This is a genomic window from Citrobacter telavivensis, from assembly GCA_009363175.1.
GTDB lineage: Bacteria > Pseudomonadota > Gammaproteobacteria > Enterobacterales > Enterobacteriaceae > Citrobacter_A > Citrobacter_A telavivensis.
Genome location: CP045205.1, coordinates 3,795,966 through 3,911,308 on the forward strand (window position 1 = coordinate 3,795,966; position 115,343 = coordinate 3,911,308).

Below are 115,343 nucleotides of genomic sequence, written 5' to 3' on the forward strand. Positions count from 1 at the left end.
AGCTTGCTGAACGCATCGGTGTTACTGCCGCAGCCCGTGAACTCAGCCTGTATGAATCACAGCTCTACAACTGGCGCAGTAAACAGCAAAATCAGCAGACGTCTTCTGAACGTGAACTGGAGATGTCTACCGAGATTGCACGTCTCAAACGCCAGCTGGCAGAACGGGATGAAGAGCTGGCTATCCTCCAAAAGGCCGCGACATACTTCGCGAAGCGCCTGAAATGAAGTATGTCTTTATTGAAAAACATCAGGCTGAGTTCAGCATCAAAGCAATGTGCCGCGTGCTCCGGGTGGCCCGCAGCGGCTGGTATACGTGGTGTCAGCGGCGGACAAGGATAAGCACGCGTCAGCAGTTCCGCCAACACTGCGACAGCGTTGTCCTCGCGGCTTTTACCCGGTCAAAACAGCGTTACGGTGCCCCACGCCTGACGGATGAACTGCGTGCTCAGGGTTACCCCTTTAACGTAAAAACCGTGGCGGCAAGCCTGCGCCGTCAGGGACTGAGGGCAAAGGCCTCCCGGAAGTTCAGCCCGGTCAGCTACCGCGCACACGGCCTGCCTGTGTCAGAAAATCTGTTGGAGCAGGATTTTTACGCCAGTGGCCCGAACCAGAAGTGGGCAGGAGACATCACGTACTTACGTACAGATGAAGGCTGGCTGTATCTGGCAGTGGTCATTGACCTGTGGTCACGTGCCGTTATTGGCTGGTCAATGTCGCCACGCATGACGGCGCAACTGGCCTGCGATGCCCTGCAGATGGCGCTGTGGCGGCGTAAGAGGCCCCGGAACGTTATCGTTCACACTGACCGTGGAGGCCAGTACTGTTCAGCAGATTATCAGGCGCAACTGAAGCGGCATAATCTGCGTGGAAGTATGAGCGCAAAAGGTTGCTGCTACGATAATGCCTGCGTGGAAAGCTTCTTTCATTCGCTGAAAGTGGAATGTATCCATGGAGAACACTTTATCAGCCGGGAAATAATGCGGGCAACGGTATTTAATTATATCGAATGTGATTACAATCGGTGGCGGCGGCACAGTTGGTGTGGCGGCCTCAGTCCGGAACAATTTGAAAACCAGAACCTCGCTTAGGCCTGTGTCCATATTACGTGGGTAGGATCATTCCACCATTAGCGAGTGAGTAGCTGAAGGACTGCCAAACATTAAAATTTCGCTGCCCTCGTTACGCTTGAGCTTGCTGATTTCGTCGCTTAAATTGCGACTGATAATTTGCGTATTAGGGTGATTTTTTTCCAACAGGGTTTTCGACAACACCACTTTGTGGGCAGATTTATACCAACGCGAATGCGCATGGTCATGCGGACTGGCGTCAGGCTTATCGGCAGCAGTTGGCCAGTACGACTCCATCATCTGGTAGGTGGTGCGCCCATATAAGGCGGTGTCGGTCTGTTGAATCCGCTGCTCCACGAATTCAAACAAATCGGGGCTTATGCTTATCCAGGCCAGACTCGCTGGGCCCTCAGCGGTAGAAGCTACAAAACCATCCAGCGACACATGGACAAAAGAAACTATTTTTCTCATGATTTTCTCTTTGATTAAGTTTTGATTACATAGCCTGTGAGGCCGCCAGGGTTTGGTTCCTACCTTCAATCGCACCAATTTTCTCCAATACCATCTTGCGTGCTTCCGCATCCGGAAAAAACAGACGTATCATCACTTTGGTTTGTCCATCCACCACTGATCACGCCGGAGATGGTGACGAAGGTATTCCTGTTATGGGGAGCAGTTCATGGGAGCACTGACTATATCGTCGAGTATTACCGCTCGCTAAGGCCGCACGAATATAACGGTGGGGTACCCTCAAACGAATCGGAAAACCGATACTGGAAAAACGCTAAATCGGTGGTTAGTTTAGTTGACCACGACAGATTTGCGGGTGCTTAGACATGCTTACGTCGTTTTGCTGAGTACATCACCTCGTCGCTTTCTTTCAGCATCTCCACCAGAGAGGGGTAACGAACCGGATCATTATGCAACATTCCATAAGAATAATTAATCGTATAGGGTTTCCCCGAGTGGTCGTTGTACTCATCCACACTTTTACGCACCCCTTTTAAAAAGGCACCAGTCCGGGATTTGTGAGTGACGAGAACGACGAATTCATCCCCTCCAATTCGTCCTGCGATATCTCCGGCGCTAAGATGCTGGCACAACAGAGCGGAGAATACTTTTAGCACCTCATCTCCTTCGGCATGCCCCCAGAGATCGTTAACAGGTTTGAATTTATCGAGATCCAAAAAGATAAGACTGAAAGGGACATTCGTCTGAGTAAGGGCCAGAAATCGCTTCTCCCCTGCATTGTAAAAACCACGATGATTGGGTATGCCTGTAAGACTGTCAGTCATGGCTATGCCCGTAACCTTAAATTCATCCTCAACTATAAATGCCAGGTCTCTGAGTGATGCAATATCATCGTCGTTGAAGGGCCGGGGAGAGGAATGTATCAAACAAAGTGTACCTGCAACCGCGCCATCAGGAAGATGCACGGGATAACCCGCATAGAATCTGATATAAGGTTCACCAATCACCAGAGGGTTATCATGAAAACGATCATCGCTAACCGCATCGTTAACAATAAATGGACCTTCCTGCAAAATGGCGTGGCCACAAAAGGAGACATTACGAGGCGTTTCACGAGTCCCCAACCCTTCGCATGCAAGCAACCACTGGCGCTCGCGATCAATCAGGCTAATCAGTGCAACTGGCACCTGAAAAAGTTTCTTTGCCAGACGAGTTAAACGGTCGAAACGCTCTTCAGAGCCTGTATCAAGAAGGTCTGCCAGATAAAGAGATTTTAATCGTTCTTCCTCATTTTCCGGGATGCCTGGAAATTTCATATAACCTCGAAGACATTAACATGTTTACGCCAGTCGTATTCAGGCGTACAGACGGAGTGAGTCTTTCCTATCATATGAATATAGCTCAAACAAAATCACCAGCCTGGTAGGGCATCCATACTTGAAGAAATATTATTGTATATCAATAAATAAGTGTCACTCTATCTGGTAAATACAGTCGGTAATGGGAAGAGCAATCCGCACGCGCTACCCCTGTTAAGCAACAAACGTTAAGCCATTCTGTTCTGGATAGTCCACTTTGTGCCAGAAGCAGACATCGTGACTGGAACAGGATCCCTGCTAAGATAACGCACTGATGAAAAAAGCATTCAATTGCCAGAAGTTGGCGAAGACAATGAAAGGGAGGCGTAATGTTTACCCCGGAGTTTATAAATGAAGAACGCGGCGAGTTTTTCCTTGTGGCCAACCACAGTCTTGAATCTCCGGAATCGATAGAACTCAGTATTGCGTACAATATTGCCAGAATATGCTGGGGACTATCGCAGTTGCCACCGCACATTCAAACTTGCCGGGTAGTCTATGACATCAGAGGGCAATCCATCCCTGACCAGGTTCAGGCCCAGGTCAGGCAAGCGCTTGAGCAGGTAGCAATTGTGGAGTTTAAAAGCTGATGGGACTTCAGTTAATTATCAAAGCAGAACGTAACAAGATAGAAAAAGCATTGGGATCGCTGACATCAGAATGTGAAATATTTCCGGTCGCTGAAGGCTTTTTCGGTATTTCCATTCCGGAGCGCAGTCTCTTATCCGCAGGTGAAGCTGCCGTTCTAAAAAAACTTGAACCACTCGCACGTTTTGACCTGTGGCAGGGAGCCTGGCAAGAACCCAAGCGACGTTGGCTTTGGTGAGATTCTTGTCCGCCCACATTCAGTTTACTTTTTCTTCTGATCCCACCTGAAAGACAACATCTTGAATTCCCACACCATGTTGTATCTCCATCGGATATCCTCCGGCCTTGGTTCTGTAGTGGTCAGCCATGAGCGAGATATAGTCATTCGTACCCTGAGAATTACACTTTGAAGTGATTCAGGGTATGCGCTTACTGGTTACGAATATTGAGCGAGAATCATGTGATGATCGCCGCTTTTCTTTCGAGCCAGTAGGTGCTCCACGTTCGCTAACGAATACTCAGGGCATGCAGATAAACTGCTGGCTATATTTCTTTCGAAGAGCGTGGAATGCATACCAATCCCCGATAAAAAGGAGTTGGTGATGACTGTGACTAATCAATTTGCTGCGCACGTTGGTCTGGACTGGGCTGATAAAAAACACGATGTCTGTGTTCAGTTTAAAAACGGTGAACGCGTATTCGATGTGATTGAACATACAGCAGAAGCGCTTGATGCCTGGCTTACTGAGTTACACCAGAAAGTAAAAGGTAGAATCGCAATAGCTCTCGAACTGAAGAAGGGCCCCGTGGTATATGCTCTTCAAAAATACCCCTTTATCACCGTTTTCCCCGTCCACGCATTGTCCCTGGCTCGTTATCGGCAAGCCTTCTCGCCCAGCGGCGCTAAAGATGATCCGCAGGATGCCGAGCTGGCATTAGAGTTAATGCTGCGTTACCCCCAGAAGATAAAAGCTATTGAACCCGACAATGCGGATATTCGCTTACTTCAGCAACTGGTTGAGCAACGTCGTCAGTTGGTTGAAGATAAACGACGCTTTGTGAACCGGATAATCAACACGCTTAAACAGTATTATCCTCAGCCACTGGAGTGGTTCTCACATCGGGGTAGCTTACTGTTGTGTGAGCTGATTATCCGGTGGCCCAGTCTGCAACAACTGAAACGAGCCAGACGCGACACGATCCGCAACTTTCTGAATGCCAAAGGTGGTCGCGCTATGGCCCTTACCGAGCAACGTGTTGCGAGTATTGATAATGCGATCCCATTGACTACAGACCCGAGTGTTATAGAGGCTAATGCTTTGATGGCAGCAGCACTGGCGACACAAATTAAAGTCGTGAGTGAAATCATCAAAACCTATGACGAACGAATCGAAACGCTGTTTGACACATTGCCAGATGCGGGGCTGTTCAAATCACTTCCGGGCATGGGACCGTGCATGGGCCCACGGATGCTTGCTGCACTTGGTGATAACCGTGACCGGTTTAACAGCGCTGAAGAAATTCAAAACTACGCAGGTATAGCACCGGTGACCGAACGAAGCGGCCAAAAATCCTGGGTTCACTGGCGATGGCAATGTGCCAAGTTCGTCAGGCAGACCTTTGTTGAATGGGCTGCCAAGACGGTTAATTCATCATACTGGGCCAAACTGTATTATCAGGGCCTCAGAGAAAAGGGCAAATCTCATCAGTCTGCGATCCGGGCACTGGCGTTCAAATGGATAAGGATCATTTACCGCTGCTGGAAGGCCAGAACCTGTTATGACGAAGCGAAATATTTGCTGGCTCTCGAAGCGAGACACTCGCCCTTACTGAAGCCATAAAAAGCTTGTCGAATGTCTCAGGGCGTGAAGCTGACCTTCTATCTGCAGCCGATGCCTGTGGCTTACCGTGTCAAAGCCCCCAGGAGAAAGACAACTATCATTCGAGGGCAAAGCCCTAATGCATAAGCTCAGCACTCTCCTTTTTAAGGTTGCAGTACGAATCGTTATGTATTCAAATGCATAACGATATCCATATTGGAAGAGGATGATTGATGAACCTGTATATGTTTTATATCGGTGGTAATGCTGGCAAATCAAATATTGAAGTACACGACATTCAGTTTGTCGCGGCCAAAAAGCCAGAAGACGCCTGGCCCGCCCTTCGCGATGCATGGTTTGGCGATAAAGATAAAATTCATATTGACGGTTACAGCCGTATCACCTGGGTTGACGGTTATTCCGTCACATTGTCTGCTGAGCCTTCTCGAGCTGCAAACAAGTTATTTTTCGTCAATGTGGGAGGTTACAGGCCTGATACGCTTGCTGAGTTACATGAGTTCGATTTGTTTGTGGCCGAAAATGCCCTGCAGGCCAAGAGTAAAGCATTAAAGACACTGCTCTGTGGCGCCGACCATCAGCATAAGGATAATCTGAAGGACGTGGATGATTGCCTGTTACTTGAAAAAATAGGTGAGTTTTTTATTAATTTGACCCCCTGCGAGTCAGGAAGTCGTGATCAACCAGAGTGGCAGGGCTATCAGCCGATAGGTGTCTAATATTGTAAACATAAACCAAGCGAACGTCCGCTCCTGACACGGCGCGGACAGAAAGCAAGGTTATAAGGTCCGCTGTGATCGAGGAGCAGACGTTCGTCTAGTGTATAAATAGCAATGTCGCTTACGCCATCGGAGCTGCCTCCCCGCTTTCTTATTCAGCGCGAATTTATGTGGAGTGCCACGAAGCAACGGCTTATCGGCGATGGTATAGCGGAAAACACACATTGTGTTGACGATATAGCAATGCAAACGAGTGAATATATTGATTGATGTTATACTGACGGTCATTTCCGAGTGGGACAACAAGGGGTTATCTATCTTGCTCAGACAAAAGTATATCAGTGCTATTTTTTTAATCGTTGTTTGTACCACTGTACTTTTTATTGCACTGGCCGTCCGTGAGGTACACGAGTTAAAGAGCTACCTGGGATATGTCGCTGAAAACGGTAAATCGGCACTTTTCCATGAAGAATCTATTAACCAGAGTATTGCCACACGACTTTCCCGGGCGTTTTATACCAGAACCGTGTCTGCGCCCGCAGCCCGCAGCGAACGGGTCGCCATTTGCCAGTCCCTTGAAAAGGAAGGTGATATTTACGGATTCAATCTGCTGGCAAAAAAAATGACCAGCCTGAACGGCACTCTGCAAACCCGTAATAAATCGTGCGAAAACTGGGCTGGTGATATTAGCGCGTTATCGGTTATTCACACGGCTGAGAGCAAGATTTTATCGAAGTACAGCTTTTCAAATTATACCGGGTATAGGTTCAGGAACATCCGGTACTACATCGATCTTTCTTATAATTATATTTATATTAATCAGCCAGTTAATACAAAAGACTACACTTTTAACAACTGGCTGGTTGGCAATAACAACACTATCAACATCGCGCGTAGTGCTCACACCATTTCCATTGATGACAATGCCCTGAATGATCTGCTTAAGGGTGAAAGTACGCTGTCTCATATTTATCAGGATGGATATACACATAATAATATCATCAGTATGCTTACCCCGGTATTTCTGGGTGATAAGGTAAAGGGCGTTCTGATCACCGACGTCAATATTAACGATCTCGTGGTTTCGTTTAAAACGGTCGATCGCCCCTTATTATGGAAATTCCTTTCTTTATATGTTACTGATAATGAAACCGGCACGCATATTTTTTTCCATAAGCCACAAATCAAGTCATATGATTTAATCGGCGACGAAGATAAACTCACACGGTACAACACAGTCCATGTAGAACTGGATGCTATCTATGTCATCATTACCAATTTATGGCTATTAGTGCTTTACATCCCGGGTACCTGGATATTATGTCGCTATGCCCGTAAGCAGTTAATCAGACAGGAGTCGCTTTCCAGAGATAATGTGACGGACGCGATGACCGGTTTGTATAACCGAAAAGTCATTACACCGGAGCTGGAACAAAAAATCCGTTCACTTGTTGACAAAAACATCCCCATCACGGTTATCGCCATTGACAGTGATGGACTCAAAAAAATCAATGATTCTCTTGGCCACCATATGGGTGATAAGGCAATACAGACACTGGGACTGGCACTGGGGAATGCCATTCGTAAAAGTGACTATGGCATACGGCTTGGAGGTGATGAGTTCTGTCTGGTCCTTATCGATTATTCTCTGAATAAATCCCGAGATGTTATTACCCGTACGCAGGAACAATTACTCGCGATTGATCCGAATAAGCTGGTCGCATTTTCCTGGGGAGCATATCAGCTCCTGTCAGGAGATACGCTGGAAGTGGCGATGCTGAAAGCTGATGAATTACTTTATCAGCACAAACGTAGCAAATACGAGGTACGCCGATAAGCCAGTGTGCGTATTCATTATTCGCTACTGGCACAAAACGGACCTGGATATTAGCCAGCATCTGCCAGCAGCGATCATAAACAGATAAGGAATGTTTATGTAAAGATAACACCCGCCGAATACGAAACTCAATATTATCAACGATTTGTAAGTGTCTGGATTATCCGTGGCGATTCAATTTCGAATAGCCGGGCTGCCAGCTAACTTTTACCTGAACCGCTTATCCAGAGCCGCTTCAGGTCGCTGGTTATCAGTACAGCGACCTCAGATACCGACAAGATTGATGAGCATAGCTAATAAACCCTAGCTAATTACCCCATCTAATCGAATAAATCAGTTTGCGTTATGCTTTTTCTGAACAAAAGCGGAAGGACTATGTCATGCAAACTGTAAAACTGAACAACGGTATTGAAATGCCCCTGCTGGGTTTTGGTGTGTTCCAGATGACGGATGCCGCTGAATGCGAGAGAGCCGTTATTGATGCCATTGAAACGGGATATCGCCTGATTGATACCGCGGCGTCCTACCAGAATGAAACCCAGGTCGGGAACGCCCTGAAGCAAAGTGGTATTGCGCGCAACGAACTCTTTATCACCACCAAACTTTGGCTACAGGATACGAATTACGAAGGTGCCAAAGCGCAGTTTGAACGTTCACTGAACCGACTTCAGTTGGACTATGTTGACCTGTACCTGATTCACCAACCTTACGGTGATGTCCACGGTGCCTGGCGTGCAATGGAAGAACTGCAGCAGGCAGGCAAAATTCGCGCCATTGGCGTAAGCAACTTCCATCCGGACAGACTGGCCGATCTTATCGCCTTCAACCGCGTTGCCCCTGCGGTAAACCAGATTGAAGTTAACCCCTTCAACCAGCAACTGCACGCTGTTGCGTGGATGCAAAGCCGTGGCATCCAACCGGAAGCATGGGCACCGTTTGCTGAAGGAAAAAATGGGTTGTTCCAGCATCCCGAATTAGCGGCGATAGGCCAGAAGTACGGAAAAAGTGTAGGTCAGGTTGTCCTGCGGTGGATTTTCCAGCGAGGCATTATTTCGCTTGCAAAATCAGTGCGAAAAGAACGCATGGAAGAGAACATCAACATTCTCGATTTTGAACTCAGTGCTGAAGACATGCTGCAGATTACCGCACTTGATACTGCCACCAGCGCATTCTTCTCTCATCGCGATCCGGCGAGAGTGGAGTGGCTCACTGGCCGTAAACTCGACGTTTAAGCCGCAATAATAGAGGTATTCACACAATGCAAAAACGTTATCTGGGTAAATCCGGGCTTGAAGTATCAGCCCTTGGACTCGGTTGTATGGGCTTAAGCCACGGCTACGGCCCGGCGACAGATACCCGCCAGGCGATTGAACTCATACGGACAGCGGTTGCACGTGGCGTCACGTTCTTCGACACCGCCGAAGTGTATGGTCCGTTTTTGAATGAAGAGGTTGTCGGTGAAGCGCTAAAACCCTTTCGCGACCGCGTGGTCATCGCCACAAAATTTGGCTTTACCTTTGGCGATGACAACAAACAGCAGATTTTAAACAGCCGCCCCGAGCATATCCGCGTGGCCGTTGAAGGATCGTTACGCCGCCTTAAAACCGACGTCATTGACCTGCTTTATCAACACCGTGTCGATCCGGACGTGCCAATTGAAGATGTCGCAGGAACGGTGAAAGACCTCATTGCTGAAGGAAAAGTCAAACATTTCGGTCTTTCCGAAGCGGGCGCGCAGACGATTCGTCGTGCACATGCGGTTCAACCTGTCAGCGCCCTGCAAAGCGAATACTCCATGTGGTGGCGTGAACCTGAACAGGAGATCCTGCCGCTTCTGGAGGAGTTGGGTATTGGTTTTGTGCCATTCAGCCCGTTAGGTAAAGGCTTTCTGACCGGAGCAATTACGTCAGGAACAACGTTTGGTAAGGATGATTACCGAAGCCAAGTGCCGCGTTTCACCGCTCAGGCAATTGCCGCCAACGAAAAGCTGGTTTCGTTGTTGGGTGAACTGGCAGCCGATAAAGGGGTGACGTCTGCACAAATCGCGCTGGCATGGCTATTGGCACAAAAATCGTGGATTGTTCCTATTCCGGGCACCACCAAACTGCATCGCCTCGAGGAAAACCTGGGCGCCGTTGACGTTATTCTTTCTCAGGATGAGCTGTCCCAGGTCACGCACGCGCTGGAAACGATAAAAATCGTTGGCGAGCGTTATTCGCCTGAGCATCAGGCTCGCGTAGGCCGCTGAAACTTAAGCTTGCGATATCCATAAATCAAAATCGCAAAAATTGCTGCGATGCGGGAAGATTCCGTCACAGGTCAATGTTCCGACGACGCCTGTGCAACACCAGAGAAAAGAACCCGGAACCGTTGATGTGGGCCAAAGGGAAATTCGGTGTTTTCCTCGATATTAACCCACGCGGCACGGTACTGGCAGCCACGTTGCACTCCCCCACCGCAAGCAACGACGATCAAGGAAGGGTTTATTGCCGAAAGGTAAAAATCACGCCGTTGGCCGACGTGTCAGCACAGGAAAAACAGGCATTAAAAAACCCGCTTCGGCGGGTTCTTTTTTTGGAGTTGGTTTGGCTATTGAAAGAAAAATAGTCCAATACTATACCAACAGCCCGAAAAACAAAGGGGTTACCTTTCGGTAACCCCTTGTTTAATCTGGCGGAAGCGCAGAGATTCGAACTCTGGAACCCTTTCGGGTCGCCGGTTTTCAAGACCGGTGCCTTCAACCGCTCGGCCACACTTCCGGAATGAGGCGCACTATAAACATCCCAATGCGCCGTGTAAAGCCCGAATGTGTTCGTTTGCCTGAAAAACAGTCAAAATGCTGTTAATAGCCTGAAATAACAACAGATTGACCATTTATTCAGCACAATACTCACGCTTTATCAGCCATTCACCATAATCCACGATGAAACCTGATTTAGATCAAATGAGTAAAGATGGGTAAAAGCGCTGTGTGCGCGGCTGTGTTTTCATTATCCTCCATCATTAATTACATCTGTCATAAGAGAGTGACTCATGGATCGTATTGTTAGTTCATCACATGACCGTACATCGCTACTCAGCACGCACAAGGTGCTGCGCAATACCTATTTTCTGCTGAGCCTGACGCTGGCGTTTTCGGCGATCACCGCCACCGCCAGCACCGTGCTGATGCTGCCTTCTCCGGGTCTGATTCTGACGCTGGTGGGGATGTACGGGCTGATGTTCCTGACCTATAAAACGGCAAACAAGCCGAGCGGCATTATTTCCGCGTTTGCCTTCACCGGCTTCCTCGGTTACATCCTCGGGCCGATTCTGAACGCTTACCTGTCCGCAGGGATGGGCGACGTGATCGGTATGGCGCTGGGCGGTACCGCGCTGGTGTTCTTCTGCTGCTCCGCCTACGTGCTGACTACCCGTAAAGACATGTCCTTCCTCGGCGGTATGCTGATGGCCGGTATCGTGGTGGTACTGATTGGCATGGTGGCGAACATCTTCCTGCAACTACCGGCACTGCATCTGGCAATCAGCGCGGTGTTTATCCTGATTTCTTCAGGCGCAATCCTGTTCGAAACCAGCAACATCATCCGTGGCGGTGAGACCAACTACATCCGCGCAACGGTTAGCCTCTACGTTTCGCTGTACAACATCTTTATCAGCCTGCTCAGCATTCTGGGCTTCGCCAGCCGCGATTAACGGCAACAAAGCATGACACCCGGCCCCGCTTATGCGGGGCTTTGTTTTTTGGTAAACTGCCGCCAGGTTGTCTAACGCAGTGAAGAATTATGTTGATCTTTGAAGGTAAAGAAATCGCTACCGACTCCGACGGTTATCTGAAAGAGAGTGCGCAGTGGAGCGAACCGATGGCTGTAGTCATTGCTGAAAACGAAGGAATCACCCTCTCTCCGGAACATTGGGAAGTGGTGCGTTTTGTTCGCGACTTCTATCTGGAGTTTAATACCTCGCCTGCGATTCGCATGCTGGTCAAGGCGATGGCGAATAAGTTTGGCGAGGAGAAAGGCAACAGCCGTTATCTGTATCGTCTGTTTCCGAAAGGCCCGGCGAAACAGGCCACTAAAATTGCTGGCCTGCCAAAGCCGGTGAAGTGTATTTAATAGCGAATACTAAAACCGGTAAATTCCTCACGAGGACGGTGCGGCTCGCTCAGGACTCTGTCTACCCGGGCAGAACTCGGGCCGCCGTCTTTGAGCCACTTCAGTAATTTGTCGACCTGCTCCGCTTCGCCGCTGGCGACAACCTCCACGCTGCCATCATCCCTGTTCCTCGCATAGCCGGTTAAACTCAGTCGCCGCGCCTCATGCTGCGTGGTATAGCGAAATCCCACGCCCTGAACCCGGCCGTAAACCCACGCGATAATGCAGACTCTCGCCATGGCTATTCTCCTTCTTATCGAAAACGATGAGCGTAACCTCACACGGTTATGTGAATAACATTAACGTACCTGTTTCGGCAAGCATCCGTAATATTGGCTAAACCTCGCCGTAAATCGCGAGCCTGAAAGATAGCCGCTGCGCAATGCTATCTCTCCTATTGGCAACGTCGTCGACTGCAATTGAGATAACGCATAAGACATACGGACCTCTTCAACAATCTGTCGGTAGCTCTGCGATTCTTGCTGGAGTCGTCTGCGCAACGTGGAGGTTCCCATGGCTAACCGATGTGCAATATCCTGTGCTCTCCAAAGCTTAGCAGGTGCCAACATAATGAGCTGGCGTACCTGTTCCGTTAGCGTGTAACCCCGTTCGATAAGCAGTGGACCGATTGCCCCTTCATGCAACAGTGCGAGTAATAATCCCATTGCCTGATGTGCCTGCAACTCAACCGGCAATCCCTGGCGCACAGCGGAAAGTAAATTCGTCCACATAAACGCCAGACTGGAGTTCATCGGCGTACATAAAGAGGTCAGCGTGGCGGGCGGAAAATCCTTAACATAGGTTTTTTTAAATGCGGAAATCATGTCTGGCGAGAGTAGCAGGAGATCTGAACGAAAACCGCCCTGCCCGGGTTGATTAATAATGTCCAGCGACGTGTTCGCCGGAATGATGATTAACTCGCCAGGTTTTGCAACCAGGCGATTATCCTCTTGCATAATGACTTTGCTGCCCTGCGTGATATGGCAGAGTGCAGCAGAGAAAAGCTTAACACGATGCAAGCGATGACGTTGGCTGGAACGCACCTCCGCTGTCGTGAGAACATTATGTTGAAAATAAACGTCCTGCACCGTGTTCTCCTCTGTTTATCTTCCGTATGTGGCTGTCAATTCCGCTTTGGCAATGACATGACTGTTAAGCATAAATCCCACCAGCGCACCGCTCGCATTGTGATCGATGGGTAAGGCATCGGTGCTGAGTGCCCATAAAGTGAACTGATAGCGGTGCGGCTTATCTCCAACCGGCGGACAAGCCCCGCCAAACCCAGCATAACCAAAATCGTTACGCCCCTGAACAATCCCCGCCGCCACGGTTTCCATCTTCACACCAGATGGGAGAGCATGAATACTTGCCGGAATATTCACGACCGTCCAGTGCCACCAACCACTTCCCGTAGGCGCATCGGGATCAAACACAGTGATCGCGTAGCTTTTTGTTCCCTCGGGCGCATTTTGCCAGTGCAACTGCGGAGAGATATTTCCGCCTTCACAGCCAAATCCATTAAAGACCTGCTTTTGCGTTAAAACGAGATTATCGGGAATGTCTGTACTGCCGAGGCTGAACGCCGGAGAGGCCGCCGCACCATAGCTGAGCGTCGTCAGCACAATAGCCGTCAGATAAGATGACATATTCATTGTATTTCCTTATTCAGATTAAGAAATGACAATCTATCAGGCGCATACCCAGGAAATTGTGCCTCTGTGCTTTCAGTTTGTGCCGAAATGCTCACTGTCGGTGCTGATGATTGCATCCCGCATCTGTGCTACCCTACGCGCCATTTTGTTTTAACGGTATCAGGCTGGAATAGACACCCGGCTCGCATCACTGTTTGTGTGAGGTTGCTCGTATGACTGAATCTTCATTTCCTCAATATCCCCGCCTGGTGTTAGCCAAAGGGCGCGACAAATCATTACTTCGTCGCCATCCGTGGGTCTTTTCCGGTGCCGTTGCCCGCATGGAAGGTAAAGCCAACCTCGGTGAAACCATCGACATTGTTGACCATCAGGGTAAATGGTTAGCCCGTGGCGCCTTTTCCCCGGCGTCGCAAATCCGCGCGCGCGTCTGGACCTTCGACAAGTCCGAATCTGTCGATATCGCCTTCTTCACCCGCCGTCTGCGACAGGCGCAGCAATGGCGCGACTGGCTGGCGAAAAAAGATGGACTGGACAGCTATCGTCTGATCGCCGGTGAGTCCGACGGCTTGCCGGGCGTCACCATCGATCGCTTTGGTCATTTCCTCGTGCTGCAATTGCTCAGCGCCGGGGCGGAATATCAACGCGCCGCGTTGATTAGCGCGCTGCAAGCGCTCTACCCGGAATGTGCGATTTACGATCGTAGCGATGTCGCAGTGCGTAAAAAAGAGGGTATGGCGCTGACGCAGGGCCCGGTCACCGGTGAGATCCCTCCAGCACTCCTGCCAATTGAAGAACACGGTATGAAGCTACTGGTCGATATCCAGGGCGGCCACAAAACCGGCTATTACCTCGATCAGCGTGACAGCCGTCTGGCAACGCGCCGCTATGTCGACAATCAACGGGTACTCAATTGTTTCTCCTACACCGGGGGGTTTGCCGTTTCTGCGCTGATGGGCGGCTGCCGTCAGGTTATCAGCGTCGATACTTCCCAGGAAGCGCTGGATATTGCGAAACAGAACGTCGAACTGAACAAACTCGATCTCAGCAAGGCTGAATTTGTTCGTGACGATGTTTTTAAACTGTTACGGACCTATCGCGATCGCGGCGAGAAATTTGATGTCATCGTGATGGATCCCCCGAAGTTTGTCGAAAATAAAAGCCAGTTGATGGGGGCGTGCCGGGGTTACAAGGATATCAACATGCTGGCTATCCAGTTGCTGAATCCGGGTGGCGTGCTGCTGACATTCTCCTGCTCCGGTCTGATGACAACAGATTTATTTCAGAAAATCATCGCTGATGCCGCAATTGATGCGGGTCGTGATGTACAATTTATAGAGCAGTTCCGTCAGGCCGCCGATCATCCCGTGATCGCTACCTACCCGGAAGGGCTGTATCTCAAAGGGTTTGCCTGTCGCGTCATGTAACTTGAAAAGTGGAATTTTACCCTTATATCAAGGGTAATGATTTCCCGGGAGGTGACTATGATTGCCAGCAAATTCGGTATCGGCCAGCAGGTCCGCCATTCCCTGTTAGGATATCTCGGAGTGGTCGTGGATATCGACCCGGTCTATTCGCTTGCGGAACCGTCACCTGATGAGTTGGCGGTCAACGACGAGCTTCGTGCTGCTCCGTGGTATCACGTGGTGATGGAAGATGATGACGGTCGTCCGGTACATACCTATCTTGCCGAAGCGCAGCTAAGCAGCGAAACGCAGGACGAACATCCTGAACAGCCTTCGATGGATGAGCTTGCTCAGACCATTCGTAAACAGTTGCAGGCCCCCCGCCTGCGTAACTGATCCTTGTTGAGGCCCGATAGCACATTGCTTATCGGGCCTGTTTCCTTTCTGCCATCAGGGCAATTAACTTACTTTGTCAACCCCAGGCGCGGGATCTCAATCGCCGGGCAGCGATCCATCACCACCATCAGACCCGCTTCGCGCGCCAGCACCGCCGCCTGCTCATTGATCACGCCCAACTGCATCCACAGCGTTTTCGCGCCAATCGCGATCGCGTCCTGTGCGACGCCCCATGCCGCTTCTGAATTGCGGAACACATCCACCATGTCCACTTTTTCCGGCACGTCCGCCAGCGTCGCGTAGCCCTGCTGCCCTAGCAGCGTTTTCCCGGCGACCTTCGGAGAAACCGGAATCACGTGATAACCCTGATCGAGCAAATACTTCATCACACGGTAACTTGGACGATCGGGTTTATCGCTTGCGCCAACCAGGGCAATGGTACGGGTCGAGGTCAAAATGCCAGCAATGTCGGTCTCTTTCATCATCATTCTCCAGGCTGTTTTGCAAAGTGTACGACAATCCTGACGACCCAACCATGCGTCCCACCCGTAAGTATGAGAGCAAAACGCCAAAATATGTCTATATGTTAGTAAACATGATTGTCGAAAAATTTTGATACATTCTTACCCGGCGGTCTTTGGACAGGAGAACCTTATGAAAACCGGCACTGTGACCCTGATGATTGCCCTCTGTTTGCCGGTCGCGGTTTTCGCTACCACCCTCCGTCTTTCAACCGATATTGACCTGCTGGTGCTGGACGGCAAAAAGGTCTCCAGTTCACTCCTGCGCGGCGCGGACAGCATTGAACTCGACAATGGACCGCATCAACTCGTTTTTCGGGTTGAGAAGACAATCCGTCTCTCCAGCCATGAAGAACAGCTCTACATTTCCCCACCGCTGGTGGTAAGTTTTGACACTCAGCGTGTGGGTCAGGTCAATTTCCACCTTCCGCGTCTGGAAAGCGACCGTGAAGCCAGCCATTTCGACGCCGCTCCGCGTCTGGAGTTGCTGGATGGCGACGCAATGCCGATCCCGGTACAACTGGATATCCTCGCCATTACCTCAAAAACAGAAACCATTGATTTTGAGGCAGAAACAGAGCGCTACAATAAATCGGCCAGGCGCGCCTCCTTACCCCAGTTCGCCACGATGATGGCCGACGACAGCACCCTGCTTTCGGGGGTCTCAGAGCTGGATACCATCCCTCCCCAATCTCAAACCCTCACGGAACAGCGCCTGAAGTACTGGTTTCGCCAGGCGGATCCGCAAACCCGCAATAGCTTTCTGCAATGGGCGGAGAAACAGCCCTCTTCCTGATGTCTTTGACACGTCCGGCTTTTTTTTCGTCTTTCTCTTGCAGCGTCAGACACATTCAGTACTCTGTAGCAAAACCCACAATGGAACTGAATGATGGAACTGACGACTCGCACTTTACCTGCGCGTAAGCATATTGCGCTGGTTGCGCACGATCACTGCAAAAAAATGTTGATGAGCTGGGTAGAACGCCACCAGCCGTTGCTGGAAAAGCACGTGCTCTACGCGACCGGGACAACCGGAAATCTCATTCAACGCGCAACGGGTATGGACGTTAACGCCATGCTGAGCGGCCCGATGGGCGGCGATCAGCAGGTTGGCGCGTTGATTTCTGAAGGGAAAATTGATGTGCTGATTTTCTTCTGGGATCCGCTTAACGCCGTTCCGCACGACCCGGATGTGAAGGCGCTGCTCCGTCTGGCGACCGTCTGGAATATCCCCGTCGCCACTAACGTCGCCACTGCGGATTTCATCATCCAGTCGCCGCACTTTAATGACGATGTCGATGTGCTCATCCCCGACTACCCGCGTTATCTGGCTGATCGTCTCAAGTAATCCCACGCAGGCGACATTCGTCGCCTGCTGCTTACGCTTTTCTCGCTACCGGAACATCCAGGTCTTTCAGATCCTCGACAAAGCGTGACGGATTCGCTTTGCTATACAGCAACCAGACCCGATGGCGGGCGCGGGTCAGGGCAACGTAAAGCAACCGTCGTTCTTCTGCATCCGGGAAATCTTCCACGACGGGCAGCAGCGCCTCTTCCATGATGGATTCACGCGCCGGCGCCGGAAAACCATCACTCCCTTCCTGTAACCCGACAATGATGACGTAATCCGCCTGTTGTCCCTTGCTGGCGTGGATGGTCATGAAATCAAGCTGCAACTTCGGCCAACGGGTTGTCGCCTTTTCGAGGCTGGCCGGTTTCAGGTGGTGATAACGGGCCAGCACCAGAATCCGCTCGTCGGCTTTCGCGTAACCGGAAAGCTTATCCAGCAACGCATCCAGTTGCGTTTCATCCAGCAGTGTGACGGCTTTCTTGTCTCCCGTCGTCAGACTATTAAGCGGTTTCTTCAGTTGATGCGGGTTCTGTTGAATAAAGCGGTTAGCGATTTCACCAATTCGATTATTGAAACGATAGGTGGTGTCGAGGTCACAACGGTCGCCGTCACCGAAGGTCTGATGAAACGCGGTCGTTAATGAAAGCTGCGCGCCGCTAAAACGGTAAATAGCCTGCCAGTCATCCCCAACGGCAAACAGCGTGGTATGGCTGTTTTGCTTACGCAGCGCGGCCAGCAGCGCCGCACGCTGCGGGGAGATATCCTGAAATTCATCCACCAGAATATGCTTCCACGGACTGACAAAACGCCCTTTTTCCAGAATCACGATTGCCTGATGGATCAGACCGGAAAAATCGACGGCATTTTCCGCTTTCAGCGCGTTTTTCCAGGCCTTCAGCAAAGGTGCCATCAGCTTCACGCGCTTGCTGAACAGATCCCGAATCTCTTCCGGCGCGCTGGCGATCATCTCCGCCTGGGCTCCGCCATGCATGCGCATCAGACTCACCCACCGATCCAGCCGCGAGGCCAGACGACGCTGAAGTTTTTCATTGTCCCAGAAATTGCCTTCCGGCACCGTCCACTGCATCTCCTCTTCCAGCCACTGCCGCCAGCCCTTCGCCTGCGCTTTTTTCTCGCTGCATTGCTGACGCCAGGTACTGATAAACAGTTTATTTCGCGCGGAGGTGTCGTTCTCAAGCTTACTGATGGTCGGAACTTTTTTGCTGCCCTGCTGGATGATATGCAGCGCCAGGGCATGGAACGTCCGCGCCGTTATCTCCTCGGTATGCAACCGCTCGCGAATACGCTCGTCCATCTCCTGCGCTGCCTTACGGCCAAAAGCCAGTAGCAGGATCTGTTCTGCGGCCGCTTCGCCCCGCGCCAGCAGCCAGCCTGCACGCGCCACCAGCACCGACGTTTTGCCACTCCCTGCCCCGGCCAGCACCAGCAAAGAATGTTCGCCGTTGACGACCGCTCTGGCCTGAGCCGGATTGAGCGGCGACGATTCCACCTGCTGGAAGAAATCAGCGTATTCCGTCAACATCGTTTCGGTATATGCCTGGTTATGCTGCAGGCGACACGCTTCGATATCTTTCAGCCACGCCTGGCACTGCCGCAACGCATCGCGACAGTTATCAAACTCTTCCAGCCGATTAACCGGCAGCGGCAGTGCGGCAAACGCCCGCAGGATCTGCTGCTGTAATCCCGTCGTCTGCTCGCGCGTCAGCCAGGCATTCTGCCCGGTTCGCACGGCAATTAAATCCAGTTGTTCCTGCAATACACCGGCCGCAACTTCACTCATCTCCTGGCTCCACTGCTGCCAGCGGGTATTCAGATGATGATGGAAACGCTGGGTTTCAGCCCACTCGGTGCCATGCAGTCGCACCACTTTTTCATCCGGCAGCACGAATTCAAGTTCGCCCCACACCAGCCCGCGCTTACAGTGAATCGCCAGTAACTGATTGAAGGGAATAAGATATTCATGGCGATCGCCCGACACTTTAATGCCAGCATTGAGGATCACCGCCCTGTCGTAGGGGTGTTGTGCCAGACGTTTTCCAATAGACGTTGCTTTAAGTTCCATGACTCAGCCGATCCAGACAAAGCGTATTTCTTCTCAGTGTAACCGCCAGAGAATACGTGCTCCAGCCCAAAAAAACGTTACAATTGCCAGGAATCATAGAAAACCAGAATCAACCGAGGGTCTATGCGTACCGTTCTGAATATTTTGAATTTTGTGCTGGGGGGTTTTGCCACCACACTGTCCTGGTTCCTGGCGACGCTGGTCAGTATTGTGCTGATCTTCACCCTGCCGCTCACCCGTTCGTGCTGGGAAATCACCAAACTGTCGCTGCTGCCTTACGGAAATGAAGCGGTCCATGTCGATGAACTGGATCCGGCGGGAAAAAACGTGCTGTTGAATACCGGCGGGACGCTGCTGAATATTTTCTGGCTGATCTTCTTCGGCTGGTGGCTGTGCCTGATGCACATCGCCGCTGGTATCACCCAGTGCATCACGATCATTGGTATTCCGGTTGGCATTGCGAACTTTAAAATTGCCGCGATTGCGCTGTGGCCCGTGGGACGTCGCGTCGTCTCTGTGGAAGTCGCACGGGCGGCACGTGAAGCGAACGCCCGCCGCCGTTTTGAGTCACCAGGACGCTAAGTCAGTATGTTAAGTCCCCTGCTTCGTCGCTATACCTGGAACAGCACCTGGCTGTATTACGTGCGAATTTTTATCGCTCTCTGCGGAACTACCGCGCTGCCCTGGTGGCTGGGCGATGTCAAACTGACCATCCCCCTGACGCTGGGAATGGTGGCGGCGGCGTTGACCGATCTGGACGATCGGCTCGCGGGCCGTCTGCGAAACCTTATCATCACGCTCATCTGCTTTTTTATCGCCTCCGCCTCGGTCGAGTTGTTGTTTCCCTACCCGTGGCTGTTCGCCATCGGACTGACTATCTCCACCAGCGGTTTTATCCTGCTCGGCGGCCTGGGTCAGCGCTACGCAACGATTGCCTTCGGCGCGCTGCTGATCGCGATTTACACTATGCTCGGCGCGTCTCTGTACGCCCAATGGTATCAGCAACCGCTTCTGCTGCTGGCTGGCGCAATCTGGTATAACGGATTAACGCTTACCGGCCATCTGCTGTTCCCCATTCGTCCCCTGCAGGACAATCTGGCGCGCAGCTATGAACAACTGGCACACTTTCTGGAGCTAAAATCGCGTCTTTTTGACCCGGATATTGAAGACGAAAGCCAGGCGCCGCTTTATGATTTAGCACTGGCCAATGGCCAACTGATGGCGACGCTGAATCAGACAAAAGTGTCCTTGCTGACCCGGTTGCGCGGCGACCGGGGACAACGCGGCACGCGGCGTACTCTGCATTATTACTTTGTGGCGCAGGATATTCATGAACGCGCCAGTTCCTCGCATATTCAGTACCAGACGCTGCGCGACCATTTTCGTCACAGCGACGTGATGTTCCGCTTTCAACGTCTGATGTCGATGCAGGGGCAGGCCTGTCTGCAACTGTCACGCTCGATTTTGCTACGCGTCCCCTACCAGCACGATCCACATTTTGAACGCGCTTTCACGCATCTTGACGCAGCACTTGAGCGGATGCGGACAAACGGTGCCTCCGCCGATCTGCTGAAAACGCTGGGATTCTTACTGGCTAATTTGCGCGCTATCGACGCGCAGCTGGCTACGATTGAATCCGAGCAAGCTCAGGCCATGTCGCGCAATGAATCAGAAAGCCAGCTTGCCGATGACAGTCCGCACGGGCTCAGCGATATCTGGCTGCGGCTGAGCCGCAACTTCACCCCGGAATCCGCGCTGTTTCGGCATGCGGTCAGGATGTCTCTGGTCCTGTGCGTCGGCTATGCGATCATTCAGATAACCGGTATGCATCACGGTTACTGGATCCTGCTGACCAGCCTGTTTGTTTGCCAGCCTAACTACAACGCCACGCGACACCGTCTGGCGTTGAGGATCATCGGGACGCTGGTCGGGGTCGCGATTGGTATCCCGATTTTATGGTTCGTTCCGTCACTGGAAGGCCAGCTCATTCTACTGGTGATCACCGGCGTCCTGTTCTTTGCCTTTCGCAACGTCCAGTATGCCCATGCGACCATGTTTATTACGCTGCTGGTCCTGCTGTGCTTCAATTTGCTCGGCGAAGGGTTTGAAGTCGCCCTCCCCCGAGTGATTGATACGCTCATCGGCTGCGCCATTGCCTGGGCGGCGGTCAGTTTCATCTGGCCTGACTGGCGTTTTCGTAATCTCCCGCGGGTGATGAAAAGAGCAACCGACGCCAACTGTCGCTATCTGGACGCCATTCTGGAACAGTACCATCAGGGACGCGACAATCGACTGGCATATCGGATTGCTCGCCGCGATGCCCATAACCGCGACGCAGAGCTGGCCTCCGTAGTGTCGAACATGTCCAGCGAACCCGATGTGACGGCACAGACGCGTGAGGCAGCGTTCCGTTTGCTCTGTCTCAACCATACATTCACCAGCTATATCTCCGCATTAGGGGCGCATCGTGAGCAACTTACCAACCCCGACGTACTGGCACTACTGGACGATGCGGTCTGTTATGTCGATGATGCGCTACATCATCTCCCGGCCGACGAAGAGCGCGTGCAACAAGCGCTGGCAGAACTGAAACAGCGCATCCAGCATCTTGAGCCGCGCCCGGACAGCAAAGAACCATTGGTGATTCAGCAGGTCGGTTTGCTGGTGGCCCTGCTGCCGGAAATGGGTCGACTACAGCGACAAATCACTCAATCTTCTCCGGATACATCGACACCGGCGAAAGCGACTTAACCCACAAAGCAAGCTCCTGGCGGCGTATCGCCGGGAGCGCAGCTTCATGAATGCCATAAATGGCGCCTTCAAGATTAAACAGAACCTTGTCGGTAATGGACTTATTAATCTGTCGAAGCCGCAGCCAGCACATTTTGGCCCCCAGCATTCGCAGGGTGGCGACGTCGTAGATCCCCGCTTCATTCAGTAAACTTTCCAGATGAAAGGTCATATTGGGGAGATCCTTAAGCCGCTGCTGTGAACAACGGGTCAACTTCTCCTGCAACGCGGCATCCAGTGAAAACTTCGATAACTGGATCAACTGCTGCTGGTCGCGCCACAAACTGTCATCAACCTGATAATAGTTGAGCATGACCGGACGTCCGCGTTTGAGAAATGTCAGCCAGACAGGGGAATGTTGCACGCAATACTGTACGCTTTGCTCACAGGCACGAAGATAAAGCTCACCATTCGCGACCATCGCAAAGACGGTATTCTTGATAGTCAGACTGTAGCTGCCGAACAGTGAACGGAAATGAATCCTCCCCAGAGAAGATAAATATTCCTGTGATTTATAGATCCTGTCATAGGAGTGTACTTTCATAAAATTCCCTGTTAAATCATAAACTAAAAGAATGATTTGTCGTCGCGGATCCGTTACAGACGAAAATAGGCAACTTATTCTCAGGGGGCAAGTTGTATTTCGTTTTTACCGCAACCATGAATAAAAAATGCGAGTCTGTTTCCGAAAATAAAGTTGATCTTTCACGACATCAGGGTTACTGTACATCCATACAGTAACTCACAGGGCTGGATTGATTATGTACACTTCAGGCTACGCAAATCGTTCTCCGTCATTCTCTTCCACATCGAACACGATGGCGCGCGTCTCTTCTGAGAAAGTGTCCACCGGGCTTATCAGCGAAGTGGTCTATCGTGAAGACCAGCCCATGATGACGCAGTTACTGCTGTTACCGCTTCTTCAGCAGTTAGGTCAACAATCGCGCTGGCAGCTCTGGCTGACGCCGCAGCAAAAACTGAGCCGTGAATGGGTTCAGTCTGCCGGCCTTCCGCTGACCAAAGTGATGCAAATTAACCAGCTTTCCCCCTGCGATACGCTGGAATCGATGATTCGCGCATTACGCACGGGCAATTACAGCGTGGTGATCGGCTGGCTGACAGAAGAATTAACAGAAGAAGAACATGCTGAATTGGTCAGGGCTGCAGATGAGGGAAACGCGATGGGATTTATCATGCGTCCCGTGAATGCTCAGACCCATGCCACGAGACAGCAAACCGGGCTAAAAATTCACTCGAATTTGTATCATTGAGTGAAATTAGGATTTATCCTGGAATTTTTTTTGCCCCCGAGACCTTCGCATTGAGGACTAACGCTTTTTTTCGGTGAACGCTTGGCGGACGCGGTTCCCGCGAAATCGGGGGGAAGATTTTGATGCACGAAATGTTAAATATTATGTATACAAGCTTTTTTTTTTCATATGCCTGACAGAGTTCACACTTGTAAGTTTTCAACTACGTTGTAGACTTTACATCGCCAGGGGTGCTCGGCATAAGCCGCAGATATCGGTAGAGTAACTATTGAGCTAGTCCCCCGGTGAAGGATTTAACCGTGTTATCTCGTTGGAGATATTCATGGCGTATTTTGGATGATAACGAGGCGCAAAAAATGAAAAAGACAGCTATCGCGATTGCAGTGGCACTGGCTGGTTTCGCTACCGTGGCGCAGGCCGCTCCGAAAGATAACACCTGGTACACTGGTGCTAAACTGGGTTGGTCCCAGTACCATGACACTGGTTTCATCGACAACAACGGTCCGACCCACGAAAGTCAACTGGGTGCCGGTGCGTTCGGTGGTTACCAGGTTAACCCGTATGTTGGCTTTGAAATGGGTTACGACTGGTTAGGTCGTATGCCGTACAAAGGTGACAACATCAACGGTGCTTACAAAGCTCAGGGCGTTCAACTGACCGCTAAACTGGGTTACCCAATCACTGACGATCTGGACATCTACACTCGTCTGGGTGGTATGGTATGGCGTGCAGACACCAAGTCTAACGTACCTGGTGGCGCATCAACCAAAGATCACGACACTGGCGTATCCCCAGTATTCGCAGGTGGTGTTGAGTACGCAATTACTCCTGAAATCGCTACCCGTCTGGAATACCAGTGGACCAACAACATCGGTGACGCTAACACCATCGGTACTCGTCCAGACAACGGTCTGCTGAGCGTAGGTGTTTCTTACCGTTTCGGTCAGCAGGAACAAGCTGCTCCGATCGTAGCTCCGGCTCCGGCTCCGGCTCCAGAAGTACAGACCAAACACTTCACCCTGAAGTCTGACGTTCTGTTCAACTTCAACAAAGCCACTCTGAAACCAGAAGGCCAGCAGGCTCTGGATCAGATGTACAGCCAGCTGAGCAACCTGGATCCGAAAGACGGTTCCGTAGTGGTTCTGGGCTTCACTGACCGCATCGGTTCTGACGCTTACAACCAGGGTCTGTCTGAGAAACGTGCTCAGTCTGTTGTTGATTACCTGATCTCTAAAGGTATCCCGGCTGACAAAATCTCCGCACGTGGTATGGGCGAATCCAACCCGGTTACTGGCAACACCTGTGACAACGTGAAAGCTCGCGCTGCACTGATCGACTGCCTGGCCCCGGATCGTCGCGTTGAGATCGAAGTTAAAGGCATCAAAGACGTTGTAACTCAGCCGCAGGCTTAAGTTTCCGTCTAATAAAAAACCCCGCGCTGCGGGGTTTTTTTTCGTCTGTTATCTACAGGATGGTTGTAACGTGCGGACTACTCTTTGCCCAACAACGCCTGCAGATCCTGCTTCAGCGAAGACATCTTGTTGGCATACTTCTCTTTATTCTCTGCATCTTCAATTAGCTGCACCACGGTCTCTGATAACGTCTTACCGCGCCGCTGCGCCAGTCCGGCGAGTCGCTGCCAGACGATAAACTCCAGATCGATAGATTTCTTTCGCGTGTGCTGATGCTCGGCATTGAAATGACGTTTACGCCGTGCACGTATCGTCTGCTTCATGCGGTTTTGCAGCGCAGGATTCATATGTTCATCAATCCAGAGATTGACCCGCACCGGTTCATTTTCCAGCGTAAGCAACAAATCCACGGCTTCCTGGGCAGCACTGGCCTCCACATAACGGGTAATTAATTCCCCTTCGCGGTGCTTCTTCACCAGGTACTTCCACTTCCAACCGCTTTCAAGATTCTCAAGTTGTTGATATTTCATGGCGATCTCAATGTTACCGTGTCACTCCTATCAGAATATCAGCTTTTTCAGCATCTGAAGAAAAGAATCTTCAGGCTGTGAGCCACTCTGCACGCTCCTGTGCGTTTACCGTCGCTTTCCACGTGTGAAGCGCGGACGGTTACGCTATAATCGCGTCTTTTACAACAGACTATAAAACATCAACTTTGACCATTACGAAACTTGCATGGCGTGATCTTGTCCCTGATACCGACAGTTATCAGGAGATTTTTGCACAGCCACATGTCACTGAAGAAAACGACACATTACTGAGTGATACTCAACCACGCTTACAATTTGCCCTGGAGCAATTGTTACAACCCAGAGCCACATCCCCTTTCATGCTGGCCAAAGCGCCTGAAGAGCTTGAGTATCTTAATCTTCTGGCCGATGCCGCACGTGCCTTACAGCACGACACCGGTCGCCTGACTGGAGGTCACTACGAGGTTTCGGGCCACACGATTCACTATCGTGACGCTGAGCGGGCTGAAGACAATTTTGCCACCTTATCACAGGTGGTGATTGCCGACTGGGTTGAGGCAGAACAGCTGTTTGGCTGCCTGCGTCAATTCAATGGCGACATCACGCTGCAGCCCGGACTGGTTCACCAGGCCAATGGCGGCGTGCTGGTTATCTCCCTGCGCACCCTGCTTGCACAACCGCTGCTGTGGATGCGCCTGAAGGCCATTGTCAGCCGCGAACGCTTTGACTGGGTAGCCTTTGATGAGTCCCGCCCGCTGCCGGTCTCCGTGCCGTCTATGCCGCTTAAACTGAAGGTGCTGTTAGTTGGTGAGCGCGAGTCGCTGGCGGATTTCCAGGAAATGGAACCTGAACTGGCCGAGCAGGCTATTTATAGCGAATTCGAAGATAACATGCAGATCGTGGATGCAGAATCCATGACGCAGTGGTGTCAGTGGGTGACGTGGACTGCGAAACGTAATCAGTTACCTTACCCGGCGCCCGATGCCTGGGAAGTACTGGTTCGCGAAGCAGTGCGTTATACCGGCGAACAGGATACGTTACCGCTCAATCCGCTGTGGATCATCAGGCAGTTCACGGAAGTCGCGCCGCTGTGCGAAAGTGAAACCTGCACAGGTGAACAGCTCAGCCTGATGCTTGCCCAGAGAGAGTGGCGCGAAGGATTCCTGGCCGAACGCATGCAGGATGAGATCCTCCAGGAACAGATCCTGATCGAAACAGAGGGTGAGCGCGTTGGTCAGATCAACGCCCTGTCGGTGATTGAATTTCCCGGCCACCCGCGCGCCTTCGGTGAACCTTCACGTATCAGTTGCGTCGTGCACATTGGCGATGGTGAGTTCACGGATATTGAGCGGAAAGCCGAACTTGGCGGTAATATTCATGCTAAGGGAATGATGATCATGCAGGCGTTCCTGATGTCGGAACTCCAGCTCGAGCAACAACTCCCCTTCTCGGCCTCGCTGACGTTTGAACAGTCCTACAGTGAAGTTGATGGCGACAGCGCTTCCATGGCAGAACTGTGCGCACTGATAAGCGCGCTGTCCGATGTGCCAGTTAATCAGAGCATCGCCATTACCGGTTCGGTCGACCAGTTCGGTCGCGCTCAGCCCGTTGGCGGTTTAAATGAAAAAATTGAAGGCTTCTTCACGATTTGCCAACAGCGCGAACTGACGGGTAAGCAAGGGGTCATCATCCCCTCTTCCAACGTCAGGCATCTTAGCCTGCAACCCGCGCTGCTACAGGCCGTTGAAGAAGAGAAGTTCACTATCTGGGCGGTAGATGACGTTACCGACGCGCTGCCGCTGCTGTTAAATCTGCTGTGGGATGGTGAAGGCCAGACAACGTTGATGCAGACTATCCAGGAGCGTATCGCCCAGGCGACGCAACAGGAAGGACGTCACCGTTTTCCGTGGCCGCTGCGTTGGCTGAACGGGATTCTTCCGAACTGATCGGACTTGTTCAGCGTACACGTGTTAGCTATCCTGCGTGCTTCAATAAAATAAGGCTTACAGAGAACATGGTAGATAAACGCGAATCCTATACAAAAGAAGACCTTCTTGCCTCTGGTCGCGGTGAGCTGTTTGGTGCGAAAGGCCCGCAGTTGCCTGCTCCGAGCATGCTGATGATGGACCGTGTCGTCAAGATGACCGAAACGGGCGGTAACTTCGACAAAGGTTATGTTGAGGCAGAGCTGGATATCAATCCGGATCTTTGGTTCTTCGGATGCCACTTCATTGGCGATCCCGTCATGCCGGGTTGTCTGGGGCTGGACGCAATGTGGCAGTTGGTTGGATTCTACCTCGGCTGGCTCGGCGGTGAAGGCAAAGGCCGCGCACTGGGCGTAGGCGAAGTGAAGTTCACCGGTCAGGTACTGCCTACTGCCAGGAAAGTGACCTATCGTATCCACTTCAAGCGCATCGTGAATCGCCGCCTGATCATGGGCCTTGCGGATGGTGAAGTGTTGGTGGATGGGCGTCTGATCTATACCGCGAACGATCTGAAAGTGGGTCTGTTCCAGGACACCTCTGCATTCTGATGCCTGACCCGGTAAAGGGCCAGTGTGCCGTTTATCACAGGTTATAAAAGGCGAAACCTCCGCACTGCGGAGGTTTCTTTTTTAAAGAGACAGAATCAGGCCATTACCACCCTGTCAGCCATGGCTTCTCGCCAGCCTCCCAGCCAATACGATCTCTGATTCAGCGTCTGATAGGGACACATTTCTTTCGAACGTCCGGCAATACCGGCCTGATAACCACGTTGATGTGCCCGTTCCAGGCGATCTCGTTTTTGTCTCTTCATGCCTCGTTTCCCTCATACTTATATCTGGTGGAAAAGATAACAGTGATTACGAAGTGTGCAATCACACTAAACGAATACCGCGAATCCCCTGTCCCGTCAATGTACAAAATTCACACGGGTGTCATATTTGTGAGCTAGCGAAAAACTCAGTTGTACAAAAAATGTGAGCCGGAACAAGTTCCTGGGTCATCCTGCCGGTAAAAAAAAACCGCCCCAAACACGCTGTCTGAGACGGTTTTATTTACAAAAATTTAAACTATGGAATGCGCTTCAGCTCCTGGGCGATCGCCGCAGCTTCCTGGCTCCAGACGGTTGCCAGCACTTTCACCATCTCATCGTAGCCATCCTGCGTCTGAACGGCTTCAATGTGGAACGGACGCTTGATGAGACGTCCCTGGTGGTTAAGCAGCCACTCACCGCTGACCACCACCTTACCATCATAACGACCGTGGAAGCCGGTTACCGTTACGTTGAGCGTATCCTGCACGCTGCCCAAAGGTTGAGAGGCTACTACCCAACCTGGCAGTTGCGTACTCAGATTGGCAACCAGCGTATTACGCAATTGCTGATCCAGCGGGCTGGCCCACAAATTGTTATTGGCGATCGCGTACTTCACATCGCTGGTCTGATAGACCACGCCATTGCCAGCCAGATAATCTGGCACCGCAACCTGCTCGACCCACAGCAGACGGTTACCCTGGTTTGCGGTACTTTGCACGCCTCCCTGCGCAACAGGGAGCTGATAATAGCTTTTATTCTCTCCACTGGAGCTGCACGACGTCAGCCAGAACGCCATCGCCACCACTAGCCACTTTTTCATTGTTTCGCCCTCTTCGGCTCTGGATCTTTCTTGTCCTTCGCTTCAAACACCAGCGCGTTGCTCTTCTCATTCAGCGTTTTCAGCACCGGCTGTAGCTCGCGGAGTACCTGATCAAGACGTTGCATATCGGCCACCATCTTGTTGTAGGCTGCGGAGCCAGGCTGGAAGCCCTGCATGCTGCGGTTCAGTTCACGTAACGTGTTCTGCATATCCGCCGGCAACTGTTGCATTGACTGACTGGAGGTAATCTTGTTCATGTTATCCAGCGTCGTTTGCAGATGTTTCATCGTGCGCTGGCTTTCACTCAACGTATTGGTAGCCTGCTCAATCATCGGGTTCAACGGCAGATTGTTGATCTTATCCAGCGCTTCCATCAGTCTCTGCTGAATTTGCGCCAGACCTCCGCTCACCGTCGGGATGATCTGATAACCGTTAAACTCGCGGATACCGGTAAGCGGCGGCTCTTTCGGATAGAAGTCCAGATCGACATACAACGCCCCGGTCACCAGGTTCCCGGTTTTCAGCGAGCCGCGTAAGCCCCGTTTCAGCAGTTCGGCCAGATGTGCACCCACGTCCGTATCTTCACCAAGCTGTGCTTTCAGCCGCTCGGGTTCAATGCGCACCAGCACCGGAATGCGGTAATCGTTGTTAAATACCTGGCGCATATTCGGCGCGAAGAACGGCACTTTACTCACCGTCCCCAGACGAATACCGCGGAACTCCAGCGGCGCGCCCGGTTGCAGACCCCGGATCGAATCTTTGAAGAACATCAGGTAATCGATGTGTTCGGTGAACAGCGAATCCTGAATACTTTTCGGATCGTCATACAGGCTGAAGGCGGCCTTCTCGGCAACCGGCTGACCCTGTTCAAGCCCTTCAGGCACGTCAAAGCTGACGCCCCCGCCAAACAACGTTGTCAGCGATCCCATCTCTACCCGCATCCCGGCAGAAGTCAGATCGACCGCAATCCCGCTGTCTTTCCAGAAACGGACGTTACTGGTGACCAGACGATCGTTTGGCGCATTGATGAACAGTTGATAGCTGATGCTGCGTTTTTGCGGATCAAAAGTGCTGGTTTCTACCGATCCGACGCGATAGCCACGGAACAGAACCGGATCGCCCGGACTCAGTTGCCCGGCTTTTTTGCTGTCGAGCACCACGCGGATCCCTTTGGCATCCGGCGGCGCCAGCGGCGGCGAATCCAGCAGCTCATACTTTTCCACTCTGTTGCCTTTATTACCCGGTTGCAGTTCGATGTAGGCGCCAGAAAGAAGCGTGCCTAAGCCGCTGATCCCTTCGCGTCCAACCTGCGGCTTCACCACCCAGAACACAGAGTCTTTGTGCAGCAGTTTTTCCATACCGGCATTCAGGCGCGCTTTGATTTCAACGTGCGTCAGATCGTCGGTCAGCGTGGCGCTTTCGACCACGCCCACATCAACGCTGCGGCTTTTAATGGTGGTTTTTCCGCCCTCAATGCCCTCGGCATTAGTGGTAATCAGGGTCACTTCCGGTCCCTGATGGCTGTAGTGATAGAACAGAACCCATGCCCCAATGAGCGCAGTGACGATGGGAAAAATCCACACGGGAGACCAGTTTTTTACCTTCTGGATTTTGGCTTCCCCACTTTTAGATTCCATGTTGTCAGGACTCCTCATGGTCTGGTTCTGGTTCACGATCCCACGACAGACGCGGATCAAATGTCATCGCAGAAAACATTGTCATAATGACGACTAAAGCAAACATCAATGCACCCATTGCTGGATAAATATTCATCAAACCTCCCATGCGCACCAGCGCAGAGAGCACGGCGATAACAAACACATCAATCATTGACCAGCGACCAACGAACTCCACCACTTCGTAAATCAAATGCATTCGTTCACTGTCACGCTTGCCGTGCCCTTTGGCGTCCCAGCATAGCCAGGCAATCGCGATCATTTTTAGCGTCGGCACCATGATACTGGCGATAAAGATAACTGCCGCTACCGGGTAAGAACCTTCGCTCCAGATTAAAACCACCCCCTCAATAATAGTGGAAGGCAGTTTTGACCCCAGGAGATCCGTTATCATGATCGGCAGAATATTGGCCGGCAGATACAGCATGATAGACGTGAACAGTAACGCCAGCGTCCATTGCAGACTGTTTCTGCGCCGCACATACCCTTTCGTCTCACAGCGCGGGCAAAGATTCTCATCCGCCGGAAGGATCGCCGTGCAGCAGGAGCAAGAGCGTAATCCCTGACGGATGCCGGGAACGCCAGGCGTTAAGGGCTGCTTAATTTTAGGCATGGGGGCAATGTCATCCCACAGCCAGCGACGGTCGACGCACTGAAACGCGCGCAGTTGCAGAATGCAGAAGAAGCACCATGGGATAAAGCTACTGCCGACGCCGATATCGCCGTACGCCATCAGTTTAACGAAACTCACCAGTACGCCAGCGAGGAAAATCTCCGCCATCCCCCAACTCTTCAACTGAAATAAAACTCGCGCCAACTGGGCTTTGAGCCGACCGGGCATTTGTACCCGATTCACCAACAACAGAATGGTTAACAGGCAAAAAGCAGGAACCAGTTGCACGAAGAGTAAAAAGAAGGTGCCGAGACTGGCGTAATTTTCCGAAAAGAGAACGCCGGGGATTTCCATCAGGGTCACTTCACTGCTCACCCCTGCGACATTCATATTCACAAAGGGGAACAGATTCGATAAGAGCAACATAAACAGCGCGGCTAACGCATACGCGGTGGGACGCTGTCTCGGTGCGTCCCACATAATCGTCAATGTTGTGCCACATCTCGGACATGCCGCTTTCTGACCATGCTCAAGGTGGGGCAATGCCACCAGCATGTCACACTGCGAGCACAGAATGTGCTTTGCGGCATGATGATGTTCGCACATGGTGTGCTCCTTAATTATGCGCCATTCTTTAACGCTTCAAGATACTCCCAGCGCTCAAAGGCCTGCTCAAGTTCTTGTTCTGCTTTTGCCAGATCGGCCAAAACCTGCTGCGTCTGCTCATGTGGCTGGCTGAAAAAGGCGGCATCGGCAACCTGCGCCTGCAATGCATCCAGTTTCGCTTCCAGCGCTTCCAGCAACTGCGGTAGCTGTTCCAGCTCGCGCTGCAGTTTATAGCTTAGTTTGCTACTGCCGCGTTTTACAATTTCTGCTTTCGGGGCAATAACTTCCTCAGTTTTTTTCGCCGCTGGCTGTTTAAACGCCAGATGCTGTTCCTGTTGGCCACGCGCATCGTGATAACCGCCGACATAACGACCAATCTTCCCGTTACCTTCAAAAATCCAGCACTCGGTCACCGTATTGTCGACAAACTGACGATCGTGGCTTACCAGTAACACGGTACCCTGATAACCATCAATCAGCTCTTCCAGCAACTCCAGCGTTTCGACGTCGAGATCGTTGGTTGGTTCATCGAGAATCAACAGATTGCTGGGTTTCAGAAAAAGACGCGCCAGCAGCAGACGGTTACGCTCACCGCCAGACAACGCACGCACCGGGGTCATCGCCCGTTTCGGATGGAACAGGAAGTCCTGCAGATAGCCGAGCACATGGCGCGGTTTACCGTTAACCATCACCTCCTGCTTGCCTTCCGCGAGGTTGTCCATCACCGTCTTGTCTGGATCCAGCTCGGCGCGGTGCTGATCGAAATAGGCCACTTCCAGTTTCGTACCGACGTGGATACGACCGCTGTCCGGCGGCAACTGGCCTAACATCAGCTTCAGCAGCGTGGTTTTACCACAGCCGTTAGGGCCGATCAGCGCAATTTTATCGCTGCGCTGTACCTGAGCAGAAAAGTCTTTCACCAGCTGTTTGCCATCGACCTGGTAATCCACGTTCTCCATTTCGAAGACAATCTTACCGGAACGGGTGGCCTCTTCGACCTGCATCTTCGCCGTACCCATCACTTCGCGGCGTTCGCTGCGTTCACGGCGCATCGCTTTCAACGCCCGCACGCGACCTTCATTACGGGTACGACGGGCTTTGATGCCCTGACGGATCCACACCTCTTCCTGCGCCAGCTTGCGATCGAACTCGGCATTCTGAAGGTCTTCCACACGCAGCGCTTCTTCTTTCTCGACCAGGTACTGATCGTAATTCCCTGGATAGGTCACCAGCTTGCCACGATCGAGATCGACAATACGGGTAGCCATATTGCGAATAAAAGAACGGTCGTGGGAGATAAAAATGATCGTCCCATTGAACGATTTCAGGAATCCTTCCAGCCAGTCAATGGTTTCAATATCGAGGTGGTTGGTCGGTTCGTCCAGCAGCAGAACGCGCGGATTACTGACCAGCGCACGCCCCAGCGCTGCTTTACGCAGCCAGCCGCCGGACAGTGACGACAGCGCCGCGTTAGGATCCAGCCCTAACTGCGCCAGCACTTCGTTGATGCGGTTTTCCAGTTGCCACAAATTGTGGTGATCGAGCTGTTCCTGCACCTTCGCCAGATCATTCAGGTTTTTGTCGCTCGGATCGGTCATCACCAGGCGTGAAATGTCGTGGTAACGCTTAAGGTATTCTGCCTGTTCTTCAATCCCTTCCGCCACAAAATCGTAAACGGTGCCTTCCACGTTACGCGGTGGATCCTGCTGCAAGCGCGCAACGATCAGATCCTGCTCATAAATAATGCGCCCATCGTCCAGACCCTGTTCACGATTAAGGATCTTCATCAACGTGGATTTTCCGGCGCCGTTACGGCCCACCAGACAGACGCGTTCGTTATCTTCGATATGCAGTTCTGCGTTATCGAGAAGCGGCGCGTCGCTGAACGACAGCCATGCGCCATGCATACTGATTAATGACATTTATTTATCCTTTCAGGCGGCGGTAATCAGCCAGCAGTTGTGGATTTGACGGTTACGGGCAAAGTCCTGGGAAAGCGTTTTTTGGGTGATTTCTTGTGCTTTCAGTCCCAGCGCCGCAAGACCGTCAAGATCCATACGGAATCCGCGTTTATTGTTGGAGAACATGATCGTGCCGCCTTTACGCAGCAGACGTTTCAGATCTTTCATCAGCGCCAGATGATCGCGCTGGACATCAAAGGCGTCCTCCATGCGTTTCGAGTTGGAGAACGTCGGGGGATCGATAAAAATCAGATCAAACTGTTCATTGGCTTCACGCAGCCAGGCCAGGCAGTCGGCCTGGATAAGCCGATGCGCACGTCCGCTGAGGCCATTCAGACGCAGGTTACGCTCCGCCCACTCAAGATAGGTACGCGACATGTCGACCGTCGTGGTGCTACGCGCACCGCCTAAACCTGCGTGCACGCTGGCGCTGCCGGTGTAGGAGAACAGGTTGAGGAAGTCTTTTCCGTTGCTCATCTGTCCCAGCATCCGTCGTGCAATACGGTGATCGAGGAACAGCCCGGTATCCAGGTAATCGGTCAGGTTCACCCACAGGCGAGCGTTGTATTCGCCCACCTCAATGAATTCTCCCTTCTCGTTCATCTTCTGATACTGGTTTTTCCCTTTCTGTCGTTCACGGGTTTTCAGCACCAGTTTGTTCGGCGCAATCTCCAGCACCGACAGCGTGGCCGCGATGATGTCAAACAGTCGCTGACGCGCTTTCTGCGCATCGATAGTTTTCGGCGGGGCGTACTCCTGAATCACCACCCAGTCAGCGTAACGATCTACCGCAACGTTGTATTCCGGCAAGTCGGCATCGTAGAGACGGTAACATTCAATGCCTTCCTGACGCGCCCATTTTTCCAGCTTCTTGATGTTCTTGCGCAGGCGGTTGGCGTAGTCTTCCGCCACCGTCGCCGGTTTGCTGTCCGGCGTGCTTTCCGCCACATGGTAGTTTTTCTGCACGCAGTCCAGTGGACCGTTTTTCGCTTTGAATTGCTTATCAGCACGCAGTTGCAGGCTGCTCAGCAGATCCGGTGAGGCGCTGAACAGAGAGAGGTTCCAGCCGCCGAACTGGTTCTTCATGGTGCGTCCCAGCAGGCTGTGCAGTGCAATCAGCGCCGGCTCGCTGTCCAGACGCTCGCCATAGGGCGGGTTGCTGATCACTGTCCCGTAAGGACCTTTCGGCAGCGGATTGCTCAGTTTCGCCACGTCTTTCACTTCGAAGGTGATCAGCTCGCCAATCCCCGCACGGCGGGCGTTACTGCGCGCGCGTTCAATCACGCGGGCATCACTGTCAGAACCATAAAAATGCGAAGTGTATTCAGCCAGACCTTTGCGGGCGCGGGTTTGCGCTTCCGCCTTTACGTCCTGCCAGAGAGCGTCGTCATGCTGGGCCCAGCCGCTAAATCCCCAGCGGCCACGGTGTAAGCCAGGCGCGCGATCGGTCGCCCACATGGCCGCTTCAATCAGCAGCGTGCCCGAACCACACATCGGGTCGAGCAGCGGCGTACCGGGTTTCCAGCCAGAGCGCATGACAATCGCCGCCGCCAGTGTCTCTTTGATAGGTGCCAGACCGGTTCGATCGCGATAGCCGCGCAGATGCAGGCCGTCGCCGCTTAAATCCAGCGCAATGCTGGCCGTGTCTTTATTCAGCCAGACGTTGACGCGAATATCTGGCGATTCGCGATCGACATTCGGGCGCGGCAGATTTTTACGCGTGAAAGCATCGACAATCGCATCTTTGACTTTCATCGCGCCGTACTGGCTGTTACGAATGGTGTCATTCAGTCCGCTGAAGTGGACAGCAAAGGTCGCTCCAGGATTAAACATCGCCGTCCAGTCGATCGCCTGCACGCCGAGATAAAGGTCTAAGTCACTGTAAACTTTGCACTCACCCAACGGTAAAATAATGCGCGAGGCCAGGCGACTCCACATCAGGCTCTGGTAGACAAGCCGGGTGTCGCCCTGGAAATGGACCCCACCCTGAACCACCTGACACTCCACGGCGCCGAGGCTTTCCAGTTCAGTTTTTAACAGCTCTTCCAGCCCACGGGCCGTACTGGCAAACAAAGAATTCATAGCGTCACTTATACTCGAAGAAAATTGCTGCGCATTATAGCTAATATGGGCGCTATGTCATAAAGTTGAGGGCTTATTTCTTTCGAGGGACTGTACAGTGTTGACGTTATCCAGACTTTTTATCCATCCCGTCAAATCCATGCGCGGCATTGGGTTGACCCACGCTCTGGCAGACGTCAGCGGTCTGGCTTTCGATCGTATTTTTATGCTAACCGAAGCTGATGGCACCTTCATTACCGCTCGTCAGTTTCCGCAAATGGTGCGCTTTACCCCTTCTCCTCTGCATGACGGCCTGCATTTAACCGCGCCTGACGGCAGCAGCGCGCTGGTGCGGTTTGCTGATTTCGCCCCCCAGGATGCGCCAACGGAAGTGTGGGGTAACCATTTCACCGCGCGAATCGCCCCAGATGCTATCAACCAGTGGCTAAGTGGCTTCTTTTCGCGCAGCGTACAACTCCGTTGGGTGGGGCCGCAGCTGACCCGCCGGGTCAAACGCCACGCGGGCGTGCCGCTCTCTTTTGCCGACGGATTTCCGTACCTGCTGGTGAATGACGCCTCGCTGCGCGATTTACAGCAGCGCTGTCCGGCAGGTGTGCAGGTTGAACAGTTTCGCCCGAACATCGTGGTATCCGGAGCAACCGCATGGGAAGAAGACAGCTGGAAAGTGATCCGCATTGGCGAGGTCATTTTTGATGTAGCAAAGCCGTGCAGCCGCTGTATTTTTACCACGGTCAGTCCGGAAAAAGGGCAAAAGCATCCCTCCGGCGAACCGCTGGCGACGCTGCAAACTTTCCGTACCGCACCGGATAATGGCGATGTCGATTTCGGGCTGAACCTGATAGCCCGTAACAGCGGGGTGATTCGCGTCGGCGACGATGTTGAAATTTTAGCAACTGGCCCGGCCCGGGTATACGGCGCTGCTGCTCAGGATGACGCCGTTGACGCCGTGCAACAGCCTGATACCAGCGTCACCATCGACTGGCAGGGACAGGCGTTTCAGGGGAACAATCAACAGGTACTGCTTGAGCAACTGGAAAACCAGGGGATCCGGGTTCCCTATTCGTGTCGGGCGGGAATATGCGGCTGCTGCCGTATCAAACTGCTGGAAGGTGAAGTGAACCCACTGAAAAAATCAGCGCTTGCTGATGACGGCACCATCCTCAGCTGTAGCTGCGTGCCAAAAACCGCGCTAAAACTGGCGCTCTAAACCGCCTGCTCCAGGCTGAAGCTGTGAGGACGGAACTGCGGCTTCAGCCGGTCATTCATGATTTTAATCGCATCGCCAAGCTGCATGGTTCGTCCGGCCACGACCACGCCCGGTTGCGCCAGCAAACACAGGGCCGCATTCTCACCAGGCTCCACCACTAACAAATTAATTTGCTCCTGGGTGTCGCTCAGCCAGACGCAGGCCGCATCGCCGGTTCCTGGCGACCAGTTTTCGCCGTGCGCCACAAAGTGCCAGCTTTTCGGCATCTGTGGTTTCAGATAGCGAATGGCCACCAGCGCATTAAGCACCAGTTCTGCTTTCTGGTCTTTAGAGAGTTCAAGGTCGCGGCACTTTTCTTCAAAGGAGAAATACAGTGCGGCGTCATCAACGCAAAAACCGGACGGTGAGAATGCATCCGGGGTGAGCATTTTACGGGCAAAACGCGAGCGAAATAACATGCCATTGGCTAAATCGAGCATCATTCGGTCATGCTCTTCGTCATAATACCAACGCCAGTTATCGTCAGGTTTAATTCGCATTGTTTTCTCTCCCCTCTCCATCACCCGTTGCAAAATTGTCCTTTTTTGCCGCTTCGTTTATTACCTTAATAAGCAAAGCTTAAAATGTTTAAATAAGCAACAGTGAAAGAATATAAAACAACCAGGGGAGGAAATAAACCCCTGGTTGTCTGATATTCTGATAAAGAGAGAGAAAAAATCAAATATGGGTAACGATTTCTTTAATCAGCGGCGGGCCTTTAAAAATAAAACCAGAATAAATCTGAACCAACGACGCCCCGGCCGCCATCTTCTCGCGCGCGGCAATCACAGAGTCGATACCGCCGACGCCAATAATAGGCAACTGACCTTTTAATTCCACAGACAGACGGCGGATAATTTCTGTGCTTTTTAATTGCAGCGGACGACCACTTAAGCCACCCGTTTGATCGCAATTTTTCATTCCCTGAACCAGAGAACGATCGAGTGTAGTATTGGTGGCAATAACGCCATCAATATTATGCCGAACTAAACTATCGGCAACCTGGATCAGTTCTTCCTCAGAAAGATCCGGCGCGATCTTTACTGCGATCGGAACATATTTCTGGTGGATCGTTTGCAGATCGTTTTGTTTATTTTTAATCGCTGTCAGCAAATCATCCAGCGCGTCACCATATTGCAGCGAGCGTAATCCTGGTGTATTTGGTGAGGAGATATTAATAGCAATATAACCGGCATAGGCATAGATTTTTTCCATACAAATCAGATAGTCATCTTTACCCTGCTCGACCGGCGTATCTTTATTTTTGCCGATATTAATCCCGAGCACGCCATCATAATGGGCCTTTTTAACGTTCTCCACCAGGTTATCAACGCCGTGGTTATTAAAACCCATGCGGTTGATCAAACCTTCGGCATCAACCAGACGGAACAGTCTTGGCTTATCGTTACCAGGCTGCGGGCGCGGGGTCACGGTGCCGATTTCGATCGAGCCAAATCCCATCGCGCCCAGGGCATCAATACACTCCCCGTCCTTGTCCAGACCGGCAGCCAGACCGAGCGGATTTTTAAAGGTTAATCCCATACAGGTGACCGGTTTTGCCGGGACTTTCTGGCGGATCAACGCTTCTAGCGGCGTTCCCGTCACACGACGTAATTGCTGAAATGTTAATTCATGAGCGCGCTCAGGATCGAGCTGGAAAAGGGCTTTACGAACGAAGGGGTAGTACATGAACTCTCCTGGATTCCCGGTGTGCAAACCGGGGGCGTATTATGGGTGATGTCGGTCAAAAAGGGAATTGACCTGTGGCAATAAAAAGCAAACGTTTCCCCTGCCACGTTCTTTTTATGCAATTTTCAGATTTTCTATTCCGCATAAATCATTTCGATTCCCGATCTCCCTCTGTCAGACTGCAAAAATTGTTATCAATGTTAAATAAAAGCGAACAATTAGTTATAAGGGGAGAATGCATCTATGCGCGTCATCACTTTGGCGGGAAGCCCACGCTTTCCCTCCCGATCCAGTGCGTTACTGGAATATGCCCGGGAAAAACTGAACGGTCAGGACGTCGAGGTTTACCACTGGAATCTGCACAACTTCGAACCTGAAGATCTGCTGTATGCCCGTTTCGACAGCCCGGCGTTGAAAACACTCGTTGAACAACTAAAAGAAGCGGACGGTCTGATCGTTGCCACGCCGGTCTATAAGGCAGCCTACTCCGGAGCGCTGAAAACGCTGCTCGATTTGCTCCCGGAACGCGCGCTGGAGGGCAAGGTGGTTCTGCCGCTGGCGACGGGCGGCACCGTCGCTCACCTGCTCGCCGTTGATTATGCGCTGAAACCGGTGCTCAGCGCCCTGAAAGCCCAGGAGATTTTGCACGGCGTTTTTGCCGATGACTCCCAGGTGATCGATTATCAGCATAAGCCGCATTTCACACCCAATTTGCAACTGCGTCTTGATAAGGCGCTGGAAACGTTCTGGCACGCTCTGCATCGCCGCGACGTCAGGGTTCCCACCTTTAATACCGTGCGAGGTACGGCCCATGCGTAATCTTCTTAACCCCCGTTCGGCGTGGCTGGCCTTCGCTGGGCTGCTGGCTTTTTCCGGGCTGACACAGGCGGCAGAGCCCTCTCCTGATGCCTTACGCATCGGCTATCAGAAAGGCAGCATCAGTATGGTACTGGCAAAAAGTCATCAGTTACTGGAAACGCGTTATCCCGGAACAAAAATATCCTGGATTGAATTTCCCGCCGGGCCGCAGATGCTGGAAGCCCTGAACGTCGGCAGTATCGATCTGGGCAGCACCGGTGATATTCCCCCCATTTTCGCCCAGGCGGCCGGGGCTGATTTAGTTTACGTCGGCGTTGAACCGGCAAAACCGAAAGCAGAAGTGATTCTGGTGCCGGAAAACAGCCCGATCAAGACCGTCGCGGAACTGAAAGGTCATAAGGTGGCGTTCCAGAAAGGCTCCAGTTCGCACAACCTGCTGCTGCGTGCGCTGCAACAGGCCGGACTGAAATTTACCGATATCCAGCCTACCTACCTGACCCCTGCCGATGCCCGTGCGGCTTTCCAGCAGGGTAATGTCGATGCGTGGGCCATCTGGGATCCCTACTATTCCGCTGCATTATTGCAGGGCGGCGTGCGCGTACTGAAAGACGGCACCGATCTGAAACAGACGGGATCGTTCTATCTCGCCGCGCGACCGTACGCCGAGAAAAACGGCGCATTTATCCAGGGCGTGCTGGAAACCTTCAGTCAGGCGGATGCGTTAACCCTCAGTCAGCGTCAGGAGAGTATTACCCTGCTGGCAAAAACGATGGGTCTGCCGGAACCGGTGATTGCCTCCTATCTCGATCATCGCCCACCAACCACCATTTCGCCGGTCAGCGCCTCTGTGGCCGCCCTGCAACAACAAACTGCGGATCTGTTTTACGACAACCGGCTGGTACCGAAAAAAATCGATATTCGCCAGCGCATCTGGCAGCCCACTCAACAGGAAGGAAAACAGTTATGAGCCTGAATATGTTCTGGTTTTTACCGACGCACGGTGACGGTCACTATCTGGGAACCGAAGAAGGCTCCCGCCCGGTGGATCAAGGCTATTTACAGCAGATTGCTCAGGCAGCGGATCGTCTGGGATTCACCGGCGTGCTGATCCCAACCGGACGATCCTGCGAAGACGCGTGGCTGGTCGCGGCATCGATGATCCCGGTGACCCAGCGACTCAAGTTCCTGGTGGCATTGCGTCCGAGCGTCACCTCACCAACCGTTGCCGCACGTCAGGCCGCCACGCTCGACAGACTCTCTAACGGTCGCGCGCTGTTTAACCTGGTCACCGGCAGCGATCCGCAGGAACTGGCGGGCGACGGTGTGTTTCTCGATCACAGCGAACGCTACGAGGCCTCCTCGGAGTTCACCCAGGTCTGGCGTCGTTTATTGCAGGGCGAAACTGTCGATTTCAACGGCAAGCACATCCACGTTCGCGGGGCGAAGCTGTTCTTCCCGCCGATCCAACAACCTCATCCGCCACTTTACTTCGGCGGTTCTTCCGATGTTGCCCAGGATCTGGCCGCTGAGCAGGTCGATCTTTACCTCACCTGGGGCGAGCCGCCTGAACTGGTGAAAGAGAAGATCGCCCAGGTACGAGCCAAAGCCGCGGCGCGCGGACGTAACGTCCGTTTTGGCATTCGCCTGCACGTCATCGTCCGTGAAACCAACGAGGAAGCATGGCGGGCAGCGGATCGGCTGATTGCCCACCTTGATGACGACACCATCGCAAAAGCACAGGCGGCTTTCGCCCGGACGGATTCCGTTGGTCAGCACCGAATGGCGGCGCTGCATAATGGCAAGCGAGACCAACTGGAGATAAGCCCAAATCTGTGGGCCGGTGTGGGTCTGGTGCGTGGAGGCGCCGGAACTGCGCTGGTTGGTGACGGTCCGACAGTAGCGGCGCGCATCAATGAGTATGCGGCGCTGGGCATCGACAGCTTCGTGCTTTCAGGTTATCCACATCTGGAAGAGGCGTACAGGGTCGGCGAACTGCTGTTCCCGCATCTGGACGTCGCGATCCCGGAAATCCCGCAGCCGCAACGCCGACATCAGCAGGGTGAAGCGGTAGCGAATGAATTTATCCCGCGCAAGGTTGCGCAAAGCTAAGGAGAATCGCGATGGCAACGCCAATACAAAGGGGGTTATTGCGCGTTGCCCCCTGGTTTTTACCGGTGGGCATCGTCGCCGTCTGGCAACTGGCCTCCTCCGTAGGCTGGCTCTCCGGGCGCATTTTACCCTCGCCAGAAGGGGTGATCGCCGCCTTCTGGACGCTCTCTGCCAGCGGCGAACTCTGGCAGCATCTGGCCATCAGCTCCTGGCGCGCGCTGATCGGCTTCTCGATCGGCGGTTCAATTGGCCTGACGCTGGGGCTGATCAGCGGCTTATCGCGCTGGGGAGAACGTCTGCTGGACACGTCAATTCAGATGCTGCGTAACGTTCCGCATCTGGCGCTGATCCCGTTAGTTATTTTGTGGTTTGGCATTGATGAAACCGCGAAGATCTTCCTGGTGGCGCTGGGGACGCTCTTTCCCATCTACATCAACACCTGGCACGGGATCCGCAATATCGACAGAGGTCTGGTTGAGATGGCGCGCAGCTACGGATTATCCGGCTTTTCGCTGTTTCTCCATGTGATCCTGCCCGGTGCCCTGCCCTCGATTATGGTCGGCGTGCGCTTTGCGCTGGGGCTGATGTGGCTGACGCTTATCGTCGCGGAAACCATCTCGGCCAATTCCGGGATCGGTTATCTGGCGATGAACGCAAGGGAGTTTCTGCAAACGGATATTGTGATTGTCGCCATTATTCTCTATGCCCTGCTTGGCAAACTGGCCGACGTCAGCGCTCAACTGCTGGAACGCGTCTGGCTGCGCTGGAACCCGGCTTATCATGTGAAGGAGGCCACCGTATGAATCCTGCCCGTCTGAACCAGGGTACGCCGCTCCTGCTGAATGCAGTGACGAAAAAGTATGCGGCTAACACCGTACTGAATCAGCTTGATCTGCATATTCCGGCAGGTCAGTTTGTTGCCGTTGTCGGTCGCAGCGGCGGGGGTAAAAGTACCCTGCTACGCCTGCTGGCGGGGCTGGAATCGCCGAATGCGGGTGAACTGCTGGCCGGTACCACGCCGCTTCGCGATATTCAGGACGATACCCGCATGATGTTTCAGGATGCCCGACTTCTCCCGTGGAAGTCGGTGATCGATAACGTGGGACTGGGGTTGAAGGGCAACTGGCGGGACGCTGCGCGTCAGGCGCTGGCGGCAGTTGGGCTGGAAGAACGAGCGACAGAATGGCCTGCGGCGCTTTCCGGTGGACAAAAGCAGCGTGTCGCCCTTGCGCGGGCGCTGATCCACCGACCGGGCCTGCTGTTGCTCGACGAACCGCTTGGCGCGCTGGATGCGTTAACGCGGCTGGAGATGCAGGATCTCATTGTTTCGCTGTGGCAGGAGCATGGTTTCACCGTGCTGCTGGTAACGCATGACGTCAGCGAAGCCGTAGCGATGGCCGACCGGGTGTTGTTGATTGAGGATGGCAGGATTGGCCTGGATCTGACGGTCGACATTGCGCGACCGCGCCGGTTAGGATCGGTGCGTTTAGCGGAACTGGAAGCCGACGTGTTGAGTCGGGTTATGCAGCGTGGGGTAACAGAACAGCCAGCCCGTCGACATGGATAAGCATTCAGGACGTTCCATGCCCGGTAGGCGAACGCCACCGGGCATTTTGCCGGATGGCGGCGTTACCGCCTTATCCGGCCAACAAAACGACAGGTCAATGTCTCAGGCTAACGCTTTGGTAACCTTCTCGAACAGATCGCCGGAAAGATTCTCCAGCCCTTTCAACTGCTCCAGCGCGGCACGCATTTTTTGCTGACGTTTCGCATCATAACGCTTCAGGCGGATCAATGGTTCGATCAGGCGTGACGCTACCTGCGGATTACGGCTGTTAAGCTCGGTCAACATCTCGACCAGGAACTGATATCCACTGCCATCTTCCGCATGGAAAGCCGCCGGGTTACTGCCAGCAAACGCGCCAATCAGCGAACGAATACGGTTCGGGTTGCTCATGCTGAATGAACGGTGTTTCAACAGGCCGCGCACCGTGTCCAGCACGTTATCTGCCGGACTGGTGGACTGCAGGATAAACCATTTGTCCATCACCAGACCGTCCTGATGCCACTTGTCGTCATACTCCTGCATCAGCGCGTCACGGCACGGCAACTGCGCAGCCACGGCCGCAGAGAGCGCCGCCAGCGCATCGGTCATGTTGTTAGCTTCGCGATACTGTTTGCTCACCAGCGTATCTGCCAGCGTCGTTTCACCGAAGGCCAGGAAGCGCAAGCAGGCATTACGCAGCGTACGTTTGCCGATGTCCGCATGCTCAACGCGGTACTCCTCCAGGCGATTGGCGTTATAGATTGCCAGGAACTCATCCGCCAGTTCCGCCGCCAGAGTACGCGTTAACGCTTCGCGAACTTCCGCGATCGCCAGCGGATCGATAACCTCAAACAATTCGGCAATTTCGTTTGCCGAAGGCAGCGTCAGAATTTCCGCCGCCAGCGCCGGATCGATCTTCTCATCCAGCAGCACGGCGCGGAAAGCATCCGCCACATGCACCGGCAGAGAGAGCGGCTGTCCCTGCTGATGACGCGCCACGTTCAACTTAATGTACGTTGCCAGCAGGCTTTGCGCCGCGTCCCAACGGGAGAAGTCGTTGCGCGCATGGCGCATCAGGAACGTCAGTTGCTGATCGCTCCATTTATATTCCAGTTTCACCGGGGCAGAGAATTCGCACAGCAGCGCCGGTACCGGCTGGAAATAAACGTTATCGAACACAAACGTCTGCTCCGCCTGCGTCACGTTCAGCACGGCGTTCACCGGATGACCACCTTTCTGTAGCGGGATCACCTTGCCTTCGTTGTCATACAGTTCGATGGCAAACGGAATATGCAGCGGCTGTTTCTCGGCCTGATCCGGCGTTGCCGGCGTGCGCTGGCTGAGGGTCAGCGTGTACTGCTCCGTTTCCGGGTTATAGTCATCCTTAGCGGTAACAATCGGCGTACCGGACTGGCTGTACCAGCGGCGGAAATGGGAAAGATCGACGTTGGAGGCATCTTCCATTGCCTGAACGAAGTCATCACAGGTCGCCGCGCTGCCGTCGTGACGCTCAAAGTACAGCTGCATCCCTTTCTGGAAATTCGTCTCACCGAGCAGGGTGTGGATCATGCGAATGACTTCTGCGCCCTTTTCATACACGGTCAGGGTATAGAAATTGTTCATTTCGATGACCTTATCCGGGCGGATCGGATGCGCCATCGGACTGGCATCTTCAGCAAACTGCAGGCCGCGCATGGTGCGCACATTGCTGATCCGGTTAACCGCTCGGGAACCAAGATCCGAACTGAACTCCTGATCGCGGAAAACGGTTAACCCCTCTTTCAGGCTCAACTGGAACCAGTCGCGACAGGTGACGCGATTACCGGTCCAGTTGTGGAAATACTCATGGCCAATCACGCGTTCAATATCGAGATAATCTTTGTCGGTGGCGGTGTCGGTTCGCGCCAGCACGTATTTGGAGTTAAAGATATTAAGACCTTTATTCTCCATTGCGCCCATATTAAAGAAGTCGACGGCGACTATCATATAGATGTCAAGATCGTACTCCAGGCCGAAGCGCTCCTCGTCCCACTTCATCGAGTTCTGTAACGACGTCATCGCCCACGGCGCACGGTCGAGATTGCCGCGATCCACGTACAGTTCCAGCGCCACTTCACGCCCGGAACGGGTGGTAAAGGTATCGCGCAGCACGTCGAAATCACCGGCGACCAGTGCAAACAGGTAGCACGGTTTCGGGAACGGATCCTGCCACTGGACCCAGTGACGACCGTTTTCCAGTTCCCCCTCGCCGGTACGGTTACCGTTGGAGAGCAGGAACGGATATTTGCTTTTATCGGCAATAATTTTGGTGGTAAAACGCGCCAGTACGTCCGGACGGTCGAGATACCAGGTGATATGGCGGAAGCCTTCTGCTTCACACTGGGTGCATAACGCCTCGCCCGACTGATACAGGCCTTCCAGCGCGGTGTTCCGGGCCGGGCTGATTTCATTAACAATACGCAGCGTAAAACGCTCGGGCAGATTGCTAATCACCAGCGCGCCCGCTTCTTCTTTATAAGCTGTCCACGGTTCATCGTTGACGTGGAGAGAGACCAGCGTCAGATCTTCTCCATCCAGTTTCAGCGGGGCATCCGATGCGCCATGACGAACAGCCTGGCTCACTGCCGTGACCACGGTTTTTTCAGCATCCAGGTCAAAGGTCAAGTCAATATCAGTAATCTGGTAATCCGGCGCACGGTAGTCGTGGCGGTATTTGGCTTGTGGCTGTTGTGTCATAAAAAACCTTTAGCATCTTTTGAAGAGTCTCGACTTCAGTCTATTCCTGTTGCGCAAAACGCGCTACGCAGAATGTTTATCTTTTCAGGCACAAACACTCTTTTTGCTACATTTTTATAACACACGGCACGAAATGCACTCGACCCTGGCGTCACCTTATGGTGTGATCGGGGTTCAATAAATCGCTAAACAAGGTATACTCCAGCGGTTTTCTTAGTTGTTTATTGTACTAAACGCTCCCGTGAGAGGATGCTACTGCGCACCTATGACACAATTCGCTTCTCCTGTTCTGCACTCGTTGCTGGATACAGATGCTTATAAGTTGCATATGCAGCAAGCCGTATTTCACCACTACTATGATGTGCAGGTAGCGGCTGAATTTCGTTGCCGAGGCGACGACCTGCTGGGTATTTATGCCGACACCATTCGCGAGCAGGTCAATGCTATGCAGCACCTGCGCCTGGAGGATGAAGAGTATCAGTGGCTCTCCGGGCTGCCCTTCTTCAAAGCGGATTACCTCAACTGGCTGCGCGATTTTCGCTATGACCCACAGCAGGTTTCCGTCAGCAACGACAACGGAAAGCTGAATATCCGCCTAACCGGTCCGTGGCGTGAAGTCATCATGTGGGAAGTCCCGTTGCTGGCAGTGATCAGCGAACTGGTTCATCGCTATCGCTCACCAGAAATGGGCGTTGCGCAGGCCCTTGATACGCTGGAGACGAAATTAGTCGATTTCTCTGCTTTAACGTCCAGTCTCGATATGTCCCGCTTCCACCTGATGGATTTCGGCACCCGCCGACGTTTTTCCCGCGAAGTGCAACAGGCTATCGTTAAACGTTTGCAGCAGGAGTCGTGGTTTGTTGGCACCAGTAACTACGATCTGGCCCGCCGTCTGTCGCTAACGCCAATGGGCACACAGGCGCACGAGTGGTTCCAGGCGCATCAGCAGATAAGTCCAGAACTGGCGACCAGCCAGCGCGCCGCGCTGGCCGCATGGTTGAATGAATACCCGGACAAATTGGGTATCGCGTTGACCGATTGCATTACCATGGACGCGTTTTTACGCGACTTTGGCGCTGAATTTGCCACGCGCTATCAGGGACTGCGCCATGACTCGGGCGATCCTGTTGAATGGGGCGAAAAGGCCATCGCCCATTATGAAAAGTTGGGTATCGATCCGCACAGCAAAACGCTGGTCTTTTCCGACAATCTGGATCTGAGTAAAGCGGTAGACCTTTATCGTCACTTCTCCTCCCGCGTACAGTTGAGTTTTGGTATTGGTACGCGTCTGACCTGCGATATTCCGCAGGTTAAGCCGCTGAACATTGTGATCAAGCTGGTCGAGTGCAACGGTAAACCGGTTGCCAAGCTGTCTGACAGCCCGGGTAAAACCATTTGTCACGACAAAGCCTTTGTTCGCGCGTTGCGTAAAGCGTTTGATTTACCGCATATCAAAAAAGCCAGTTAATCCTCCCAGGGAGCCGCTTCGGCTCCCTTTTCGTACTTATTTCTGAAATCTTTCTCTTTGCCTGTTAATTCTGCTTGTCTGATTGCAGATGCCAGGTAACATAGGAAATCCCCATTCCGGGGAACATGTGTTTATATATCGGACTATTAACAGAGAGAATATTATGAGCGTTGTGCCTGTAGCCGACGTACTCCAGGGCCGCGTAGCCGTTGACAGCGAAGTCACCGTGCGCGGATGGGTACGTACCCGCCGAGATTCAAAAGCTGGCATCTCCTTCCTCGCCGTTTATGACGGTTCCTGCTTTGATCCTGTACAGGCCGTCATCAATAATTCTCTGCCCAATTACAATGAAGAAGTGCTGCGTCTGACCACCGGCTGCTCCGTTATCGTTACCGGCAAGGTTGTGGCCTCTCCGGGACAAGGACAGAGTTTTGAGATCCAGGCCACTGAGGTTGAAGTCAGCGGCTGGGTTGAAGATCCTGACACCTACCCGATGGCGGCGAAACGTCACAGCATCGAGTACCTGCGTGAAGTTGCACACCTGCGTCCGCGTACCAACATGATTGGTGCCGTCGCTCGTGTTCGCCACACGCTGGCACAGGCGCTGCACCGTTTCTTCGATGAGCAGGGCTTCTTCTGGGTTTCCACTCCGCTTATCACCGCGTCTGATACCGAAGGTGCGGGTGAGATGTTCCGCGTGTCGACGCTGGACCTGGAAAACCTGCCGCGTAACGATCAGGGCAAAGTGGATTTCGACAAAGACTTCTTTGGTAAAGAGTCCTTCCTGACCGTATCCGGCCAGTTGAACGGCGAAACTTACGCCTGCGCGTTGTCGAAGATCTATACCTTCGGTCCGACTTTCCGTGCGGAAAATTCCAACACCACCCGTCACCTGGCGGAGTTCTGGATGCTGGAACCGGAAGTGGCCTTCGCCAACCTGAGCGACATTGCCGGTCTGGCGGAAGGCATGCTGAAATATGCCTTCAAAACCGTACTGACCGAGCGAGCTGACGACATGAAGTTCTTTGCCGAGCGCGTGGATAAAGAGGCGATTAGTCGTCTGGAACGCTTCATCGAGGCGGATTTCGCCCAGGTGGATTACACTGATGCGGTCGCCATTCTGGAAGAGTGCATTAAGAAAGGCAGAAAGTTCGAAAACCCGGTTTACTGGGGTGTCGATCTCTCCTCCGAACACGAACGTTATCTGGCAGAAGAACACTTTAAAGCGCCGGTAGTGGTGAAAAACTATCCGAAAGAGATTAAAGCGTTCTATATGCGCCTGAACGAAGACGGTAAAACCGTTGCCGCGATGGACGTTCTGGCTCCGGGTATCGGTGAAATCATCGGTGGTTCTCAGCGTGAAGAGCGTCTGGATGTGCTGGATGCGCGTATGCTGGAAATGGGCCTGAATAAAGAAGACTACTGGTGGTATCGCGATCTGCGTCGTTACGGCACCGTGCCGCACTCCGGCTTCGGTCTCGGCTTCGAGCGTCTGATCGCGTACGTTACCGGCGTACAGAACGTTCGTGATGTGATCGCCTTCCCGCGCACACCGCGTAACGCGACGTTCTAAAACCGTTCGCCAAAAGGCCAGCCCCGCTGGCCTTTTTTATTGGCTGAAATGTCAGGTTTTGTGAGTAATAAGTAAGCAACTCTAATAGCAACCCCCAAAACCCCTTCTCCTGTTACCTGATGTTACGCCGTAATATTTCTGTACAAAAAATAAACCGCATCATTCTTGTGGATTAGTATTTCCTCATCCAATAGCACGTTTTATACACAATTCCACAGCATTCCAGACGTCCAGAAATAGCCATAAGTAAAACTGGAAACGTCTACTTTCTGTACGCTATTTTTCATTTATCCAAATTAAAGATAAGAAAATCATATAAATAGATATAAGTGGGGTGATCTGGAGCTGAAATCGTTTCGAAATTTGATGTCGTTCACAAAGTTCCAGAAAAGTAATATTTAGTTACACATTTTTTCTTTCTGAAACTAATTCTTTATCTTTGTAGCACTTTCACGGTAGCGAAACGATAGTTTGAATGGAAAGATGCCTGTCAGACACATAAAGACACCAAACTCTCATCAATAGTTCCGTAAATTTTTATTGACGAAATTTATTGGCGGCAGTGGCAGGTGTCATAAAAAAACCAATGAGGGTAATAAATAATGATGAAGCGCAATATTCTGGCAGTGGTTATCCCTGCCCTGCTGGTAGCCGGTGCAGCTAACGCTGCAGAAATCTACAACAAAGACGGCAACAAACTGGACCTGTACGGTAAAACCGTTGGTCTGCACTATTTTTCTGATAACAAAGGCAATGACGGCGACCAGACTTATGCCCGTCTTGGTTTCAAAGGGGAAACTCAGATCAATGACCAACTGACCGGTTACGGCCAGTGGGAATACCAATTCCAGGGTAACAACTCTGAAGGCGGCGATGATGCTCAGAATGGTAACAAAACCCGTCTGGCGTTCGCCGGTCTGAAATTCGGTGACGCGGGCTCCTTCGACTACGGTCGTAACTACGGTATCGTTTACGATGCACTGGGTTACACCGATATGCTGCCAGAATTCGGCGGTGATACTGCTTACAGCGATAACTTCTTCGTTGGCCGTGTTGGTGGCGTTGCGACCTACCGTAACTCTAACTTCTTCGGTCTGGTTGACGGCCTCAACTTCGGTGTTCAGTACCTGGGCAAAAACGAGCGCGCAAGCAGCTACGAAGTTGACTCTACCGATCCGACCAGCAACAACTTCAGCGATGTTCGTCGTTCTAACGGTGACGGCGTCGGCGGTTCTATTAGCTACGAAATGAATGGCTTCGGCATTGTTGGTGCTTACGGTGCAGCTGACCGTACTAATGCACAGCAGGATCCGTCACTGCTCGGCAGTGGTGAAAAAGCTGAGCAGTGGGCGACGGGTCTGAAATATGACGCGAACAATATCTACCTGGCAACCAACTACGGTGAAACCCGTAACGCTACCCCGATCAAAGGCGGCTTCGCAAACAAAACTCAGGACTTCTTCGTTGTGGCTCAGTACCAGTTCGATTTCGGTCTGCGTCCGTCCATCTCCTACAACAAATCTAAAGCGAAAGACGTAGAAGGTGTAGGTAGCGAAGATCTGGTGAACTACGTTGAAGTGGGCGCAACCTACTACTTCAACAAAAACATGTCCACCTATGTTGACTATCAGATCAACCAGATTGATTCTGACAACAAACTGGGCGTGAACTCTGACGACACCGTTGCTGTCGGTATCGTATACCAGTTCTAATAGCAGACCCCTTTGTTAAATGCCTAAAAAACAGGACTTCGGTCCTGTTTTTTTATGCCTGTCAGCCAAATCTTGCGACTTCAAAAAACCTGCAGGGTTTTCATCACTAACGGTTGGCATTTTGTAAATCTACCGTTAACCTGATAACGGATTTCCCTTCTGTAACCACAATGGAACCTCGTCATGTTTGAGAACATTACTGCCGCCCCTGCCGACCCCATTCTGGGTCTGGCCGATCTGTTTCGTGCTGATGACCGTCCTTCGAAAATTAACCTTGGGATCGGTGTCTATAAAGATGAAACTGGCAAAACGCCAGTGCTGACCAGCGTTAAGAAAGCCGAGCAATACCTACTCGAAAATGAAACAACGAAAAACTACCTCGGCATTGACGGTATTCCGGAATTTGGCCGTTGCACACAGGAACTGCTGTTCGGTAAAGGTAGCGCGCTGATTAACGACAAACGCGCACGCACGGCACAAACGCCGGGCGGCACCGGCGCGCTGCGCGTTGCTGCCGACTTCCTGGCAAAAAATACGGCAGTAAAACGCGTATGGGTGAGCAACCCGAGCTGGCCAAACCATAAGAGCGTGTTTAACTCCGCCGGGCTGGAAGTACGCGAGTACGCTTATTACGACGCAGAAAACCATTCTCTGGACTTCGACGCGCTGCAAAACAGCCTGAGCGAAGCGCAGGCTGGCGACGTGGTGCTGTTCCACGGATGCTGCCATAACCCAACCGGTATAGATCCTACACTTGAGCAGTGGCAAACCCTGGCTCAGCTTTCCGTCGAGAAAGGCTGGTTACCGCTGTTTGACTTCGCATATCAGGGCTTCGCCCGTGGTCTGGAAGAAGACGCGGAAGGACTGCGCGCGTTCGCCGCGCTGCACAAAGAGCTGATTGTCGCGAGTTCCTACTCCAAGAACTTTGGCCTGTACAACGAGCGTGTCGGTGCCTGTACGTTAGTTGCGGCAGATACGGAAACCGTTGACCGCGCCTTCAGCCAGATGAAATCCGTTATTCGTGCAAACTACTCTAACCCGCCCGCCCACGGCGCATCTGTGGTTGCCACAATCCTCAGCAACGATGCACTGCGCGCAATCTGGGAACAGGAACTGACCGACATGCGTCAGCGCATTCAGCGTATGCGTCTGCTGTTTGTGAATACCCTGCAAGAGAAAGGGGCGGATCGCGATTTCAGCTTTATCATCAAACAAAACGGCATGTTCTCTTTCAGCGGCCTGACCAAAGATCAGGTTCTGCGTCTGCGTGAAGAGTTTGGCGTCTACGCGGTGGCTTCTGGCCGCGTCAACGTCGCCGGGATGACCCCGGATAACATGGCACCGCTGTGCGAAGCCATTGTCGCCGTGCTGTAAGACTTCCGATAAAACAAAGCCCGCGATAAGCGGGCTTTTTAATGGGGATTACCAGACAGGCATTTCATCCTGCAGGAACGGATTGTGCAACCGTTCATAGCCCAGCGTCGACAGCGGTCCATGACCTGGAATAAACGTTACGTCATCGCCTAACGGCAACAGCTTACGTTTGATCGAATCAATCAACTGGTTGTGATCGCCGCGCGGGAAATCACTACGCCCTACTCCGCCTTTAAAAATCACGTCGCCTGAAATGAGAAGTTGCGACTGCTCGTCAAAGAAAACAACGTGTCCAGGCGTATGCCCCGGGCAATGCAACACCTGTAAAGTCACATTCCCTACGCTGACACTATCTCCTTCGTTAAGCCAACGGTCGGGTGTCAGTGGCTGACATTCGCCGAGGCCAAACATGCGACTCTGAGCTGGCAGACCCTGCAACCAGAACTCATCTTCTTTTTCCGGACCGATAACCGGTACGCTATAGTGCTGCGCCAGTTCCGCCGCGGCACCCACATGATCGAGGTGTCCGTGAGTGAGCAGGATTTGCGTCAGCGTAATGCCGCTGGCGTCCACTTCCTGTTTGATTTTCTCAGCATCACCGCCGGGATCGACAAGCGCTGCCAGACGCGTTTGCTCACACCAGATCAAAGAACAGTTCTGGGAGAACGCGGTGACCGGAATAATACGATAGTTCATACTGCTCCTGTTTCGTTAATCACCAGTGCCGCGCCGGCCCGGTGTCAATATGCACAAAGTTACTGCGTGGGTAGTATCCTACACCACCTGCGCGCATAGATAACGCGGCTTTGCGAATATTACTTAACGAAATTCCTTCAATATGAAAATCCATTGCCTGGCCTTTGGTGTGATAGCTTTGTTTCGCTACCCCACGGCTGTGCGCACGCAATTCATTGTTGGTATCCAGTGAACGATAACCGGAAATCAGCTGAACAGGTTTACGCGTTCCCAGCAGCCCTTGCAGGCGGAAAAGCTGATCGAAGAGTCCGGGATCGATGGACTTCACCTTATTCGCGCGATAGTCACGGAAAAAATGGTTAAGTTTGGCTAATTCATCCTGAATATAAGCTCTGCCATCAAAAAATTCCGCTTTGATTGACTCTCCGGTGTTGAGGTTACTCAGAGTCAAAATACGCGGACGCGGGGTAGAGAGTGTGGCAAACGCAGGCACAGGCAAGATGGCAGCGCCGAGGGCAGCACCACCTAACGCCAGCAGTTTGCGGCGATTAGCGTCAAATTTGTCCATGGTTTAAGGTCTACAGGTCAATGTTATCGTCTATATGCTTTAGCGCACGATAGGCACCTTAACTGGCAACAAAGCTGCCGTCAAGTTGGCCCAACCCCAGTAATGACGGGGCTTCTGGGCCGATGCCCCTGTCACTACCAAATATTACGACAACAGATTAACCAGAACCTCTTCATTTACCTGATTAATTGCTCAGCTTTTGCCACAATTTGTGCGCTGGATCGCGCCGTCAGATCATAATTGTAAATATCTGTACGATACTGGGTGCGCCCGTCTGCGCCAACAAACGCCGTCAGGTAGTAAAGGTTGACCGGAATAGTCTGGCGAATATTCACATAGCGCGTGTCACCCTGCTTTAGCGCATCGGAAATGCGCGTATCGTTCCAGCCCGCGTCCTGCAACAGCATATTTGCCAGTTCCGACGCCTTGTTTACGCGCACACAGCCGGAACTGAGCGCTCGGGTATCTTTCTGGAACAGATTGTGGTTCGGCGTATCGTGCAGATAGATAGCATCGGAACTGGGCATATTGAACTTATAGCGGCCCAGCGAGTTACGCGCGCCAGGCGCCTGCTGGAAACGGAACGGTAAATTTGATGGCGTGATGGTTGACCAGTCAACCTGCCACGGATCTATCGCCTCTCTGCTGTTCCAGCCTCGCATCACGGTATAACCGTGACGTTCAAGGTAGCCCGGATCGTTCCACAGTTTGGGCAGAATGTCTTTACGTGCCAGCGTCGGCGGGACGTTCCACGGTGGATTGACCACCACGTTATTCAGCGCGCTGCTCATCATCGGCGTTTTACGATCGGGACGACCAACAATCACCCGGGACGCCAGCACTTGATTACCGTTCTGGTAATAAACCAGTGAATACGCCGGAATATTCACCATAATTCCCGTCGAAAGTTCAGACGGAAGCAAGCGCAGACGCTGGATATTGAGTGCCAGTACGCCCGCACGCTGCGCGGGCGTCATGTTCAGCCAGTCACGCGTGGCAGGGCCAATTGCGCCATCCGCGCCCAGCCCTTGCCAGGTCTGGAAGCGTTTTACCGCTTCAACCAGCTCTTTATCATACGCGGCACGAACAGCCGGTGCTGGCTTACTGCGCGGGACGGTCTGTTTTGCGGCGTCAACGCTCGGGGTTTCAACGGCAACAGCAGACGGGCTGACCACCGCCTCTGACGGGGTCTCATCACCCGGCAGCGCAATTTTAGGTCCCCCTTCCAGCATCCCGGTACGTTGCAGTATTTCCCGCAGTGCCGGCACGTCGTTGCTCCACTGACCCGGTCGCAGCGTTGCTTTGCCGGTTAGTTGCGGCCACGGACGTGAATCGCCCACCAGCGTCAATAGCGACGCGTGCATCGATGCATACTGAGGGTGCTGAGGCGCCAGCCCGGCAATAAACGTCGGGAGTTGCCCATTATCCAGCGCGACCTGCCACTGATTGAGAACCGACAGCGGTGGCGTCGCCAGCACATACGGCTTGCTGCTGTATAGCCAACGGTTGCCCTTGACCGGGATATTGGCTATCAAATGGAGATAACCCATCATCGCATCAGACAACACCAGATCGCGTGTAATACCGCTAACGCCAGGATCGGTCAGTAACGCCACCCAGGTAGTAAACTGGGGCTGGAAACCGGCGATGGCGACCTCAGCTAGCTGCTGCTGGAACGCTTTTACGGCTTCACGATTTTCCCACATGGGTTTCATATCGCGCGCCGCATAGAGCAATTCAAGCTGATTCATATAGACAGGCGTGTAGCCCGAGGGAAGTTGCGACTGCAGTTCAGTCCGCGCCTTTTCCGCCGCCCCTTCAGGAAGAGGCTGCAGACCCGCCATCACGGCCGTTGCGCCAGATTGCGCCTGCGGCTGGGCGAGGCTCTGCTCACTGGCAACAACGGGGCTGTCGCCAGGTATAACTTCAGGCTCATCAGCCTGAACACTGAACAGTGGAGCGAATGCTACGGCCAGGCATAAACTCATTGCCGAGAGCCGACGACCACCAATTTTATTAAGCAACATCCCTTGCCCTCTGGTTACATTACGACATGCTCACATCTACCGGAGCTTTCCTTCATTATAGAAAGGCTGTTATGTGATTGCCTAACCTAATGTAAAGAAGTTTAAAGAAAATGCACCTGAAATCCGCTGATTAAGAAATGAAAAAGACGGCTTTTCAGCCGTCTTTGGGGTTTTAGCTGGCCTCTGACGGGGCATCAGCCTCACCGGGGAGAGGGTCAGGCAACTGCGGGGCAAACCCGCGCAGTCCGACCACGTGGACGTGTTCCGTATTCTGGAAAACTTTACGAACCAGCTTATAGGTGGTGCCCTTCTCCGGACTGATGTTTTCCGGTGCCGCGATGATCAACTGCATTTGCAGACGCTCGCACAGCTCGAACAGCGTCGCGATGGAGCGCGCATCCAGACGGGCCGCTTCATCGAGGAACAGCAGACGGCATGGGGAGATGTCTTTCCCGCGCAGACGACGCGCTTCATCTTCCCAGCTCTGAACCACCATCACCAGGATAGACATCCCGGTCCCGATCGCTTCACCGGTCGACAGTGCACCGGACTCCGCACGCAGCCAGCCGTCGGAACCCCGGTTGACTTCCACTTCCATTTCGAGATAGTTACGATAGTCCAGCAACTCCTCGCCAATGGTCTGCGGCGTACGCTGCCCCATGTCGATCTGCGGATTCAGGCGCTGATACAGCTTCGCCAGCGCTTCTGAGAAGGTCAGGCGATTGCTGTTGAACAGATCCTGATGCTGCTCATGCTGTTCAGACAACACTTCCAGCAGCGTGGCATGGGTTTCACGCACATTCACGTTCAGACGCACGCTGTGAACCTGGCCAAACGATACGCTTTGCAGCCCCTGGTTGAGCTGACGGATACGGTTCTGTTCACGCTGGATGGTCTTGCGAATAATGTTTGCCACACTGCGTGAGCTGATCGCCAGTTTCTGTTCACGGGAAGTCAGCTCTTCGGTCAGACGGCCCAGCTCAATTTCCATCTGTTCGATGGCTTCCACTGGATCATCGGTACGAATAATATCCTGACGGATACGCTCGCGCAGGTGCTGGTACACCGCGACAAAGAACTGGATCTTACGTTCCGGACGCTTCGGATCTTCCGACAAACGCAGAACGTCACGCAGATGTTCGTTATCAGCGACCGCCAGACGCAGCGCACCCAGCGCCTTATCCGACATGGAACGCAGTTCGTCACCCGAGAGATAAGCCAGCTCACGGCGGTGCAGGCGACGCTCGACGCCGCTGTCTTTCACCAGCCGCATCACTGCGCACCAGCCGGCTTTCGCGGTCACCACCTGCTCACGCATTTCATGGTAATCGCGTTCCAGCTTGCGAAGTTTGCGGGTCAGATTATCCATCTCCGCTTCACAGAAGGTGAGCGCTTTTTCAAGCTGGTTACGCCGCGCACGGTTATTGCTGAGCTGCGCGTGCAGTTCATCGCGACGAATGCGCGCCCGCTCTTCCGCTCCACTGTCAGCACGAACGCCAATATCCTGCAACTCACGCTGCAGATCGTTGAGCAGCTCTTTCTTGGTGTCATAAGAGCTTTTCAGCGAGGCCAGAACCTGATTGTACTGACTCAGTTGCGCCGCATGGCCGCGCAGGGCTTCACGGGCGCGGGTACGTTCGGCTTCCGCATGTTCCAGTCGCTCGCGCAGCTTTTCATTCAGATCGCTGTTACCGCTGAGCATTTCCGCCGAGTCGGAATAGCCGAAGTGCGCACGACGCTGAACCACTTCAGTCAGCGCAAACGCCTGCTGACGCGCATCACGCTGCGTCTGCTGGGAATACGCGTAGTCTTCTTTCAACTGTTCGAACTGTTCCGGATCGCTCTGTAGTACCGAAACCATCGGTTCCAGTTTCGCCAGTTGGTTGCCGTGCTGCTGCACAAAGCGCGCCGCTTCCTGCGCTTCATCCAGACGCTCGCGGATCTCCTCGACGCGGTCCGCCAGGCTGTCGTCAGCCAGCAGATTCAGACGCGGCAGCAGACGGTTCAGTGCGGCAACGCCTTCTTTGGCCTGCTCGTACTGCAGACGCTGCTGCTGGTTGTCATTTTCGTGAGCGGTCAGCGCACGTTCCAGTTCAACGCGACGACTGTTGAGCTGACGAATTTCGGCTTCCGGATCGGATTCAAACGCCACCGAAAGATGGCTACCAATGAAACGGCTGAACGCCTGATGCAGACGCTGCGTTTTCTGTACGTCAAAAGAGAGCGTGGCAAAACGCTCGGACAACCCTTCACGCTCGGCATGCAGAGTTTCGATACGATTTTCCCGCGCCGCGCGACCAAACAGCGGTACGGACGGGAAGCGCGAATAACGCCACTGGCGATCGGCGATTTTCACCACCACCGCTTTTTCCAGTTCGTCTACGCTGAAGACGCTGTCATCAAACGACTGCGGATCCCCTTCAATCAGATACAAATCTTCCGGGCAATCCGTCAACCCTTCCAGTTGCTCGGCGATAAGCGACAGGTCCGGCACCACGATGGCATGGCGTGATGGGCCATACAGCGCGGAGAAGTACGGCGCATCTTCAAGGCTGACGTCGTCATAAATTTCTGACAGCAGCACACCGCCAAAGCGTTCCGCCAGCGCGTTCAGGCGCTGATCTTCCGAACCGCCAGGCTGACTTAAGCGTTCGATCTCTTCATCGACGGCATTCTTGCGCGCGCCAACTTCGTCGCGTTCCACAATCGCTTCACGTTCACGCTCGAGCAATTGCTGTAAATATTCAGTCACTTCCTGGCCAGAGGTGAACTCTTCGCCACACTGTTCGCTGAGCTGGCTCAGGCTGTTTTGTGCCGCAAGCCAGACAGGCGCACGCTGCATTAAGTGCTGAATGCGGGACTGTAGCTGTTCCTGCTCCTGACGCAGCGCCATGCGCTGTTCGTGCGCGCTGGAGACATTGTCAGACAGCGAGGCGATACGCGCCTCCAGCTCCTGGTGCAGGGCTTCCAGTTCATCAATATCGAAGTTTTTGCCCTGACGCTTACAGAATTCCGCCAACAGACGTTCGGCTTCCTGCTGCTCGCGCAGACGCTGTTCAAGTTCGCTCAGTCGCATGCGCAGCGGCTGCACCTGCTCCGCCAGGTGGCGCTGATCAACGCCTTCACGCAACAGTTCACGCGCCACGCCCCAGGCCTCATTTCGCGCCAGCGGGCCATTGATCGCCACCACCAGCTGATACGCCTGCTCAAACTGACTGTGCGCGGTTTGCGACACGCTTATTTTCTGCTCCAGCGAGAGCATTTTTTCGGTCGCTTCCTGCTCTTTCGCCTGGAAAGTCTCCAGCCACTGGGCGGCGCTATCGGCCGTCAGATCCGGCAAATGACATACCGCTCTGGCGCGCTCCAGTGCGGAGATCGCCTGGTTGTACTGGATGGCGCGGGTCTGCTGAACGTCCAGCGCCTGCTGGTAATCCGCCAGTTGGCTTTTCAGCTCATCCACTTCCAGCTCGGCAGCCTCGGCGCGCGCTTCGTTTTCTTCCTGGCGATCGGCAGCTTCCGCTACCACTTCGTTTTGTTCTTCGAGACGGATCTGCAACTCGTCGAGATCCGCTTCATAACGTTCAATTTTTTCCTGCTGACGCAGCGCCGTTTGCACCAGGTTCAGGTGATCGCTCGCTGCCTGATAATCGGCTTCGAGATCGCCTTCCGCGCCGTTGTGCTCGCCCAACTCACGCGCCATATCGACGTGCTTATATTGCTCCGCCGCCAGCTGTTTGCGCGAGGTGTACAGTTCACGACGAAACTCCAGCGCTTTATCGAGGTGGATCCGACGCTCATTGGCGTGGCGCATATAGTCCGCCGCCACGTAGTTAGTGGCTTCGCTGATCAGGTGTTTAAACAGATCGCGGTCGGACTGGGTGACGCGAATAGCTTCCAGCGTCAGACGGTTTTCCCGCAGCGCGGCTTCCATATCCTGGAACGCCTTACGCACCCCGCTGTTTTCCGGCAGCAGGTAGTCGCGCAGAGAACGGGTGATCGCGCTGGAAATCCCGCCGTACAGCGAGGCTTCAATCAGGCGATAGAATTTACTACGATCGGAGGCAGAGCGCAGACGACGGGCGATGAGGCCCAGATCGAACATCAGCGAATGGTAGTCGGTTATCGAGTTGAACTGCTTAAACTGCACGCCTTCCATTTCGTCGAGCTTCTCTTTAAGCTCCGTCAACGGCAGGACGCGCGCCTGACGCTCGTTCAGCGTTTCCGTCACCAGTTGCGTGGGCTGCACCGACATCGGCAGCCCCTGAATGGCAAACGGTTTGATGTCGACTTTACGGTCGCGTCCGGCCACCTGCTGCAAACGTACGCCAACCACCACGCGCTGATGCCGCGAGTTGATCGTGTCCAGCATTGAATAGCAGACACCCGCTTTCAGCTTACCGTGCAGGCCTTTATCACGTGAGCCACTGGTCGCCCCGGCTTCGGTAGTGTTACGAAAGTGCAACAGGGTTAAGTCCGGGATAAGCGCTGTGACGAACGCCGCCATGGTGGTGGATTTCCCCGCGCCGTTCCCCCCGGAAAGCGTGGTAACCAGTTCATCCAGGTCAAAGGTGCGGGCAAAGAAACCGTTCCAGTTAATCAGCGTTAGTGAGCGAAATTTACCGCGTTCAATCATTATTCTTCTTCTCCACTGTCCGGCTGATTCTCTTCAGTCTCATCATTGAGCAGCAGGTGGTTTTCGACCGGCATCGCTTCGCCATCGCGAATCAGGCGACGCTGCGCTTCCCGCGGATCATCGCCACTGCGCACATCTGCGCCAAAACGGAACACCGATTCCGTAATACGGAATTTGCTGCTGTCGTGTCCCATAAACCACACCATGCCTAAACGGCGCAGACGGTTTAACGACGAGCGCATTTTTTCCTGTAATTTCTGGCGGTCGACATCGGAGCCGGTTGAACGGTTATTTACCAGCTTCAACAGTTTGGCTTCGTCAGCCAACGTCAGCAGCTCGTCATACAGCTCCTGCTGCGTGAAAATCCCTTCATTCGCCAGCCGCTCCGGGCTGAGATAGAGGTAGCAAAGAATTTTACCGACCATCATGTCCAGTTCAGACAACACGGAACGCGGGATAATGGTCGTTGAACGCGGACGCAGGTAGAAAAACCCTTCCGGCGCGCGGATCAATTCCACGTTATAACGGCTGTAAAACTCTTCCAGGTCGTCCTGAAAATCCATCAGAAAGGCATGATTATCCAGTTCATCCAGACCAATGTGACGGCCTGAACGTAATGCGCTATCCAGCGCTGGAAATAACGGATTCGCCAACGCCTGCGCCAGCTTAACCGGCATCACTTGTTCAATATTTGTCAATGACATGCGCCTGTACCTTGGCTCCGTAATCATTAATCGGCTGCCATTTGGCTGGCAGTCCGGTGAAGTCTGCTTGCGCTACGCCAAGACGTACCGCCTGATCGATAACAATGCGCGCAACGTCGAAATGACGCGCACGCGGGTATTGCGCAAGATACTCGCGCACTACCAGGCCGAGATCCAGCGGCGTCTCTTTCGATTTATAGATAGCCAGTTGGCCTTCGATAATCGCCGCCAGCTGTTCGCGGATCTCATTAAACTCTTCGTACTCTAAGTCCGGCGGAAGTTCCCCGGTAACCTCTTCATCGCGCAGCGCCATCTCTTCGTCGCGCATATCCAGCAGACGATCGGCATTGGCATAGGTCAGCGCCCACGGCTCGTCAAAATAGGTCTGTACCGACTGACGTAAGCGCTGGGCAAAAACGCGGTTTTTATCCATATCGATGGCAGTACGGATAAATTTATGAACATGGCGGTCATAGCCGATCCACAGATCGATCGACTGCTGGCCCCAACTGATAATACGATCCAGCTTGCTTTGCAGGTCAAACACCAGCCTGTCAACAAAATGCAGATCGTCATGGGCCAGCGTCGCATCCTGAATGCGCAGCAGATTGGCCTGTAATTTATCGCCTGCCGCTTCCAGCGTATCCTGCAACTCGCGCAGGGTGCCGGACGTTTCCGAGAGTAACAGCTCACAGCTCGAAATCGCCGCGCGCCAGTCTTTATTCAACAGCTGCGCGATATCATCTTTCACCTGCTGCTGCTGTTCATCCATGATGCGCTGAGTCAGATCGATACTGTCGAAAATCTCTGCCACCGAATACTTGAGCGGCGCATAGACGTTGCGGTGCCAATGGAACTCATCGCCGCCCTCATCGGCGGCATCCGCCGCGCGTTTGAGTTCACCCGCGACTATCGACAACTGCATCGACAAACGCAGTGTGGAAAATTCACGTTGGCGAATATAGTAATCCGTAATGCCAATGCCGAGCGGCGTCAGGCGATAAATCGCGTTCCCTTCTGCCTGCTCACTGGTAAAGCGGTTCAGCAGACGTTGACGCACCATATCGTTGATCGCATTGTTCGCGCGCACGCCAATGGTTTCGCTGGTTTGCTCAAACGCATCACTTACATGGCGGAACGCGTCCACCAGTTCGCCTTCACTCATCTCACCGTCCAGGCGCTCGCCGTTCAGCGTGGCCACCGCCAGCAGGAACGAGAGTCGGTCTACCGGCAGCGAAATAGTGAAGTCATTTTTTCTGGCCCAGGCAACCAGTTCGGGGACTGTCTGGGAAAATTCACTCATAGGTTATCCTTGCATCTGCGGTTTACGCGCGGTGACGTGAATGTAACGACCCAGGCTGACATACGGCTCCTGGCGACAATAACGCGTTTCTAATTCAAGCAATATCTCATAACAGTCACGCTGCTGATGTTTCTCACGCAGATAATCATGAAACACACGCACCCCGGTCTTCCCGGTGATCTGCCAGCCAATCTGTTCCAGCCACTGGTAAACCTGCCCTGGCTCACGCGGATAGTCTGGCGAAAGGGTACGCTTCTTACGCTTTGGCATCCCTATCTGTACGTAGTCAAAGTTCCCTGCCACCATGTTATGCATCAACAGACCGTTGGCATTGTAGAACATTAACGACAGTACGCCACCGGGACGCAATACGGACCACAGGGTCTCTAACACACTGACCGGATCGGCGACCCACTCCAGCACAGCGTGAAACAATATCAGATCAACGGGGCTTTCCAAATGCGAAGCAACATCCTGAGCGGCGCATTGTATAAAATGCATGTTGTGGCTCACATCTTTATCTTCTGCTGCCCGTTGCGCACGGGCGATCATCTCACCGGACAGATCGCACAGCGTCACGTGATGGCCACACTCTGCCATTTTAATGGCCGTCTGCCCTTCACCACCGCCGGCATCCAGCACCCGCAGTTTCTGCGAGCCGTAATCCGCCAGGACACGGTCGAGATCCTGCCACAGGATCGCCTGTCTTAGCTGCCCTTTTGTGGTGCCGTAAATATTACGGGAAAACTTCTCAGCAATGTCATCAAAATTGCGATCCCGCATCGGGCTCTCCACAGGCTGGCTTAGGTGTTCTCTGATAAAACCGCTATTTTGTCACACCCGCGCGGAGAATGAACCTCTCTGGTGTAATATCCCGATTATTCTTCTGCTATATGGTCAAAAAAGGAACCAAAAAGGATGCTCTTTACACTCAAGAAAGTGATTGGCGGCGTGCTGCTGCCTCTCCCTTTTCTGCTCCTGATGATGGGTATCGGCCTGGCGCTGCTGTGGTTTAGCCGTTTTCAGAAAACCGGGAAGGTATTTATCAGTGTCAGTTGGCTGACGCTGTTCCTGCTTAGCCTGCAACCCGTTGCCGATCATCTGCTGCGCCCGATAGAAGCGAGCTACCCGACCTGGCAGGATACGCAGAAAGTGAAATACATCGTCGTACTGGGCGGCGGCTATACCTGGAACCCACAGTGGGCCCCCAGTTCCAACCTGATCAATAACAGTCTGCCGCGTCTTAATGAGGGAATACGGCTGTGGCGGGCCAACCCGGGTTCAAAATTGATTTTTACCGGCGCGAATGCCAGAACCAATCCAGTGAGTACGGCTGAAGCCGGCGCGCGGGTGGCACAATCGCTGGGCGTACCGGGAGAGGATATCATTGTGCTGGACAGGCCCAAAGATACCGAGGAAGAAGCCGCCGCCGTAAAGCAGGCCATCGGCGACGCGCCATTCCTGCTGGTCACTTCCGCCTCTCATCTGCCACGAGCGATGATTTTCTTTCAGCAGGCCGGATTAAACCCACTGCCGGCTCCGGCGAATCAACTGGCCATCGATTCCCCATTGAATCCGTGGGAACGGGCGCTCCCCTCTCCCGTATGGTTGATGCATAGCGATCGGGCAAGCTATGAGACGCTGGGGAGGGTCTGGCAATGGCTGAAAGGAGCGTCAGGCGAGCCAGGGCAGGAGTGATTTCGCGGCAAGATCAAAATGAGAGCGGTTGAAACGCCCGGTATTGACCAGTTGCGCAACTTCATCCCATAACACATATAACCAACGCCGCCAGATGAACGATTCCGCCACTGGCGCGCGTTGCAGGTAGTGCCAGAGCAACCCTTCCGCCAGCGTATTATCCACCAGCCGGAACAGTTCGTACTCCCGTGGCGCCCAGAGCATGATGCCTGGCCCCACCATCGCCAGAAGCTGGTCGCTTCGGGCATCTTTTAGCATGCTGCGCAGACTGAAATTGCCATGCACCAGCACACAGTTGTCGTTAAATCCGTCAAACAGCGCCGGCAGGCATTCGCGGGTGCGAAACAGAATGCGTTTATCCTGCATCGTCAGCCCGGTGTTGTTGAACTGGTTGAGCGTGCTCCAGAGCACCTCAACACGCTGTCGGTACCAGGAGGGCCAAATATTCTCCTGCGTATTATCCACCGCGCCGACGCAGCCGCGGCTATCCTGACGGTGCCAGGCCAGTAACCCTTCGACGATCTGATCTTTGAGCTGTTCCCAGCGTTCCGGCGTCCGGGCTGGCGCTTCAACCGGGACCCCGCGCAGACGTTCGAGCAGTAAGACATCCGGGCCGGGATGCTCGTCGTGGGTCATCACACCATAAATAACCGGCATTCGCACGGTGCCACTACGCGCTAACATGGTGGTTTTCCAGGCCAGTTGCTGTGCGACCCCCGGCGTAGTGAAACTTTGGGCCATCAACGGCATCGGGTTGCCCTGACTGTCATAGAGCGCCCACAGCGCTGTGTCGACTTTTTCATTCACGCATTCAATGCGGCTCAGTTTTTCGCCCAGTAAATGACTTAATTCGGCGCGCAGCTGTTCCATTCAGATTGCCCTCATAAAAGCTACTGCTTTTATAATGAGCGCCACTCCGACAGATGTCACCCGGATGAGATCAATTGTTGAAAAGAAAAAACGAGGAAAATCGTAACGGTACGACACTCCTCTCACTAAAGAGCGGAGTGTCATAAAGAGAATTAACGCATTTCAGCGCGAACGCGCTCGAGGTCTTCTGCGGTATCAACACCGGTCCCGGGTACCTCTTTTGCCACAGCCACGTGGATTTTTTCGCCGTACCACAGCACGCGGAGTTGCTCCAGCATCTCAATATTTTCCAGCGGACTGGGCTGCCAGCTCACATAACGGCGGATAAATCCGGCGCGGTAGCCGTAAATACCAAGGTGACGCAGGAAGGTATCGCCAATGGTCTCCCGACTCTTCGCAAAACGGTCGCGATCCCAGGGGATTGTGGCACGCGAGAAATACAGCGCATAGCCTTCGGCATCCAGTACGACCTTCACCGCATTAGGATTGAATGCCTCTTCTGCACCGTGAATAGGTGCCGCGAGCGTGGCCATTCCAACCTGACGCTGCGCCAGGTTTTCCGCCACCTGGCGAATGATGACGGCCGGGATCATCGGCTCATCACCCTGCACGTTAACGATCACGGTGTCATCACTGAAGCCACACTTCTCGACCACCTCTGCCAGACGTTCTGTCCCCGACTGGTGGTCGACGCGGGTCATGCACACTTCCCCACCCGCAGCTTCAACGGCGCGCGCGACGTCTTCATGATCGGTCGCGACAATAATGCGCTCAGCGCCGGATTCACGGGCGCGCTCCAGCACATGTACAATCATCGGCTTACCGTTGATGTCCTGCAACGGCTTACCCGGCAGACGCGTGGAGGCGTAGCGGGCAGGAATAATGACGACAAAACTCATGATTTACGCTCATCAGCCGCTAACACGCGGGCCTCAGTTTCCAGCAACACGGGAATGCCATCACGCAGCGGAAAAGCGAGGTTATCCAGTTTGCAGATCAGTTCTTGTTTTTCCTGGTTGTACCAGAGTTTTCCGTTACAGACCGGGCAGGCAACGATTTCAAGCAGACGATGATCCATAGTTCCTCCAGATGGACCGGGTAGTGAATGAGGAGATCTTATCATACTCGCTCATGCGACTGCGTCTATTTCCCACCCCTGCCGACATTGTGCAAATATCCCTTCCGGACAGTGCCCCAGCGTCACGCGGGCGGCATTCTGCCAGCGGGCGAAATCGGTTATCGCCTGCTGTAACCCGTTTTGCAGCGTCACACCTGGCTTTACCCCCTCCTGCAGATAGAGAGAAATCACTTCCAGTACGCCAGTTTTACGGTGCATTTTGGCGTCCATCCGCCCCACCAGTTGCCCCCGGTGGAGCAAAGGCAGGACAAAGTAGCCATATTGCCGCTTTGGCGCCGGCGTGTAACATTCCAGCCGGTAGCTGAAATCAAACAGCTGCTCCGCGCGTTTGCGATCCCAGACTACCGGATCAAACGGCGACAGCACCGCGCTATGTGTCGCGGTCAGCTTTCCTGCCTGTGCCTGTTCAAGCAGCGGCAGCATATCCGCATGCAACCACAGCGGCCCGAGGCTTTCGACCTCGACCGGAACGATCTGCTGCTGTTCAGCCCGCACATCACGCCAGTTTTGTAATTCGGGACGTTTCAGACGGTAGTAATCTGCCAGCCACTGCTCGCGAAAAATCCCCAGGCTGCGCGCGCTGTTGTCCAGCATGACAGATTCCGCTTGCGCCCGTGGAAGCAGATCGCGTTCATCATCCCAGTGCGGCATGACGCGATGCGTGAGATCGTATACACGTTGGAAATTACGCCGTTCAATCACCATCACCTTTCCTGCCGTGAACAGCCCTTCCAGATGTAGCTTGTGCGGCTTCCAGTCCCACCAGCCGCTGTTACCTTTACGCTGGTGCTCAAAGTCCGCTGAGCGAACCGGCCCGTTTTGATGGATATGCTGCAACAGTTGCTCAATTTCGCCAGCATGCTCTTTCATCCACGCCGCCTGGTACTTCCAGCCCATTTTTTCAGGGGCCAGCATCCGGTGGCGTATCAACGTGAAGTCACTGCGCGGCAGGAAGCAGGCCTCATGGGCCCAGTACTCCATCAACTCGCCCTGCGTCAGGGCGTCATCCAGCCACTGTATCGCGTAATCCCCCAGTCGGCTGAACAACACAAGGTAGGGGCTGCGGGCAACAATATTGATGGTATCAATTTGCAGCAGCGACATGCGGGTAATCGTCGGCAGGATATCGCTCGCCAGCGCGCGGCGGCGTGGTTTTTTTAACAGCCCCTGGGCGGCGAGATGAAGGTTACGGGCATCCGTAAGAGAGAGGTACGGCAACGACATTCATGATTCCCTCATTCATTCGCTGCCGTTATGGTGGTGCGCTAACGTACCAGCGAGATCAATTTTTCGAGTAATGTCTCAGGTTCTGTCCCCGACAGATGTGCGTCGACAGGGAGATACCACCAGTTGTCTTCAGCAAAGGCGCGGCACTTAACGGCGTCCTTCTCCGTCATGATCAGCGTTTGCGACGAGTTCAGTAAGCCGTTGACATCACGCGAAGTCAACGCCTGATGATCTGCCAGCGGAACACATTTCTGTGGCTGTACGCCACAGGCCTCTAACGTGGCAAAAAAGCGCGGCGGATGACCAATACCCGCCATCGCCACGACATTTTGCAATTGCGCGACATCGCGACGCTCACCGGTACGCAGGTTCACAGCCAGTCCTGCCGCCAGACGCATCGGGATCTCCCCCGCCTGCGGGATGCCACCGTTGACAATGACCGCATCCACCGTTTTCAGCCGACCGGCCCGTTCACGCATCGGGCCTGCCGGTAGCCACCAGCCGTTACCGAAACGACGCACGCCATCAACCACCACAATCTCAACATCGCGGGCCAGACGGTAGTGCTGAAGGCCATCATCGGTGACGATAATCTGTACATCGTGATGCGCCAGAATCGCTTTAACCGCGTCGGCCCGGTTGGGTGATACCGATACCGGTGCGCCGGTGCGCTGATAAATCAGCACCGGTTCATCACCCGCTTCTGCTGTGGTCGTTTCGGCATTCAGCAGTAAGGGATAAGACGCCGCTTTGCCACCGTAACCGCGGGAAACCACCCCAACGCGAAGACCGCGCCGCTGGAGCTGTTCCACCAGCCAGATCACTACCGGCGTTTTACCGTTACCGCCCGCCGTCAGGTTACCGACCACCACCACCGGCACCGGTGCACGCCAGGCGCGCTTGATCCCGAGCGTATAACACAGACGAATCCCCCCGCTCACCAGGCCGTACAGCCAGGAGAGAGGGAGTAACAGTCGCCATAAGGGCGACTCACCGGACCAGATGCGTGCGATCATTGACCAAATTGCATTTTGTGCAGTTGCGCATAGACGCCGCGATGTTCCAGCAGTTCGCTGTGCGTACCGCGTTCCACAATCAGACCATCTTCCACGACCACAATTTCATCAGCCTGCTCGATGGTTGAGAGACGGTGCGCAATAACCAGCGAGGTGCGGTTTTTCTGCAGTTCGTCCAGCGCCGCCTGAATGGCGCGCTCTGATTCGGTATCCAGCGCTGACGTGGCTTCATCAAGGATCAGAATCGGGCTGTCTCGCAGCAAGGCGCGCGCAATGGCGATACGCTGACGCTGACCGCCGGACAGCAACACGCCGTTTTCGCCGATCACCGTATCAAGGCCGTCATCCATTTTATTGATAAAGTCCATGGCATAGGCCATACGAGCCGCTTCTTCGATCTGCTCACGGCTATACTGCTCAGTTCGCGCGTAGGCGATGTTGTTCGCCACCGTGTCGTTGAACAGATGCACGTTTTGCGAAACCAGCGCCACCTGATTACGCAACGAGGCCAAGGTGTACTCACGTAGATCGTGACCATCCATGAGGATTTCGCCTTCATTGATGTCGTAAAAACGCGTGATCAGACTGGCAATGGTTGATTTACCGGAACCTGAACGCCCCACCAGCGCAACGGTTTTGCCTGCCGGGATTTTCAGGTTGATATTGCGCAGAGCCGGCACTTCGCGGCCCGGATAGGTAAAGGTCACATTACGGAATTCCAGATCGCCGGTCGCACGTTCAATCACGCGTTTACCTTCGTCTTTTTCCTGCTCGCTATCCAGAATTGCAAACAGGGTCTGGCATGCGGCCATACCACGCTGGAACTGGGCGTTGACGTTGGTCAGCGATTTCAGCGGACGCATCAGGGCAATCATTGACGAGAAGACCACGGTGATCGTCCCTGCCGTCAGGCTGTCCATAACGCTTGGGAAGCTGGCCGCGTACAGAACAAACGCCAGCGCCAGAGAAGCAATCAACTGGATGATAGGATCGGAAATGGAAGAGGCAGAAACCATCTTCATTCCCTGCAAGCGCATCTTGTTACTGACTTTGTCGAAGCGCTTCGTTTCCACCCCCTGACCACCGAAGATCAGGACCTCTTTATGGCCTTTCAGCATCTGTTCCGCGCTGGTCGTCACCTGCCCCATCGTATTCTGCATATTCTTACTGATAGCACGAAAACGTTTGGAGACCACACGAATCGCAATCGACACGATAGGTGCCAGCACAACCAGGATGATCGACAACTGCCAGCTGTAATAGAACATCATGATGAACAGGCCGATAATGGATGCGCCTTCACGCACAACGGTAATCAGCGCGCCGGAAGACGAAGAGGCAACCTGTTCAGAATCGTAAGTAATGCGAGAAAGCAGCGTCCCGGTGGACTGCTTGTCAAAGAAGGAAACCGGCATGCCCATCATATGACCAAACAGGCGACGACGCATGGTCATCACCACTTTTCCTGATACCCAGGAAATACAGTAGCTGGAGATATAGCTGGTGATACCACGTAAAATCATCAGCCCAATAACCACCAGCGGCATCCAAAGCAACACTGAGCGATCTGTTTTACCAAAACCATCGTCCAGTAATGGTTTGAGGAGCGATAACATGAAGGTATCGCTGGCCGCGTTGAGGATTAACGCAACACCCGCCACGATCAGACCCGATTTGAAAGGCGCAATGGTTGGCCACAGTCGGCGAAACGTCTGCCACGTAGAGAGATCTTTATCGTTATGCATTCAAGAAACCAGCATCTGTTGAAATAGCCGCATATTCTACCCGTTATCGTCTGACACGCCAAACCACTGATGATACCAACGAGGTAAAATTTGCTCCCGCAGGCTGATGACCTGCCAGCCCTGTGTTGAAAAATCCAGCGAAATTTGCCCCTGATGCGGGGTATCACACCACCGGTACCCCTGTTGCTGATAGCGCTGCTTCACCTTGTGGGACGGCAGCCGCCAGGCGTTGTAGCGTGATGCCGAGGCCAGCGCCGCCCGGCCATTGGCGCGTTGAATGAATGCCAGTGAAGAAGAACTGTTGCTGCCATGATGTGGTACCTGGACTACCGTTGCTGAAAGATGCTGCCAGTAATGGCTTAACATTTTCTGTTCCGCCGGGGACTCTATATCACCCGTCAGCAGAATACTGTGCATGCCATCATCAATCTTTACGACACAGGAGTGGTTATTTCCCTGCGTCTGGTCCCCCTTCAACGGCCAGTGCACGCTAAACCACAATCCCTGCCATTGCCACGTCTCGCCACGATAACAGGGCAAATGGCCCGGCCATCCTAGCGGGCTGCGTACCCAAAGCGTTGGCCAGGTTGTCTGCAAAGAGTGTAGTCCACCGCGATGGTCAAGATGCTCATGGCTGAGAATGATGCCCTCTGGCTGCAGATGGTGCCAGCGCAGCCATGGAATGATGATCTGCTGCGCGCTGTCACCCCCCGGCCAGGCCAACCCGGTATCGTAGAGTAACGCTTTACCATTGCGGGCGATGACCATCGCCAATCCTTGTCCAACATCCAGCATGTGCACCTGCCAGGCGTCGGTACGTGTCGGACTCCAGAACGGCCAACTCAATAGCGCCAGCGTCGCCAGACAGAGGCCGGGAAAGATGCGCCATGCAACGAATCGCCAGCCGAGTAACATAAGCCAGGGGACAAAGACCAGCCACTGCCAACGAACATCAACATTGATCCACCCTGCAGGCAAGAGCTTAAGCGCCCAGAATAACGTGGCCAATGAACGATCGGCCAGATACCAGAGTCCGCCCTCGAGAAACAGCGGACCGGTGAGGTGAACCACCATTCCAGCGAGGATCAACGGAACGCTGACAAACGTAACCAGCGGAACAGCAAACAGATTTGCGACAAAAGAGGTCAGGCTGATACCGTGAAACAGCGCAATTTGTAGCGGCAGGAGCAACAGGGTAATCCCCAGTTGCAGATGTGCCAATTCAACAAGCAAACGCCCGGCGCGCGGTAAGCGCAAGGCAGGACAAGGAAACCATTGATACCAGAACAGCAAAGCCGCAACGGCAAAGGCAGAAAGCCACAGGCTTTGCGAGATTACAGCAACGGGATCGACAACCAGAATGGCCGCCAGACAGCAGCACCAGACCGACCAACCGCTCCATTGCCGTCCGCTTAATTTCAGTGCCCCCCACACCAGCAGCGCCACCACCGTGCGTAACGCCGGGGGTTGCAGTCCGGTCAACCAGGCATAACACACCGCGCAAATAAGCCCACCAATCAGCGGGTGTTGCCAGCGGATCCCGGCGACCGGCAACAGAAACTGCACACCCCGCAACAGAGCGGCAGCCAGTAAAGCCGCGAAAGCGATATGCAGGCCGGAAATCGCCATCAAATGCGCCGTACCAGTATCACGCATAATCGCTTTGACCTCCTGCGGGACCAGCAGGCGTTCTCCCATCCCCAGCCCCAGAATGACCTGCTGCCAGGAATAGTTCTCCAGAGAGGCGGTCAGCGAGGCGAGATAGCGAGCCCGCCAGCTGCATCCACTGTCGACCACCTTTGCCTGCAAAAAGCGACCGGTGAGCGGCTGATGCTGTGCTAAGGCATAACGCTGGCTGTCAAATCCGCCGTCATTCAACTCGGCGTGAATAGCGCGAACCTTCAGCGTCATCGCCCAACGTTGCCCCGCACACGGTGCTATCGGCAAGTATTGGTCATAAAGCACAATGCCTACGGCAGGGAAAAGTCGATGCCCATTAAGATGCGTGATCCACCCGGCATGTGTTGTCATGTTATCCGTGGCCGTAAGCTCTACGACCGCCTCCTGCGTGGCGACTGGCAATGTATTTACCGCCCACAGCGACTGCTTCGCCGCCATGACGCCCCAGAGAAAAAACAGCAGGAGGAGCCCGGCACACTTCGCCACTTTCCAGCGGAGCAGAGCGAGCAAACAGGCCAGCACAAACAGGACGCTCACAACCACTGAACCTGGAAGCGTGGGCAGCAAGAATAAAGGGAAGATCCCCCCTAATGCGCACAGACTAACCGTCGTTATTTTCATGGACACCTCCCTGTTAGCGGAAGTGTCCAGATCTGAACAGTGGTTGTCAGGTGTAGAATGAGGGATTTACGGTCATGATTCCGCAATTTTCATCGCCGCCCGGCAATATGCAACGTGAAATGCGAGTGGTACTCCAGGACGGGCTGCAGGCAAGAAAAAAGCACCGTAAAGGTGCTTTTCCTAGGCTATGTTTTGCGAAAAACTTAACCGTAAATATTGGCGCGATCGCGCAGTTCTTTACCCGGCTTAAAGTGCGGAACATATTTTCCTTCCAGATCCACTTTATCGCCAGTCTTCGGGTTACGCCCGGTACGTGGTGCACGGTAATGCAAAGAAAAGCTGCCGAAACCGCGGATTTCAATACGCTCGCCCTGTGCAAGAGTCGAGGCCATATGCTCCAGCATCTCTTTTACTGCATCTTCAACCGCTTTCGCGGGAATATGAGATTGCTGAGTGGCAAGTCTTTCAATCAATTCTGACTTGGTCATGATTCCTCCGGTTCCAATAAGCTGCTGCTGTCGCATTGATTAAGGGCGGCCGTAGCCGCCCTTTGTCATTGATTACAGAACGAATTCTATAATCTGTCAAGTATTCTCATCTGACTTCGGGACGAAACATCCCGAAGTATCAAAGAATTACTCGCCTTTAGCTGCTTTGAAAGCTTCAGCCATTGCGTTGTTAGAGAAGTTTGCATCTTCCTGTTTGTTAACAGTTGCGATGGCATCTTTCTCATCAGCTTCGTCTTTAGCACGAACAGACAGGCTGATTGCACGGTTCTTACGGTCAACGCCGGTGAATTTAGCTTCAACGTCGTCACCCACGCTCAGAACCAGGGTAGCATCTTCAACGCGGTCACGGGATGCTTCAGAAGCGCGCAGGTAACCTTCAACGCCGTCAGCCAGTTCTACGGTTGCGCCTTTCGCGTCAACTGCAGTCACTTTACCGTTTACGATTGCGCCTTTCTTGTTCAGTGCAACCCAGTTGTTGAACGGATCTTCTGCCAGCTGTTTAACGCCCAGAGAGATACGCTCGCGCTCTGCGTCAACCTGCAGAACAACTGCTGCGATTTCGTCGCCTTTTTTGTATTCACGAACTGCTTCTTCGCCTGCAACGTTCCAGGAGATGTCAGACAGGTGAACCAGGCCGTCGATGCCGCCGTCCAAGCCGATGAAGATACCAAAGTCAGTGATAGACTTGATTTTACCTTCAACACGGTCACCCTTGTTGTGGGTTTCCGCGAACTGCTGCCATGGGTTAGATTTGCACTGCTTCAGGCCCAGGGAGATACGACGACGTTCTTCGTCGATATCCAGAACCATGACTTCCACTACGTCGCCAACGTTAACAACTTTGGACGGGTGGATGTTTTTGTTGGTCCAGTCCATTTCGGAAACGTGAACCAGGCCTTCAACGCCTTCTTCGATTTCAACGAAGCAGCCGTAGTCAGTCAGGTTGGTCACGCGACCGGTCAGTTTGGTACCTTCCGGATAACGCTTAGCGATAGCAACCCACGGATCTTCGCCCAGCTGTTTCAGGCCCAGGGATACACGGGTACGTTCGCGGTCGAACTTCAGCACTTTAACAGTGATTTCGTCGCCAACGTTTACGATTTCGCTTGGATGCTTAACGCGTTTCCATGCCATATCGGTGATGTGCAGCAGGCCGTCAACGCCACCCAGATCAACGAATGCACCGTAGTCAGTGAGGTTCTTAACGATACCTTTAACTTCCATGCCTTCCTGCAGGTTTTCCAGCAGCTGATCGCGCTCTGCGCTGTTTTCGGATTCGATCACGGCACGACGAGAAACAACAACGTTGTTGCGCTTCTGATCCAGCTTGATGACTTTGAACTCAAGCTCTTTGCCTTCCAGGTGCAGCGTATCGCGCACCGGACGAACGTCTACCAGTGAACCTGGCAGGAACGCACGAATACCGTTCAGCTCAACAGTGAAGCCGCCCTTAACTTTGCCGTTGATAACACCAACAACAGTTTCAGCGTCTTCGTATGCTTTTTCCAGCGTGATCCAAGCTTCGTGACGCTTAGCTTTCTCACGGGACAGCAGGGTTTCGCCGAAGCCGTCTTCTACTGCGTCCAGCGCAACGTCAACTTCGTCACCGACCTGGATTTCCAGCTCGCCGGCTGCGTTTTTGAACTGCTCTGCAGGGATTGCAGATTCAGATTTCAGGCCCGCATCAACCAGAACGACGTCTTTGTCGATAGCAACAACAACGCCACGAACGATGGAACCCGGACGGGTTTCGATTGTTTTTAAGGATTCTTCAAATAGTTGAGCAAAAGATTCAGTCATGTTTAATCTTCGAAGTTAGATTTAACGTCCACCTGACACCATGTCGGATGGGGTTGTTTAACATACCCGCTGTCATTCCATTGCAACGGGGGTACTGCAAATTCGGTCGCTCTTAAGCGAGTGCCAGTTTTTGGCGCGCGTATTGTAGCGTTTTTTCAATCACTTGCTCAATGCTTAATCGTGTGGAATCTAAAACTAAAGCATCAGCAGCGGGAACCAGCGGCGCTACAGCACGGTTTCGGTCGCGATCGTCACGTTCTTTGATCTCGGCCAAAAGGCGCTCAAAGTTAACACTAAAGCCTTTCTCCTGCAACTGTAGCATACGGCGATGCGCACGTTCTTCCGAAGAGGCGTCAAGGAAAATTTTCACTGGCGCATCCGGGAAAACTACCGTTCCCATGTCGCGTCCGTCGGCGATAAGTCCTGGCGCTTCACGGAAAGCGCGTTGACGACGCAGCAGCGCTTCGCGCACGCGAGGGAACGCAGCAACCTGAGAGGCGGCATTGGCGACTTCCTGCGTGCGGATTTCACCGCTGACGTCTTCTCCTTCCAGAATTACTTCCAGATTTCCGTCCGTTGAGACAAAACGGACATCAAGATGGGTTGCCAGCGGAACCAGCGCGTCTTCTGAGGCGACATCGACATGATGATGTAATGCCGCCAGCGCCAGCACGCGATAGATTGCGCCTGAGTCCAACAGATGCCATTGCAATGCTTCCGCCATCGCTTTGCACAAGGTGCCTTTTCCTGCACCGCTTGGGCCATCAATGGTAATTACCGGGGCAATTGCCGTCATCTTTATCTCCTTAAACAGGCGTTCTGTTAACGTAAACGCCGCGCATTATACGCGCCAACGCCCACAATCGTTAACGTTGTGTGCAAAAACCGGTTTAGTCTGTAATCAGATGAAGAATAATTGCGCAATTATAGCGGGCTGGTGAGCAACCAGCCCGAAAGATGACAATGTTTTACGTTTATCAGGCAGGTGTGCTGATACGCGCCAGTTGTTCGAAATAGTCAGGGAAGGTTTTGGCGGTACATTTGGGGTCAAGGATCGTGACCGCCGTGTCAGATAGCGCCACCAGCGAGAAGCACATCGCCATGCGATGATCGTTATAGGTGCCAATTTCGGCAAACTTCAGCTTGGCCGGCGGCGTGATGCGAATAAAATCCTGCCCCTCTTCCACTTCCGCGCCAACCTTGCGCAGTTCGGTCGCCATCGCAAACAGACGGTCAGTCTCTTTGACACGCCAGTTATAGATGTTGCGAAGCGTCGTCGTACCTTTGGCAAACAGCGCCGCGGTGGCAATGGTCATCGCCGCATCCGGAATGTGGTTCATGTCCATGTCGATTGCGTTGAGCTCTCCGCGGGTACAGGCGATAAAGTCGTCACCCCAGGTTACCGTCGCGCCCATCTTCTCCAGCACATCGGCAAAGCGAATATCGCCCTGCATGCTGTTGCGGCCAATCCCGGTCACTTTCACCGTCCCGCCTTTAATTGCGCCTGCCGCAAGGAAATAGGAGGCCGATGAAGCATCACCTTCAACCAGATAGTGGCCCGGAGATTGATACTGCTGACCGCCTTTGACCACAAAACGCTGATAGCTCTGGTTCTCTATCTCAACGCCAAAGGTTTTCATCAGGTTCAACGTGATATCAATATACGGTTTCGACACCAGCTCACCTTTAATGCCAATCACCGTATCCTGTGGTGCCAGAGGCGCGGTCATCAGCAGCGCGGTGAGGAACTGGCTGGAGACGCTACCATCAACCTCAACCTGTCCACCGGTAAACCCGCCACGCAGTCGAAGCGGTGGGTAGTTTTCCTGTTCCAGATACTCAATGTTCGCCCCGCCCTGACGCAGTGCATCCACCAGATGACCAATCGGACGCTCTTTCATGCGCGGTTCGCCAGTCAGCACAATATCGTTTGCGCCAAGGCACAGCGCGGCGGCCAGCGGTCGCATCGCCGTTCCGGCATTGCCCAGAAACAGTTCTAACGCGCCGTCGGCATGCAGAGGACCAGCATTGCCAGTGATTTCGCAGCGGGTACGATCCGCAGAAAGGGTGTAATCAATCCCCAACGCACTCAGGGCATTAAGCATATGGCGAACGTCATCGCTGTCCAGCAGGTTGGTCAGCACGGTGGTGCCATGTGCTAACGCCGCCAGTAACAACGCGCGGTTAGATACGCTCTTCGAGCCAGGCAGATTAATCGTGCCATCGACCCGTGCGATGGGTTGTAACGTCAGGGATTCCATGAAACTCAACTCTCAAAAGACAGAAATAAAAACCCCACAGACAACGCTGTGGGGATGAAAAGAGACTACAGATTAGCCGCGGCGACGCTCGAAATCGGTCATGAAATCGGCAAGCGCTTTTACCCCTTCCAGCGGCATCGCGTTATAGATAGAGGCGCGCATACCGCCGACAACGCGATGGCCTTTCAGCGCATGCAGACCGGCGGCAAACGATTCTTCCAGGAAGATCTTATCCAGCGCGCTGTCAGCCAACTGGAACGGCACGTTCATACGTGAACGGTTGGCTTTCGCCACATCGTTACGATAGAAGTCGCTGTTATCAATCACGCCATACAGCAGTTCGGCTTTCTGCTGGTTGATTTTATCCATCGCTGCCACGCCGCCATTGGCTTTCAGCCATTTGAACACCAGGCCAGAAAGGTACCAGGCGAAGGTCGGCGGCGTATTGAACATCGAATCATTGTCGTTCAGTACGGCGTAATCGAGGATCGACGGGCATGCCACATTCGCTTTACCCAGTAAATCTTCGCGCACGATGACGAGCGTCAGACCCGCCGGACCAATGTTCTTCTGCGCGCCGGCGTAAATAATGCCGTAGCGAGAGACATCCAGCGGCCCGGAAAGAATGGTTGAGGAGAAATCGGCGGTCACCACCACATCAGAACCAAAATTGGGCGTTTCGTTAATCGCGATGCCATCGATGGTTTCGTTAGGGCAGTAATGCAGATACGCCGCATCAGCAGAAAGCTGCCACTCGCGCATTGGCTTCACGCCGCGCAGGCCATCAACCGAGACTTTGGCATCAATCACATTCGGCGTGCAGTATTTTTTCGCTTCTTTAACCGCGCTGGCAGCCCAGTAGCCGGCATCAACGTAGTCAGCCGTGGTTTTGTCGCCCAGAATGTTCAGCGGAATAGCGGAAAACTGGCCGCGACCGCCGCCGTGACAAAACAGCACTTTGTAGTTGGAGGGGATATTCAACAGATCGCGAAAATCCTGCTCCGCTTCTTGCGCGACCTGGATGAATTCTTTTCCGCGGTGGCTCACTTCCATGACGGACGTACCAAGACCGTTCCAGTCACAAAGATCCTGTTGAGCCAGTTTGAGCACGTCTGCCGGTAGCATTGCCGGACCTGAACTAAAATTGAAGACCTGAGCCATTTCCCCTCACCACGTTGTGTTGTTATTAACCCAACCTCTTTTCGTACATGAACAGACATTGGGTATAAGTTATTCCTGTGGATATCGGTTTTATCATTCAGTGACACGCGCCGCAATGGCTAAAACGGAGCAGAGCAAAAATGAGTGTTCGCTCACACAACAGAATCTTCGGGATTGACGATGAAAGACCGATATTTTTGCTGTCAGACGACCCGTTTTGCCCGGCTGGCCTTCGACCATTCTGGATTTTTGCAACGTGGACAAAATTGGCTATCCCCGGCGCTCATGCCGACAACTTCACTGCAGCGCACGCAGGCGTAATCCCCTGCTTCCGGCATGACCCTGAAGCGCTGCGTGCAATATTCAGGCAGAATGCTAAGCCCTGGCTTCACTTTTTCGTCTGCAAAGAAATAGACGCTGATCTGCCCGTTCGTTTCGAGGATCGCCAGTCTGACCTGTCCCAGTTGCTCAACACCGTTCAGCCGCAGTTCCATAAAGAACTCAAATTCAGTCATGTTGGCGTTACCCAGCTTCGACCAGGCTAACTCGCCGTCTTCGATGATAACGACGGGCTTGCCTTCCAGCAGATCTTCCAGCGCTTCGCTGCGCGCCATCAGCCACATCACCAGCCGGTACAACATCGCCAGAGTAATGAAGACCACCAGCACTGGCAGCATGGGCACATCGTCATAAAAAGCCACATCCCCTGCCGCCGACCCCAGCGTCAGAATGATCAGCACTTCGAATAATGACATCTGTCTTACGCCGCGCCTGCCCGTCAGTTTGAGAAACAGGAACACCAGAATAAAGGTGTAGAGACTGCGCAGCGCAACTTCCCAGAGGAATTCCAGCGGCACTTTGTCGAGTGCCATTCGTTGTAAATCAAATGCTTTCATTTTTATGCCCTTAACGCAGGTACCGGATAAAAGCATAGCCAAAACTTTTATTTGCGCCGCGTCCGTGGCGGCGATAGCGTCAGTCACATAAAACCCGTATCATTGCGCGCTTTCCGTACGACAAAAGTGATTTTCATGACGCAAACATTTATCCCCGGCAAAGACGCCGCACTGGAAGACTCCATCGCTCGCTTCCAGCAGAAACTCCTCGACCTCGGTTTCCATATTGAAGAGGCCTCGTGGCTGAATCCGGTGCCGAACGTCTGGTCTGTACACATTCGCGATAAAGAGTGTGCGCTGTGCTTTACCAACGGCAAAGGGGCGACAAAAAAAGCCGCGCTGGCGTCGGCGTTGGGCGAATATTTTGAGCGTCTGTCGACCAACTATTTCTTTGCCGATTTCTGGCTGGGTGAAACCATCGCCAATGGCCCGTTCGTGCATTATCCGAACGAGAAATGGTTCCCGCTGACCGAAAATGACGACGTACCGGAAGGTCTGCTGGATGCGCGCCTGCGTGCTTTCTACGATCCCGAGAAAGAACTGACAGGCAGCATGCTGATCGACCTGCAGTCTGGCAATGAAGAGCGTGGTATCTGCGGTCTGCCGTTCACCCGCCAGTCGGATAACCAGACCGTCTATATTCCGATGAACATTATCGGCAATCTGTACGTCTCGAACGGGATGTCTGCCGGTAACACCCGTAATGAAGCCCGCGTGCAGGGGCTTTCTGAAGTCTTTGAACGTTACGTGAAGAATCGCATTATTGCCGAAAGTATCAGCCTGCCGGAAATCCCGGCCGACGTGCTGGCACGCTACCCGGCGGTGGTGGAATCGATTGCGACGCTGGAAGCAGAAGGTTTCCCAATCTTTGCTTACGACGGTTCTCTGGGCGGCCAGTATCCTGTTATCTGTGTCGTCCTGTTTAATCCGGCTAACGGCACCTGCTTTGCCTCCTTCGGTGCACACCCTGACTTTGGCGTCGCGCTGGAGCGTACGGTGACGGAGCTGTTGCAGGGCCGCGGCCTGAAAGATCTCGATGTCTTCACGCCACCGACCTTCGACGATGAAGAAGTGGCTGAGCATACCAATCTGGAAACGCACTTCATTGACTCCAGCGGTCTGATCTCCTGGGATCTGTTCAAACAGGATGCCGACTACCCGTTCGTTGACTGGAGTTTCTCCGGTACAACAGAAGAAGAATTCGCTACCCTGATGGCTATCTTCAACGCGGAAGATAAAGAAGTGTACATCGCTGATTACGAGCATCTTGGCGTCTACGCCTGCCGGATCATCGTGCCGGGGATGTCCGATATTTATCCTGCTGAAGATTTGTGGCTTGCCAATAACAGCATGGGCAGTCATCTGCGCGAGGCCCTCCTCTCATTGCCGGACAGCGCCTGGGATAAAGAAGACTACCTCAACCTGATTGAACAGTTAGACGAAGAAGGGTTTGATGATTTCACCCGCGTCCGTGAACTGTTAGGTCTGGCAACCGGTCCGGATAACGGCTGGTACACCCTGCGTATTGGCGAGCTGAAAGCGATGCTGGCGTTGGCAGGTGGCGATCTGGAACAGGCGCTGATCTGGACCGAATGGACGATGGAATTTAATGCGTCGATCTTTAGCGCTGAACGGGCGAATTATTACCGTTGCCTGCAAACGCTGCTGCTTCTGTCGCAGGAAGAAGAGCGTGAACCGCTACAATATCTGAACGCGTTTGTCCGCATGTATGGCGCAGAAGCGGTGGAGGCTGCCAGCGCAGCGTTGAGCGGTGAAGCGGCCTTTTATGGTTTGCAGCCGGTTGACAGCGATCTGCATGCTTTCGCGTCACACCAGTCGCTGCTGAAGGCCTATGAGAAGTTACAGCGCGCAAAATCTTCATTCTGGTCAAAATAAAGACAATTAACCTACGCTGAGTAGGTTTAAATAATCGTCTGAGCTATATTACGGGGCGCACTTAGCGCCCCGTTTTACTTATTTTTGGCTGCTCAAAAATAAATGTAATAACAAGGTTAAATATTGGTAGTTGATATTATACAACTTAACGGTTAGTTGTTACTTTGCAAGTCAATTACTCCATATTAATTAACTGGCCAACAGACCCAGGAAGGAAAATTTTCAACTCATTTGCTAAATTTTAAAATTTATTTTTATCATATTAATCAATAAATTACTCCGTAATTGCATAAAAACCATGCGTATTACGGGCCTATAAGCCAGGCGAGATATGATCTATATCAATTTCTCATCTATAATGCTTTGTTAGTATCTCGTCGCCGACTTAATAAAGAGAGAGTTAGTGTGAAAGCTGACAACCCTTTTGATCTTTTACTCCCTGCAGCAATGGCCAAAGTGGCCGAAGAGGCAGGCGTCTATAAAGCAACGAAACATCCGCTTAAGACTTTCTTCCTGGCAATTACTGCCGGTGTGTTCATTTCCATCGCCTTTGTTTTCTATATCACTGCAACGACCGGTACTGGTACGATGCCCTTTGGTATGGCGAAACTGATTGGTGGTATCTGCTTCTCTCTGGGGTTGATTCTTTGCGTCATCTGCGGTGCAGACCTCTTTACGTCAACCGTGTTGATTGTCGTCGCCAAAGCCAGTGGTCGTATCACCTGGGGTCAGTTGGCGAAAAACTGGCTCAACGTCTATTTTGGTAACCTGATTGGTTGCTTGCTCTTTGTGCTGTTGATGTGGCTTTCTGGCGAATATATGGTCGCCAACGGCCAGTGGGGATTTAACGTCCTGCAAACCGCCGACCACAAAATGCACCATACTTTTATTGAAGCCGTCAGTCTCGGTATCCTCGCAAACCTGATGGTATGCCTGGCCGTCTGGATGAGCTACTCAGGCCGTAGCCTGATGGATAAAGCGTTTATCATGGTTTTACCCGTTGCGATGTTTGTTGCCAGCGGTTTTGAGCACAGTATCGCAAACATGTTTATGATCCCGATGGGTATTGTAATCCGCGATCTCGCTACACCGGAGTTCTGGAGCGCAGTTGGCTCGACGCCGGAAAATTTTTCTCACCTGACCGCGATGAACTTCATCACTGATAACCTGATTCCGGTTACGATCGGCAACATTATCGGCGGGGGTTTGTTGGTTGGGTTGACATACTGGGTCATTTATCTGCGTGACAACGATCATCATTAATTGATGTCGCGATACACGAAATCATTCAAGTTGCATTGAGGCGGCAAGTGAATGAGTTCCCAGGAGCGTACACACAGTACGTGACTGGGGCGAATGAGCGTAGCCAACAAAGAGGCAGCTTGAAGGATGAAGTGTATATACGCAGTAAATAAAAAATCCACTTAAGAAGGTAGGTGTTACATGTCCGAGCTTAATGAAAAGTTAGCCACAGCCTGGGAAGGTTTTACCAAAGGTGACTGGCAGAATGAAGTAAACGTCCGTGACTTCATTCAGAAAAACTACACTCCGTACGAGGGTGACGAGTCCTTCCTGGCTGGCGCAACTGATGCGACCACTGCACTGTGGGACAGCGTAATGGAAGGCGTTAAACAGGAAAACCGCACTCACGCGCCTGTTGACTTTGACACCTCTGTTGCTTCCACCATCACTTCTCACGACGCTGGCTACATCAATAAAGCGCTTGAGAAAATCGTCGGTCTGCAAACTGAAGCTCCGCTGAAACGTGCGATCATCCCGTTCGGTGGTATCAAAATGGTTGAAGGTTCCTGCAAAGCGTACAATCGCGAACTGGACCCGATGCTGAAAAAAATCTTCACTGAATATCGTAAAACCCACAACCAGGGTGTTTTCGATGTTTACACCAAAGACATTCTGAACTGCCGTAAATCCGGTGTTCTGACTGGTCTGCCGGATGCATATGGCCGTGGCCGTATCATCGGTGACTACCGTCGCATTGCGCTGTACGGTATCGACTTCCTGATGAAAGACAAATACGCTCAGTTCGTTTCCCTGCAGTCCGATCTGGAAAACGGCGTAAACCTGGAAGCGACTATCCGTCTGCGTGAAGAAATTGCTGAACAGCACCGTGCACTGGGCCAGATCAAAGAGATGGCGGCTAAATATGGCTGCGATATTTCCGCACCGGCAACCAACGCACAGGAAGCTATCCAGTGGACTTACTTCGGCTACCTGGCTGCTGTTAAGTCTCAGAACGGCGCTGCAATGTCCTTCGGTCGTGTTTCCACCTTCCTGGATGCATACATCGAACGTGACCTGAAAGCAGGCAAAATCACAGAGCAAGACGCTCAGGAAATGATTGACCACCTGGTCATGAAACTGCGTATGGTTCGTTTCCTGCGTACGCCTGAATATGATGAACTGTTCTCCGGTGACCCGATTTGGGCAACGGAATCTATCGGTGGTATGGGCGTTGACGGCCGTACTCTGGTAACCAAAAACAGCTTCCGCTTCCTGAACACCCTGTACACCATGGGTCCGTCTCCGGAGCCGAACATCACTGTTCTGTGGTCTGAAAAACTGCCTCTGAACTTCAAAAAATTCGCCGCTAAAGTGTCTATCGACACCTCTTCTCTGCAGTATGAGAACGATGACCTGATGCGTCCGGACTTCAACAACGACGACTACGCTATCGCTTGCTGCGTAAGCCCGATGATCGTTGGTAAACAAATGCAGTTCTTCGGTGCCCGTGCAAACCTGGCGAAAACCATGCTGTACGCCATCAACGGCGGCGTTGATGAAAAACTGAAAATGCAGGTTGGTCCGAAATCTGAACCGATCAAAGGCGACGTTCTGAAGTTCGACGAAGTGATGGAACGCATGGATCACTTCATGGACTGGCTGGCTAAGCAGTATGTCACCGCGCTGAACGTTATCCACTACATGCACGACAAGTACAGCTACGAAGCCTCTCTGATGGCGCTGCACGACCGTGACGTTATCCGCACCATGGCGTGTGGTATCGCTGGTCTGTCCGTTGCGGCTGACTCCCTGTCTGCTATCAAATATGCGAAAGTTAAACCGATTCGTGACGAAGACGGTCTGGCTATCGACTTCGAAATCGAAGGCGAATACCCGCAGTTTGGTAACAACGACGCGCGCGTTGATGACATGGCGGTTGACCTGGTTGAACGTTTCATGAAGAAAATTCAGAAACTGAAAACCTACCGTGATGCTATCCCGACTCAGTCTGTTCTGACCATCACCTCTAACGTTGTGTATGGTAAGAAAACAGGTAACACCCCAGATGGTCGTCGTGCTGGCGCGCCGTTCGGACCAGGTGCTAACCCAATGCACGGTCGTGACCAGAAAGGTGCTGTTGCCTCTCTGACCTCCGTTGCTAAACTGCCGTTTGCTTACGCGAAAGATGGTATCTCTTACACCTTCTCTATCGTTCCGAACGCACTGGGTAAAGACGATGAAGTTCGTAAGACCAACCTGGCAGGCCTGATGGATGGTTACTTCCATCATGAGTCTTCCATTGAAGGCGGTCAGCACCTGAACGTGAACGTCATGAACCGTGAAATGCTGCTGGACGCGATGGAACATCCGGAAAAATATCCGCAGCTGACCATCCGCGTTTCCGGTTACGCAGTACGTTTTAACTCCCTGACGAAAGAACAGCAGCAGGACGTTATTACTCGTACCTTCACTCAGACCATGTAATGTGTTTTGACTGAAATCACGCGTTAAAAGGCGTACAATAAAGGCTCCACGGAAGTGGGGCCTTTTTAACAGGTCGTTTCCCAAACACAGCCTGTTTTGTCAGCTATCTATACTCAATGGATAACCGCCAAAACAGACTCGACACAGCCAATGAGCTGTGCACCAACACGGCCCCGGATGGGCCACATCTGGAGAAACACCGCAATGTCAGTTATTGGTCGCATTCACTCCTTTGAATCCTGTGGTACCGTTGACGGCCCGGGCATCCGCTTTATTACTTTCTTCCAGGGTTGCCTGATGCGCTGCCTGTATTGCCATAACCGCGATACGTGGGACACGCATGGCGGTAAAGAAGTCACCGTTGAAGAACTGATGAAAGAGGTCGTGACCTATCGCCACTTTATGAACGCATCCGGCGGTGGCGTAACGGCATCGGGCGGTGAAGCCATCCTGCAGGCAGAATTTGTTCGCGACTGGTTCCGTGCCTGTAAGAAAGAAGGTATCCATACCTGCCTGGATACCAACGGTTTTGTCCGCCGCTACGACCCAGTGATTGATGAACTGCTGGAGGTTACCGATCTGGTGATGCTCGATCTTAAGCAGATGAATGATGAGATCCACCAGAACCTCGTCGGCGTTTCCAACCATCGTACGCTGGAGTTCGCCCGCTATCTGGCAAACAAAGATATCAACGTGTGGATCCGTTACGTCGTCGTGCCTGGCTGGTCTGACGATGACGACTCAGCGCACCGACTCGGTGAGTTTACCCGCGATATGGGCAACGTTGAGAAAATCGAGCTCCTGCCCTATCACGAGCTGGGTAAACACAAATGGGTGGCGATGGGCGAAGAGTACAAACTGGATGGCGTACACCCACCGAAGAAAGAGACCATGGAACGCGTCAAAGGCATTCTCGAACAGTACGGTCATAAAGTGATGTACTAAGTTTTGCCACCAGGCCTGATAAGCGCAGCGCTATCAGGCCGCAACACAAGCCAAATGCATTACGACATAAAATATTCCGACAGCTTATTCGCCACACTCTCAATCGAGAAGATGCTCTTCTGATGCGCTTTGCGGCACTCTGCATAGCGTTCATCCTGTTCCTCCAGCGCATTGAGTAATCGGTCCGCAACCATCATTGCCCCAGCAATTTCAGCAAACCCATATTCCCCCTCCCCCTTCAGCGCCACTGCAGCCTGTAAATTCCAGTCAGAAAGACGACTCAATGGTGCAAAGGTTCCTCGCGTAAGCGAAAGAATTCGGGCTCCATGCTGTTTTGCCAGGGTCAGTGCCTGCATCATATCGGCTGACGTCTGCTCAGTGTGAACGACAATAATTCCCTGACTCTGTGACTCAACCATCACGGATGATGTTGTGAGATAAAAACGATCGACAAAACTTGCCGCCTTACCCATTTTGATCAGATTCATCTGCAAAAAGAGCGCAACCGGTACTGCCGTGCCAACGGCATAAATTGCGACATTATTCACCTGGTTGAGCCAGGTGGCAGCAGCCTGTAATTCCTGTGTATTGATAATGGCATGGCTGTCGCGAATACTCGCCACAACAGCAGAGATCTCCGCGTTTCCCTGCTCTTCAGGACGTGCAGCCCCCTGCTCCAGAGCAAGCGCAGTTCTGAAATCTGAGAAACCTTTAAAACCAAATGCCCGGCAAAAACGCGTAATACTCCCCTCACTGGTTTCAATCGAATCGGCTAACTCAGTAATCGTGTGTCGCATCACAAAGTCAGGATTTTCCGTCACAAAATGACCCACCTTTTCCAGGATTGGGCTAAGCCCACTGGCCTCATTTCTGATGTTTATCAGCAAGTTAGTATTAATCTGACTCATTTTTCGCCTTTTTGCTCAAAATGCATACACAATCACATTTTTCTGCCCACACAAAGATAATAATTTTTTTTGTTTTACATTCAATAAAAATAATTATTTTTACAAAACAGGAGAAGTGACATGAAAGGTCTTATTGTCTGTCGTACCGGCATGGGCAGCTCCTTAATGCTCAAAATCAAAGCACAGAAAATCATCGATAAGAATGGATGGGATGTCGACCTTGAACATGATGTGCTGTCAGGTCTCGCCACCTGGCAAGGGATCGACTTTGTTATCACCATGCGCGACCTCACCGATGAAATAGAAGCTGCCGGATTCAGAGCCATCGGTATAACCGATTTGATGAATAGCGAAGAAATGGAAACCGCGCTCACCAGCGTCATTCAGGGCAACTAACCTCTCCCGGAGGCAATATGGATCTCCTCAGGTTTATTGTATTCGACATTCTGGGTGTAACCCCACTTTTAGTTGGATTTATTGCACTAATAGGTCTGTTAATCCAACGTAAGCCAATTGAAAAAGTCTTATCCGGCACATTCAAAACCATCGTCGGTTTTCTGGTTTTCGCCGGTGGTGCCGGATTGGCCGTCACCTCTCTGGGTAATTTCCAGACGCTGTTCAGCGATGGGTTTGGACTTAAAGGGGTGATGCCGCTGGCAGAAGCGTTAACCGGGTTGGCACAGACCAAATTTGCCATGTGCGTGTCCCTGATTATGGTTATCGGCTTTGGCTGGAATCTGCTCTTTGCCCGCGTTACGCCGTTCAAGTACATTTTTTTGACCGGTCAACATAACCTCTATCTCTCCGCTTTACTCACTGTCACATTGAAGGCGCTGGGTTACAGTGATGGTATTACGATTATCGTCGGTTCTGTATTGTTGGGGCTGGCGGCCTGTATCTATCCTGCAATCGCCCAACCCTGGATGCGAAAGATTACCGGTAATGATGAAATTGCCATGGGCCATTACGTCACGCTGGCTTACGCTGCTTCTGGTTGGATCGGTTCGAAAGTGGGCGATCCCAAAGAGTCTACGGAAAAACTTAACCTCCCTGGATGGTTGGGAATTTTTAAAGACTACATTGTCTCGGTCTCCATCTCAGTCAGTATTTTCTATTACATCGCCGCATTAGCCGCTGGCAAAACAGCCGTCACTGCCGTGGCGGGAGGCATGCATTGGCTGGTCTATCCGTTATTTCAGTCACTCACCTTTACCGCCTCTCTTTACATCATTATCACCGGGGTTCGTTTGCTACTTTCGGAGATCGTTCCAGCATTCCTTGGGATCTCTGAGAAATTCATCCCAAATGCTAAACCCGCGCTCGATTGCCCGGTCGTGTTCCCTTACGCACCAACCGCCACCGTACTGGGCTTTATTTCTTCATTTGTTGGTGGGTTGGTGGTGATGGGAATACTTGCGCTGATCGGTCAGACCGTCATTATTCCCGTCGCTATTCCCTATTTCTTCATTGGGGCAACTGCTGCTGTTTTCGGTAACGCCTCTGGAGGCTGGAAAGGTGCCGTTGTGGGCAGTTTTATTACTGGCATTCTCATCGGGATCGGCCCAGCACTTATCTACCCCATTATGGAATCTGTAGGACTCTCCGGCACCAGCTTCCCGGAAACCGACTTCGTTGCACTTGGTCTGGTGGTGTATTACATCGGCAAAATGCTGCCCTGATAAGGAGTAAACATGAATATAGATGAACTGAAATCACATGCGCTGGCAGCTCGCCGCGATATTGTAAGCATGATTTATGAATCCGGGATTGGTCACCCAGGCGGAGCACTTTCTGTTATTGATATCCTGACCTGGATTTACCATCAGGAAGTCGATCTTGATACCACACCACGCGCCAGAGTGGTTATGAGCAAAGGCCACGCCGTCGCCGCACAGTACGCCATGCTGTACCAGAAAGGGAAAATAGCTCGCAGCGAATTCAACACCTTTCGCCAAATCAACTCGCGCTTACAGGGGCATCCCAGCGTGAAATCGCTTCCAGAAGTTGATGCTACCACCGGACTATTAGGCCAGGGACTTTCCGTGGCACTGGGGATGGCAGCGGCGAAGAAGAAGGCTCAGGATCCACACCGTGTCTTCGCCATTATTGGCGACGGTGAAATGCATGAAGGTCAGATTTGGGAGTCATTGCAGCAGGCTGGTCATATGAAGATGGATAATCTGGTAGCGATTATCGACTACAACGGTTTCTCATCGCACGATCCCGTCAATGAGGTTATCAACCTTGAGCCACTCGCCGATAAAATCCGCACCTTTGGCTGGCACGTACTTGAACTGCAAAATGGCAACGATATGCACCAGATTGCCGATACGTTGCTGCTATCACGTCATCTCAAAGGAAAACCCGTAGCCATTGTTTCGCATACGGTCAAAGGCAGTGGCGTCAGCTATATGGAAAATAACGGCGACTGGCATTCAAAAACCCCAAGCACGGAGCAATATCAGCAGGCAATGGAGGAGTTACAGTCATGAGAGCACCACGTGATGAGATTGGCAATGCTCTGCTCGCTCTGAAAGATAAAGGCTATCCGGTTGTTGTTATCGATAGTGATTTAGCGAGCTCAACCCGTACCGATCAATTCCAGAAATCCTGGCCTGATGCCTTCTTTGAAATGGGGATAGCCGAAGGCTCCGCCATGAGTTTCGCCACAGGGCAGGCGCTGGAAGGAAATATCCCGTTCTATGTTAACTTTGCGATGTTCGTTACCGGCACCGCCTGGACCCAATTACGTCAGGCCTGTTATGCAAAAGCGAATATCAAGCTGGTTGGCAGTCATCCTGGTATGGATGATGGTCCGGATGGCGCGTCACACCATGCGCTGGAAGATCTGGCTTTAACACGTGTTTTGCCCGGGATCACGATCCTGACACCAGCAGATGCGGAAGAAGTTGAAGCGGCTTTCGAACAAGCAGCAAACATTCACGGTCCCGTCTACATTCGCGTTGCGCGGGAACCGATGCCAGTACGTGATAAATCAGCTGTTCCACGCGTCACTGACATAGACGCTGTGGAGGATTCTGGCAACGACTTTGCCATCCTCTATGAAGGTACGGTACTGGAACAAGCCAGTGCTGGTTATGAACAGCTCCACTCAACAGGTAAACGTGGCAAGCTCATTCATGTTGCCACGCTAAAACCATTTAACCGACAGCGATTCCTGCAATTAATTGCAGGTTGTCCGCAAATTGTAACGATAGAAAATCACACAATCACCGGTGGGCTGGGTGGACAAGTCGCCGAAGTGCTTGCAGAAGAAGGATTAGGTACAAAGCTGATCCGTCTTGGGACACAGGATACCTTTACTGAGTCAGGGAACAGTCGTCAGTTAAAAGAGAAATATGGGATTTCAGCATCTGCTGTCTATAACGCACTGAGTAAAGGCTAATGAATACCGGATGGCACTTCCCGGAGTGCCATCCGGCGAGAACAAACGGCAAGGAACAGCAATGACATCAACGCTCTTTTCCGCCTGCCAGTTTCGCGAACGATGCGATTCCTGGCAAGATGCGGTGAAAATGACCTGCTTACCACTGGAAGAACAGAAAATCATTACCAGCGGATATGCACAGGCAATCATCCACGCCACAGAACAGACCGGACCCTGGTATATTTTGAGCCCTGAGTTTGCCCTGCCGCATGCCCGTCCTGAAGAGGGTGTTCTGAGTAGCAAGTCGCATTTATCACTCCTGTGCCTGAAAGAACCTGTACCGTTCCCGGGTCATCCGAACGTGCAACTGGTGATTGTCCTTGCCGCTGCCAACAGTTCTCAACATATTGAAATGATTCAACAGCTGGTGTGCTGGCTCGATGACGCGGACCATTTGCAGCAACTGAGCAATATCACCAGCCCGGCGCAACTACACTCCTTGCTTGAATCCTGAAATAATCACGCTTTTCTACGCGCCAACAGTGGGAAGATGAGACCAGGGTCCACCAGCACAAACGGAGTGGCGATATTCAGCGTAAGCTGGAATATCCATTCGGGCGTAAACGCGTCCATTTTCGGGAAAATCCCGTCAGGCCAGCAAATGCGGTAAACGTGGAAAGCGGTACTGGAAGGGTGAAAAACGCAAAACGTCTGAACGCGTTATTGTCATGAAAATAGCCTATATCACCGGAGTTCAATCATCCCCTGGCATATATACAAAAAACAGCATGCAATAACACAGCATTGCATACTGTTTGCGCAGAATTAAACGTGGGCAACCGGATTCGGGGTATGCCCGGCATTGCGCAGCAGCATCAGTAAATAAATAAACGACACGCTGGCAATCATAATAAACAGAAGATTATCGGAATAATTCTGCATCAACATGGCGGTGAAGGAAGGGCCTAACAGGCTGCCGACGGTATAGCTCAGCAGCAGCGCCTGGTTCATCGCCACCAGTTGGTGATGTTCTACTTTTTCACAGGCCCAGGCCATCGCAACCGGATAGAGCGTGAAGCCCGCGGCCCCCAAAATGAAGAGAGCGGGTGCCATCGCCGCCTGGCTTAACATCGCTACGCTCCCCAGGATCACCACAAACACCTGCACGCGCAGCACCAGCAGTCGACCAAACTTATCCGCCAGTCGCCCAATTGGCCACTGGCCGAGGATACCCGCGCTGACCAGTACCGCCATCCAGAAACCGATGCTGGCGTTACTCATCCCCTGATGATTGAGATACAGCGGCATCAGGCCGTACAACGAGCCGAGGACAATCCCGGAAATGATACAGCCATTGACACCCAGTCGCGCCTGGCGCAGTTTCAGCATTGCGGTGATCGGTGTGACGTTATGTTCTTCTGATTGCTGATTAAGGATACGGGTAAAGAGCAGCGGTAAAATCCCTGCCAGAATCAATCCCGTGGCCCACGGCAGTACGTTCATCAACTCCGTAGAGACTTTGCTGACCAGCAACTGCCCGAGGAACGTCCCCACATAGTAGACCATCATGTAGGCCGCCAACAGGCGACCGCGGTTGCGTGATGTCCCGCTGCACATCAGCGCACTCTCAACGACAACCCAGATCATGGCGCAGCCCACGCCTGCGACAAAGCGCCATGCCAGCCAACTCCAGAAACCAACCATCACACCAAGCCCTACGCAGCCCGCGGCAAAGATCAGCGAGGCAAGGTAGTAGCTACGGTTAAACCCGAGGCGTTTGATTAACTGTCCTGTCAACAGCGTCCCGACCAGGTTACCGGTGAAATAGGACGAACTGACCATACCCACCTGCCACGTCGGCAGGTTTTCCTGGGCGAGCCAAAGCGGGACGAGCGTGTTCAGCACCGCGATCGCCAGGGTCAACAGAAGTAGACCAGCCAGCAACAGCATGACGGGTCGGGTATAGGTGGACATGAGTATAAACCGTGAGGAAGTTCAAATTTCACGCGCATCATGCCACCCACAAAAACATTGTCAATCGGCGCAAACCGTGGCGTGGCGGCCTTTCATACCCTTCGATTGAATTTATTGATTAAGATTATGAATTATTGCTGACTCACATGAGTCAGGTTGCTGTTTTTATTGATTTAACGCAAAAGAGTTCCGTTTTGCTTAGTCGAAAAATCTCATAGTTCCGGCAGCATTTTTTTTCCGTTCTATGCTTTGAATGAACCTTATGCGCCTGAATGAATCTGGGCGCATAGTTGACTCAAGCAAGGAGAAGAGAATGACCAAGCCTTATGTTCGTCTCGATAAAAACGACGCTGCGGTTCTTCTGGTTGATCACCAGGCCGGACTACTCTCACTGGTCAGGGATATTGACCCTGATAAATTTAAGAATAACGTGCTCGCACTGGGTGATTTAGCCAAATATTTTAAGTTACCTACCATCCTCACCACCAGTTTCGAAACCGGACCAAACGGACCGCTGGTCCCTGAATTAAAAGCCCAGTTTCCCGATGCGCCCTACATTGCACGTCCAGGCAACATCAACGCCTGGGATAACGAAGACTTTGTGAAAGCGGTTAAAGCCACGGGTAAAAAACAGTTGATTATTGCCGGCGTGGTAACCGAAGTCTGTGTGGCCTTCCCGGCGCTGTCGGCCATTGAAGAGGGCTTTGACGTCTTTGTAGTGACCGATGCTTCAGGGACGTTTAATGAAATTACCCGCCATTCAGCATGGGACAGGATGTCGCAGGCTGGCGCACAGTTGATGACGTGGTTTGGTGTGGCGTGTGAATTGCACCGCGACTGGCGTAATGACATCGAAGGGCTGGCGACGCTGTTCTCCAATCATATTCCGGATTACCGCAATCTGATGACCAGTTACGATACGTTGACTAAGCAGAAATAAAAAAACCGGGGCGAAAGCCCCGGTTCATCACTTAGCTGGCAACCGCCATACCGACGGTCATATGCAGGCCATAGAATACGCCGCGACCAATCAACTCCCCCACCAGCAGCAGAATAAAGGCCACTGACAGCAGCGGAACCGCAGGCTGATAACCTTTCAACTGTGGGACAATCCAGCAGCACAATGCCACCGCCAGAACCCCAATACGCCAGGCCATCAGCGAACCGTAGTCCGGTACCAGCGCAGAAGCCTGCTGAACAGCGCTGTGAATGGTCGCCAGTTCCGCCCCCTGCATCACCGACATGATGGCACTGACCACCAACGCCAACAGTGAAACCGCAGGCAGCAGACGCATCGCCCAACCATCAACACCCGCCACACGCAGCAGCAGATAGCCCAACAGCGGGCCGCCCATCAACAGCGTCAGGAAGAAGCCCAGCGGTGTCCAGACGCTGTACCAGGTCGGTACGGTATCGATACTGTTATAAACGCGCACCATCATCCAGACGAACAGCACACCCAGTACCATTGTGAGCAGCAGCCACAAGTTACGCAGGGCCGGTGTGAGCTTTTTCAGCACTGCCAGCAGCCAGCCAATCCCACCAACCGCAAAGAAAATAGAACCGCTGGCAATTTCATTACTCAGCGCCGACGATCCTACGCGGTTAAGCGAGTTAAGCGCCCGCATTGGCGAGCCAAGGTGCAGCATGGAAGCGATAAAGCCGATGCCCATCAGCACCCACAGCGCGAACATGCAGGTAATCACGCGCTGTTGCGTTTCTGCCCGCAGGTCGCCTTTCATCAGCGCCAGCGCCAGAACAATGAAGCCACCAACCACACATTGTCCGAAGACCGTAAAGATCATCAGCGGCCATTCATGCCATCCACTTCCCATCTTACACCTCCTTCGGATTCGCCAGATAACCGGTGGTATCCCCGGTCGGACGGCTGTTGGCATTCGGTTTGATCACAATACTCGGCTTCGTGAAGTGCGCACCCGCCAGCGGCGCAACGGCAGCCAGTTCACCGTGTTTCTTACGCAGTTCGTCGATGGGGCCGAAATCCAGCGCGCGCAGCGGACAAGATTCCACGCAGATCGGCTTTTTGCCCTCTGCCACGCGGTCATGACAGCCGTCGCACTTGGTCATGTGACCCTTAGCGGCGTTGTACTGTGGCGCGCCGTACGGGCAGGCCATATGGCAGTAGCGGCAGCCGATGCAGATATCTTCATCCACGACCACAAAACCGTCTTCCCGCTTGTGCATCGCTCCGCTCGGACAGACCTTGGTACAGGCCGGATCTTCGCAGTGGTTGCAGGCAATGGACAGATAGTAGGCAAATACGTTCTGATGCCAGACGCCGTTGTCTTCCTGCCAGTCTCCGCCCGCGTATTCATAAATGCGACGAAAGCTGACATCCGGGGTTAAGTCTTTGTAATCTTTACAGGCCAGTTCGCAGGTTTTACAACCGGTGCAACGGCTGGAATCAATAAAAAATCCATACTGGGTTGTCATCGGTTACTCCTTACACCTTCTCAACCTGAACAAGGTTCGTATGTGACGGGTTCCCCTTCGCCAGAGGAGATGGGCGCTGCGTGGTCAACACGTTGATGCAACCGCCCTGGTCAATGCGTTTCGTATCCGGGTCATACCAGGCCCCCTCACCTAACGCGACCACGCCTGGCATCATACGCGGCGTCACTTTCGCCTCAATATGGAGCTCTCCGCGGCCGTTGAAGATGCGGACCTTATCACCATTGCGGATACCCCGTTTTTGCGCGTCCAGTGGATTGATCCACATCTCCTGGCAGCACGCCGCTTTCAGGACATCAACGTTGCCATAAGTCGAGTGGACTCGGGATTTATAGTGGAAGCCCGTTAGCTGTAGCGGATAATCTTTGGTCAACGGATCGTTGTAGTTCTCAAAACCCGGCGTGTAGATCGGCAATGGATCGATGACATCGCCTTCTGGCAGTTCCCAGGTGGCGGCAATCTCTGCCAGCTCCTGCGAGTAGATCTCGATTTTACACGACGGTGTCGTCAACGGATTAGCCTGCGGATCGTCGCGGAACGCCTTGTAGGCCACATGATGCCCTTGCGGATCGCGCTGTTTAAACAGACCCTGTTTACGGAATTCCTCAAAGGTCGGCAGTTCCGGAATGGCTTGACGCGACTGTTCGTACAGATGACGCATCCACTCTTCCTGAGTGCGCCCTTCGGTAAACTGCGACTCGACACCCAGACGCTTCGCCAACTCGCTGGTCATTTCATAGATGGTTTTGCATTCGAAACGCGGCTTGATGGCCCGATCGGCGAAAATAACGTAGGACATATTCCCGCAGGAAGCATCCAGCGCGAAGTCCATCTGCTCAGAAGCCGTACAGTCAGGCAACAGGATATCGGCATACTTCGCCGACGACGTCATGTGGCAGTCGATGACGACAATCATTTCGCACTTCTTGTCATCCTGGAGGATGTCGTGCGTGCGGTTGATCTCTGAGTGCTGGTTGATAAGACAGTTACCGGCGTAGTTCCAGATCATCTTAATCGGCACGTCGAGTTTGTCTTTACCGCGCACCCCATCACGCAGCGCGGTCATTTCCGGACCACGCTCAATGGCATCGGTCCACATAAACATGGAGATACTGGTTTCTACCGGGTTTTCCAGCGTGGGCATCCGTACAAACGGCAAATCGTAAGAGCCTTCACGTGCGCCGCTGTTGCCACCGTTAATCCCGACGTTACCGGTCAGAATGGCCAGCATAGAAATAGCACGGGTGGCGATCTCGCCATTCGCGTGACGCTGCGGTCCCCATCCCTGGCTGATGTAGGCCGGTTTAGCACTGCCAATTTCACGCGCCAGTTTGATAATACGGTCTGCCGGAATGCCGGTAATTTGCGCCGCCCATTCAGGCGTTTTTGGCGTACCGTCATTCCCCTGCCCCAGAATATAGGCCTTATAGTGACCATTTTTCGGCGCGCTGGCAGGCAAGGTTTTCTCGTCGTAGCCCACACAGTACTTATCGAGGAACGGCTGATCGACCATATTCTCAGTAATCAGCACATAAGCCAGCGCATTCACCAGCGCCGCATCGGTACCCGGGCGAATCGGGATCCACTCGTCTTCTCGACCGGCCCCGGTGTCGGTATAGCGCGGATCGATAATGATCATCCGCGCATTCGATTTCTGTCGCGCCTGTTCCAGATAGTAGGTGACCCCACCGCCACTCATGCGGGTTTCGCCAGGGTTGTTACCGAACAGTACGACCAGCTTACTGTTTTCGATGTCAGACGGGCTGTTACCATCCGCCCAGCCGCCGTAGGTATAGTTCAGCCCCGCCGCAATTTGCGCGGAGGAGTAGTCGCCATAGTGGTTCAGGTAACCGCCGCAGCAGTTCATCAAACGTGCCACCAGGGTATCTCCTGGCGGCCATGAGCGAGTCATCGTACCGCCCAGCGTACCGGTGCCGTAGTTCAGGTAGATGGACTCGTTACCGTAATCCTTAATCAGACGCTGCATATTGCTGGCGATGAGGTCGTAAGCCTCATCCCAACTGATGCGCTCGAATTTACCTTCTCCGCGCTTGCCCACGCGTTTCATCGGGTATTTCAGGCGATCCGGGTTATAGACGCGACGGCGCATGGAGCGACCACGCAGACAGGCACGCACCTGATGCAGGCCGTCATAGTTGTCATCACCGGTATTGTCGGTTTCAACGTATTTGATTTCACCATCCACAACATGCATGCGCAACGGGCAACGACTCCCGCAGTTCACAGTGCACGCGCTCCAGATGACTTTTTCACTGGCCTGCGCCGGACTCAGGGCTTCGGCTGCATTGGCGATTCGGGTAAATGGCAGGGTAAACGCGCTACTGGCCATCGCCAGTCCGCCTATGGCCGTCGTTTTGACTAAACCACGACGACTCACCTCCGCTGCCATCACGGCATCAGGGATCTTAGTTTTCATAAAGACTCACTCTGCTTGCTTACAGTAAAAAAAAAGAAATTGATGTTATTATTTGAGTAGTTACACAGCGGTATATAGTTTTATATATAGCGATTTCATAGGATAATAGCGCAAAATGCTGAATTCCGTTCAAAGGTAATATTACCCCCAAGGGAGTAATGATTATTGTCCGGCGTCAAACAGGCATAAAAAAAGCGCCCAAAGGCGCTTTTTAGAAAGGGATGAAGCGAGGATTAACCAATATATTCCAGTCCGTTCATGTACGGACGCAGCACTTCTGGTACCTGGATACGGCCATCAGCCTGCTGGTAGTTTTCCATCACGGCCACCAGCGTACGACCTACTGCCAGACCAGAGCCGTTCAGGGTATGCACCAGGCGGGTCTTTTTGTCAGACTTGCTGCGGCAGCGTGCCTGCATACGGCGCGCCTGGAAATCCCAGACGTTAGAGCAGGACGAGATCTCGCGATAGGTATTCTGTGCCGGTACCCACACTTCCAGATCGTAGGTTTTGCATGCGCCGAAGCCCATGTCGCCGGTGCAAAGAATAATTTTGCGATACGGTAGGCCCAGCAGTTGCAGAACTTTCTCAGCATGGCCGGTCATCTCTTCCAGCGCCGCCATTGAATCTTCCGGGCGAACAATCTGTACCATTTCAACTTTGTCGAACTGGTGCATACGGATCAGGCCACGAGTATCACGACCGTAAGAACCCGCTTCCGAGCGGAAGCACGGCGTATGCGCCGTCATTTTGATCGGCAACTGATCTTCGTCGATGATCTCATCACGCACCAGGTTGGTCAGCGGGACTTCCGCCGTCGGGATCAGCGCGTAGTTACTGCTGTCAGCCTCTTCTTCAAGCGGACGAGTATGGAACAGATCGCCAGCAAATTTCGGTAACTGACCGGTACCGTACAGGGTGTCATGGTTGACCAGATACGGCACATAATTTTCGCTGTAGCCATGCTGCTCAGTGTGCAGATCGAGCATGAACTGCGAGAGCGCACGATGCATACGGGCAATCTGCCCTTTCATCACCACGAAACGGGAGCCTGTCAGCTTAACGGCGGCAGCAAAGTCCAGACCGGCATGCATTTCACCCAGCGTGACGTGATCGCGAACTTCAAAATCAAACGCGCGCGGGGTACCCCAGCGGCTGACTTCAACGTTATCGTTCTCGTCTTTACCGACCGGGACATCGTCAGCAGGCAGGTTCGGAATGGTCAGCGCGATATCGCGGATCTCAGTCTGTAAAGCATCCAGCTCCGCTTTTGCGGCATCCAGTTCTTCGCCCAGTTTGTTCACTTCCAGACGTAAAGGCTCGATGTCTTCCCCGCGCGCTTTCGCCTGGCCGATGGATTTCGATCGAGAGTTACGCTCTGCCTGCAGGTTTTCGGTATTGACCTGCAAAACTTTACGACGCTCTTCAAGAGCGCGCAGCTTATCTACATCCAGCTTAAAGCCCCGGCGTGCCAGTTTTTCAGCGACTGCGTCTGGCTCATTACGCAGCAGATTGGGATCGAGCATGCTTATCCTGTGCTTATCGAATTGAAAGAGGAAAATGTGACCACAGCCTGCGGTCACAGGGATACAGTGCCAACATTACCGCAACGCCTGCGCTAACGGTAGCGTTTTATAGGGCTATTTTGATCCTGTCCGGCGAGCCAGGCGAGCTTTTCGCCAATCTTACCCTCAAGACCTCTGTTTGTGGGGTGATAATAGCGTGTTTGTGCCATCTCCTGCGGGAAATAGTCCTCGCCGGCGGCATAGGCATTCGGTTCATCATGCGCGTAGCGATATTCCTGACCGTAGCCCATCTCTTTCATCAGTTTCGTCGGCGCATTGCGCAGATGGACAGGTACGTCATAGTCAGGGCGTTCACGGGCATCGGACATCGCCGCTTTGAATGCGGTATACACCGCATTACTTTTCGGTGCGCAGGCCAGATAGACAATCGCCTGCGCGATGGCGCGTTCGCCTTCAGCAGGCCCCACACGCGTAAAGCAGTCCCAGGCGGAGATCGCCACCTGCATCGCACGCGGATCGGCATTGCCCACATCCTCGGAGGCAATAGCCAGACAGCGACGCGCCACGTACAGCGGATCGCCCCCCGCCGTAATGATGCGCGCATACCAGTAAAGTGCCGCATCCGGCGCGCTGCCGCGAACCGATTTATGCAATGCGGAAATGAGATCGTAGAAGCGGTCACCTTTGTTATCGAAACGCGCGCTGCGCTCGCCGGCAATTTCGGTCAACAGCGCGGGCAGCAATACCCGCTTACCGCTGTCATCCACTTCCGCCATGTCGGCCATCATTTCCAGCGTGTTCAGCGCCCGACGCGCATCGCCGTTGACCAGCTCCGCGATTGCTCTGCGGGTGTCATCCGGTAGAACAATATTCTGCCCACCGTAACCCCGCGCCTTGTCTTCCATCGCCTGACGCAGAACCTGCTCGATATCTTCCGTCGTCAGCGACTTGAGCAAATAGACGCGCGCACGCGACAGCAGTGCGGAATTTAGCTCAAAAGAGGGGTTCTCGGTGGTAGCCCCGATAAAGGTGATGGTGCCGTCTTCAATGTGCGGCAGGAACGCATCCTGTTGGCTTTTGTTGAAGCGATGAACTTCGTCAACAAACAGGATGGTGCGACGCCCGGCATTACGACTCTGCCGGGCGCGTTCGATGGCTTCACGGATCTCTTTCACGCCGGAGGTGACGGCTGAAATCCGCTCAACGTCGGCATCGGCGTAGCGGGCAATCACTTCAGCAAGCGTGGTTTTTCCGGTGCCTGGCGGTCCCCACAAAATCATGGAGTGCAGGTGTCCGGCTTCAATCGCGCGCGGCAATGGTTTGCCCGCAGCCAACAGGTGCTGCTGACCAATATACTGCGCTAAATTTTCTGGCCGCATCCGCGCGGCCAGTGGCTGAAAGGTATTATCAGAAAAATCGAGCGACAGGTTGCTCACTGATGCCTCTACTTACGTTGGTCGTCTACCGTTACGCCTTGCGGTGGAGTAAAGGTGAATTTCGATGCGTCAACGGTGCCATTCTGCTGCGATTTCAGCTGATAGCTGCTGCGCTGGTCATCCTGCTCCACGGCGCTGAACTGATGAATGGTCCCGTCGCGGCCCACATTGATAGTGAACTGTTTCAGGTTGCCGTTGCTGGTTTTTGGCGTCAGGACGAAGTCATCTCCGTTCTGCTTGATATTGTACTGCTGCCAGTCGCTGGACTGATTGCGGGCAATCAGCATAAACGGTGTGTTGCCGGTGGCGTCTTTCAACCATGTCGCGGTGGCCTGCTCAACAAACGGGTTAAAGAACCATAGCGTTTTACCATCAGAAACCAGAATGCTTTCGTCAGGCTGCGTCATGTGCCAGTTAAACAGGTTTGGACGCTTCACCCACAAATCACCCTGACCTTCCTGAACAGCGGCACCGCTGCCATCGGTCACTTTCTGCGTAAAGCTGGCGTGGAAGCTGCTCACTTTATCCAGACGACTTTTCAGATCGCTGGCGGCATCCGCCCAAACGCTGCTTACCACGAATCCTGAGAGTAATGCACAGGTGATTGCGATTCTTTTCATTGTTATTCCTCAAAATACGTCACTCCCGACCGGGAGATCCCTCTGCTATCCATTCCAGGCCAAAAATCAGCGTGAGGAAAGTAGACAATACTGAATTACGTAACTTTGCACTTAGTCAAACGGCGGTGGAGCCAGCACTTCGCGATTGCCGTTATGGCCCTGTTCGCTGACGATCCCCTGCGCTTCCATCTGTTCGATGATGCGTGCCGCGCGGTTGTAGCCAATGCGGAACTGGCGCTGTACGCCGGAGATGGACGCTTTATGTTTCTCCGTCACAAAGTTAACCGCTTGATCAAATAACGGATCCAGCTCTTCGCCGCCGTCAAAGCCACCACCGCCACCTTCACTTTCGCTGTCGGAGGTGATGCCATCCACATACTGCGGACGCCCACGTGCCTTCCAGTCCTGAACCACCGCATGCACTTCCTGGTCACGGACAAATGCGCCGTGAACACGCACTGGCATTGTGGAGTTCGGCCCGGAGTAAAGCATATCCCCCATCCCCAGCAGCGATTCTGCACCGCCCTGATCGAGGATGGTACGCGAGTCAATCTTACTGGACACGGTGAAGGCAATACGGGTCGGAATGTTGGCCTTGATCAGACCCGTAATCACGTCAACCGACGGACGCTGCGTCGCCAGCACCAGGTGGATCCCTGCCGCACGGGCTTTTTGCGCCAGTCGGGCAATCAACTCTTCAACTTTCTTACCGACGGTCATCATCAGGTCGGCAAATTCATCCACCAGCACAACGATATACGGCAGTTTTTCCAGTACCGGATGCTGTGCATCCATACTGTCACCCGGCTTCCAGTACGGATCCGGAATCGGACGCCCCATCCGCGCGGCTTCGGCAATCTTCTCGTTGTAACCCGCCAGATTACGCACGCCCAGAGCGGACATCAGCTTGTAACGGCGCTCCATCTCGTTAACGCTCCAGCGCAGGGCGTTGGCGGCGTCTTTCATATCGGTGACGACCTCCGTCAGCAAATGCGGAATGCCTTCGTAAACCGACAGTTCCAGCATTTTCGGGTCGATCATGATGAAGCGAACGTCTTCCGGTTGCGCCTTGTAAAGCATGCTGAGGATCATCGCATTCACACCAACCGATTTACCCGAACCGGTTGTACCCGCCACTAACAGGTGTGGCATTTTCGCCAGGTCAGCCACCACCGGATCGCCAGCAATATCTTTACCCAGCACGACGGTCAGCGGCGACGGGTTTTCACGGAATTTCGCGTTATCCAGCACTTCACGCAGATAAACGGTCTGCCGTTTTTTGTTCGGCAATTCCAGGCCTACGTAGGGTTTGCCCGGAATCACTTCCACCACGCGTACAGCGATGGTCGAAAGCGAACGCGCCAGGTCACGAGAGAGGTTGGAAATACGGGCAGCCTTCACGCCCGGTGCCAGATTCAGTTCAAAACGCGTGATCACCGGACCTGGAGAGTAATTCACCACATCAGCCTTGATGCGGAAGTCAGCCAGACGGGCTTCAACCAGTCGCGCCATTTGTTCCAGCGCAAAGGTATCAACCGGCTCGACTTCGCTCGGCGGCTGCGTCAGCAGATCCAGCGACGGCAACGGCGTCGTCGGTCTTTGCAGCGGACGACTGTCACCGTTGCGCATCAGCAACGGGTGAATCAGACTTTCCTGCGGCTGAGGCGCTGCGGGTTGCTGCGGGACCATCGGCTGTTGTGGCTGCTGATACTGCGGCTGCGGGACCACCGGCTGTTGCGGCTGTTGATACTGCGGCTGCGGGGTCACCGGCTGTTGCGGCTGCTGATACTGCGGCTGAGGGACCACCGGCTGTTGTGGCTGCTGATACTGCGGCTGCGGGGCCACCGGTTGTTGCGGCTGCTGATACTGCGGCTGCGGGACCACCGGCTGTTGCGGCTGTTGATACTGCGGCTGCTGTGGCTGCTGAACAGGCACAGGCTCCGGCATCACGCCCGGCGTAAACAACGGCTCATGCGGGCCATTATCCACCAGCGTTTTCATCGGTGAAAACTCAAAATCATCCAGCGAGAACGGATTCGCTCCCGTAGGTTGCTCACCGGCATAGCGTTGCTGCTGCGAAGAGGCAAACTGGCGCGCCAGTTCGGCTTCTGCAGCGACATCTTCATCGTCAGCCTGCGTCACATCTCGCGGATACTCATCGCCATAACGACTTTGCTGTGACTGGGCGAACTGACGAGCCAGTTCATCCTGCTGCATGGCGTCGATTTCATCATCGCTGTATTGCGGATCGTGCTGCCCGGCCTCACGTACTCTCTCCTCAGCCATACGCTGAGACGGTAATTTAATGCCATACGATGCCAGCTCACGGCGCGTCGGTACGCGCACGCGGTTCGGACGAGGCAACTGTGGACCAATCCCTTCTTTCACCTGCGGACGCGGCGCGCCGCCGTTCGCGAGGCTGAAGATCGGCGCTGCTGCTGCCGCAGTCGCACCGGCTGATAACGTCGCATCCTTCACGCCTGCGGCGATCGGTGCAATAGCCGCTGCGGCGTCGACTGGCGGTATGGAAGGCGCGGCTGATGGCGCAGGAGCCACCGATTCCAGCGCGTTAACGGGCTCAGGAATCGGCTGATACCATGCCGCCAGTTGCTCGCGTTCACGCGCGCGCTTCTCTTCCACCTCTTCAAAATAGTACAGCGGCGGACGCGCAGGTTTCGTCTCTTCCACCACCGGTTCAGGCTCTGCAACAGGCATCTGCTGAACCACAGGTTCCTGCGGCCCTGGCTGATAAGCCGGTTGATGATAATTCGGTTGTTGAACGGGCTCTGACGGATAAACCGACTCAGGTTGCCAGGGTTGTTCTGGCGCAGGCTGCGGTTGCTGCCACGGTTGCTGCGGTACGCCTGGCTGTAAATAACCTGTTTCAGGGCCAACAGGCGCAGTGTATTGCTGTTCAGTCGGAACGGGCTGTTGCCATGACTCATACTGCGCGTGTTGCGGTTGCGCATACTGAGCGTGTGGCGGATAGCCTTCCGGCGCCGGAGCGATAGCCGGCTCGCCGGTTTGCGGCCCTGGAACAGGCTGCCATTCAACGGCAGGTTGTACAGAAACGGTTTCCGCTCCCGACATAGGTGGCGTTTGCATAATCGGATCGACCGGGGCGGCCCAGGCCTGAGTCGCAGCCGTTGCTGCTGCCGCAGCGACCGGTTCGGTCACCGAATGACCGTTTAAAAGCGGATCGTATTCATCATATTCTGGTTGCGTTGCACGATGTCCAGAGAACAGCACATCGCCAGGATCCGCTTCGACGCCACGCGCGCTGTATGCTACCTCATCTTCGTCATCCATGCGTCTGCCAGAGAACAGCGCCGCATCGGTCTGACGACCATGCGGGTTGATAAATTTTTCAGCCAGACGTTTACGGCGCGCCAGCGCTCCGCGAAGAATACGCGCCCGACGAGATTCACGTCTCCCGCCATCAGCTTCATCTTCATATTCTTCATCGTCTTCGTATTCGTCGTCTTCTACCCAGGTATCATCACGACGCGTTCGGTTGCTGGCAAAAGTCAGAATATTGAGCAGCCAGCCACCGAGTTTTTCGGCGATGCTAACCCATGACCAACCGGTAAAGAGCGTCAGCCCCGCGGCCCACACGCACAAAAGCGTAATGGTGCCGCCACTGCTGTGCAGCAGTGGTTGCAGCGTAGTACTCAACAGACTGCCAATCACCCCGCCAGACGCGAAGTACCAGATATCGTCAGCATTGATTGCGGCCAGGCCACAGGAGGTGAGGATAAGCGCCAGCACGCCAATGATGCGCAGTGAGACGGCAAAATAGTCGATATAGTCATCGGTCGCCTGATGACGCCAGGCAAACCAGCAGCCGCCCACAATGATGACTGGAATGGTGTACGCCATCACCCCAAAGATAAAGAACAGGGTATCTGCCAGCCACGCACCCGGAGCCCCCCCCAGATTATGGATAGGCTCATGCCAGGCCGTTTGCGACCAACTGGGATCAGAAGGATTAAAGCTCAGTAAGGCTGCCATCAGCCAGACGGCAAAAAGGGCAATAAGAATTAACAACGCCTCCAGAAGTCGGCGCCCGCTGCTTAACTTTGTCAATGTGACTTCTTTGTCTTCAGTGTATTCCTGGCTCAAAAAAGGCTCTCCAGGTTTCAGGCTTTTCCTGCCCGGTGCTAAAACGGACAACAGCACCGGGTTACCCCGGCACTGTTGCTGTATGGATTAACAGGAGTGTAATCAAAATACGCCGATTTTGCACCTGTTCCGTATTAGCGCGTCTTAATAACCAGACGATTACTCTGTTTGACTTCTTCCATTACCACGTAAGTACGTGTGTCATTCACGCCAGGCAGACGCAGCAGGGTTTCCCCCAACAGCTTACGGTACGCTGACATATCCGGCACACGTGTTTTCAACAGGTAGTCGAAATCACCGGACACCAAATGACACTCTTGAATTTCTTCAAGTTTCTGTACGGCAGCATTGAATTGTTCAAACACATCCGGAGCGCCACGATTCAGAGTAATCTCAACAAATACCAGAAGTGATGCATCCAGATAATGCGGGTTTAACAGAGCGGTATAGCCCTGAATGAAACCCTGTCTTTCCAGACGACGCACACGCTCAAGGCAGGGCGTCGGGGAAAGTCCCACTCGTTTAGAAAGCTCGACGTTAGAAATACGCCCATCCTTTTGCAACTCATTAAGAATGTTACGATCGATACGGTCGAGATCTTTGCCAGGGCGCTTTTTGCTATCTACCATTATTATTGTCTCTCTGTATTCCTTCCCTACTCCTGCCTGACTCATCAAACATCATTGTCGAGAGTCGATGCCCATCACAATAGACCGAAACCCAGAGGATTAACGGCGCGCAATGCCTGGGTCTATAGTGAGAAGACCGTTGCCTGAAGGCAGCTATCGACATCACGAATGGCGTCTGTCCACGCCATGCGTAGATTTCGCTAGCCCGGTAAACATGGTATTTATATGCATGATTATGCGGCACACACACAACACTGTTTTTTTCTTCCTCGAATGTTTTCGCAAAACGGCAGGTGATTGTCAAAGTAAAACATCGATTTTTAGTACAACATGCCAGTTATTCATTATGCGTTAAGACAATTCGTCATTTTATCACCTTATAACTGACCGACTTTAAGTAGAATTCTTTATAGTGACACTGCCGATTTGTTCACTTATTGGCCTCGCCTATTGCACAAATTGTTAACAAAATCGCTATACTCTTTTTTTACGCCACCAAATTCCCTACAATCCAGCCCATTGCCTGCCAACAACAATGAGGATCTCATGGGCACGACCAAACACAGTAAACTGCTTATCCTGGGTTCCGGCCCGGCGGGATACACCGCGGCGGTCTATGCTGCGCGCGCAAACCTGCAGCCGGTGCTGATTACCGGTATGGAAAAAGGCGGTCAACTGACCACCACGACCGAAGTGGAAAACTGGCCTGGCGATCCGAACGATCTGACCGGTCCCCTGCTGATGGAGCGTATGCACGAGCATGCGACTAAGTTTGAAACCGAGATCATCTTCGATCACATCAATAAAGTGGACCTGCAAAACCGTCCGTTCCGTCTGACAGGTGACAGTGCAGAGTACACCTGTGATGCGCTGATTATCGCCACCGGTGCGTCCGCTCGCTATCTCGGTCTGCCGTCAGAAGAGGCGTTCAAAGGTCGTGGCGTTTCTGCCTGCGCAACCTGTGACGGCTTTTTCTATCGCAACCAGAAGGTCGCGGTTATCGGCGGCGGTAACACGGCCGTTGAAGAAGCGCTGTATCTGGCGAACATCGCCTCTGAAGTTCACCTGATTCACCGCCGTGACGGCTTTCGCGCGGAAAAAATTCTGATTAAACGTCTGATGGACAAAGTGGAGAACGGCAACATTGTGTTGCACACCCACCGCACGCTGGAAGAAGTAACCGGCGATCAGATGGGCGTTACCGGTCTGCGCCTGCGCGATACGCAGAATGCAGACAACATTGAGTCGCTGGAGGTCGCGGGACTGTTTGTTGCCATCGGCCACAGCCCGAACACGGCGATTTTCGAAGGTCAGCTTGAGCTTGAAAACGGCTACATCAAAGTACAGTCCGGCAGTCACGGTAACGCGACCCAGACCAGCATCCCGGGCGTCTTCGCTGCGGGCGACGTGATGGACCACATTTATCGTCAGGCTATCACCTCCGCAGGCACCGGTTGTATGGCTGCGCTGGATGCCGAACGTTACCTCGATGGTTTAGCCGACGCGTGCAAATAGTTTTTACAAATCAGTAACAAAAGTAAATAAGGCGACTATAAGTCGCCTTTATTTTTGCCCCGTTGTAACATTGCCCTGCCAAAAAATTCTGATAACTCACCTGCAAAGCGCGCAATGAATAAAACTCGTCAAAAAGAGCTAACCCTCTGGTTAAAACAGCAAAGTGTCATTTCCCAACGCTGGCTCATGATTTCCCGTCTGCTGGGGTTCGTGAGTGGCGTACTGATTGTCGCTCAGGCCTGGATCATGGCTCGCATTCTGCAACATATGATCATGGATAACATCCCGCGCGAGGCATTGCTGTTGCCCTTTGTCGTGCTGGTGCTGATCTTTATCCTGCGTGCCTGGGTGGTATGGCTACGCGAACGCGTGGGATTCCATGCGGGACAACATATCCGATTTGAGATCCGCCGCCAGGTCCTCAATCGCCTGCAACAGGCCGGTCCGGCGTGGATTCAGGGGCGACCGGCGGGAAGTTGGGCCACGCTAGTGCTGGAACAAATTGACGATATGCACGATTACTACGCCCGCTATCTGCCGCAGATGGCGCTGGCAGTGTGTGTGCCCATCCTGATCGTGGCGGCTATTTTTCCCTCGAACTGGGCCGCCGCGCTGATTCTGCTCGGCACCGCGCCGCTTATCCCTCTGTTCATGGCGATGGTCGGTATGGGCGCAGCCGATGCTAACCGTCGTAACTTCCTGGCGCTGGCTCGTCTGAGCGGGCATTTTCTCGATCGCTTACGCGGAATGGATACCCTGCGCATTTTTGGTCGCGGTGAAGCCGAAACAGAAAGCATCCGCGTCGCGTCGCAAGATTTCCGCCAGCGCACGATGGAAGTGCTACGCCTTGCCTTTTTATCATCGGGTGTACTGGAATTTTTCACCTCGCTTTCCATCGCGCTGGTCGCTGTTTACTTTGGCTTTTCCTACCTCGGCGAACTTAATTTCGGCCACTATGGTACGGGCGTGACGCTGGCGGCAGGCTTCCTGGCCCTCATTCTGGCCCCTGAGTTTTTCCAGCCGCTGCGCGATTTGGGTACGTTTTATCACGCCAGGGCGCAGGCGGTGGGTGCGGCTGACAGTCTGAAAACCTTTATGGAAACGCCGCTCGCCCACCCGGAACGCGGCGAGGTTGAATTATCCGCGCAAGAACCTGTTTCCATTGATGCTGAAAATCTCATTATCACCTCCCCGGAAGGTAAAACGCTGGCAGGACCACTGAACTTCTCGCTTCCTGCCGGGCAGCGTACCGTGCTGGTCGGTCGTAGCGGTTCAGGTAAGAGTTCGTTGTTGAATGCACTTTCCGGCTTCCTTTCCTATCAGGGATCGCTGCGCATTAACGGTGTGGAACTGCGCGATTTGTCTCCAGAGTCCTGGCGCAAGCATCTCTCCTGGGTGGGGCAAAACCCACAGTTGCCCGCAGCAACGATACGGGAAAACGTTTTGCTGGCGCGCCCGAATGCCAGCGAGCAAGAACTGCGCGCAGCACTCGACAGCGCCTGGGTCAGTGAATTCCTGCCGCTGTTGCCGCAGGGTGTTGATACACCCGTTGGCGATCAGGCAGGACGCCTGTCCGTCGGCCAGGCTCAACGCGTAGCAGTCGCACGTGCGCTCCTTAATCCCTGCAAGTTACTGCTGCTGGACGAACCGGCTGCCAGCCTGGATGCCCATAGTGAACAGCGGGTCATGCAGGCGCTGAAAACTGCCTCAAAACGCCAGACAACGCTAATGGTCACGCACCAGCTTGAAGATCTTGCCGACTGGGACACGATTTGGGTGATGCAGGACGGACAGATTATCGAACAAGGCTCCTGGGCCGAGTTGAGTTCCGCCAGCGGCGCGTTTGCAACGCTGTTGGCCCATCGTCAGGAGGAGATCTAAATGCGCGCGCTGCTGCCTTATCTGACGCTCTATAAACGTCACAAGTGGATGTTAACGCTGGGCATCGTGTTGGCCATTATCACTCTGCTCGCCAGTATTGGCCTGCTGACGCTGTCCGGCTGGTTTCTTTCAGCGTCGGCCGTGGCGGGCTTTGCCGGTATCTACAGTTTTAACTACATGCTTCCTGCCGCGGGCGTACGCGGCGCGGCCATTACCCGGACTGCCGGACGCTATTTCGAGCGGCTGGTCAGCCATGATGCGACCTTCCGCGTGCTGCAACATTTGCGCATTCACACCTTCAGCAAACTGTTGCCGCTCTCCCCTGCCGGACTGGCTCGCTATCGTCAGGGTGAATTGTTGAACCGCATTGTGGCAGATGTGGATACGCTGGATCACCTCTACCTGCGCGTCATTTCCCCTCTGGTGGGTGCTTTTGTGGTAATTATGGTCGTGACGATCGGTCTGAGCGTACTTGACGTCACCCTCGCCTGCACCCTCGGCGGTGTGATGCTGCTGACGCTGTTTATTATGCCGCCCGTATTTTATCGCGCCGGGAAAACCACCGGACAGAACCTGACGCATCTGCGCGGACAGTATCGTCAGCAACTGACTGCGTGGTTACAGGGCCAGGCTGAACTGACTATTTTTGGCGCCAGCGACCGTTATCGCGCACAGATGGAAGCCACAGAGTTACAGTGGCACGAAGCACAGCGCCGACAGTCTGAACTGACGGCACTGTCACAGGCGCTAATGTTGCTGATCGGCGCCGTTGCCATATTACTGATGCTGTGGATGGCAGCAGGCGGCGTGGGTGGTAACACCCAGCCGGGCGCGCTGATTGCTCTGTTTGTCTTTTGCGCGCTGGCGGCGTTTGAAGCGCTGGCTCCGGTTACCGGTGCATTTCAGCATCTGGGACAGGTCATCGCCTCCGCCATGCGGATCACCGAGTTAACCGAACAGAAGCCGGAAGTCATTTTCCCGACCGACGTGTCGGACGTCCCGGCTAAGGTTACTCTGACGCTGCGTGACGTTGCATTCAGCTATCCCGGGCAGGCGCAAAAAGCGCTGGATTCGCTCTCTCTTCAGGTGAATCCTGGCGAGCACATTGCCATTCTTGGTCGTACTGGGTGCGGTAAATCGACATTGCTGCAACTGCTCACGCGCGCGTGGGATCCGCAGCAGGGCGAGATCCTGCTCAACGACCGTCCGATTGCGGCATTGAATGAAGCGACGCTGCGCAAGACCATCAGCGTCGTGCCGCAGCGTGTGCACTTGTTCAGCGCCACCCTACGCGACAACCTGCGGCTTGCCGCACCCGACGCCAGTGACGAACAGTTGACAGACACGCTGCGCCGCGTCGGACTGGAGAAACTCCTCGACGATACCGGCCTCAATAGCTGGCTGGGAGAAGGCGGTCGTCAGTTATCCGGTGGGGAACTACGCCGTCTGGCGATCGCCCGTGCCCTGCTGCACGATGCGCCGCTGATGCTGCTTGATGAACCAACGGAAGGACTGGATGCGACCACCGAAAGCCAAATGCTTGAATTACTGGCGGATGTAATGCGTGGTAAAACGTTACTGATGGTGACGCATCGCCTGCGCGGGCTCGCGCGTTTTGATCAAATAATAGTAATGGACAACGGCCAAATTATTGAGCAAGGTAATCACGCAGATCTGTTAGCGCAGCAGGGGCGTTATTACCAGTTTAAGCAAGGTCTGTAAGCTATTATTGAACGATCCGACTCGCGTACTGGAGTTCTGCTGTCATGCGCCTGGTTCAGCTTTCCCGACACTCTATCGCCTTCCCTTCGCCGGAGGGCGCTTTACGCGAGCCAAACGGCCTGCTGGCGCTTGGGGGCGATCTGAGCCCTGCGCGGCTGCTGATGGCCTATCAGCGCGGCATTTTCCCGTGGTTTTCCCCTGGCGACCCTATTCTCTGGTGGTCGCCGGACCCTCGGGCCATTCTGTGGCCTGACACTTTTCATATTAGCCGCAGCATGAAGCGCTTTCATAAGCGCTCTCCGTATCGTGTCACCCTGAATTATGCGTTTGGTCAGGTCATCGACGGGTGCGCCAACGATCGCGATGAAGGGACATGGATAACTCAGGGCGTGGTGGAAGCCTATCACCGACTGCACGAACTGGGACACGCGCATTCCATTGAGGTCTGGCGCGACAATGAGCTGGTCGGTGGTATGTATGGCGTTTCCCAGGGAGCCCTGTTTTGCGGTGAGTCAATGTTCAGTCGGCAAGAGAATGCGTCAAAAACCGCGCTACTGGTTTTTTGTGCAGAATTTGTCCGTCACGGCGGCAAATTAATGGATTGCCAGGTGCTCAATAGCCATACCGAATCGCTAGGGGCGGTCGAAATTTCGCGTCGGGTGTATCTGGAACACCTCGATGCGTTACGCCAACAACGTTTACCTCGCGATTTTTGGGTCCCTCGTACGTTATTTTTGCCCCTGAAGTGAATGTTTTCGGCACATTTTTTGTCAGGGTGTTATAATTGCGTCGCAGAGTTGGTTTAGCCCATTACCCCGCTGCCGTTAAGGATCCGTTCGCGTCAGGTAACGCCATCGTTTATCTCATCGCTCCCTTATACGTTGCGCTTCACGTGCGGCTTTGCCGTGTGCTTTTTAAGCAAACCGGAGTAATGCGCCAAATTTTGTTTGCTGCGTTTTAAACGTGCAAATCTTTACTTATTAAAAGAACTTCGGCATTATCTTGCCGGTTCAAATTACGGTAGTGATACCCCAGAGGATTAGATGGCCAAAGAAGACAATATTGAAATGCAGGGTACCGTTCTCGAAACGTTACCTAATACCATGTTCCGCGTAGAGTTAGAAAACGGTCACGTGGTTACTGCACACATCTCCGGTAAAATGCGTAAAAACTACATCCGCATCCTGACGGGCGACAAAGTGACTGTTGAGCTGACCCCGTACGACCTGAGCAAAGGCCGCATTGTCTTCCGTAGTCGCTGATTGTTTTCACGCCCGAATGGCGTACCAATAATAAAAGGTCGGTCTATCCGGCCTTTTTTGTTGTGTAGAAATCACCTACTCCTCCGTCATCCGCGCGTACTCGTCCGTCAGGAAATCCACCAGCGCTCTCACCGACGGCAGCAATCCCCTGCGTGAAGGAAAAACCGCATGAATCACCTCTCTTCGGGGTTCCCATCCTTCCAGTAACGAAACCAGTTCACCCGCCGCCAGCTGTTCTTTGACCATTAAGATGGGAAGCTGTACGGCACCGACGCCGGCGATAGCCGCCTCACGCAATACCAACATATCAGTCGTGATAAATCGCGGGGTAAAGTGTACTTCCGCTCTGGCCCCTTGTGGACCGTACAACTCCCAGCGATGAATATGCTTTCCGGATGCCAGACTCAGTCCGGGCCAGCGGCTTAATTCCGCCGGTGATGCAGGGACACCCATGCGTGCGATCAATGCCGGACTGGCAAATAACCGGTGTGCGCGGTCAGCAAGAACCCGCATAACCAGATCGCTGTCCTCAATCGGGCGCGGTCGTACTCTGATAGCAATATCAACGCCTTCACCCACCACATCAACACGACGATTCGTCGCTTCGAGTTGCAGCGTGACATCGGGATAGCGTGCCATAAATTTCGCCAGCATCGGCCCCACGTGAACGTGGAGCAGCGTGACCGGACACGTCAGCTTCACCACGCCACGAGGTTCGACCTGCAATGCGGCAATCGCATCCTGCGCCGCCTGTGCTTCTACCAGCATCGCTTTGCAGTGCTCGTAGAACGTTTGCCCCACTTCCGTAACGTTAAACTGCCGCGTCGTCCGCTGGATGAGTCGCACACCCAGTTGCTCCTCCAGTTGCGCGATGCGCCGACTGAGCTTTGATTTAGGTTCGTCTAACGCGCGGCCTGCCGCGGCAAACCCTCCCTGCTCCACGACATGGACAAACCACGCAAAATCATTGAGGTCCGGCTTTGCCATTTATTGTTCCATTTTCAGAACGATGAGATTCATTTTAGCGACTACTCACCTCGCTGTCATGAATATAAGCTTATTCACAGGCAGGAATACCATTGAGGAGATAATGATGAAACAGGTTACAGGCGTCTATACCGCACCTCGCCCGCACTGGGTTGGCGATGGATTTCCGGTTCGTTCACTGTTTTCGTACCAGTCCCACGCGCAGCAGCTGAGCCCGTTTCTGCTGCTCGACTATGCGGGTCCCCATACGTTCACGCCGGGAACGAAAAAGCGTGGTGTGGGTGAACATCCCCACCGCGGTTTTGAAACGGTGACAATAGTGTACAGCGGTGAAGTTGAGCATCGCGACTCAACGGGTCGCGGCGGCATTATTGGCCCTGGCGACGTGCAGTGGATGACGGCAGGCGCAGGCATTTTGCATGAAGAATTTCATTCTGAAGCCTTCACCCGCAAGGGAGGAGAACTGGAGATGGTGCAACTGTGGGTAAACCTGCCAGCGAAAGACAAAATGACGTCACCGGGATACCAGAGCATCACTCAGGAACACATCCCAACCGTTGAGTTGCCGAACGAGGCAGGAACAGTACGAATCATTGCCGGTCAGTATCAGCAGACGACAGGACCGGCTCACACGTTCTCGCCGCTGAACGTCTGGGATATGCGGCTGCAGCAGGCGCGCCCGTTGACACTTTTGCAGCCAGAGGGGTGGAGTACCGCACTGGTGATCCTGAAAGGTTCAATCAGGGTAAATGGCTCGACAACGGCAAATGAGGGGCAACTGGTCGTATTAAGTCAGCAAGGAGACTCAGTGCATCTGGAAGCCAGCGGTGATGCCAGCGTGTTGTTGCTGTCGGGGGAACCGCTGAATGAACCGGTAGTCGGTTACGGTCCGTTTGTCATGAATACCAAACAAGAAATTGCAGAAGCCGTTCGCGATTTTAACGCTGGCCGCTTTGGTCAAATCTGACCGGGAGGAGGTTGTAAGAATAGCAAAATGCGGGATTCATAACGCAGAAAAGCTTCCCCGACGGCATCGTTCGGGGAAGCTGTACAATGCGTAACCAAACGATAAGCAAAGCGTAAATACTGCTTGACCGTTTTAGCGCAACTCCATATAGTAGCGCCCCGTTGCTCCCCAAGCGGTCAGGCAACAATACAATATGGTGAGGTGTCCGAGTGGCTGAAGGAGCACGCCTGGAAAGTGTGTATACGGCAACGTATCGGGGGTTCGAATCCCCCCCTCACCGCCATATTTAAGAAAGAGCTCGTACGCAAGTACGGGCTTTTTTTTCGCATATTGCACACACCTGGGGGGATGAGAGCCCCCGACCGGGGGTCGACAACGGGCGCAGCCCGTTGGACAGACCGCGAACATCGTGAGCGGGCTGCCCGTCAGGGCGAGCGAAGCGAGTCAATCCCCCCCTCACCGCCATATTTAAGAAAGAGCTCGTACGCAAGTACGGGCTTTTTTTTCGCATATTGCACACACCTGGGGGGATGAGAGCCCCCGACCGGGGGTCGACAACGGGCGCAGCCCGTTGGACAGACCGCGAACATCGTGAGCGGGCTGCCCGTCAGGGCGAGCGAAGCGAGTCAATCCCCCCCTCACCGCCATATTTAAGAAAGAGCTCGTACGCAAGTACGGGCTTTTTTTTCGCATATTGCACACGCCGTGGGGGGATGAGAATCCCCGACCGGGGTCGACAACGGGCGCAGCCCGTTGGACAGACCGCGAACTTCGTGAGCGGGCTGCCCGTCAGGGCGAGCGAAGCGAGTCAATCCCCCCCTCACCGCCATCTTTAAGAAAGAGCTCGTACGCAAGTACGGGCTTTTTTTTCGCATATTGCACGCACTGCGGGGGGATGAGATCAGAGATTTCCACCCGGGTAATGAAATCATCTGCAATTTTATTCAATACACATCAGAGCAGCGACCGATATTCTGTCAGAAATAGTGCTAAGGAGAGAATGTCAATGCCGCTATGTTATGCCTCTGAAATTCATACGAGATTCAGGCAACTTCGTTCTGCGACGATCGGTGTTAATGGTATTCACGCAGATGCTAATTCGGGCGCACAAGTGGCTCAGTTACTTGCAGTCGCAGATAAGCGACTGACGGCGACTCGCGAAGGCGAGTTTGCGGAGATTAAAGCCTGGCGTCGTGCTTTTTCCGAGTTAGGCCTTAAGCCTACACAATATCGCTGCGCATCGGAATCTCTGTTAAGACGGTATCGCAAGAGCGGAGAGTTGCCGACGCTACATCCGCTGATTGACCTGTGTAATGCGGCTTCCCTCGCCTTTGCCATACCGGTTGCTGCATTTGACATCAACCGGATCAGCGGTGCGTTAACAGTGCGTTCGGCCTGTGGGGATGAACTCTATGAGACGTTTTCCGGGGAAACTGAACACCCTGAACCCGGTGAAGTTATCTTTGTCGATGATTCCGGACGAGCCCATGCCCGACGCTGGACTCATCGACAAAGCGGTTGGTCGGCCGTTCGCCAACGTACGTCCAACGTGCTGATTGTCGCCGAAGCTTTGCACGAAACCGCACAGGATGACGTTGAAAACCTTATTGTCGCACTCACAGACGCCATATCTCAGGTATGGCCTGCAGCCATACGGACGGACATAAAGCGCTTATGAACCCAGCGCTTCGGTTTGCTGGTAATGGGTATTTGCGACGGTGGTACGTTGATACATTATTGCCAGGGCAAAAGTATTATCATCAATAAAGACGGTACCCCGCACGAGTGTGGGTATTTGTCTCTGAGCCATACTCTTCCCCATTATCCCGAGCAGTGGTATCCCATGATAATTTCGGGCTTTATTTTACGATGATAATTCCTGGGATTAATCAGTTTCAGGGAGGCTGCTGCGCTCAGATTAGGCAGTAACTTATTCATTCGTCGGCATTCGGGATATAGCTTTCATCTGTCTATACCACTCACATTCATTCTGGATTTGTGATTGAAAAATAAAGACTGGTATAAACACTTCCGTTCAGTTCTCCGAACAGGCATAGTGACGAATGAGGATTTTTTTCACAACAGGAGTTGCCATGTTTTCTTATGTCATG

99 protein-coding genes, 2 tRNA genes and 3 pseudogenes (2 of these 104 cut by a window edge) are annotated in these 115,343 nt (G+C 53.3%); 53 read left to right on the top strand and 51 right to left on the bottom strand.

Annotation, left to right across the window (positions count from 1 at the left end; all coding sequences use genetic code 11):
• Positions 1–1,090, top strand: a protein-coding gene (locus GBC03_20615; GenBank protein QFS72431.1) for an IS3-like element IS3 family transposase whose coding sequence is annotated in 2 segments (ribosomal slippage) — positions 1–189 and positions 189–1,090 — 1,164 coding nt in all; it begins 73 nt to the left of the window's first position. Because the reading frame shifts where the segments join, the coding sequence is not laid out codon by codon here.
• 36 nt (positions 1,091–1,126) lie between these two features.
• Here the strand turns inward: GBC03_20615 and GBC03_20620 are convergent.
• Positions 1,127–1,540: pseudogene (locus tag GBC03_20620) on the bottom strand (dihydrofolate reductase).
• A gap of 171 nt (positions 1,541–1,711) precedes the next feature.
• Between GBC03_20620 and GBC03_20625 the strand changes: the two are divergent.
• Complete coding sequence (locus GBC03_20625; GenBank protein ID QFS72432.1) at positions 1,712–1,903, top strand: hypothetical protein; 192 nt, start codon at positions 1,712–1,714, stop codon at positions 1,901–1,903.
• Here GBC03_20625 and GBC03_20630 read toward each other — a convergent pair.
• Positions 1,900–2,856 (bottom strand): diguanylate cyclase, encoded by a 957-nt coding sequence (locus tag GBC03_20630; GenBank protein ID QFS72433.1) that lies wholly within the window; start codon positions 2,854–2,856, stop codon positions 1,900–1,902. The genes GBC03_20625 and GBC03_20630 overlap by 4 nt on opposite strands.
• Before the next feature lie 371 nt (positions 2,857–3,227).
• Here GBC03_20630 and GBC03_20635 point away from each other — a divergent pair, with 371 nt between their 5' ends.
• The 8 genes from GBC03_20635 to GBC03_20670 all read left to right on the top strand — a co-directional run bounded on the left by GBC03_20635 (position 3,228) and on the right by GBC03_20670 (position 10,487).
• Positions 3,228–3,488, top strand: coding sequence for a hypothetical protein (locus tag GBC03_20635; GenBank protein ID QFS72434.1), 261 nt, complete (start codon positions 3,228–3,230; stop codon positions 3,486–3,488).
• Positions 3,488–3,724, top strand: a complete 237-nt coding sequence (locus GBC03_20640) for a hypothetical protein (GenBank protein QFS72435.1) — start codon at positions 3,488–3,490, stop codon at positions 3,722–3,724. The genes GBC03_20635 and GBC03_20640 overlap by 1 nt, the downstream gene beginning before the upstream one ends.
• Positions 3,725–4,088: 364 nt before the next feature.
• Positions 4,089–5,327, top strand: a complete 1,239-nt coding sequence (locus tag GBC03_20645) for an IS110 family transposase (protein QFS72436.1) — start codon at positions 4,089–4,091, stop codon at positions 5,325–5,327.
• Between the two features lie 212 nt (positions 5,328–5,539).
• Positions 5,540–6,043 carry a DUF1543 domain-containing protein gene (locus tag GBC03_20650; GenBank protein ID QFS72437.1) on the top strand — a complete coding sequence of 168 codons (504 nt, stop codon included), beginning with the start codon at positions 5,540–5,542 and terminating at the stop codon, positions 6,041–6,043.
• A gap of 319 nt (positions 6,044–6,362) precedes the next feature.
• Positions 6,363–7,880 (top strand): diguanylate cyclase, encoded by a 1,518-nt coding sequence (locus GBC03_20655; protein QFS74090.1) that lies wholly within the window; start codon positions 6,363–6,365, stop codon positions 7,878–7,880.
• Positions 7,881–8,260: 380 nt separating this feature from the next.
• Entirely contained in the window at positions 8,261–9,112 is an 852-nt protein-coding gene (locus tag GBC03_20660; GenBank protein ID QFS72438.1) for an aldo/keto reductase, read from the top strand.
• Between the two features lie 26 nt (positions 9,113–9,138).
• Complete coding sequence (locus GBC03_20665) at positions 9,139–10,128, top strand: aldo/keto reductase (protein ID QFS72439.1); 990 nt, start codon at positions 9,139–9,141, stop codon at positions 10,126–10,128.
• A 125-nt stretch (positions 10,129–10,253) separates the two neighbouring features.
• A complete protein-coding gene (locus GBC03_20670) occupies positions 10,254–10,487 on the top strand; it encodes a hypothetical protein (protein QFS72440.1) in 234 nt (77 codons plus the stop codon).
• Between the two features lie 64 nt (positions 10,488–10,551).
• Here the strand turns inward: GBC03_20670 and GBC03_20675 are convergent.
• Positions 10,552–10,639 (bottom strand) — tRNA-Ser (locus GBC03_20675).
• Between the two features lie 274 nt (positions 10,640–10,913).
• On the opposite strand from GBC03_20675, the gene yccA reads away from it, so the two are divergent.
• Positions 10,914–11,573 (top strand): FtsH protease modulator YccA, encoded by a 660-nt coding sequence (gene yccA / locus GBC03_20680; protein QFS72441.1) that lies wholly within the window; start codon positions 10,914–10,916, stop codon positions 11,571–11,573.
• An 89-nt stretch (positions 11,574–11,662) separates the two neighbouring features.
• On the top strand, positions 11,663–11,992 hold the full coding sequence (tusE, locus tag GBC03_20685; GenBank protein ID QFS72442.1) for a sulfurtransferase TusE: 330 nt from the start codon (positions 11,663–11,665) through the stop codon (positions 11,990–11,992).
• On the opposite strand, the gene GBC03_20690 is transcribed toward tusE, so the two are convergent.
• The 3 genes from GBC03_20690 to GBC03_20700 are packed head-to-tail and all read right to left on the bottom strand — an operon-like array spanning position 11,989 to position 13,677.
• Positions 11,989–12,270, bottom strand: a complete 282-nt coding sequence (locus GBC03_20690; GenBank protein ID QFS72443.1) for an acylphosphatase — start codon at positions 12,268–12,270, stop codon at positions 11,989–11,991. The genes tusE and GBC03_20690 overlap by 4 nt on opposite strands.
• A 60-nt stretch (positions 12,271–12,330) precedes the next feature.
• Entirely contained in the window at positions 12,331–13,119 is a 789-nt protein-coding gene (locus tag GBC03_20695; GenBank protein ID QFS72444.1) for a helix-turn-helix domain-containing protein, read from the bottom strand.
• A 15-nt stretch (positions 13,120–13,134) separates the two neighbouring features.
• Positions 13,135–13,677, bottom strand: coding sequence for a YbhB/YbcL family Raf kinase inhibitor-like protein (locus tag GBC03_20700; protein ID QFS74091.1), 543 nt, complete (start codon positions 13,675–13,677; stop codon positions 13,135–13,137).
• Positions 13,678–13,895: 218 nt separating this feature from the next.
• Here GBC03_20700 and rlmI point away from each other — a divergent pair, with 218 nt between their 5' ends.
• Both rlmI and hspQ read left to right on the top strand, forming a co-directional pair.
• On the top strand, positions 13,896–15,107 hold the full coding sequence (rlmI, locus tag GBC03_20705) for a 23S rRNA (cytosine(1962)-C(5))-methyltransferase RlmI (protein QFS72445.1): 1,212 nt from the start codon (positions 13,896–13,898) through the stop codon (positions 15,105–15,107).
• 57 nt (positions 15,108–15,164) lie between these two features.
• Complete coding sequence (hspQ, locus tag GBC03_20710) at positions 15,165–15,482, top strand: heat shock protein HspQ (protein ID QFS72446.1); 318 nt, start codon at positions 15,165–15,167, stop codon at positions 15,480–15,482.
• 68 nt (positions 15,483–15,550) lie between these two features.
• On the opposite strand, the gene GBC03_20715 is transcribed toward hspQ, so the two are convergent.
• Positions 15,551–15,964 (bottom strand): CoA-binding protein, encoded by a 414-nt coding sequence (locus GBC03_20715; GenBank protein ID QFS74092.1) that lies wholly within the window; start codon positions 15,962–15,964, stop codon positions 15,551–15,553.
• Between the two features lie 172 nt (positions 15,965–16,136).
• Here GBC03_20715 and GBC03_20720 point away from each other — a divergent pair, with 172 nt between their 5' ends.
• Positions 16,137–16,799, top strand: a complete 663-nt coding sequence (locus GBC03_20720) for a DUF2057 family protein (GenBank protein ID QFS72447.1) — start codon at positions 16,137–16,139, stop codon at positions 16,797–16,799.
• A 93-nt stretch (positions 16,800–16,892) separates the two neighbouring features.
• On the top strand, positions 16,893–17,351 hold the full coding sequence (gene mgsA / locus GBC03_20725) for a methylglyoxal synthase (GenBank protein ID QFS74093.1): 459 nt from the start codon (positions 16,893–16,895) through the stop codon (positions 17,349–17,351).
• A gap of 31 nt (positions 17,352–17,382) precedes the next feature.
• Here mgsA and helD read toward each other — a convergent pair whose 3' ends face one another.
• Entirely contained in the window at positions 17,383–19,437 is a 2,055-nt protein-coding gene (gene helD, locus GBC03_20730) for a DNA helicase IV (protein QFS72448.1), read from the bottom strand.
• A gap of 123 nt (positions 19,438–19,560) precedes the next feature.
• Between helD and GBC03_20735 the strand changes: the two genes are divergently transcribed.
• Together GBC03_20735 and yccS are read left to right on the top strand one after the other, a co-directional pair.
• Positions 19,561–20,019, top strand: a complete 459-nt coding sequence (locus GBC03_20735) for a YccF domain-containing protein (GenBank protein QFS72449.1) — start codon at positions 19,561–19,563, stop codon at positions 20,017–20,019.
• Between the two features lie 6 nt (positions 20,020–20,025).
• Positions 20,026–22,188: a TIGR01666 family membrane protein gene (gene yccS, locus GBC03_20740; GenBank protein QFS72450.1), complete on the top strand. Its 2,163-nt coding sequence runs from the start codon at positions 20,026–20,028 to the stop codon at positions 22,186–22,188.
• On the opposite strand, the gene GBC03_20745 is transcribed toward yccS, so the two are convergent.
• Positions 22,142–22,771, bottom strand: a complete 630-nt coding sequence (locus GBC03_20745; GenBank protein ID QFS72451.1) for a Crp/Fnr family transcriptional regulator — start codon at positions 22,769–22,771, stop codon at positions 22,142–22,144. The two genes, yccS and GBC03_20745, sit on opposite strands and share 47 nt — an antisense overlap.
• A gap of 217 nt (positions 22,772–22,988) precedes the next feature.
• Between GBC03_20745 and sulA the strand changes: the two genes are divergently transcribed.
• Positions 22,989–23,498: a cell division inhibitor SulA gene (gene sulA / locus GBC03_20750; protein QFS72452.1), complete on the top strand. Its 510-nt coding sequence runs from the start codon at positions 22,989–22,991 to the stop codon at positions 23,496–23,498.
• A gap of 356 nt (positions 23,499–23,854) precedes the next feature.
• Entirely contained in the window at positions 23,855–24,910 is a 1,056-nt protein-coding gene (gene ompA / locus GBC03_20755) for a porin OmpA (protein QFS72453.1), read from the top strand.
• Positions 24,911–24,987: 77 nt separating this feature from the next.
• On the opposite strand, the gene matP is transcribed toward ompA, so the two are convergent.
• Positions 24,988–25,440 carry a macrodomain Ter protein MatP gene (gene matP / locus GBC03_20760; GenBank protein QFS72454.1) on the bottom strand — a complete coding sequence of 151 codons (453 nt, stop codon included), beginning with the start codon at positions 25,438–25,440 and terminating at the stop codon, positions 24,988–24,990.
• Between the two features lie 185 nt (positions 25,441–25,625).
• Between matP and GBC03_20765 the strand changes: the two genes are divergently transcribed.
• Both GBC03_20765 and fabA read left to right on the top strand, forming a co-directional pair.
• Positions 25,626–27,386: an AAA family ATPase gene (locus GBC03_20765; GenBank protein QFS72455.1), complete on the top strand. Its 1,761-nt coding sequence runs from the start codon at positions 25,626–25,628 to the stop codon at positions 27,384–27,386.
• A 68-nt stretch (positions 27,387–27,454) separates the two neighbouring features.
• Entirely contained in the window at positions 27,455–27,973 is a 519-nt protein-coding gene (gene fabA, locus GBC03_20770; GenBank protein ID QFS72456.1) for a bifunctional 3-hydroxydecanoyl-ACP dehydratase/trans-2-decenoyl-ACP isomerase, read from the top strand.
• Between the two features lie 95 nt (positions 27,974–28,068).
• Here the strand turns inward: fabA and GBC03_20775 are convergent, their stop codons facing one another.
• From GBC03_20775 to rlmKL, 6 genes are all read right to left on the bottom strand, one after another.
• Positions 28,069–28,236: a ribosome modulation factor gene (locus GBC03_20775; GenBank protein ID QFS72457.1), complete on the bottom strand. Its 168-nt coding sequence runs from the start codon at positions 28,234–28,236 to the stop codon at positions 28,069–28,071.
• A gap of 256 nt (positions 28,237–28,492) precedes the next feature.
• Positions 28,493–29,056 (bottom strand): membrane integrity-associated transporter subunit PqiC, encoded by a 564-nt coding sequence (pqiC, locus tag GBC03_20780; protein ID QFS72458.1) that lies wholly within the window; start codon positions 29,054–29,056, stop codon positions 28,493–28,495.
• The gene (pqiB, locus tag GBC03_20785) at positions 29,053–30,693 is read right to left on the bottom strand and encodes an intermembrane transport protein PqiB (protein QFS72459.1); all 1,641 of its coding nucleotides are present in this window, start codon (positions 30,691–30,693) and stop codon (positions 29,053–29,055) included. The genes pqiC and pqiB overlap by 4 nt, the downstream gene beginning before the upstream one ends.
• A gap of 4 nt (positions 30,694–30,697) precedes the next feature.
• The gene (gene pqiA, locus GBC03_20790; GenBank protein QFS72460.1) at positions 30,698–31,951 is read right to left on the bottom strand and encodes a membrane integrity-associated transporter subunit PqiA; all 1,254 of its coding nucleotides are present in this window, start codon (positions 31,949–31,951) and stop codon (positions 30,698–30,700) included.
• 14 nt (positions 31,952–31,965) lie between these two features.
• Complete coding sequence (locus GBC03_20795) at positions 31,966–33,873, bottom strand: ABC transporter ATP-binding protein (protein ID QFS72461.1); 1,908 nt, start codon at positions 33,871–33,873, stop codon at positions 31,966–31,968.
• Positions 33,874–33,885: 12 nt separating this feature from the next.
• Positions 33,886–35,994, bottom strand: coding sequence for a bifunctional 23S rRNA (guanine(2069)-N(7))-methyltransferase RlmK/23S rRNA (guanine(2445)-N(2))-methyltransferase RlmL (gene rlmKL, locus GBC03_20800; GenBank protein ID QFS72462.1), 2,109 nt, complete (start codon positions 35,992–35,994; stop codon positions 33,886–33,888).
• A 97-nt stretch (positions 35,995–36,091) separates the two neighbouring features.
• On the opposite strand from rlmKL, the gene GBC03_20805 reads away from it, so the two are divergent.
• Complete coding sequence (locus GBC03_20805; protein ID QFS72463.1) at positions 36,092–37,201, top strand: MOSC domain-containing protein; 1,110 nt, start codon at positions 36,092–36,094, stop codon at positions 37,199–37,201.
• Here GBC03_20805 and zapC read toward each other — a convergent pair.
• On the bottom strand, positions 37,198–37,740 hold the full coding sequence (zapC, locus tag GBC03_20810) for a cell division protein ZapC (GenBank protein QFS72464.1): 543 nt from the start codon (positions 37,738–37,740) through the stop codon (positions 37,198–37,200). The two genes, GBC03_20805 and zapC, sit on opposite strands and share 4 nt — an antisense overlap.
• A 178-nt stretch (positions 37,741–37,918) precedes the next feature.
• Positions 37,919–38,929 (bottom strand): quinone-dependent dihydroorotate dehydrogenase, encoded by a 1,011-nt coding sequence (gene pyrD / locus GBC03_20815; protein ID QFS72465.1) that lies wholly within the window; start codon positions 38,927–38,929, stop codon positions 37,919–37,921.
• Between the two features lie 243 nt (positions 38,930–39,172).
• Between pyrD and ssuE the strand changes: the two genes are divergently transcribed.
• Genes ssuE through ssuB form a run of 5 tightly spaced genes read left to right on the top strand, consistent with a single transcriptional unit; the run spans position 39,173 to position 43,424 of the window.
• Positions 39,173–39,748 (top strand): NADPH-dependent FMN reductase, encoded by a 576-nt coding sequence (gene ssuE, locus GBC03_20820; protein ID QFS72466.1) that lies wholly within the window; start codon positions 39,173–39,175, stop codon positions 39,746–39,748.
• Positions 39,741–40,715, top strand: a complete 975-nt coding sequence (locus GBC03_20825; protein ID QFS72467.1) for an aliphatic sulfonate ABC transporter substrate-binding protein — start codon at positions 39,741–39,743, stop codon at positions 40,713–40,715. The genes ssuE and GBC03_20825 overlap by 8 nt, the downstream gene beginning before the upstream one ends.
• Positions 40,712–41,857, top strand: a complete 1,146-nt coding sequence (gene ssuD / locus GBC03_20830) for an FMNH2-dependent alkanesulfonate monooxygenase (GenBank protein ID QFS72468.1) — start codon at positions 40,712–40,714, stop codon at positions 41,855–41,857. The genes GBC03_20825 and ssuD overlap by 4 nt, the downstream gene beginning before the upstream one ends.
• 11 nt (positions 41,858–41,868) lie before the next feature.
• Entirely contained in the window at positions 41,869–42,660 is a 792-nt protein-coding gene (gene ssuC, locus GBC03_20835; protein ID QFS72469.1) for an aliphatic sulfonate ABC transporter permease SsuC, read from the top strand.
• Positions 42,657–43,424 (top strand): aliphatic sulfonates ABC transporter ATP-binding protein, encoded by a 768-nt coding sequence (gene ssuB / locus GBC03_20840; protein QFS72470.1) that lies wholly within the window; start codon positions 42,657–42,659, stop codon positions 43,422–43,424. The genes ssuC and ssuB overlap by 4 nt, the downstream gene beginning before the upstream one ends.
• A gap of 102 nt (positions 43,425–43,526) precedes the next feature.
• Here the strand turns inward: ssuB and pepN are convergent, their stop codons facing one another.
• Positions 43,527–46,139 carry an aminopeptidase N gene (gene pepN / locus GBC03_20845; protein ID QFS72471.1) on the bottom strand — a complete coding sequence of 871 codons (2,613 nt, stop codon included), beginning with the start codon at positions 46,137–46,139 and terminating at the stop codon, positions 43,527–43,529.
• 265 nt (positions 46,140–46,404) lie between these two features.
• Here pepN and pncB point away from each other — a divergent pair, with 265 nt between their 5' ends.
• The 4 genes from pncB (at position 46,405) to GBC03_20865 (ending at position 52,266) form a co-directional block, all read left to right on the top strand.
• Complete coding sequence (gene pncB, locus GBC03_20850) at positions 46,405–47,607, top strand: nicotinate phosphoribosyltransferase (GenBank protein ID QFS72472.1); 1,203 nt, start codon at positions 46,405–46,407, stop codon at positions 47,605–47,607.
• A 163-nt stretch (positions 47,608–47,770) separates the two neighbouring features.
• Positions 47,771–49,180 (top strand): asparagine--tRNA ligase, encoded by a 1,410-nt coding sequence (asnS, locus tag GBC03_20855; protein ID QFS72473.1) that lies wholly within the window; start codon positions 47,771–47,773, stop codon positions 49,178–49,180.
• A gap of 605 nt (positions 49,181–49,785) precedes the next feature.
• Positions 49,786–50,892, top strand: a complete 1,107-nt coding sequence (gene ompF / locus GBC03_20860; GenBank protein ID QFS74094.1) for a porin OmpF — start codon at positions 49,786–49,788, stop codon at positions 50,890–50,892.
• Between the two features lie 183 nt (positions 50,893–51,075).
• The gene (locus GBC03_20865) at positions 51,076–52,266 is read left to right on the top strand and encodes an aminotransferase class I/II-fold pyridoxal phosphate-dependent enzyme (protein QFS72474.1); all 1,191 of its coding nucleotides are present in this window, start codon (positions 51,076–51,078) and stop codon (positions 52,264–52,266) included.
• A gap of 48 nt (positions 52,267–52,314) precedes the next feature.
• On the opposite strand, the gene GBC03_20870 is transcribed toward GBC03_20865, so the two are convergent.
• The 7 genes from GBC03_20870 to cmoM all read right to left on the bottom strand — a co-directional run bounded on the left by GBC03_20870 (position 52,315) and on the right by cmoM (position 62,980).
• Positions 52,315–52,962, bottom strand: a complete 648-nt coding sequence (locus tag GBC03_20870) for an MBL fold metallo-hydrolase (GenBank protein ID QFS72475.1) — start codon at positions 52,960–52,962, stop codon at positions 52,315–52,317.
• Positions 52,963–52,981: 19 nt separating this feature from the next.
• Positions 52,982–53,530 (bottom strand): DUF882 domain-containing protein, encoded by a 549-nt coding sequence (locus GBC03_20875; GenBank protein ID QFS72476.1) that lies wholly within the window; start codon positions 53,528–53,530, stop codon positions 52,982–52,984.
• Positions 53,531–53,706: 176 nt separating this feature from the next.
• Positions 53,707–55,557 carry a L,D-transpeptidase gene (gene ldtD / locus GBC03_20880; protein ID QFS72477.1) on the bottom strand — a complete coding sequence of 617 codons (1,851 nt, stop codon included), beginning with the start codon at positions 55,555–55,557 and terminating at the stop codon, positions 53,707–53,709.
• A 172-nt stretch (positions 55,558–55,729) separates the two neighbouring features.
• A complete protein-coding gene (gene mukB / locus GBC03_20885) occupies positions 55,730–60,190 on the bottom strand; it encodes a chromosome partition protein MukB (protein ID QFS72478.1) in 4,461 nt (1,486 codons plus the stop codon).
• The gene (gene mukE / locus GBC03_20890; protein QFS72479.1) at positions 60,190–60,894 is read right to left on the bottom strand and encodes a chromosome partition protein MukE; all 705 of its coding nucleotides are present in this window, start codon (positions 60,892–60,894) and stop codon (positions 60,190–60,192) included. The genes mukB and mukE overlap by 1 nt, the downstream gene beginning before the upstream one ends.
• On the bottom strand, positions 60,875–62,197 hold the full coding sequence (gene mukF, locus GBC03_20895; GenBank protein QFS72480.1) for a chromosome partition protein MukF: 1,323 nt from the start codon (positions 62,195–62,197) through the stop codon (positions 60,875–60,877). Before mukF ends, mukE begins: the two co-directional genes overlap by 20 nt.
• Positions 62,198–62,200: 3 nt before the next feature.
• Positions 62,201–62,980: a tRNA uridine 5-oxyacetic acid(34) methyltransferase CmoM gene (gene cmoM, locus GBC03_20900; GenBank protein QFS72481.1), complete on the bottom strand. Its 780-nt coding sequence runs from the start codon at positions 62,978–62,980 to the stop codon at positions 62,201–62,203.
• A 135-nt stretch (positions 62,981–63,115) separates the two neighbouring features.
• Between cmoM and elyC the strand changes: the two genes are divergently transcribed.
• The gene (gene elyC / locus GBC03_20905; GenBank protein QFS72482.1) at positions 63,116–63,895 is read left to right on the top strand and encodes an envelope biogenesis factor ElyC; all 780 of its coding nucleotides are present in this window, start codon (positions 63,116–63,118) and stop codon (positions 63,893–63,895) included.
• On the opposite strand, the gene GBC03_20910 is transcribed toward elyC, so the two are convergent.
• From GBC03_20910 to GBC03_20970, 13 genes are all read right to left on the bottom strand, one after another.
• Positions 63,872–64,765, bottom strand: a complete 894-nt coding sequence (locus tag GBC03_20910) for a phosphotransferase (protein ID QFS72483.1) — start codon at positions 64,763–64,765, stop codon at positions 63,872–63,874. The two genes, elyC and GBC03_20910, sit on opposite strands and share 24 nt — an antisense overlap.
• Positions 64,766–64,917: 152 nt before the next feature.
• Positions 64,918–65,664, bottom strand: a complete 747-nt coding sequence (kdsB, locus tag GBC03_20915; GenBank protein ID QFS72484.1) for a 3-deoxy-manno-octulosonate cytidylyltransferase — start codon at positions 65,662–65,664, stop codon at positions 64,918–64,920.
• Positions 65,661–65,843, bottom strand: coding sequence for a protein YcaR (locus GBC03_20920; protein QFS72485.1), 183 nt, complete (start codon positions 65,841–65,843; stop codon positions 65,661–65,663). The genes kdsB and GBC03_20920 overlap by 4 nt, the downstream gene beginning before the upstream one ends.
• 51 nt (positions 65,844–65,894) lie before the next feature.
• Positions 65,895–67,127, bottom strand: coding sequence for a hypothetical protein (locus tag GBC03_20925; GenBank protein ID QFS72486.1), 1,233 nt, complete (start codon positions 67,125–67,127; stop codon positions 65,895–65,897).
• A 41-nt stretch (positions 67,128–67,168) separates the two neighbouring features.
• Positions 67,169–68,146 (bottom strand): tetraacyldisaccharide 4'-kinase, encoded by a 978-nt coding sequence (lpxK, locus tag GBC03_20930; GenBank protein ID QFS72487.1) that lies wholly within the window; start codon positions 68,144–68,146, stop codon positions 67,169–67,171.
• Positions 68,143–69,891 (bottom strand): lipid A ABC transporter ATP-binding protein/permease MsbA, encoded by a 1,749-nt coding sequence (gene msbA, locus GBC03_20935; protein QFS72488.1) that lies wholly within the window; start codon positions 69,889–69,891, stop codon positions 68,143–68,145. The genes lpxK and msbA overlap by 4 nt, the downstream gene beginning before the upstream one ends.
• Positions 69,892–69,927: 36 nt before the next feature.
• On the bottom strand, positions 69,928–72,192 hold the full coding sequence (locus GBC03_20940; GenBank protein QFS72489.1) for a ComEC family protein: 2,265 nt from the start codon (positions 72,190–72,192) through the stop codon (positions 69,928–69,930).
• A gap of 203 nt (positions 72,193–72,395) precedes the next feature.
• Positions 72,396–72,680: an integration host factor subunit beta gene (gene ihfB / locus GBC03_20945; protein ID QFS72490.1), complete on the bottom strand. Its 285-nt coding sequence runs from the start codon at positions 72,678–72,680 to the stop codon at positions 72,396–72,398.
• A gap of 147 nt (positions 72,681–72,827) precedes the next feature.
• A complete protein-coding gene (gene rpsA / locus GBC03_20950; protein ID QFS72491.1) occupies positions 72,828–74,501 on the bottom strand; it encodes a 30S ribosomal protein S1 in 1,674 nt (557 codons plus the stop codon).
• 112 nt (positions 74,502–74,613) lie between these two features.
• On the bottom strand, positions 74,614–75,297 hold the full coding sequence (locus tag GBC03_20955) for a (d)CMP kinase (protein QFS72492.1): 684 nt from the start codon (positions 75,295–75,297) through the stop codon (positions 74,614–74,616).
• A gap of 181 nt (positions 75,298–75,478) precedes the next feature.
• Positions 75,479–76,762 carry a 3-phosphoshikimate 1-carboxyvinyltransferase gene (gene aroA, locus GBC03_20960; GenBank protein QFS72493.1) on the bottom strand — a complete coding sequence of 428 codons (1,284 nt, stop codon included), beginning with the start codon at positions 76,760–76,762 and terminating at the stop codon, positions 75,479–75,481.
• Positions 76,763–76,834: 72 nt separating this feature from the next.
• Positions 76,835–77,923 (bottom strand): 3-phosphoserine/phosphohydroxythreonine transaminase, encoded by a 1,089-nt coding sequence (gene serC / locus GBC03_20965; protein QFS72494.1) that lies wholly within the window; start codon positions 77,921–77,923, stop codon positions 76,835–76,837.
• 203 nt (positions 77,924–78,126) lie between these two features.
• Positions 78,127–78,819, bottom strand: a complete 693-nt coding sequence (locus tag GBC03_20970; GenBank protein QFS72495.1) for a DUF421 domain-containing protein — start codon at positions 78,817–78,819, stop codon at positions 78,127–78,129.
• A 135-nt stretch (positions 78,820–78,954) separates the two neighbouring features.
• On the opposite strand from GBC03_20970, the gene GBC03_20975 reads away from it, so the two are divergent.
• The 4 genes from GBC03_20975 to pflA all read left to right on the top strand — a co-directional run bounded on the left by GBC03_20975 (position 78,955) and on the right by pflA (position 85,386).
• On the top strand, positions 78,955–80,715 hold the full coding sequence (locus GBC03_20975; protein ID QFS72496.1) for a 30S ribosomal protein S12 methylthiotransferase accessory protein YcaO: 1,761 nt from the start codon (positions 78,955–78,957) through the stop codon (positions 80,713–80,715).
• 405 nt (positions 80,716–81,120) lie between these two features.
• Entirely contained in the window at positions 81,121–81,978 is an 858-nt protein-coding gene (focA, locus tag GBC03_20980) for a formate transporter FocA (protein QFS72497.1), read from the top strand.
• Positions 81,979–82,158: 180 nt separating this feature from the next.
• Positions 82,159–84,441 carry a formate C-acetyltransferase gene (pflB, locus tag GBC03_20985; GenBank protein QFS72498.1) on the top strand — a complete coding sequence of 761 codons (2,283 nt, stop codon included), beginning with the start codon at positions 82,159–82,161 and terminating at the stop codon, positions 84,439–84,441.
• 204 nt (positions 84,442–84,645) lie between these two features.
• Positions 84,646–85,386 carry a pyruvate formate lyase 1-activating protein gene (gene pflA / locus GBC03_20990; GenBank protein ID QFS72499.1) on the top strand — a complete coding sequence of 247 codons (741 nt, stop codon included), beginning with the start codon at positions 84,646–84,648 and terminating at the stop codon, positions 85,384–85,386.
• Positions 85,387–85,445: 59 nt separating this feature from the next.
• On the opposite strand, the gene GBC03_20995 is transcribed toward pflA, so the two are convergent.
• Positions 85,446–86,294 carry an SIS domain-containing protein gene (locus GBC03_20995; protein ID QFS72500.1) on the bottom strand — a complete coding sequence of 283 codons (849 nt, stop codon included), beginning with the start codon at positions 86,292–86,294 and terminating at the stop codon, positions 85,446–85,448.
• A gap of 120 nt (positions 86,295–86,414) precedes the next feature.
• On the opposite strand from GBC03_20995, the gene GBC03_21000 reads away from it, so the two are divergent.
• The 5 genes from GBC03_21000 (at position 86,415) to GBC03_21020 (ending at position 90,196) form a co-directional block, all read left to right on the top strand.
• Positions 86,415–86,690: a PTS ascorbate transporter subunit IIB gene (locus GBC03_21000; protein QFS72501.1), complete on the top strand. Its 276-nt coding sequence runs from the start codon at positions 86,415–86,417 to the stop codon at positions 86,688–86,690.
• Positions 86,691–86,707: 17 nt separating this feature from the next.
• Positions 86,708–87,973, top strand: a complete 1,266-nt coding sequence (locus GBC03_21005; protein QFS72502.1) for a PTS sugar transporter subunit IIC — start codon at positions 86,708–86,710, stop codon at positions 87,971–87,973.
• Between the two features lie 12 nt (positions 87,974–87,985).
• Entirely contained in the window at positions 87,986–88,786 is an 801-nt protein-coding gene (locus tag GBC03_21010; protein ID QFS72503.1) for a transketolase, read from the top strand.
• A complete protein-coding gene (locus GBC03_21015; protein QFS72504.1) occupies positions 88,783–89,700 on the top strand; it encodes a transketolase in 918 nt (305 codons plus the stop codon). The genes GBC03_21010 and GBC03_21015 overlap by 4 nt, the downstream gene beginning before the upstream one ends.
• 61 nt (positions 89,701–89,761) lie before the next feature.
• A complete protein-coding gene (locus tag GBC03_21020; GenBank protein ID QFS72505.1) occupies positions 89,762–90,196 on the top strand; it encodes a PTS sugar transporter subunit IIA in 435 nt (144 codons plus the stop codon).
• 5 nt (positions 90,197–90,201) lie between these two features.
• Here the strand turns inward: GBC03_21020 and GBC03_21025 are convergent.
• A pseudogene (locus GBC03_21025) lies at positions 90,202–90,353 on the bottom strand (amino acid permease).
• Positions 90,354–90,507: 154 nt separating this feature from the next.
• Positions 90,508–91,656, bottom strand: coding sequence for an MFS transporter (locus GBC03_21030; GenBank protein QFS72506.1), 1,149 nt, complete (start codon positions 91,654–91,656; stop codon positions 90,508–90,510).
• 313 nt (positions 91,657–91,969) lie between these two features.
• Between GBC03_21030 and GBC03_21035 the strand changes: the two genes are divergently transcribed.
• Positions 91,970–92,596 (top strand): isochorismatase family protein, encoded by a 627-nt coding sequence (locus tag GBC03_21035; GenBank protein ID QFS72507.1) that lies wholly within the window; start codon positions 91,970–91,972, stop codon positions 92,594–92,596.
• Positions 92,597–92,627: 31 nt separating this feature from the next.
• Here GBC03_21035 and GBC03_21040 read toward each other — a convergent pair whose 3' ends face one another.
• The 8 genes from GBC03_21040 to lrp all read right to left on the bottom strand — a co-directional run bounded on the left by GBC03_21040 (position 92,628) and on the right by lrp (position 104,898).
• Positions 92,628–93,491, bottom strand: coding sequence for a dimethyl sulfoxide reductase (locus tag GBC03_21040; protein ID QFS72508.1), 864 nt, complete (start codon positions 93,489–93,491; stop codon positions 92,628–92,630).
• Position 93,492: 1 nt separating this feature from the next.
• A complete protein-coding gene (gene dmsB, locus GBC03_21045; GenBank protein QFS72509.1) occupies positions 93,493–94,110 on the bottom strand; it encodes a dimethylsulfoxide reductase subunit B in 618 nt (205 codons plus the stop codon).
• 10 nt (positions 94,111–94,120) lie between these two features.
• On the bottom strand, positions 94,121–96,565 hold the full coding sequence (dmsA, locus tag GBC03_21050; GenBank protein QFS72510.1) for a dimethylsulfoxide reductase subunit A: 2,445 nt from the start codon (positions 96,563–96,565) through the stop codon (positions 94,121–94,123).
• Between the two features lie 233 nt (positions 96,566–96,798).
• The gene (gene serS / locus GBC03_21055; protein ID QFS72511.1) at positions 96,799–98,091 is read right to left on the bottom strand and encodes a serine--tRNA ligase; all 1,293 of its coding nucleotides are present in this window, start codon (positions 98,089–98,091) and stop codon (positions 96,799–96,801) included.
• A gap of 92 nt (positions 98,092–98,183) precedes the next feature.
• Entirely contained in the window at positions 98,184–99,527 is a 1,344-nt protein-coding gene (locus GBC03_21060; protein QFS72512.1) for an AAA family ATPase, read from the bottom strand.
• 8 nt (positions 99,528–99,535) lie between these two features.
• Positions 99,536–100,147, bottom strand: a complete 612-nt coding sequence (lolA, locus tag GBC03_21065) for an outer membrane lipoprotein chaperone LolA (protein QFS72513.1) — start codon at positions 100,145–100,147, stop codon at positions 99,536–99,538.
• Positions 100,148–100,258: 111 nt separating this feature from the next.
• Positions 100,259–104,269 carry a DNA translocase FtsK gene (gene ftsK / locus GBC03_21070; protein QFS72514.1) on the bottom strand — a complete coding sequence of 1,337 codons (4,011 nt, stop codon included), beginning with the start codon at positions 104,267–104,269 and terminating at the stop codon, positions 100,259–100,261.
• A 134-nt stretch (positions 104,270–104,403) separates the two neighbouring features.
• Positions 104,404–104,898, bottom strand: coding sequence for a leucine-responsive transcriptional regulator Lrp (lrp, locus tag GBC03_21075; GenBank protein QFS72515.1), 495 nt, complete (start codon positions 104,896–104,898; stop codon positions 104,404–104,406).
• 546 nt (positions 104,899–105,444) lie between these two features.
• Here lrp and trxB point away from each other — a divergent pair.
• The 6 genes and pseudogenes from trxB to infA all read left to right on the top strand — a co-directional run bounded on the left by trxB (position 105,445) and on the right by infA (position 111,278).
• Complete coding sequence (gene trxB, locus GBC03_21080; protein QFS72516.1) at positions 105,445–106,413, top strand: thioredoxin-disulfide reductase; 969 nt, start codon at positions 105,445–105,447, stop codon at positions 106,411–106,413.
• Between the two features lie 114 nt (positions 106,414–106,527).
• The gene (cydD, locus tag GBC03_21085) at positions 106,528–108,294 is read left to right on the top strand and encodes a cysteine/glutathione ABC transporter permease/ATP-binding protein CydD (GenBank protein ID QFS72517.1); all 1,767 of its coding nucleotides are present in this window, start codon (positions 106,528–106,530) and stop codon (positions 108,292–108,294) included.
• Entirely contained in the window at positions 108,295–110,016 is a 1,722-nt protein-coding gene (gene cydC / locus GBC03_21090; GenBank protein ID QFS72518.1) for a cysteine/glutathione ABC transporter ATP-binding protein/permease CydC, read from the top strand.
• Between the two features lie 44 nt (positions 110,017–110,060).
• Entirely contained in the window at positions 110,061–110,765 is a 705-nt protein-coding gene (locus tag GBC03_21095; protein ID QFS72519.1) for a leucyl/phenylalanyl-tRNA--protein transferase, read from the top strand.
• Positions 110,766–111,132, top strand: a pseudogene (locus GBC03_21100) (hypothetical protein). It abuts the gene before it with no gap.
• Positions 111,060–111,278, top strand: a complete 219-nt coding sequence (infA, locus tag GBC03_21105; GenBank protein ID QFS72520.1) for a translation initiation factor IF-1 — start codon at positions 111,060–111,062, stop codon at positions 111,276–111,278. Before GBC03_21100 ends, infA begins: the two are co-directional and overlap by 73 nt.
• A gap of 75 nt (positions 111,279–111,353) precedes the next feature.
• Here infA and GBC03_21110 read toward each other — a convergent pair whose 3' ends face one another.
• Positions 111,354–112,265, bottom strand: a complete 912-nt coding sequence (locus GBC03_21110) for a LysR family transcriptional regulator (GenBank protein QFS72521.1) — start codon at positions 112,263–112,265, stop codon at positions 111,354–111,356.
• A 106-nt stretch (positions 112,266–112,371) separates the two neighbouring features.
• Here GBC03_21110 and GBC03_21115 point away from each other — a divergent pair, with 106 nt between their 5' ends.
• The 4 genes from GBC03_21115 to GBC03_21130 form a co-directional block, all read left to right on the top strand.
• Positions 112,372–113,232, top strand: a complete 861-nt coding sequence (locus tag GBC03_21115) for a pirin family protein (protein ID QFS74095.1) — start codon at positions 112,372–112,374, stop codon at positions 113,230–113,232.
• 195 nt (positions 113,233–113,427) lie between these two features.
• Positions 113,428–113,515 (top strand) — tRNA-Ser (locus GBC03_21120).
• Between the two features lie 723 nt (positions 113,516–114,238).
• The gene (locus GBC03_21125; protein ID QFS74096.1) at positions 114,239–114,910 is read left to right on the top strand and encodes a hypothetical protein; all 672 of its coding nucleotides are present in this window, start codon (positions 114,239–114,241) and stop codon (positions 114,908–114,910) included.
• 415 nt (positions 114,911–115,325) lie between these two features.
• Positions 115,326–115,343: the 5' end (the start) of a VOC family protein gene (locus tag GBC03_21130; GenBank protein QFS72522.1), read on the top strand. Its footprint extends 378 nt past the window's final position; only the first 18 of its 396 coding nucleotides appear in the window; it begins with the start codon at positions 115,326–115,328; its stop codon lies beyond the right edge, outside the window.

Excerpts from the sequence above, each read along its gene's own strand:
- GBC03_20625 (QFS72432.1), top strand. The coding sequence starts at position 1,712 with ATGGTGACGAAGGTATTCCTGTTATGGGGAGCAGTTCATGGGAGCACT.
- GBC03_20630 (QFS72433.1), bottom strand. The coding sequence starts at position 2,856 with ATGAAATTTCCAGGCATCCCGGAAAATGAGGAAGAACGATTAAAATCT.
- GBC03_20635 (QFS72434.1), top strand. The coding sequence starts at position 3,228 with ATGTTTACCCCGGAGTTTATAAATGAAGAACGCGGCGAGTTTTTCCTT.
- GBC03_20640 (QFS72435.1), top strand. The coding sequence starts at position 3,488 with ATGGGACTTCAGTTAATTATCAAAGCAGAACGTAACAAGATAGAAAAA.
- GBC03_20645 (QFS72436.1), top strand. The coding sequence starts at position 4,089 with ATGACTGTGACTAATCAATTTGCTGCGCACGTTGGTCTGGACTGGGCT.
- GBC03_20650 (QFS72437.1), top strand. The coding sequence starts at position 5,540 with ATGAACCTGTATATGTTTTATATCGGTGGTAATGCTGGCAAATCAAAT.
- GBC03_20660 (QFS72438.1), top strand. The coding sequence starts at position 8,261 with ATGCAAACTGTAAAACTGAACAACGGTATTGAAATGCCCCTGCTGGGT.
- GBC03_20665 (QFS72439.1), top strand. The coding sequence starts at position 9,139 with ATGCAAAAACGTTATCTGGGTAAATCCGGGCTTGAAGTATCAGCCCTT.
- GBC03_20670 (QFS72440.1), top strand. The coding sequence starts at position 10,254 with ATGTGGGCCAAAGGGAAATTCGGTGTTTTCCTCGATATTAACCCACGC.
- yccA (QFS72441.1), top strand. The coding sequence starts at position 10,914 with ATGGATCGTATTGTTAGTTCATCACATGACCGTACATCGCTACTCAGC.
- tusE (QFS72442.1), top strand. The coding sequence starts at position 11,663 with ATGTTGATCTTTGAAGGTAAAGAAATCGCTACCGACTCCGACGGTTAT.
- GBC03_20690 (QFS72443.1), bottom strand. The coding sequence starts at position 12,270 with ATGGCGAGAGTCTGCATTATCGCGTGGGTTTACGGCCGGGTTCAGGGC.
- GBC03_20700 (QFS74091.1), bottom strand. The coding sequence starts at position 13,677 with ATGTCATCTTATCTGACGGCTATTGTGCTGACGACGCTCAGCTATGGT.
- rlmI (QFS72445.1), top strand. The coding sequence starts at position 13,896 with ATGACTGAATCTTCATTTCCTCAATATCCCCGCCTGGTGTTAGCCAAA.
- hspQ (QFS72446.1), top strand. The coding sequence starts at position 15,165 with ATGATTGCCAGCAAATTCGGTATCGGCCAGCAGGTCCGCCATTCCCTG.
- GBC03_20715 (QFS74092.1), bottom strand. The coding sequence starts at position 15,964 with ATGAAAGAGACCGACATTGCTGGCATTTTGACCTCGACCCGTACCATT.
- GBC03_20720 (QFS72447.1), top strand. The coding sequence starts at position 16,137 with ATGAAAACCGGCACTGTGACCCTGATGATTGCCCTCTGTTTGCCGGTC.
- mgsA (QFS74093.1), top strand. The coding sequence starts at position 16,893 with ATGGAACTGACGACTCGCACTTTACCTGCGCGTAAGCATATTGCGCTG.
- helD (QFS72448.1), bottom strand. The coding sequence starts at position 19,437 with ATGGAACTTAAAGCAACGTCTATTGGAAAACGTCTGGCACAACACCCC.
- GBC03_20735 (QFS72449.1), top strand. The coding sequence starts at position 19,561 with ATGCGTACCGTTCTGAATATTTTGAATTTTGTGCTGGGGGGTTTTGCC.
- yccS (QFS72450.1), top strand. The coding sequence starts at position 20,026 with ATGTTAAGTCCCCTGCTTCGTCGCTATACCTGGAACAGCACCTGGCTG.
- GBC03_20745 (QFS72451.1), bottom strand. The coding sequence starts at position 22,771 with ATGAAAGTACACTCCTATGACAGGATCTATAAATCACAGGAATATTTA.
- sulA (QFS72452.1), top strand. The coding sequence starts at position 22,989 with ATGTACACTTCAGGCTACGCAAATCGTTCTCCGTCATTCTCTTCCACA.
- ompA (QFS72453.1), top strand. The coding sequence starts at position 23,855 with ATGAAAAAGACAGCTATCGCGATTGCAGTGGCACTGGCTGGTTTCGCT.
- matP (QFS72454.1), bottom strand. The coding sequence starts at position 25,440 with ATGAAATATCAACAACTTGAGAATCTTGAAAGCGGTTGGAAGTGGAAG.
- fabA (QFS72456.1), top strand. The coding sequence starts at position 27,455 with ATGGTAGATAAACGCGAATCCTATACAAAAGAAGACCTTCTTGCCTCT.
- GBC03_20775 (QFS72457.1), bottom strand. The coding sequence starts at position 28,236 with ATGAAGAGACAAAAACGAGATCGCCTGGAACGGGCACATCAACGTGGT.
- pqiC (QFS72458.1), bottom strand. The coding sequence starts at position 29,056 with ATGAAAAAGTGGCTAGTGGTGGCGATGGCGTTCTGGCTGACGTCGTGC.
- pqiB (QFS72459.1), bottom strand. The coding sequence starts at position 30,693 with ATGGAATCTAAAAGTGGGGAAGCCAAAATCCAGAAGGTAAAAAACTGG.
- pqiA (QFS72460.1), bottom strand. The coding sequence starts at position 31,951 with ATGTGCGAACATCATCATGCCGCAAAGCACATTCTGTGCTCGCAGTGT.
- GBC03_20795 (QFS72461.1), bottom strand. The coding sequence starts at position 33,873 with ATGTCATTAATCAGTATGCATGGCGCATGGCTGTCGTTCAGCGACGCG.
- rlmKL (QFS72462.1), bottom strand. The coding sequence starts at position 35,994 with ATGAATTCTTTGTTTGCCAGTACGGCCCGTGGGCTGGAAGAGCTGTTA.
- zapC (QFS72464.1), bottom strand. The coding sequence starts at position 37,740 with ATGCGAATTAAACCTGACGATAACTGGCGTTGGTATTATGACGAAGAG.
- pyrD (QFS72465.1), bottom strand. The coding sequence starts at position 38,929 with ATGTACTACCCCTTCGTTCGTAAAGCCCTTTTCCAGCTCGATCCTGAG.
- ssuE (QFS72466.1), top strand. The coding sequence starts at position 39,173 with ATGCGCGTCATCACTTTGGCGGGAAGCCCACGCTTTCCCTCCCGATCC.
- GBC03_20825 (QFS72467.1), top strand. The coding sequence starts at position 39,741 with ATGCGTAATCTTCTTAACCCCCGTTCGGCGTGGCTGGCCTTCGCTGGG.
- ssuD (QFS72468.1), top strand. The coding sequence starts at position 40,712 with ATGAGCCTGAATATGTTCTGGTTTTTACCGACGCACGGTGACGGTCAC.
- ssuC (QFS72469.1), top strand. The coding sequence starts at position 41,869 with ATGGCAACGCCAATACAAAGGGGGTTATTGCGCGTTGCCCCCTGGTTT.
- ssuB (QFS72470.1), top strand. The coding sequence starts at position 42,657 with ATGAATCCTGCCCGTCTGAACCAGGGTACGCCGCTCCTGCTGAATGCA.
- pepN (QFS72471.1), bottom strand. The coding sequence starts at position 46,139 with ATGACACAACAGCCACAAGCCAAATACCGCCACGACTACCGTGCGCCG.
- pncB (QFS72472.1), top strand. The coding sequence starts at position 46,405 with ATGACACAATTCGCTTCTCCTGTTCTGCACTCGTTGCTGGATACAGAT.
- asnS (QFS72473.1), top strand. The coding sequence starts at position 47,771 with ATGAGCGTTGTGCCTGTAGCCGACGTACTCCAGGGCCGCGTAGCCGTT.
- ompF (QFS74094.1), top strand. The coding sequence starts at position 49,786 with ATGAAGCGCAATATTCTGGCAGTGGTTATCCCTGCCCTGCTGGTAGCC.
- GBC03_20865 (QFS72474.1), top strand. The coding sequence starts at position 51,076 with ATGTTTGAGAACATTACTGCCGCCCCTGCCGACCCCATTCTGGGTCTG.
- GBC03_20870 (QFS72475.1), bottom strand. The coding sequence starts at position 52,962 with ATGAACTATCGTATTATTCCGGTCACCGCGTTCTCCCAGAACTGTTCT.
- GBC03_20875 (QFS72476.1), bottom strand. The coding sequence starts at position 53,530 with ATGGACAAATTTGACGCTAATCGCCGCAAACTGCTGGCGTTAGGTGGT.
- ldtD (QFS72477.1), bottom strand. The coding sequence starts at position 55,557 with ATGTTGCTTAATAAAATTGGTGGTCGTCGGCTCTCGGCAATGAGTTTA.
- mukB (QFS72478.1), bottom strand. The coding sequence starts at position 60,190 with ATGATTGAACGCGGTAAATTTCGCTCACTAACGCTGATTAACTGGAAC.
- mukE (QFS72479.1), bottom strand. The coding sequence starts at position 60,894 with ATGTCATTGACAAATATTGAACAAGTGATGCCGGTTAAGCTGGCGCAG.
- mukF (QFS72480.1), bottom strand. The coding sequence starts at position 62,197 with ATGAGTGAATTTTCCCAGACAGTCCCCGAACTGGTTGCCTGGGCCAGA.
- cmoM (QFS72481.1), bottom strand. The coding sequence starts at position 62,980 with ATGCGGGATCGCAATTTTGATGACATTGCTGAGAAGTTTTCCCGTAAT.
- elyC (QFS72482.1), top strand. The coding sequence starts at position 63,116 with ATGCTCTTTACACTCAAGAAAGTGATTGGCGGCGTGCTGCTGCCTCTC.
- GBC03_20910 (QFS72483.1), bottom strand. The coding sequence starts at position 64,765 with ATGGAACAGCTGCGCGCCGAATTAAGTCATTTACTGGGCGAAAAACTG.
- kdsB (QFS72484.1), bottom strand. The coding sequence starts at position 65,664 with ATGAGTTTTGTCGTCATTATTCCTGCCCGCTACGCCTCCACGCGTCTG.
- GBC03_20920 (QFS72485.1), bottom strand. The coding sequence starts at position 65,843 with ATGGATCATCGTCTGCTTGAAATCGTTGCCTGCCCGGTCTGTAACGGA.
- GBC03_20925 (QFS72486.1), bottom strand. The coding sequence starts at position 67,127 with ATGTCGTTGCCGTACCTCTCTCTTACGGATGCCCGTAACCTTCATCTC.
- lpxK (QFS72487.1), bottom strand. The coding sequence starts at position 68,146 with ATGATCGCACGCATCTGGTCCGGTGAGTCGCCCTTATGGCGACTGTTA.
- msbA (QFS72488.1), bottom strand. The coding sequence starts at position 69,891 with ATGCATAACGATAAAGATCTCTCTACGTGGCAGACGTTTCGCCGACTG.
- GBC03_20940 (QFS72489.1), bottom strand. The coding sequence starts at position 72,192 with ATGAAAATAACGACGGTTAGTCTGTGCGCATTAGGGGGGATCTTCCCT.
- ihfB (QFS72490.1), bottom strand. The coding sequence starts at position 72,680 with ATGACCAAGTCAGAATTGATTGAAAGACTTGCCACTCAGCAATCTCAT.
- rpsA (QFS72491.1), bottom strand. The coding sequence starts at position 74,501 with ATGACTGAATCTTTTGCTCAACTATTTGAAGAATCCTTAAAAACAATC.
- GBC03_20955 (QFS72492.1), bottom strand. The coding sequence starts at position 75,297 with ATGACGGCAATTGCCCCGGTAATTACCATTGATGGCCCAAGCGGTGCA.
- aroA (QFS72493.1), bottom strand. The coding sequence starts at position 76,762 with ATGGAATCCCTGACGTTACAACCCATCGCACGGGTCGATGGCACGATT.
- serC (QFS72494.1), bottom strand. The coding sequence starts at position 77,923 with ATGGCTCAGGTCTTCAATTTTAGTTCAGGTCCGGCAATGCTACCGGCA.
- GBC03_20970 (QFS72495.1), bottom strand. The coding sequence starts at position 78,819 with ATGAAAGCATTTGATTTACAACGAATGGCACTCGACAAAGTGCCGCTG.
- GBC03_20975 (QFS72496.1), top strand. The coding sequence starts at position 78,955 with ATGACGCAAACATTTATCCCCGGCAAAGACGCCGCACTGGAAGACTCC.
- pflB (QFS72498.1), top strand. The coding sequence starts at position 82,159 with ATGTCCGAGCTTAATGAAAAGTTAGCCACAGCCTGGGAAGGTTTTACC.
- pflA (QFS72499.1), top strand. The coding sequence starts at position 84,646 with ATGTCAGTTATTGGTCGCATTCACTCCTTTGAATCCTGTGGTACCGTT.
- GBC03_20995 (QFS72500.1), bottom strand. The coding sequence starts at position 86,294 with ATGAGTCAGATTAATACTAACTTGCTGATAAACATCAGAAATGAGGCC.
- GBC03_21000 (QFS72501.1), top strand. The coding sequence starts at position 86,415 with ATGAAAGGTCTTATTGTCTGTCGTACCGGCATGGGCAGCTCCTTAATG.
- GBC03_21005 (QFS72502.1), top strand. The coding sequence starts at position 86,708 with ATGGATCTCCTCAGGTTTATTGTATTCGACATTCTGGGTGTAACCCCA.
- GBC03_21010 (QFS72503.1), top strand. The coding sequence starts at position 87,986 with ATGAATATAGATGAACTGAAATCACATGCGCTGGCAGCTCGCCGCGAT.
- GBC03_21015 (QFS72504.1), top strand. The coding sequence starts at position 88,783 with ATGAGAGCACCACGTGATGAGATTGGCAATGCTCTGCTCGCTCTGAAA.
- GBC03_21020 (QFS72505.1), top strand. The coding sequence starts at position 89,762 with ATGACATCAACGCTCTTTTCCGCCTGCCAGTTTCGCGAACGATGCGAT.
- GBC03_21030 (QFS72506.1), bottom strand. The coding sequence starts at position 91,656 with ATGTCCACCTATACCCGACCCGTCATGCTGTTGCTGGCTGGTCTACTT.
- GBC03_21035 (QFS72507.1), top strand. The coding sequence starts at position 91,970 with ATGACCAAGCCTTATGTTCGTCTCGATAAAAACGACGCTGCGGTTCTT.
- GBC03_21040 (QFS72508.1), bottom strand. The coding sequence starts at position 93,491 with ATGGGAAGTGGATGGCATGAATGGCCGCTGATGATCTTTACGGTCTTC.
- dmsB (QFS72509.1), bottom strand. The coding sequence starts at position 94,110 with ATGACAACCCAGTATGGATTTTTTATTGATTCCAGCCGTTGCACCGGT.
- dmsA (QFS72510.1), bottom strand. The coding sequence starts at position 96,565 with ATGAAAACTAAGATCCCTGATGCCGTGATGGCAGCGGAGGTGAGTCGT.
- serS (QFS72511.1), bottom strand. The coding sequence starts at position 98,091 with ATGCTCGATCCCAATCTGCTGCGTAATGAGCCAGACGCAGTCGCTGAA.
- lolA (QFS72513.1), bottom strand. The coding sequence starts at position 100,147 with ATGAAAAGAATCGCAATCACCTGTGCATTACTCTCAGGATTCGTGGTA.
- lrp (QFS72515.1), bottom strand. The coding sequence starts at position 104,898 with ATGGTAGATAGCAAAAAGCGCCCTGGCAAAGATCTCGACCGTATCGAT.
- trxB (QFS72516.1), top strand. The coding sequence starts at position 105,445 with ATGGGCACGACCAAACACAGTAAACTGCTTATCCTGGGTTCCGGCCCG.
- cydD (QFS72517.1), top strand. The coding sequence starts at position 106,528 with ATGAATAAAACTCGTCAAAAAGAGCTAACCCTCTGGTTAAAACAGCAA.
- cydC (QFS72518.1), top strand. The coding sequence starts at position 108,295 with ATGCGCGCGCTGCTGCCTTATCTGACGCTCTATAAACGTCACAAGTGG.
- GBC03_21095 (QFS72519.1), top strand. The coding sequence starts at position 110,061 with ATGCGCCTGGTTCAGCTTTCCCGACACTCTATCGCCTTCCCTTCGCCG.
- infA (QFS72520.1), top strand. The coding sequence starts at position 111,060 with ATGGCCAAAGAAGACAATATTGAAATGCAGGGTACCGTTCTCGAAACG.
- GBC03_21110 (QFS72521.1), bottom strand. The coding sequence starts at position 112,265 with ATGGCAAAGCCGGACCTCAATGATTTTGCGTGGTTTGTCCATGTCGTG.
- GBC03_21115 (QFS74095.1), top strand. The coding sequence starts at position 112,372 with ATGAAACAGGTTACAGGCGTCTATACCGCACCTCGCCCGCACTGGGTT.
- GBC03_21125 (QFS74096.1), top strand. The coding sequence starts at position 114,239 with ATGCCGCTATGTTATGCCTCTGAAATTCATACGAGATTCAGGCAACTT.